The organism is Pseudomonas saponiphila (assembly GCF_900105185.1).
Taxonomy (GTDB): Bacteria; Pseudomonadota; Gammaproteobacteria; order Pseudomonadales; family Pseudomonadaceae; genus Aquipseudomonas; species Aquipseudomonas saponiphila.
This window is the reverse complement of sequence record NZ_FNTJ01000001.1, coordinates 984,940-1,098,156: the sequence shown is the minus strand read 5'-3', so window position 1 is coordinate 1,098,156 and position 113,217 is coordinate 984,940. Positions and strand designations below refer to the sequence as shown.

The window sequence follows — 113,217 nt, the reverse complement described above, 5'->3', positions numbered from 1 at the left end:
TTGGCGCCGGCGCGGAATCTTCGCTAAAAGGCCCGGCCTGGGTGGTGGAACCATTGACGCCGATGGAGCTGACAAAGACGAAACGCTTGACCCCACTTCGCATGGCCCACTTGGCCAGTTCCAGGGTCTTGTCGACGTTGTCGGCCCGATAGAGCTGCATCGGGTCGCTGGCCGTCTCCTTGAGGATATGCGCACGCCCCGCCAGATGAACGACCACATCGATATCATCGGCTAGATGACTAGCCGCAGGAGCCTGCCCGCTAGCGTCCGGCGCAGGGGCAAAGACAGCCTTGGAGGCATTCTTCAATGACAGCGAACGAACGTTGAAACCGCCTCTGGCACCCAGTTCCTTTACCAGGGCTTGCCCGATAAAACCCGTTGCGCCCGTGACCAATATATTAAAGCTGGATGTCATGTACCGTCTCTGCGAAGTGTTGGAACACCGGAAAACTGCTTGGCCGGATTGCCCGGTGGATTTGGCACAAGTGACAGACACCATGAGAAATTGCCAGCGTCGAAAGTATGAAGCACCCGCCAGAGGTTTATCAAACGCCCGTCCGCCAGGGTAGCGGGCCCGGCGCCTCCCCGCTATCGGCCTGGGTGTCGAAGCCAACCCGCGGCGGCAGGGCGAAGAACGCGATGCAGAACCAGGCCTCGATATCGCCCCGGGCATTGATATAGGCGGCAATATCGCCGCCACCATCACAGGGCGAGGCCGGGTTGGTGCAGTGCATCAGCAGGAACGGCTTCCGTAGCGCGCCTTGCGCTACAGGCTTGTGTCACGCACAACCTTGATGGAAATCAAAGAGCGTGGGGATGGCCTCCATACACTGACCAATGAACATTCGTACACGACCCAAGGCCCCCCCAATGAGTGAAGAATCCAGCGCCCTGCCCCTGCCAACACCCAAACCAATTGCCAAGGTCGCCAGCACTGCCCCGCGCAAAGCCGCAACACCACGCCCGCGGCGCCCGCGCGTTGCCAGCAAAAGCGTGGCAAGCCTGGCCTCTGAAGCCGAAATCGGCGCGATCAGCCAGAAGCCCATGGCCCTGCAAGTGGCCAGCGCGCCACGCGGCTCCAATGAAGACAGCGTGTCCGCCGCACTGCCGGGCAACTACCCCTATCGCAACCGCATGCGCCGCGCCGAGTACGAAAAGGCCAAGAGTGAGTTGCAGATCGAACTGCTCAAGGTGCAGAGCTGGGTCAAGGAAACCGGGCAGCGCATCGTCGTGCTGTTCGAAGGCCGCGACGCGGCGGGCAAGGGCGGCACCATCAAGCGCTTCATGGAACACCTCAACCCCCGTGGCGCGCGGATCGTCGCCCTGGAAAAGCCCTCGGAACAGGAAAAGGGCCAGTGGTACTTCCAGCGCTATATCCAGCATTTGCCCACCGCCGGGGAAATGGTCTTCTTCGACCGCTCCTGGTACAACCGCGCCGGCGTCGAACGGGTCATGGAATTCTGCTCGCCGCTGCAATACCTGGAGTTCATGCGCCAGACTCCAGAGCTGGAACGCATGCTGTGCAACAGCGGCATCCTGATGTTCAAGTTCTGGTTCTCGGTGAACCGCGAAGAACAACTGCGCCGCTTCATCTCGCGCCGGGATGACCCGCTCAAGCACTGGAAGCTCTCGCCCATCGACATCAAGTCCCTGGACAAGTGGGACGAATACACCGCCGCCAAGCAGGCGATGTTCTTCCACACCGACACCGCCGATGCCCCCTGGACGGTGATCAAGTCAGACGACAAGAAGCGCGCGCGGATCAACTGCATCCGCCATTTCCTGCATGAGCTGGACTACCCGGGCAAGAACCTGAAAGTCGCCCATGCCCCCGACCCGTTGCTGGTGGGTCGAGCCTCGCGGGTACTGGAAGAGGACGAACGCACCCAGGCCCAGGCCGCGGCGGATGCCGGTGCTACGCGCCAGGCCCTGTCGGCCTGAATGACCGGAAAAAAACTGCGCACAGACAGGCGGGTCTGGGCGCAGTAAAAATCCAGCACGACGCTGAATCACGACGCTGCATCCGATCGAGGCCTCAAGCGGCCTCGGTCCCCGGCGTCACCTTGACCGGCGGTTTGATCGAACCGATGTATACGGCAACGATCGTCAGCAATGCCCCGACGATCTGCAGCGCCGAGCTGGCCTTGCCGAGAAACGCCACGTCGACGAAGTAGGTAATCACCGGTTCCAGCAGCAGGATCAGCCCTGCCAACCCCAGGCTGATGGCGCCGATGGAGCGGTTGACCAATAGCCAGCCCACGAACTGCACCATCACCCCGTAGATGATCAGCATCACTAAAGTCAGCCCATCGACGATGGCCAGGCTTTCCCCCATGGCCAGGGCATACACCAGCAACACCAGCGCAGCCCACAGGCTCAGGTTGAGCATCTGCGCGATCTTGTCGCCACCGCCGTCAGGCAACTGGGTGTTGACCTTTAGGAAATACACACAGACGGCGTAAGCCAGGCCCGACAGCACGCCATACACCACGCCCTTGATGCCCAGGGCGCTGCTCATTTCCGGCAACAGCAACAGATACAGTCCGACAAACGCCAGGCTGATGGAGATCAGGAAGTAGAGCGAAGGCTTTTCCTTGAGCAGATAAAGGCCCAGCAGGGTCATGAAAAACACCTGGCAGTTGGTCAGAATCGATCCGATCCCCGGGCCGACGATGTAGATGCTCTGGTGCCAGAGCGCCAGGTCGATGGCCAGGAACACCCCGGCCAGGGCCGTGTACCGCCGGGCCTTGGCACTCTTGAGCAACACCGGAATGCGGCGCACCTTGAGTAGCAGCAAGAACAGGAGCGAGGCGAACAGCATGCGATAGAAGCCCGCTCCACCCGCGCCGATATGGGCAAAGGCCACTGCCAGGGCCGACAGGCTGAGCATCAGCCCTCCCAGGGTCAGCTCCACTAACGCTCTATTGCTCGACATGGATTCCCCCACTGCGATTGACCTTGTTGTTGCCTTGCGCGCCGGACATTCAAATTTCCTGCATCGCCAGTTTTAGCCACAGCAACACCGGAGGGTGCAGCAACACCGCATCGGCATAGGGTTTCAGATCCCCGGGAATGGCGATGCCATAGCGCATCAAGCGCAACAGCACCGGCGCGAACATGGCATCCACCACCCCAAAGGTTCCACACAGAAACGCCTCGGATTGGCTCCTGGCCAGCAACTGGCGCCAGATCGCAAACACCCGTTGGATCTCGGCCTCGGTCGCCGGGCTCAACACCTGGGCGGGCTCGCCACGGTCGACCCCGAACGGCAGTTGCGTGCGCAACTGAGTGAAACCGGCATGCATTTCGGCGCAGGCCGAGCGGGCCAGTGCCTTGAGCCCGGCATCCGCAGGCCAGAGTTGAGCCTGGGGCCAGTGTTCAGCAACGTATTCACAGATCGCCAGGCTGTCGTTGATCGACAGATCGTCCTGCAGCAGCACCGGCACCTTGCCCGACGCTGAATAGGCGAGGATTCGCTCGCCGGTCTGCGGCTCCCCCAACTTGATCTGGATGACCTCAAAAGGCACATCCGCAGTGACCAGGACCAACCAGGCCCGCAACGACCAGGAAGACTTCTTGTAGTCGCCGATCACCAGTTTCATCACACTCATCGCGTCTAGCTCGCAGGGTTCAAGGAGTGCTAAATTTATCGGCCGGCAATCTCTGCGTATTGCACAAAACTGGACATGGAATGGATGCCCACCAGAACCGCCCCCCAGCACCGCCAGGGGATTTCTCCCGCTTCTGGCGCATCCCGGAAGGCGACTGCGAGCTGCTGGCGGCCCGCTACAGAAAGCAGTCGTTTGGCCGCCACAGCCATGACCGCTATGCCGTCGGCGTCATCAGCGGCGGCGTGGAAAAACTCTTCTATCGCGGCGGCCACCACCTGGCGACCCAGGGCTGCGTGGTCACCATCAGCCCCGGCGAAATCCACGACGGCGTCCAGGCCTGCGACCAGGGCTGGGTCTATCGCATGCTGTACCTGGACCCGCAGTGGCTGAACCGGGCCATTCTCGGCCAGCGCTTCCCTGCGGATCACATCCACCTGTTTCGCGAAGTGCTGAGCGAAGATCCGACCTTCGCCCACTGGTTCCTGCAACAGCACCTACTGATCGAACACGCCGACTCAAGCCTTGAGCGCGAAAGCATTCTGCTGGAACTGCTGGCGCAGTTGTTCCAGAGAAACGGCGTGCACCAGCCAGCCACTGATCGCCAGGAGCGCGAGGCGGTGAAACGCATCAGACAGCGACTGGACGACGACTTCGAACAGAGTATCCGCCTGGAAGAACTGGCGGCCCAGGTGAACCTGGAGCCGCTGTACATGATCCGGGTGTTCAAGAACAGCCTGGGCATCTCGCCCCACAGCTACCAGATCCAACGCCGCATCGCCCGGGTCCAGCACCTGTTGCGCAGCGGCGCGAGTATCACCGAAGCCTCGTTTCACTGTGGATTCTTCGATCAAAGCCACATGACCCGCGCTTTCAAAAAAGTCGTCGGCATCACCCCCGGCAGCTTTCGCAATTGCCACGCCTGAACCGCGCCAACGCGCGCACCTGACCTGTGCCCCATCAAGGACCCGTTGCATGCCCACCATCCAGACCCCGGAACTCACTCAACTGCCTGCCGGCGCCGTCGCCTATCCGGACGCCAGCGAACTGTTCGTCGCCGACCAGCAGGAGCTGGCCGAACACCTGCTACCGCTGCTGTCCTTCGATGCCAGCCTGATCAATCCCCAGTGGTCTGGCCGCCTGCATCTGCTGAGCCCTATCGAGCCCGACGAGGGGCTGGTGGGCGAGTTGACCGACGATTACGAGTTCGGCAGCGAGCTGCTGAAAACCAACTGGATCGGCTTCAAGATCGAAAACGGCCGCTATCGCCTGTGTGGCAGCCCACGCTATTTCTTCCTCCACGGCGACAACGCCGAGTTGCCCGAATCACGACGCAACCAGCGCGCCAACCTGCAACACCACTATCGCAAGCAGCACGCCGCGTACCTCACCGCGCGCCAGCGCCATCAGGAACTGGGCTACCTGACCTGGCCCAAGGACGACAGGCAGCGCCTGACCTATATCGAGGAAATGGGCGGTGTAGCCGAGGGCTACGGCAACTGGGTGGAAACCGTGGAGTTCCCCATGGACGTCGAAGAGTCCGACGACAACTGCGATATCTGGCCTCTGAGCCCGGCGGGCCGGCGCTTTCAGCATGTGCTCAGCGTGCCCGCCTACCATTACGGCATCAGCGGCGCCGACCGGGTGGTGATGCTCTACGAACCGGTGGAAGGCCTGGTGCTGTTCAGCTTCGACTGGTCCTGATCGGCAACCGGCATTCACTCCAGGCCGGAATCAACCGGCCTGGACGAGGCCCGGCAGGCGCCTCGGGCCTTGTCGCAGGCAGCGGCTATAGCGGCAACTCCACCCGCGCCTCCAACCCAGCGCCCTCACGGTTGAACAGACGCAACTCGCCGCCATGCTCGCGAACGATGGCTCGCGCCGCCGACAGCCCAAGGCCCACGCCGCCGGTACTCTTGTTGCGCGAGCTCTCCAGCCGGTAGAACGGCGCAAATACCTGCTCCAGTGCCTCGGGCGGAATTCCCGGGCCGCGATCAAGCACCCGCACCCGCAAATGATCGGCGCCCTGCTCCAGCACAATGGCCGGCTCACCTGCGTACTTGATCGCGTTATCCAGCAGGTTGGTCATCACCCGCTTGAGCCCCAGGGGCCGGCCGCAATACACCAGGCGCGACGGCCCGCTGAAGGCGATTGGGATCGACTGGTCGCGATAGTCGTCCACCAGGGTCTGCAGCAACTCCGCCAGATCGAACTGGGTGGCCTGCTCCAGCCTGGCATCGTCGCGAAAGAACTCCAGGGCCGAGTTGATCATCGCCTGCATTTCGTCGACATCACGGAACAGCCGTTGCTGCTGATCCTCATCCTCGATGAACTCGCCACGCAGGCGCATGCGAGTCAGGGGCGTGCGCAGATCATGGGAGATGGCCGCGAGCATCTGCGTGCGGTCCTTGATGAAGTGCTGCAACTGCGCCTGCATGGCGTTGAAGGCGAGGATCGCCTGACGTATCTCGTGAGGCCCCACCGGATCGATGGGCGGCGCGCGAAAATCCACGGCAAAGCGCCGCGCGCCCTGAGCGAACTGCTGCAACGGCTTGGCCAGGCGGCGAGTGGCGATCAGCGCCACCAACCCCGTGGAGATCAGCACCAGAGCGATCACGATCAGGTTGCGGGTGCCCTCCTCCAGCCCCCAACTGCGCGACGCCGAGGAAAACATCAGCCAGCTTTGATCGGTCAACTGCACCAGCAGCGCATAACGCCCGTCCGGGCCCGGCCAGTCGCTGGGCTGGTAAGCCTCGATACGTCGCTGGGGCGGTTGCAGCATGGCGCGAATGCCTTCCGAGCCGACCCGATACTCCGGATCGTCTACCTCTGGCAGGGCAAATCCTTGACGCGTCGGCCGCCAGGCGATGCTCAGATGATCACTGCTGACCGCCTCCGCCAGTCGCGGGCGCTGACTGGGCTCCGAAGCTTCGATCATGCGCACGATGGCTGCGGACTTTTCCAGCAATCCGGTTTCCGCCAGCGGTGGATAGGCCCAGACCCCGGCCAGTTGCACGAACAGCGCATTGAAGGCCAGGGCGGTGAGCATGGCCATGATGATGGTCAAGGCGATCCAGCGCGCCACGGTATCGCGCAGGCGATAGCGCCACAGGGGCTTGATCAGCTTCACTGGCGGGTCACGCTGGGGGTGAACAGGTAACCGCCGTTGCGCACGGTACGAATCATCGCCGGGCGCTTGGTGTCGAACTCCAGCTTGCGCCGCAGACGGCTGACCTGGACGTCGATGCTACGATCGAAGGCGTCATGGGCCTGGCCTCGGGCCAGGTCCAGCAACTGCTCGCGAGTGAGGATGCGCTGCGGATGCTCGACAAACACCAGCAGCAGGTCGAACTCCCCCGCCGACAACGGAATCATCACCTGGTCCGGCGAGCGCAGTTCGCGGCGGGTCAGGTCCAACTGCCAGTCGGCGAACTTGATCAACGGCCGCGGCACCTCGCCACTCACCGGGCGGCTCTCCCCGGCCCGACGCAGCACCGCCCGCACCCGGGCCAGCAGCTCGCGGGCATCGAAGGGCTTGCTCAGGTAATCGTCGGCGCCCATCTCCAGCCCCACCACCCGATCGCTCAACTCGCCCATGGCGGTGAGCATGATCACTGGCGTGGCATGCAACTGGCGCAGGCGCTGGCACAGGGTCAGGCCGTTGTCGCCGGGGAGCATCAGGTCGAGGATGATCAGGTCCGGCACCTCCCGCTCCAGGGCCGCCCACAGCGATGCACCATCGGTGGCCACGGCCACCTGATAGCCCTGTTGGACAAAGAATTTCTTCAGCAGCGCGAGGACTTCAATGTCGTCGTCCACGATCAAGAGACGGCTCACCGGCGGACATCACTTCAAGTCGGAATGAGCCGTTATCTAAAACCATTCGCCGCCCGGCGTCATATATTTCAACGCAGTAACAAACCTTCACTCGCGCAATAAAGCAGACATCTTTGCGCAAGGTTTGCCTGCCAGCATCGGCTTCCCCTTGCTGGAGAACTACGACCATGCGCCTGATCAACCCCGCCCCGGCCCCAGCCCCTCTTGCCGCGAAGGAGCTGCCCATGTCCACCTGCGAACAACATGCCCTGATGCTGCTGCAACGGGTGACCAAGCTCGACAACGCCAGCCTGCATTGCCGCGAAGTCAGCCTGCGCCTGTCCGACGACCAGCACCATTTGATCCTGACCCGCTACAGCGAGCACTACAGCCCCGCAGGCATGGAATGGGTGGAGCGCAAGCATCGGGTATCTGTGACCGAACTATTGCGCTGGGTGATCGAGCAAGGCCAGCCGCAAAGCATTGAACGCGGCGAAGAACACAAAGCCTCGGCCTGACCTGTAGGAGCGAGCTTGCTCGCGATGGACGTCAACGATGACGCAGGTTCGCCGGGAAGAAGGCGGCGCTCTCAGCATCATCGCGAGCAAGCTCGCTCCTACAGAATCACAGGCGGGGAACGACTCACCTCCAGGCTCCCCTGCGCCTGCACAGACCTCTATAGCGTCACTTCAACCCGCGCGCTGCCCCTCCCCGGCAGCCGGCCAGCTCCCCAGGCACAAATCATCGACAATCGCCTTGCCCATCTCGCTGAAGTAATGAGCGGCCCAAGCATAGCGGTCATCCCGCTCCAACGCCGCGTCCCGAGCCAGATGCTTGGCGTGAAACAGCAATTGCGACACCTGCTCCAGGGCTTCGCGCAGCGGCACGTCCGGGTTGACCCGAAACAGCGGATGCTGGGCTTCACCACTGGCGGCGAAAGTGACATGGCCGAGGGTCTTGATGGTCATTGCGCACCTCCGGCGTGGGCCTCGGTGCAAGGGGTGGTAGAGGGAAGATACTGAGTCGCAACGTCCATGGAACTCACTCCTATTTGAAGTGCTGCCACGTTCGTTTCCAGGCGAAAGGGTGGCAGCTGTGCGCAGGCTGGAAACCGGGACAATAGGAAACCCGGCAGGCCCGAAGACCTCCCGCGCACAGCCGCCATGAAAAGAAATGCGTGTGCAAAAAAGCGCCAGCAGTCTAATCCATGGTGGCGTCTGTGCGCCTATTGTTTCCTCGGATTTCCAGGCCCGGTCGCTGAATTGGCAGCGACAGTCCAAGCCTAGCGAGATACCCGAAGTGTTCAACCAAGGCTTTGGCGCGAGATGTTTCGTGGATTCTATTGCGGAATTGCTTGGTGCCTTTGCCAAGGCTATGACCATCACTATCTCCAACCATGCTGGATGTCAGTGACTGCTGTAGGAGCGAGCTTGCTCGCGATGGACGTTAACGATGTGGCACTGACAAACGCTTTTATTGCGCCGCATAGGTGACTAAATTAGACGCATGATCACTGACCTGCCGCCCCTGAACGCCGTCCGCGCCTTTACTGCCGCCGCTCGCCACGAGAGTTTCAGCCGCGCCGCTGAAGAACTGCACGTGAGCCACAGCGCGGTGAGCCGCCATATCAAGTTGCTGGAAGAGCACCTAGGGGTGCTGCTGTTCGAGCGGCGCATCCGCCAGTCGGTGCTCACCCCTGCCGGGCAAGCCTTCTATGAACAGGTCAGCGTAGCCCTGACCCAGATCGCCACCGCTGCTGTCTCGCTGCGCCGTGGCGCGGCGCTGCGCAAGGTGATCATCAACGTGCGACCGTCCTTCGCGGTGCGCTGGCTGATTCCGCGCTTGCCACAGTTCATGGCGCTGTATCCAGAGATCCAGCCGGAGGTGGTGACCAGCACCCTGCTCCCCGATCCGGCCAGGGAAACCTTCGATCTGGTGATTCGCCGCGGGCGTTCGGGCTGGGCGCCAGCGCTGCAACCCCAATGCTTGCTGGAGGATGAAGTTGTGCTGGTGGCGGCGCCTTCACTGTTGCAGACCACGGCGCTCAACAGCCCCAAGGACCTGACGCGCCATACCCTGCTGGTCAGTCGTACCCGCGCCAACGACTGGCAAAAGTGGCTGGAGCATTGCGCCTTGAAGCCGCTGCGCCAGTCGCCGACCCTGCATTTCGACCATATGCACTTCGTGCTCCAGGCCTGTGTCGACGGTTTGGGGCTGGCGCTGTGTCCCGCGTCACTGCTGGCCAAGGACCTGACCAGCGGCCGGCTGGTCTGCCCCTTGCCGGCGTTGCGCCAGCCGCTGACCCGCTACTACTACGCGCTCGCCGCCGATGCCGCGCCCGAAGCCCAAGTGTTTATCGAGTGGATGCTGGCGCAGATTCGCCAGGACGCTGTGGATAACCTGGCGCCGTTGCCGGCCAGCGGCGCCTGACACCGCGCTTGGGCATGGGTCTGATTTAGGCACAGCCGCCGTGCAATTAAAGCGTTTGTCAGGTCGCCAACCGCAGCGCACGCTGCGCTCCTCGATGTCCAATTGCGGAGTGCCCCATGGCGAGTTACGGACTGTTTTTACTGCTGGCTACCCTGACCATCCTCAGCCCTGGCCCCGGGGTGGTACTGACCCTGTCCAACGCCCTGCGCCACGGTTGGGCCGGAGCGCTGCCGGGGATTTTCGGCATCGCTTTGGGTGCCTTGGTGGTAGCGGGCATCTCCGCCAGCAGCCTCGGTTTGCTGCTGGCGGCCTCGACCACCGCCTTTACCTTGCTCAAGTACATCGGAGCCCTGTACCTGCTGTATCTGGGGATAAAAATGTGGCGCACTCAAAGCTTTGTTCCAACCCTCAAAGACAGTGAGGCCAGGCCGGGACGGCGCTTTGTCGAAGCCCTGTCGATCCAGTTGCTCAACCCCAAGGCCGGATTCTTCTTTCTCGCTGTGTTTCCCCAATTCATCCAGCCGCACGGCAATTACTACAGCCAGTTCTTGCTGCTGGTGACCAGCTACAGCCTGTTGGTGATTGCGCTGCACAGCGGCTATGCGCTGATGGCCAACAGCGCCAGGGGCTGGCTGTCGAGCCGCCGGGGCGCGCGGATCGTCGGCAAGCTGTCGGGGATGACCTTTCTCGGATTCGGCGTGATGCTGGCCAGCGCCAGTAAATAATCGGATACAAAAGCCTGGCTCCTGCGCCCGCAGCCGACGTTTCTTCGACATCGGCTGCGCTAGTATTTCGCCCCCTTTGCAACCGCCAGAGCCCATGCTGCACATGTCCCCGTCCGCGCCCAATCCTGCCCTGCCCCCTGTTCTCGCTGGCCCGCTGCTGCGCCGCCTGGAGCCGACGCGGCTGCTGCTGTGGCTGGTGGGTTCAAGGGCATTGCCGCTGACCCTGCGCCTGCAGCCCACGGGCGGACCGGCCCTGGAGCTGGCCCTCGATCAGCAGCAATGCCAGGTCATCCCCGTCGGGCGCCAGGCCTTTATCCATCTGATCGATGTGCCCCTGGACAACGCCCTGCCCGAGGACGTGGCGATTGCCTATGACCTGTTGATCAACGACGCCGAGGACGGCGCCCGATCCATTGCCGACTGGGCACCGCACCTGCTGTATGGCGACGCCAGGACTGCGGAGTTCGTGCTCCACAGCCGCATCGACAACCTGCTGCACGGCTCCTGCCGCAAGCCCCATCACCCGTCCAGCGATGGTCTGCTGTGTGTCGATCGCCTGCTGGCGCAACGACCCGAGCCCGCGCAGCGCCCGGCCTTGCTGATGATGAGTGGCGACCAGATCTACGCCGACGATGTGGCCGGGCCCATGTTGCGGTCCATCCATGCGCTGATCGAGCGCCTCGGGCTGTTCGATGAACAACTGGACGGCGCCGTGGTGGCCGACAGTCAGGCGCTGTACCGCCATGGCGCCAGCTACTACCAGCGGGCCGAACTGCTCCCGGCGTTGAAGAGCAATGAAACCCTGCGCGAACGGTTTTTCGGCGGAGTGAAAAAACCGATCTTCACCAGCAGCAATGCCGACAACCACCTGGTGACCTTCGCCGAGGTGCTGGCCATGTACTTGCTGGTCTGGTCGCCGGTGCCCTGGACCCTGATCGCGCCCAAGCCGCCACGACTGCCGCCGGAGCAACAGCAGCGCTACAACCGGGAACAGCAGCGCATCGAGGATTTTGTCCTGGGCCTGAAGGGGGCCGCGCGGGTCTTCGCCCACCTGTCGTGCCTGATGATCTTCGACGACCACGACATCACCGATGACTGGAACCTCAGCGCCCAGTGGGAAGCAACCGCCTACGGCCATCCCTTCTCCAAGCGCATCATCGGCAACGCCCTGCTGGCATACATGCTGTGCCAGGGCTGGGGCAACAACCCGGATGCGTTCGCGCCACTGCTGGAACAGGTGCGCGCCTTGAGCGCCACGCCACAAGGCCCGGAGCAGCTGCTGGAACCTCGGGCCCAGGACGCTCTGATCGACCGGCTGCTGCGCTTTGAACAGTGGCAGTACGTCTTGCCCAGCACCCCGCCCCTGGTGGTGCTGGACACCCGCACCCGACGCTGGCGCAGCGAGTCCAACCTGGGCCAGCCTTCGGGCCTGCTGGACTGGGAGGCCCTGTGCGAACTGCAACAGGAACTGCTGGATCACCCCTCGGCGATCATCGTTTCACCGGCGCCGATCTTCGGCGTCAAGCTGATCGAGACGGTGCAGAAAGTCTTCAGCTGGTGCGGCTACCCGCTGCTGGTGGACGCGGAAAACTGGATGGCCCACCGCGGATCGGCCCAGGTGATCCTGAACATCTTCCGCCACTCGCGAACCCCGGGCAGCTACGTGATTCTCTCCGGCGATGTGCATTATTCCTTCGTCTACGAAGTGCTGATCCGCCATCGAAAAGGCGGCCCGCGGATCTGGCAGATCACCAGCAGCGGCATCAAGAACGAATTCCCCGCCGCCCTGCTGGAATGGTTCGACCGTCTCAACCGCTGGCTCTACTCGCCGCGCTCGCCGTTGAACTGGTTCACCAAGCGCCGACGGATGAAGGTCATGCCCCACGTGCCCGAGCATGCCGAAGCCGGCGAGCGGCTGTGGAATTCCTCAGGGATAGGTCAGGTGTTTTTCAATCCGCAGGGGCAGCCGGTGGCCATTCTCCAGCACAATGCCAATGGCACGGCGCCGACCCGGATGATCGCCCCAAGATAGAATTCGCCAGCGCGCCAGGCAGATCCCCGAAAGCCCAAGGAAGGAGCACCGCGTGGCATCAGACATCACCCCGAAGCAGCGGGACGATATTCGCTACGTGTTATCGGACGCCTTTGTGGACAACGAGGTGGACTACGCCTACATCGCCCGCGAAACCCAGAACTATGACCGAGCCGAGGTCGAGCGCATTCTCTACGAAGAGGTCGCGCCGGTGTGCTACGTCAACCTGATGGCGGTGATCCCGGAAATCTGGATGGGCTTCGCTCGCGAGCCCTTGCTGGAGGAGATCGAGGCAAGCCTTGCGCTACGGCGCAACAGCCGCTGGCAGGCGTTTCGCGGGCGCTTGTTCATCCGCTGGATCCGCTTTCGCGGCGCCTACATCTGGGAAGAAATCTGCAAGCACTACGACGCCCCCTAGGTTCACGCCCTATTGCGCGTCGGCCCGGCAAAAACCGGTGGGCCGCAGAACCACCAGGTCCGGCAGCGCCTCGCCACGCTCATCGATCTTGCGCAGCCGGGCGGTGCACATCTGGTCCTGGAGGAACTCCATCTGATAGGTCGCGCCGGCCTCGGGCACGAAGGTCACGCTCTGTTCGCAGACTGCGCGGTAGTCCCGACTCATCCCCGGTTCCGTGTTGTAGAACATGAAGGCGAACGGACGATTGGCCGGGATCTTCAGCTCGTTGGCGCCAAAGCCCTCCTGGCGCCGCATGCGATCGGTGGCAGCGGTCATCGGAATGTGCAGGTTGCGGAAGTTGGGATTGGCGATGCCGCGATGGGGGCGAACCATCAGCCCCGACGCCGGTTTGCTCCAGTCGATGCAATCGCTGTAGGGCACGCCACGGACCATCCCTTGGGCCACAATGCGGATCAATGCGGTTTCACCGGCATCGGCCGGTACCCGGTAGCTGACAGTGGTCGCTTTGAGCGCAGAAACAAAGGCACAACCGCCGAGCCCCAGGGACAGGGTCAGCAACAGGATCGAGCGAAGCCGCATGATTCATCCTTGAAGGACCGCCCGCTCGGACGGCGGGCAAAGGACGGCGATCTTACCGCGGCGCCACTGCGCCTCCACAGACTTTTCTGCACAATCCGCAGCGGCCACCAAAGACCGCGAAGCCCTCAAGAGCGCGCGCTCTTGAGGGCCTCGTTGCAGTCTGCGGCAGCGATCAGTAGCGGGCGTCCGCCGGACGGCCGCCATTGGGCCAGTCCTTGACCTTGTCCGGGAAGTCCGGACGCGGTTGGTGCGAGAAGTACTCGGCCACGTCCAGGGCTTCCTGGTCCGACAGGCCGCCCTGGCCCAGGGGGAATTTCTCGTGGAAGCCAATCGGCATGTTGCGTTTGACGAAGGCCGCGGCGGTGTAGGTACGGGCCATGCCGGCGCCGATGTTGAAGGATTGATCGCCCCACAACGGCGGGAAGATCAGGCTGCCGTCGGCACGTTTCAGGCCTTCGCCATCCGCGCCATGGCACACCGCGCATTGCTTGGCGTACACCCGCTTGCCGTTGTCGGCGTTGGGCTTGAGAGCCGGGTCGATCTTGCCCACGCCACGCCCGGCCACCTTGTCTTCGGGACGAGTGTTCATTTTCATCCACTCGAAATAGGCCACCATGGCTTGCATGTCGGCACCGTTCACCGGCAGCGGCTTGCCATGCATGGAACGCCGGAAGCAGCCGTTGATGCGCTCCTCCAGGGTGATGGTCTTGCCCGCCCGCGGCGCATAGCCGGGGAAGAACGCCGAGACACCGACAAAGGGTGAACCGTCGGCCACGGTGCCGGCGTTGAGGTGGCAGCTGGTGCAGTTCAGCGAGTTGCCGACGTTGTCCGGCAGCAGGGCCTTGGTTTCCAGGTGCAGGCGCATGCCGCGCACCACTTGCTCGGCATTCGGTGCCGCCAGCAGGTTGGCCAGGCGCGGGGTTTCGAACAGGGTGCTTTCCACTTGCGGGCTCAATTGCGCGCGCATCTTTTTCACTTGCTCGGCGCTGATGGCCGAGCCGTTGTTGCCCCAGCTGCTGCGGATGAAACTGAGGATTTCGGCGATCTCGCCATCCGCCAGCTGGGCGAAGCCAGGCATGGTGTAGACCCGCGGATGAGCCGCGGTCTGCGCGGTCTGCCAGCCGGTCAGGGTGATGTGCAGCAAGGAGGTCGGGTTGGCCGAGGCGACGCTGGGGTTGCCCGCCAGGGACGGGAACATCTGCGGCACGCCGGCGCCATCCTGACGGTGGCAGTCGGAGCAGAACTGCGCGTAGCCCAGGCCACCGCGGGAGGTGAACAGGTTGCTCGGCGGGGCCGCCGGAGTCAGGGCCACCGCAGGCATGGGCAGATCGTCCTTACCGGCCGGCAAGGACTTGAGGTAGGCGGCGATGGCGGTCAGGTCGGCGTCGGTGAAGTGCTGGGTGCTGTGGTGGATCACATCGGCCATGTTGCCGGACACCGTGGCGAAGCGGTTCTGCCCGGTCTTGAGCAATTGCACCGTGTCTTCCACGGTCCACAGGTTGCGCAGGCTCAGGGCCCGCCACTCTTCCACCGTCTCGCCGGCCAGGTAGTGCCGGCCGCCGGATTCGGTATCGCTCATGGCCTTCTCCTGGAAGGCAATGCCCCGTGGCGTGTGGCAGGAACCGCAATGGCCCAGGCCCTGGACCAGGTAGGCGCCGCGATTGAGTTGCTCGTCCCTGGCTGGATCGGGCTTGAACGGCTGTTTGTCGACGAAGGCCAGGTTCCAGAACCACAGGCCCCAGCGCTGGTTGAAGGGGAAGCCCATGTCGGCTTCCAGGTTGCCCTGGGCCACCGGCTCCACGCCGTGCATCAGGTAGGCGTAGAGGGCGTGCATGTCCTCTTCGGTCATCTTGGCGTAGGACGGATACGGCATGGCCGGGTACAGATGGCTGCCGTCAGGGGTGACGCCGTCGCGCATGGCGCGGTCGAATTCTTCGAAGCTGTAGCGGCCGATACCGGTGTCTTTATCCGGGGTGATGTTGCTGGAGTAGATGGTGCCCATGGGCGTCTTCAGCTCCAGGCCACCCGCCATGGTGGCCCCGCCCTTGGCGGTGTGGCAGGCAATGCAATCGCCCAGTTGAGCCACGTATTGGCCACGCTGGATCAACTCGGAGTCGGGGCTGGAAAGCGCCGCTGCCGGGGTCGGCTCGCTGGCATGCAAAAGAGGTACGCAGAGCAACGCGGCGCCCAGCAGGGACAGGCGCGACAGAGAGAAAGCCATCAGGTTATTCCTTTAAAATCCGCCTGGGGTGGTCCCCTCGGCCGATGTCCACAAAGGTTCTTATTGGTTATCCCGGCCCTCAGGGTGCGGGCCCGGAGCTCGATACCTTGTGGGTCCGAGCCTGTTGCCCTTGTAGCGGATTTTTCTGAAAACCCTGTTGATATGGATCATGACGCCCTAGGCAATGTCCTGTATGCCGGCCCAGGTGGCGCTTTTACTCGCTGGTTTCCACCCCCAATCCCGCCGCTTGCCAATCGGTGAACCCCTGCTCCAGGCGCCGCACCTTGAAGCCCTTGGCCCGCAACAGGGCAGCGGCATTGTGTGACAGCACACAGTACGGGCCACGGCAGTAGGCCACCAGATCCTGATCGGCAGGCAGTTCGGCCAGACGCTGTTCCAGATCATCCAGCGGAATGTTGACTGCCCCGGGTAAATGTCCTTGAGCGAACTCTTCCGCTGAGCGCACGTCCAGCAGGGTCATGCCGCCTTCCTGCAAGCGTTGGCGCAGTTCTTCACGGGAAATACCCTCCAGTCGCACCGGCTGCTGCTCACTATCGGTCAGCAGTTGGCGAATCAGCCCATGGTTGTAATCGACGTACTGACGCAAAGCGTCCAACAGCCCCGCCAGCGGCCCCGGGCTCCGGCTGTAGAGCACCCGTTTGCCATCGCGCCGGGTCTGTACGAAACCGCCACGCCGCAACTGCTGCAGATGCTGGGAGGTGTTGGCCACCGAAAGGCCCGAGGCTTCCACCAGACGCTCCACCGGCAGCTCGCCGCGAGCGATGTGCTGCAGCAGGATCAGCCGGTGATGGTGGCCGAGAATGCGCGCCAGCTCAGCCATGTCCGCCAGAGGCTGCTGGGGGGAAAACGAATCGGTCATTGACAGCTCCTGCTGACTTATCAATCATTCAATAAATTAATTGAATGAAACATTATCACACCCATACGCCAATCTGAATCGCTGCCCATCGCGCAGCAAGGAGTCGTTATGCATGAGTACCTGGCATTGATTTTACCGGCGTTGCTGATCGGTTTCGGCGCGACCTTGATCCTCGATCTGTGGACATTGTTTCTGGCCAAGGCACTGAACATTCCCGGGCCTAACTGGGCCATGGTCGGACGCTGGATCGGCCACTTTCCTCGTGGCCAGTTCTTGCACCAGAGCATTGCCCAGGCCAACGCGGTACCCGGGGAACATGCTCTTGGCTGGCTGGCTCACTACCTGATCGGCGTGGTCTTCGCCGCTTTGTTGCTGCTGGTCTGCGGCCTGGAGTGGGCGCGCCAACCGACCCTGGCACCGGCCCTGATCATCGGCGTATTGACGGTGGCGGCGCCGTTCCTGCTGATGCAACCGGGCATGGGCGCAGGTGTCGCGGCGAGCAAGATGCCCAAGCCGAATGTGGCCCGGCTGCGCAGCCTGATGGCGCATTCGGTGTTCGGGCTGGGCTTGTACATGGCGGGGATGTTCTGGGCGTGGGTGTTGGGGCAGACTGCGTGACCTCAGCCCAGAGGCCGAGCATGCCCAGAGTGATCGATCGATGAAGCCACCCGTATGCGACCTGTGCCACAACGATTTTTCCTCGGAGATGTGCCATGCCGGAACTGGCGGTGGCATGGTGCAGTTCGCCGATTATCGCCCGCTGGGCCAAGGGTGCGCGGGGCACCCTCATGGCTACGAGTGGTTCTGCGATGAACATCTGGCCAGTGCCCGGGCCCTGGCTTCGCTGAGCTATAGCGATGCCAGGGCAGCGCTCACCCGGCAGTATGCTCCGCTTGCGGACTACCCGCCCCTCGCCTCCAGTGATCCAGCACTCTGGATCACCGAGGTGGGCCCCAACCCCGCGAAGATCTTCGCGCTGATCAGGCAAGCCATGGGCCTCAGCCCCAACGTGGCCAGAAACTTGCTGACCGGCCTCCCCTTCAAGGTGATCCAGGCCTGGCCGCAACAGTTCAGGGTCTGGCAGGAGGCCCTGATTCAAGCCGGCGCCCAGGTTGAAGTACGCTATCCCTCGTCCAAGTCCGCCTGGGCCGAGCAAGCCGACGCAGATAACGACTGATCCTGCTCGCGCATCCAGTCTGCAATCAAAGGGGCTTTCACACACCCGCCGAACCCAGTTTGCTCCACGCAAGCAATGGCCCGTAGGCCCACCCTTGTCCGCCGCCGAAGCTGGCGTCTACGCTAGGTTCTGATGGACTGGCCGGCGCCCTGGCGGTACCTGCACTGGAAGATCCCGGGCACTTGTGCCGGTGAAGGGAATCAGAGCCATGTGTAACCTGATCACCGCCCGGCTTGTTTTCATGCCTCCTGCGGAAGCCCTTGCCCATGCTCGAACACCTCGACCTCAACGCCCTGATCGCCGCCTACGGCTACTGGGTGATCTTCATCGGCTGCCTGCTGGAGGGCGAAACCGTGTTGATCCTCGGCGGCATGGCGGCGCATCAGGGCAGCCTGCAGTGGCCGCAAGTGATCGGCTGGGCCACCCTGGGCGGCATCCTCGGCGATCAGTTGCTGTTCTGGACCGGCCGTTATTCCGGGGCGCGCCTGTTGCCCAGGCTCAAGCGCCATCAGGCGGCCATCGAACGGGTCCAGGGGCTGATCCAGCGCTACCCATCGACCTCGGTGTTCGCCGTGCGCTTTCTCTACGGCATGCGCCTGGTCGGCCCCATGGTGATCGGCGCCAGCGGCCTGGCGCCCTGGCGCTTCGCCCTGCTCAACGTACTGGGCGCGGCGGTCTGGGCCATCTTGTTCGTCAGCGGCGGCTACTGGGCTGGCGAAGCCCTGGAGCATTTCCTCGGTGACCTGAAGCCCTATCGCCTGCCGATCTTCCTCGGGGTAATAGCGCTGGTGGCCCTGATGGCGCTGGTACGGCATCTGCGCAACCGGCGCAGGGCGCAACAGGAGTGAAGTAGAGGCTGCGGCACATCGGGAATTTTCATACTGACCCGGCGACTTTATTTCGTTTGTCCCGGCCCCCCGGCCCCGGCTTAGATAACGGCTCGTTTCCGGCACCCAGAGCCCGCATCCATGAGCCACGAGAACATCAGCCGTTCAATTTCCACCGTTCACCCGATCCGCCTCAGCCACGGGCGCAACGCCGAGGTCTGGGACAGCGACGGCAAACGCTACATCGACTTCGTCGGCGGTATCGGCGTGCTCAACCTTGGGCATTGCCATCCACGTATCGTCGCGGCCATTCAGCAGCAGGCCACCCGGCTCACCCACTACGCCTTCAACGCCGCGCAGCACGAGCCCTACATCGAGTTCATGCAACGCCTGGCGGCCTTCATCCCGGTGCGTTACCCGGTCAGCGGCATGCTCACCAACAGCGGCGCCGAAGCCGCGGAAAATGCCCTGAAGATCGTCCGCGGGGCCACTGGGCGCAGCGCGGTCATCGCCTTCGACGGCGGCTTTCACGGGCGCACCCTGGCCACCCTCAACCTCAACGGCAAGGTGGCGCCCTATAAGCAGAAGGTCGGCGTGCTGCCTGGACCGGTGTATCACCTGCCCTACCCCAGCGCCGACAACGGCGTCAGCTGCGACGAAGCGCTGAAGGCCATGCAGCGCCTGTTCAGTGTGGAAATCGACATCGAGGAAGTGGCTTGCTTCATCCTCGAACCGGTGCAAGGCGAAGGCGGCTTCCTGGCCCTGGACGCGACCTTCGCCCGGGCTTTGCGCAACTTCTGTGACGAACATGGCATTTTGTTGATCGCCGATGAAATCCAGTCCGGCTTCGGCCGCACCGGACAGCGCTTTGCCTTCTCGCGCCTGGGCATCGAGCCGGACCTGATCCTGCTGGGCAAGAGCATTGGCGGCGGGTTGCCACTGGGGGCCGTGGTGGGGCGCAAGGAATTGCTCGACGTGCTGCCCAAGGGCGGCCTGGGCGGCACCTACTCGGGGAACCCGATTGCCTGCGCGGCAGCACTGGCGACCCTGGAGGAAATGACCGACGAGCACCTGCAAACCTGGGGCGAGCGCCAGGAACAGGCGATTGTGCAACGTTATGAGGCCTGGAAAACCGATCGGCTGAGCACCTTTCTGGGCCGCTTGACCGGGGTCGGCGCGATGCGCGGCATCGAGCTGGTCAACGCCCGCGGCGAACCGGCGCCGGAGCACCTGAGCACCCTGCTCGGCAGCGCCCGGGAAGCCGGGTTGCTGCTGATGCCCAGCGGCAAGTCGCGGCACATCATCCGCCTGCTGGCGCCGCTGACCACGGAACCGGAGGTGTTCGAGGAAGGCCTGGACATTCTTCAACACTGCCTGGCGCGCCTGTGAGTCCAGGCACGCCAGTGGGCCTTTCCTAGAACAGATAGCCCATGAACACCCCAACGCCACCACCGGCCTGCACGCCGGCATTCATGCCGGCCATGACCACCGCGCCCTTGGCGGACTGCACCAGTTTCTGATTGACCGTGGAGGAGGCAATCAGCGACGTCGCCGGGTTGGAATTCAAGGCTACCGCCAGCGCCAGCAGTTTCGGATCCAGGCCGAACAGCAGCGCCGTGGCCGAGCCGCCCACCACCAGACCGGCGGCGACTTCGGTGTACATGCAGGGGCCGGTGATGTCGTCGCTGGTCAGGTCACGGCTGACCAGGGCGTCGCTGACAAACACCTTGCCGGTGCTGGGGAAGGCTTCGGCGGCGCCGGCGCCGGCGACACTCTTGCCCTTGATCTGGAAATTGATCTTGCCGAAGCGCGGCAGACGCGCGCCGAAGCCCACGCCCACGCCCAGCCCGCCATAGCGATAGCTGACATCCTGGCCCTGAGGTGAGCGCAGGATGATCGAGCCGCCACTGCCCGCCACCAAGGCCACGGTCAAACCGCCGCCGCTGGCGGTCTGGTACTGCCAGCGGCTCTCATTGACCGGGATGGGGATGTTGTAGCTCATGAATTCAAAGTCCTTTTAATGGCTGGGGCGCGCGGCGACCGCGCTGGCTGACGACAGCGACAAGACCGGCAAGGGCGAATACCAGACCGATCAGGCCCAGCACGCCAGGAGTCGCCCAGAGCGCTGCGGGGTCATCGATGACCGCACTGTTGGCCGGTCGCTCGGGCTGGTAGTACACCCGCACCGGCTGATCTTTCTGGTAGCCGAAGATAAAGCCGCCCTGGGGGTAGGAAATTTTCTCACCGCTGCCGGTAGTAAAGGCAATTTCGGGGTGCGAGCCACCGGCGTTCAGATCACTGACGATACCGTCGGCGGTCTGGGCACTGGCGATAAATTCGCGACGGTCGAGGGTGAGGTTGACGGCGATGACCAACAGGCCGATGCCGATCAGAACAAACAGCAGACCCTGGAGGATCTTGCCGAGGCGTGACGGGGTGGAGTTAGCCATGGGCTGTCTCGATATTCGTCCGTGAAAGAGGGAGGCCACGATAACAAGAAACCTCCCACCAGAAAAACCGCTGCCGCACGCGGCAACGGCGTCCAGGCGCCCGGGGGGGTGGGCGCCTGATGCCGACGCTTACAAACCGAATACCCGACGGGCATTGCCCTGGAGAAATTTGTCCGCAATGGCCGGCGGAAGTTCCAGAGCTTGCACCTGTTCCAGGCATTTTTTCAGCGACAGCTGGGGGAAGTTGCTGCCGAACAGCACCTTGTCCTGACCATAAGTGCGCATGAAATGCAGCAACTGCGCAGGGTAGTAGGTGGGCAGATAAGCGGAGGTATCGATGTGGATGTTGTCGTGCTTCCAGGCCAGGCCGATCATCTCGTCGGTCCAGGGATGCCCGATATGCCCGCCAACGATCACCAGTTCGGGAAAGTCCAGGGCCACCTCATCCAGGTAAGGCACTGGCCGCCCGGTTTCCGAAGGCATCAGCGGCCCGGTATGACCAACCTGGGTACAAAAGGGAATACCCAACTCGATGCATTTCACATACAGCGGGTAATACAGGCGGTGATTGGGTGGCAGTTTCCACAACCAGGGCACGATGCGCAGGGCCTTGCAGCCCAGCTCCTTGACGGCCCGCTCCAGCTCGGCCACCGCCGCCATGGGCCGGCTCAGGTCCACCGTGGCCACGCCGACGAAACGTTCGGGAAAGGCCCGGGTATAAGCCGCAATCTCATCATTGCTGAACACCCAGCCCTCGGGCCGGCACCAGGCCGAGAGCATGAGTTTCTCCACACCTGCCTGGTCCATCAGTTCCACGGTGTGCTCAATGCTCAAGGCCTGGTCCAGCAAATGCGCGGCCCCGGACTTCTCGAACAACCGCGCCACTTCCGGCAACAGCGCCCGGGCACGGCCGTTGGCCGGCTGCGCCCAGGCATCGATGACTCCCGCTTGCAAGGTCATTGGGCGGTCCTCCCTTATGAATTCAAGATCGAAAGCACAGGCTAGGTCCGGACCTTACCGCCAACAATGTCCGCAGCGCTCATCAGGCTTGACCCATCTGTTCAAGCCATGGATAAAAGCTGCCCCTTCCCGCCCTTGCAAGGACGCTGCATGACCGATCAAACCATCCCCGAACAATGGCCTCCCGCCGGTTGCCCGCCCCTGGCCTGGCCCGAACTGCCTGATCAAGTCGCGCGGCTGAACTGGTACCTGGCGGTCATCGGCGCCTATGGCGCGCTATGGGAAGGCCACGTCAACGAGCCGCAACTGACGCCGGTTGGCGAGGACGCCCTGCAGGCCCTGGAGCAGCGCCTGGGCTGTCCGCTGCCTCCCTCGCTACGCGACTATCACCGGCAGCTGGGGGTGCTGTCCCTGGCGGAAACCCTCTGCAGCGTCGAGCCCGGCAACCTCTGCATCCAGCCACTGCTGGAAGCCTACCCCGGCATCGTCGATATCCCCGAGAGCGATCTGGACCTGGCGCTGGCGCACCAGTTGATCGCTTTCGGCGACTACCTGGGCAACGGCAACCTGTTCTGCTTCCACCGGGAAAGCGGCGCGGTCTACTACTTCGACCACGACACAGGCACAGCGCTGACGCGCTTCTTCGACTCGCCCGAGGAGTACCTGGATGCCCTGATGCTGCTGTGCCTGGCCGAGGTGCATGACGACGATGACGGCGCCGAAGCGCTGATCAGCCAGCGCTACGGCAAAGACCTGGTGCGTAAGTGGCGCTATTGAGCGGTCAGTCAGTGACGGCGCCTACTGCTGCGCCAACCAATACAAAAGGCAAGAGAACAATGGTGAAGATGCCCATCCACATACCCATGTAGGCGTTTTCAACCTTTTCCGACAGTCCGTGTTTTACCGGCGCGGTTTCGGTGCTCAGGCTGGCAGCGAGCCGATAACGGTAGCTCTGGGCATCCGTGTCTCTTCCGCCTTTACGCTCGCAAGGGGTCGTCGATTGGCTGGCGTAGATATCTCCAACCTGACGAGGCGCCCCGCCCGGGCGTGCCCGACGGGAGTTGAACTCGGCAATCGTCGCCTGCAACTGCGCAGACTCATCTTTGAAGGCATTTTCGCAATCACTTGCGACTTCGAATGGGCCGCTGAGTTTCTCAACTCTATCCACCCACAAGGTGCGCTCCAGATACAGACTTAGCTTGGCACCCGCAGGGGCTTTCAGCTCGTAGATCGAGAGCCCGCTCATCGTCTCCAGGCCCGTATCGGACAGCGCCTTGAACTCGTCAACGGAGAGCCGTTGATTGAGGGTGTAACCATAAACCTGAGGGCCCGCCACTCTGGGTTTGGCTTGCGAAGCGCATCCGCCCAAGGATGAAACGATGAGCGACAGGCTCACTACTGTGCACAGCCCCCTTTGCATAAAATCTCCCTGATTTCCATGAACGACTGAATAGCCTGGAGCGAGAGTACTCCAGCTCCGCCCCATCACCCAGCGAACAAGGACGCTCCATGTTGCAACCTGTGGCATCAACGACGAGGAAACCGGCTTACCCGCCGCTGGTGGCACCTGCCTGATGGCGTTGCTCGACAGCGGGCACATCAGGTGGTGGCTACCTGGGCAGATGCCTTGGTGCTGCTGTGCCTGGCCGAGGTGCATGCCGACGATGACGGCGCCGTAGCGCTGAGCGGCCAGCGCTACGGCGAAGACTTGGGCCGCAAGTGGCGCTATTGATCCTGGTGCTTCATTTACTTGCCCCTGCGCGCTGCCGGGCGCAGTAGCCGTCGCCATCATCCGGTTGCGACTGAAAATCGGTGCAGCCGCCCCCCATGAACGCGCCCAGCGCGACAAAGGGCAACAGGAGTATCGCCTGCGTGATGTCCCGGGCCTGGGCATGCGGGTCCTCGACCTTGCGCTGAAAGTCGTGCTCATGGGCTGCCGTTTCGGTTTGCAGGGTGGCCCAGAGGGTGTAGCGAAAGGCTTGTGCTCCGGGCCCCTGGCCAGCGACACGCTGACAGGCGTCCAGCGCCCGGACGGCATAGACCTCCCCCACCTGACGCGGCACTCCCGCCGGGCGGGCCTGACGGGCGTTGAAGTCATCGATCAGGGTGGTGAGCTGCATCTGGTCCGCCTGCTGGGCCGCCTGGCAATCGCTCTCGGCAGGGAACTCCCGGCTGGTACGGGCCAGCGTATCCAGCCACTTGCGGTAGTCGGTGTAGAAATCGAACTGACTGCCGTCCGGCAACACCTGCTGATACAGCTTGAGGGGCCCGATATAGTGCTTGCCGGTGTCAGTCAGCCGCTGCACCTGCTCACGGCTCAAGGGCTGATTAAGGGTGTAGCCATACACCTGCGGGCCCTCCACCGCTGGCCTGACCGGCGCCGTGGTACAGGCGCCCAGCGACGACAGGATGATCGCCAGGCTTAAAACACTGCACAGCATCCTTTGCATGACAGGCCTCAGGGCAGGTGGAGGGCTCGTTGGCCAGGCGCGAGATTACGCCATTTCCCAACCGCTGTTTCGGCCAGGCTTAGCGAAGCCTTAACTGCGCAGAACATCAGGCAGCTACAAGGGTCCAGGCCATCCTGGTCCTGAGGCGTAGCCATTCACGCCCCCTATCGGGTTGACGCGCCTCAAGCGGCGCCCCACTGTTCCCTCCCCGCCCCTCGAACAAGGATGCTCCATGCTTCAGCGCGTCATGCTTTGCACCCTTCTGAGCGTTTTCACCCTGCCCACGTTCGCGGCGCCGGCCAAGGTCGAACGCCGTTGCGGCTGGTTCGAGAACCCGACACCGGCCAACGCCACCCTGACCGACCGTGACGGCGTCTGGGAAATTGCCAGCCAGGGCGGCTATCAGGCCGAAGGCGACTGGCCCACCTTCAACGACCAGCAATGGGTGCGCACCAACAACCACTACGGCTACGGCTGTGCCTGCGTCAGCGCCAGTGCTGATCCCCGGACGCATCGCCTCGACCAATTGCACAAGGCCCAGGCCCGCCCGCTGTCCGTCTGTCGCAGCGATCCCAGGCTGTATGAACCCTTGCGGGAGGAGGACGGGATTCCGGTATTACCCAAGGATTCGCCACGCTTCAAGGGCCCGGGATTCAGCCTGCAGTACCCCAAAGGCTGGAAGCTCAGCCAGACGCAGAACTGCCTCACCCTGGACCACCCGAAAAAACGCCCCCAGGAGGAATACACCCTCCACCTGTGCCTGCGACAGGGCAGCCTGGAACAGGCCGCCGAAGAGCTGTTTTTCTATCAGGAGAACGGCGTCTGGATGCGCAGCGCCGGCAGGGATGCTCCCAGCCCGGTGCAAGACCTATCAGGCCCCGGCTGGAAAGGATTGCGGGCCTATCAGACCTGCGGCATCAGCGATGAGGAAACCGGCTTTCATGCCTATGGTGGCACCTGCCTGATGGCGTTGCTCGACAGCGGGCAGCGTCAAGTGGTGGCTGACAGCGTGGGGTTCTTCCAGGACTTCGCGACCCTGGACGCGATCCTGCACTCGATCCGCTTCGCCCCGGTGCCAGCCGCGCAATAGAACCCGTACTAAGGCACGGCCCGATACAGGGTTTGCAGGTGGGACAGGCGCAAGCCGCAGTGCTCCAGGTTGCGCCGGCTTTGCGAATTCACCAGGGCAGTGGCACCCACACTCTGGGCACCGAGGGCGGCGGCCTGCTGCAAGCGATGGACGATCAGGGCCCGGTGATAACCCTGGCCCCTGGCGGCCTTGGTGGTAAAGGCGGTGCCCAGGTAGGCCACGTCGTTGTCGGCGAGAAACAGCGCCGCCCCGGCCACCGCCATGCCCTGCTCGCGCACCAGGTACAAGTACCCACGCCCCTCATTGAGCAATCCGCCGAAAGCCGCCTGATTGATCGTTCGCGCCGCAGCAGGGGTGTTGAAACTTTCGCCATGCAGCGCGCAGAAGTCTTCCAAGGTCGAGTCACTCACCGGTTCGATATCCAGCAATGAAGGCGGCGCGACAATCTCCGCCAAGGGGGCGAACAACTGCCCGTGGGTCCAGCCCTTGAGGCGCTGCAACGGCTGCCCTTGCAGATCCAGGGCAGGCGCCACCTTGACCGACTCGGCGATCAAGGCGATCGCCGGGGCGTAGGCCGCGCAAGTCTGTATCAGATCGACAAGACTGCCGGCCTGTTGCCCGCAGTCGCCATGCACCCGGTTCATCATCGGACTGGGATTGCCAGCGACGACAAAGGCGCCACAGCCCGGTTCGCCATGCAAGCTGGCCCCATGGGGATTGCCCGGCAGGTTCGCCAGCCCCTGGACCCGGGTCCGCAGGTATTGGTGCTCCGCATACTCCAGCGCCAGCGCGCGACGGTGATCCATATCAGCGGCCACCTATCGGGGTTTCACTGACCCAGGGCACGCGCACCTGTTCGGCGATGCCGGCAGCCTGCTGCTGCAAGACTTCCAGTTTCGCGCGACGCCCGAACACGCCAGTGAAATGCAGCAGCAAGCGCCCGGCAAAGCCCAGGCCGTCGCCACGCTTGCGCGGGATCAGGTGCAGATGGGCATGGGGGATATGCTGGTTGGTGGCCCGGCCATCGTTGACCAGCAAGTGGGTGCCTTCGACGCCGTAGCCGGCGCGCCGTTGCGCGGCCAGCAGGCCGTCGAACACCTGATACAGGTGCTGGCGGACGAAGCCGGGCAATTGCTCGAGCTTTTCCACATGGGACTGGGGAATCAGCAGGACATGCCCCGCCCCCAGTGGATGCACGTCCATGAAGGCCATGCAGTGTTCATCACGGTAGACCACGGCCGCCGGCAGGGTGCCGGCGACGATTTGGCAGAAAATGCAGTTCATCCCTGAATCCTCAAGTGACAAGGTGCGTCCTGGCGAGCGAGGCCAATGTAACCCACCTTGTTCCTTGAACGCCCGCCTCTTCTTGGCAGGGGCGCCGAACCGGTCGGCGGATCAGTCCAGGGCCAGGTAGGCCCGGGCGTCGACCTCGATCATCACCGGCTGCCGGGTGTCCTTGAGGGTCTGCAGCAAGTCCTGCAGTTGCCCTGGGGTGTCGGCGCGATGGTGCGCTACGTGAAAGCTTCGGGCCATGGCCTGGAAATCCGGGGTGAGGATGTCCACCCCCAGCGGGGCGATGTCCCGGGCCTGCATGTAGTCGCGGATCTCGCCGTAGCACTGGTTGTTCCACACCAGCAGGATCACGCCGATCTGCGCTTCCTTGGCGGCGATCAACTCGCTGCTGGCGAACTGCAGGCCGCCATCCCCCACCAGCGCCACCACCGGGCGCTCCGGCCGTGCCAGCTTGGCCCCCATGGCCGCCGGCAAACCGTAGCCCAGGGTGCCGTAGCCACTGCCGGCATTGAACCAGCTGGCCGGTGCCGGGGCCTGATAGCCGCTGGCGCCCTGATACACCGGCTGGGTCGAGTCGCCCACCAGGATCGGGCTGCCCAGGGTGTCGCGCAGCAGGTCGAGCAAACCTTGCAGGCCTTGTTGCTTGGGCGTCCAGCCAGCACGTTCGGCCTGGTTGACCCGCTGCACGCTGTCCACGGCCCAACGACCGCGAGAGCTGGGCTGCAGCACTTTGCCCAGCAAGGCCTGCAAGCCCTCCAGGGCATCGCCCACCAGGCCGACATGGGCTCGTTGCACGCCCATGACCTGCATCGGGTCGATGTCCAGGCGGATCAGCGAGCCCTTGAAACGCAGCGGCCCCAGGCCGAAGAAGTCGTAGTCGGTTTCCCCTAGCTCAGTGCCCACCGCCAGCACCACATCCGCCTCATCGATCAGGGCCCGGCCGTGGGCCGACGACTGCACGCCGTCGAGCAGCAACGGGTGGGCGCAGGGCAGCAGGCCGCGGGCGTTGGTGGTCAGAGCCACCGGCGCTTGCAGGCGCTCGGCCAGTTGGCGCAGGACTTCGGCGCAACCCCGAGCGCCGCCACCGGCGAGGATCAGCGGGCGATGAGCGCTGTTGAGCAAGGCCACCGCCGCGTCGACCGAAGCTCCGGCAGGCGCCGGCGCACCGGGCAGGCTGCGGGGCATCAGGTTGAGGTCGGTGGCGGGCATGTCCAGCACATCCAGGGGAATCTCGATGTGCACCGGCCGTGGCCGAGCGCACTTGAACACGGCAAAGGCCCGGGCCAGCAGCTCGGGCAATTCCGCGGGGGCTTGCAGGGTGTGGCTGAAGGCACAGACCCCGGCCACCATCGCCCGCTGGTCCGGCAGTTCATGCAGATGGCCATGGCCCAGGCGCAGATGTTCGCGACGGTTGACCGTGGAAATCACCAGCATCGGTACCGAATCGGCGTAGGCCTGGCCCATGGCGGTAAGGATGTTGGTCATGCCGGGGCCAGTGATGATGAAGCACACACCCGGCTTGCCGCTGGCCCGGGCATAGCCGTCGGCCATGAAGCCGGCGCCCTGTTCGTGCCGCGGACTGACATGGCGCAGGCGACTGCCGTGCAGGCCGCGATACAGCTCGACGGTGTGCACGCCGGGAATCCCGAACACCGTGTCCACGCCATAACCTTCCAGCAAACGCACCAGGGACTGGGCACAGGTGGTCATCGACTACTTCCTCTTGTTCTTATGTGCGGGCGACACCCTGCGCCCTGCTGATGCCGAGGGACATTAGTCGCTGCACCCGCGGGGCAACAATCGAAAAAAATCGCCGCGATTGCTCAATAAAATTCACGCTTTGCCATTGCGCCGGGGCTCCGGGTGCAAGCGGGTGATGCCTTGCAACTGCGACTTGACCCACTCGCTGAAGGCCAGCACCACCGGACGCTCGGCCTTGAGCAGATCGGCCACCAGGTAGTAGCCGCGGTTGGATTCGATCTCGGTGCCGAAAGGCTGCACCAGTTGCCCCCTGGCCAGCGCCTCGCCGCTGATCAGATTGTCGCCCATGGCGATGCCCTGGCCGGCGATGCAGGCCGACTGCACGAAGTGCGCGTCGGCGAACACGATGCCCCGGCGCACATCGACATTCGGCGCCCCGGCCGCCGCCAGCCAGACCCGCCAGTCGGAGTAGTCGATCATGTGCAGGAGCAGGGCGTGGTCCAGGCTGTCGAGGGTTTTCAATCCGCCCATGGCATTCACCAGGCTCGGGCTGCACACCGGGAAATAGCGCAGGGAGACGATCTTCTGCACATGCTGGTTGGGCCAGTCGCCCATGCCGTAGGCGACGAACAGATCAACGCTGCTGTCGCTGGTGTCGCCTGGCGTGCGCGGTGACACCAGCTGCAATTCGACCTGGGGATACAGCGCCTGGAACTCGGCGATATGGGTGCACAGCCAATAGGTAGCGAACCCTGGCGGGCTGCTGATGCACAGCCGCCCGCTGACCTGCTGGCCGTCGGAGCGCTGCCCGGCCTCAAGGATATTGGCCAGCAGCAGGTGAATGTCCCGGGCATAGCGCTCGCCCTGGTAGGTGATGCGAATGCTGCGGCCCTGGCGCTCGGTCAGGGCGAACCCGAGGGTCTGCTCCAGGCTCTTGATCTGATGACTGATGGCGCTGGGGGTCAGGTTCAGCTCATTGGCGGCTTCGGCGACACTGCCCAGGCGGGCCACCGCGTCCAGGGCGCGCAGGGCGGTCATGGAGGGATAACGCATACCGATCAGGCCTCGACTGCAAGAAAACGAGTGTCCGCACCATAGCCGCAATCGTGCTCCGGCAATAGCCTTGCCCGTCGCTGAAAAAATCCCCGACTGCTGAAAAAAATTACCGGATAGGGCTAAAAATGCTCGATTGACCCCAGGCCATCGATAGCTAATTCTCCAGCCCTACCCTGTGCCGGGTGCTGCCCGGCCATCGCACAATAACAAGAGGGTCGACCCTTGCAATCGCAGCCCAACTCCGTCAATCCCGTGGTGGCGATCGATGATCTGCACAAGAGCTACGCCGATCACCACGTGCTCAAGGGCATAGCCCTGCGCGCCAATGAAGGCGAAGTGGTGTCGCTGATCGGTTCCAGCGGCTCGGGCAAAAGCACCCTGCTGCGCTGCATCAACCTGTTGGAAATCCCCTGCAGCGGCAGCCTGCGCATCAATGGTGAAGAGGTGCGTCTGAAGACCGATCGCGCTGGCAACCCGCAGGTTGCCGACCCGGCCCAGGTGGCGCGCTTGCGCACGCAATTGAGCATGGTGTTCCAGAGCTTCAACCTCTGGCCCCACCGCAGCGTGCTGGAAAACGTCATCGAGGCGCCGGTGTATGTCCTCGGTGAAGACCGCAAGGACGCCATCGCCCACGCCGAGCACCTGCTGGAAAAGGTCGGCCTGGCCAACAAGCGCGACGCCTTCCCGTCCTTTCTCTCCGGTGGCCAGCAACAACGGGTGGCCATCGCCCGGGCCCTGGCCATGCGCCCCCAGGTGCTGTTGATGGACGAACCGACCTCAGCCCTGGACCCGGAACTGGTGGGCGAGGTGCTCAAGGTCATCCAGGGCATCGCCGAGGAAGGCCGCACCATGATCCTGGTGACCCACGAAATGGCCTTCGCCCGGGATGTATCGAGCAAGGTGATGTTCCTCCACCAGGGGCTGGTGGAAGAAGAAGGCCCGCCGCAGCAAGTGTTCCTCAACCCGGTCAGCGAACGCTGCCGGCAATTCGTCATGGCCCAGGAAAACCGCGTCTGACGTCCCGCTTCAATCCTTGAAAACAACAACTTCGATAAAGGGTAAAGCCATGAAAAACCTGCTCAAGGTGCTCGCCACCGGTTGCCTGTTCAGCGCAATGGCCAGCCACGCGGTGGCCGCCGACAAGATCGTCTTCGGCATTGCTTTGGAACCCTACCCGCCGTTCTCGATGAAAAGCGGCAACGGCGACTGGAGCGGCTTCGAACCGGAGCTGATCAAGGCTCTGTGCGAACGCATGCAGGCCCAGTGCCCACTCAAGGAAGTGGCCTGGGACGGTTTGATTCCGGCCCTGCAATCGAGCCAGATCGATGCCATCCTCAACTCCCTGAGCATCACCGAGGAGCGCGAGAAGGTCATCGATTTCTCCGCGCCCTACTACCAGACCCCGGCCATGTGGGTCGCCGACCAGAGCCTGGACCTGGTCACCACCCCCGAGGGCCTCAAGGGCAAGCTGATCGGCGTGCAGGGCTCGACCTCCAACGCCACCTTCGCCAAGACCTACTACGGCAAGACCTCGACCCTGCGCTACTACACCACCCAGGACGACATGATCGCCGACCTGCAGAGCGGGCGCATCGACGTGATGCTGGCCGACGCGCTGACCATCGAGCCGATCCTCAAGACCACCGCCGGGGCCGGCCTGGCAGACAAGGGCCTGGCACCGAAAGACCCGCTGTTCGGTTCCGGCATCGGCGTCGGCCTGCGCAAAGGTGACAGCGCCCTGCAGCAACGGATCAACAGCGCCCTGGCCTCGCTCAAGGCCGACGGCACCTACGACAAGATCCGCAGCCGCTACTTCAGCGTCGACATCTCTGCCAACTAAGCCGTCCGGCGCGCCCGCTTGCGCGGGCCGCCGGCGTTGACTGGATACGTCATGATTTCTCTGTCCGACCTTTCCCAACTGTTCGTCGCCGACGGCTGGCTCGGCGCCCTGGCCCAGGGCGCGCTGGTGTCCTTGCAGATTTCCGCCGGAGCCTTCGTCCTCGGCCTGGGCATCGGCCTGCTGGTGGCGCTGATCAAGCTCAAGGGCCCGCGTTGGCTGGTACAGCTGGCCAACGTCTACACCACCCTGTACCGGGCCATGCCCGAGCTGCTGCTGATCCTGCTGCTGTACTACGCCGGCACAGACCTGTTGAACATGGCCATGGCCGCCATGGACCGGCCGAGCGTCACGGTCAACGGCTTCATCGCTGCGGTACTGGTGCTGGGGATTGTCCAGGGCGCCTATTCGGCGGAGATCATCCGCGGCGCGATCCAGGCCATTCCCCACGGCCAGATCGAAGCGGCGCGGGCCTACGGCATCGAGCGCTGGCTGCTGGTGCGGCGCATCCTGCTGCCGAGCATGCTGCCCTACGCCATGGCCGGGCTGTCGAACCTGTGGCTGGTGCTGGTCAAGGACAGCGCGCTGATCAGCATCGTCGGCTACAGCGAGCTGCTTTCGGTGGGCAAGCAGGCGGCCGGTTCCACCAAGCATTACCTGGTGTTCTACCTGGCGGTCGCGGCCTTCTATTTCGTCATCACCCTGGTGTCCGGCCGCCTGTTCCGTGTGCTCGAACGTCGCACCAACCGCTGGCTGCCCCAGCACTAGGAGACTCGGATGGACTTTTCCTGGATCAACGGTTTTTCCACAGAGCTGCTGCGCGGCCTGGGCATCACCCTCAAGCTCCTGCTGCTGAGCGGAATCTGCGGCTTCGCCCTGGCGGTGGTGGTGGGCCTGGGCCGGGTGTCGCGCAATCCGTTGCTGCGTGCGCCCATGCAGTTCTACATCAGCGTGTTCCGCGGTACGCCGCTGCTGGTACAGATCTACATCCTCTATTACGGGGTCGGCAGCCTGTTCGCCGCCTACCCGCCGATCCGCGGCAGCTTTCTCTGGCCCTACCTGCGTGAAGGCTTCTGGTACGTGGCCCTGGCCCTGACCCTGAGTGTCGGCGCCTATGTCGGCGAAGTGCTGCGCGGCGGCCTGCGGGCCGTGCCCCGGGGCGAACTGGAAGCCGCCCGCGCCTATGGCATGGGCTACTGGCTGACCTTGCGCCGGGTCTGGTTGCCCCGGGCCCTGGAGCTGGTACGCCCGACCCTGGTGGGCGAATGCGTGCTGCTGCTCAAGGCCACCGCATTGGCCTCCACCGTGGCGGTCACCGACCTGCTGGGCGCGGCCAATCTGGTGCGCGCCCAAACCCTGAAGGTCTACGAACCGCTGCTGGCGGTGGCGCTGATCTACATCGTCCTGGCCTTTGTCATCGAACACCTGTGCGCACGCCTGGGCAACGCTTCGCAGCATCAGCGGCCCCAGCGTCAGGCCTGAACCCATTTATTGCGCGGGCAATGAGGCCCGTGAGGAGAACAGCATGCGTTACTCACCTTTCGTTCAGCGCATCAGCGGCGAATCCGTCAGCGCCTGGGACATCCACTACGCAGCCATCGAGGCTCGGGGGCGCGGCGAGGACGTGATCGTCCTCAGCGTCGGTGATCCGGACTTCGCCACCGATGCACGCATCAGCGCCGCCGCCAGCGCCGCCCTGGAGCAAGGCGACACCCATTACACCCACGTCCTGGGTCGCCCGGCCCTGCGCGAGGCGATTGCCGCCAAGCAGCGGCGCCTGCTGGGGATCGAGGTCAGCGCCGACAACGTGGCCCTGGTGGCCGGGGCGCAGAACGGTCTGTTCGCCACCTGCCTGTGCCTGTTCGGCAGTGGCGACGAAGTGCTGGTGCCCGAGCCCATGTACCTGACCTACGAGGCCTGCGTGCATGCCTCCGGTGCGCAGATCGCCTGCGTCCAGCAGCCGGCGGCCAACGGCTTTCGCCTGACCGCCGCCGCCCTGGAAGCCGCGCTGACCGACAAGACCCGGGGCATCGCCCTGGCCACTCCGTGCAACCCCACCGGCAACATCTACAGCCGCGAAGAGCTGGAAGCCGTGGCCGAAGTGGCGCGCAAGCACGACCTGTGGGTGATCTCCGACGAGGTCTACGGGCAACTGACCTATGACCGCGAGCACCTGAGCATCGCTTCGATGCCGGGCATGGCCGAGCGCACGGTGATCCTCAACAGCCTGTCGAAGACCCACGCCATGACCGGCTGGCGCGTGGGCTGGGTGATCGCCCCGCCCGCCCTGGTCGGGCACCTGGACAACCTGCTGCTGTGCATGCTCTACGGCCTGCCTGGGTTTATCCAGGAAGCCGCGCTCAAGGCCCTGGAGCTGGATGAAGAAGTGATCGGCAGCGCCCGCGAGGTCTATCGCCGGCGCCGCGACCTGGTGGTGGCCGGACTCAAGTCGGTGCAACTGCTCGATTGCCGCGAGCCGGAAGCCGGGATGTTCATGCTGGTGGACGTGCGCCGCACCGGGCTGTCGAGCATGGATTTCGCCTGGCAGCTGTTCCGCGCCACCGGGGTTTCGGTGCTCGACGCCCAGGCCTTTGGGGCCAGCGCCGAGGGCTTCGTGCGGATCTCCTTCACCGTCGCCGACGAGGTGCTGAAGGACGCCTGCCAGCGCATCGCCGGCTTTGTCGAAACCCTGGGCGCACAACGCTGAACAACAGCCCGATTGTGGCGAGGGAGCTTGCTCCCGTTCGGCTGCAAAGCAGTCGTAAAGGCCTGGCCATCGCGGTCGCGGCCATTGGGGTGGCTACGCCACCCAGCGGGAGCAAGCTCCCTCGCCACAGTAGCCCGCACAACAAGAATGCAACTGAGCTTGTCGCCCACTTTTCTGCCCACCTTTGAAGGGCCCCCTGCTTGAGAGGTTGACCCCGTGACCGCTTCCGACCAATTCAACTCCACCCATAGCGCCGTCGATCAATACGCCGAACTGGTGCTGCACAACGGCCGGATGTACACCCTCGATCCGGCCCAGCCCTGGGCCGACGCCGTGGCCATCCGCCAGGGCAAGCTGATCGCGGTGGGCAGCCTCGCCTCCCTGGCGTCGCTGATCGGGCCCAACACCCGCCAGCACGACCTGGACGGGGCCTTCTGCATGCCCGGGCTGCACGACATGCACACCCACCCGGACCTGGCCCTGGCGCCGCGCTACGCCGACGACCTGGACGTGGGCATCGAAGACCCGACTCCCGAGCAACTGGCGGCGGCGATCCACGCCTATGCCGACAGCCACCCCGGCGGCGGCTGGATCTACGGCCAGTACTGGGTGCGCTACACCTTCCGCGAAGCCGGCCTGACACCGGGCCGCGAGTGGCTCGACAGCGTCATGCCCGACCGCCCGGTGGCCCTGCTGGACCGCATGTGGGGCACCATGATGGTCAACTCCAAGGCCCTGGAACTGGCCGGCATCGACCGCCACACCAGCGACCCGCGCAACGGTTACCTGGAGCGCGACGAGTTGACCGGCGAACCCAACGGCCTGTTGATCGACGGCGCCTACGCCCTGATTCACGCAGCCATGCCGCCGACGCCGGTCCCAGTACTGCGCCGCGCCTACCGTGACGGCGTGCACTTCCAGACCTCGCGCGGGGTCACCGCCACCAAGTACGTGCACGTCTGCGAGAACCGCCTGCAGGCCCTCAAGGAACTGGACGATGCCGGCGAGCTGACCCTGCGGGTGGAAGCCGCCATCAGTTGGCAGGACGACATCTTCCCGGTGCGTCGGCGCTGGGAGCTGCTCAGCGGCGAGCGGCATTTCTATCGCAGCGCGCGCCTGAGCGCCAACGCGGTGAAGTTCCACTTCGACGGCACCGTGGAGCCCAAGTCGTCCTACCTGCTGACCCCCTGGCCGGAAGAATCGAGCTGGCGCGGCAAGCTCAACCTGACCCCGGAACACATCACCGACATGGTGGTGGACATGGACAAGCGCGGCCTGCGGGTGATCGCCCACTGCACCGGCGACGGTGCTTCCGACGTGTTCCTCGACGCCGTGGCCGAAGCCCGGCGGCGCAATGGCAACAGCGGCATCCGTCACCAATGCGCCCACAGCACCCTGCTGCACCCGGGCAACCTCAAGCGCTTCCAGAGCCTGGACGTGATCGCCGAGTTCTCCCCGGCCGCCTGGTACCCGACCCCGTTCGCCAGCGGTGCCCGCTCCGGTTACGGCCAGGAGCGCCTCAAGCGCATCTATGACTTCAAGGGCGTGCTGGCGGCCGGTGGCATCGCGGTGTTCGGCACCGACTGGCCGGTGGCGTCCATCGACCCGTGGCTGGCCCTGGAAACCATGGTCACCCGGCAGAACCCGTGGAACCAGGAGCCCGACACCTTCGGCGACCCCATCAGCCTGGAACAGGCGCTGCAAGTGGCGACCCTCAACGGCGCCCACGCCATGGGCCTGGAACACCTGACCGGCAGCCTGCAAGCCGGCAAGTCGGCGGACCTGATCGTCCTCGACCGCAACCTGTTCGCCCAGGACCCGCGCAACTACATCCACCACACCCAGGTGCAACTGACCTTCGTCGAAGGGCAACTGGTCTACGACCGCCAGGGCATCTTCAGCGACACGCCGTTGCAGGCGGTGTGGGAAGGCCTGCCGCCGGAGATCGAGGGCAAGGAACAATGAACAGCACCCCGAGCATTCCGGTGACCGTGGTTGCAGGCTTTCTCGGCGCCGGCAAGACCACCCTGCTCAACCGCCTGGTGCAGCGCGCCGACAGCGGCCGACTGGCGGTGATCGTCAACGACTTCGGTGAACTGAACATCGATGCGGCGATCATTGCCGAGGTCACCGACGCGGTGTACAGCCTGCAGAACGGCTGCATCTGCTGCACCGTGCAGGAGGACCTGCTGGCGCAACTGCTGAGCCTGTCCAAGCTGCGCCCGGCCCTGGAACGGATCGTCATCGAGTGCAGCGGCGTCTCCGACCCGCAGCGCATCGTGCAGACCATCGGTTACCCGCAACTGCGCAACCGCCTGCACCTGGACGCGGTGATCACCCTGGTGGACGCCAGCGGCTACCAGGACCTGGAAGGGGAAATGGCCCGGCTGTCCCGGGCCCAGGTGGCCTGCGCCGACTGGGTGCTGCTGAACAAGGCCGACCTGGTGAGCCCCGAACAGCTGCAGAGCATCCGCGCCAGCCTCGGCGGCCGCGCTCCGGTGTTCGAAACGGTGCAGGCCGAACTGCCACCCGAGCTGCTGCTGACGCCGCCGGTGCGTTCCACCGAAGTGCTGTTCAAGGCCCTGCCCCAGGCCCACGACGAGCTGTTCGAAAGCTGGGTGTGGAAAAGCTCGCGACCGCTGCAGCCCAAGGCGCTGCGCGACTGGCTGGCGCACCTGCCTGCCGACCTGCTGCGCCTCAAGGGCCTGGTGCGCCTGGAAGGCAATGAACAACCCTATTGGTTGCAGCATGTGGGCAAGCGCAGCCAGTTCACCCTGGCCACCGGGCAACCCACCGAGCATGCCGCGCAACTGGTGTTCATCGCCCGCCGGGGCAGCGATCTGCGTCAGGCACTGGAGGCCGGGGTCAGCGATACGCAGGTGCGTTGAGCGTCAAGCGGCAAGTGTTTAGCCGCAAGCGGCAGCGGCAAGCCAGTAGAGGGGGAAAGCTTCACGTCGTCGGGTAGAAAGCGCACTATGAAACGCACTTTTTCTGACCGGCAAGGATGCTACCGATGCTAGATATTCTTCAAGGCACGCCGCTGTGGGTGTACGCCGTCTTCGCCCTGATCTGCTACTACGGCCTGCGCGCCCTCACCACGACGCGTGAGAGCCGTCGCTCGCTGCTGCTAACCCCGCTGATCCTGCTGGTCTGGTCGTTGTGGTCAGTGAACCTGGGCGAGCATGCCGTGCTGGCGCTGGGCGCCTGGGCGGGCGGCGCCGCACTGGGCAGCCTGCTGGCGCTGCTGCTGTTCTCCAGCGCCGGCGTGCTGCTGGAGTCCGACGGCGAGGCGATCCTGGTGCCCGGCACCTTGAAGATCCTCGGCATCTCGCTGCTGTTCTTCGCCGTGAAGTACTGGATCGGCTATCAAACCGCCGTGCACCCCGAACAGGCCACCAGCGTGCAGATGCTCGGTATCAGTGGCGCCGCCGCGGGCTTTACCGTTGGTCTGTTCTGCGGGCGGGCGTTCAAGCTGTACCGCAACTTCCTGCAGTTGCGGCTCAACGCCTGAAAGCCCCGCGGCCGTGCTCTTCGGGCACTGGGGAATCTTCGCTGTGCAAACCGGTCTGTAGGGACGATCCTGCCGGGCCGGTCGCTTGGTCCGTGACAATAGGGCCTCGGTCCAATAGATTAGGCGCCCCCGAAAATCCCCCCGGGCCTTTCGCGCCTCAAACCTGTTAAACCAAGTAGTGGATGTTCAATGCCTGATTCCAACACCGAAGAATCCGTAATCGCCCTGTCCAACAAGGCCGAGTACGAAAACGCCATTCATCTTTCGCAACACGTGTCCCAGGCCAAGACCATCAGCGAGATGGTGCTCGACGCCTTCCACACCTCGAAAGAAAGTGACCAGATTCGCGAACTGCGTGCTGCGATTCGCCAGGCCCACGACCGCTTTGACGACGACACCGCCTATGAACTCATGGGCCAGCTCAAGCAACTCAAAGACGCCGAGGCCGCCGACCTGGCCGCCCTGGAAGACTTGAGCAAGAAATTCCCCATCAGCCGGATTCTCTCCAGCTACAAGGACGACCCGGACTTCCAGGAGCTGGTCTACGGCCTGGCCCTGAAAGTGCTGAACCAGACACACCAGGCCATCAGCAACCCCAGCGGTGGCAAGAGCAAGGCGCGGCCGAAGAAGGAAATGGAAGTGTTCGCCATCAGCAAGGACGGCATCAGCGTCACCCTGCCAATGCGTCCTCGCTCCAAGGCCAACGTCGACCGTGAAGCCTTCGAGTTCCTCGGTTTCAGCTTTGTCGGCGAAGGCGATGAGGCGGAACTGGAAAGCGAGATGTTCCTCGACAAGAACGGCAACGAGCAGCCAGCGACCCGCAAGAACATCGTCACCGCGATCCAGCAACAGACCGCGTTCGAAGGCTACAGCGCGCAACAACAGCTGTAACCCGACACTGTAGGAGCGAGCTTGCTCGCGAAGGCGCCAGCCCAAGCTAAGCGCCGAAGAAAAAGCCCCGCACTTCGGCAGAAAGTCGGGGCTTTAACTTTTCAGCGATCCCCGTACTCGCGAATGGGATACATCGCGCAAAACGCTTCGGTTTCTCGCCGGAACTGCTCCTGCAATGCGGGCTCCAGGGTGTATTTCTGCTCGCCGTCAGGCGTTACCTGATCCAGCACCCGGCACACCAGATCGACGATCTGGCGACAGCCCTGGGGGTCCACATGGCGCTGGGCGATGGAGCCCGTGCCGATACACAAGCCATTGGCGGCAAATGACGACCGGGTTTGCCCCGGACCGGGCTTTTTGCTGACGATGATTCCACACTTCTCCAATGCCGATTCGGCGATGGTGCCGCTGATGCCGCCACGCAGGCGCAGCAGGATCGTGTGATTCTCCGTCCCTCCTCCGACCACCTCGTAGTCCCGCGCCATGAACGCATCGGCCAGTTCATCCGCCGTGGCGCGAATCCGCCCCATGTAAGCATCGAACTGCGGGGACATGGCATAACCCAGCGCGGCCGCCTTGGCGGCAATCATGTTGACTGCGGGCGCGCCTTGCATTCCAGGGAACACCGCTTGGTCGAGAGCCCGACGAAAGCTCCACCTCAGGCCGGGTACCTTGGTGTCTGCATCGCGCCCGCAAAGAATCAGGCCGCCCCGCGGCCCGGCGAGCTGCTTGTGGGTGCAGGTGGTCGTGACATGCGCCACGTCGATCGGGCTCGGATGGCGGCCCGTGGCTACCAGCCCGGCGATGTGTGAAATGTCGGCAAGCAGGAGGGCTCCGGCCTCATCGGCAATGTCGCGAAAGCGCTGGAAGTCCACGACCCGCGAATAAGCCGTCGCACCGCAAATGATGATGCGCGGGCGATGGGCCATCGCCAGTTGGCGGACTTCCTGGTAATCGATAACGCCCTGGGACGTGGTGCCATAGCGAACGGCCTTGTAGTTGGCCTCGATAAAGCTCAGTGCGCCGCCGTGAGCCAGGTGGCCGCCATGATCCAGGGCCATGCCCAGGATCGTATCCCCGGGTTCGGCCAGGGCTGCCAGTACCTGGTAATTGGCGTTCGAAGCCGAGTGCGATTGCACGCAAGCGTATTGCGCGGCGAACAGCTCCCGAGCCCGGCGGATGGTCAGGGACTCGACCCGTTCGACGTTTTCGAACCCGCTCTGATGACGTCGGCCAGGTGCCCCCTCGACGGTGACGTTGACCAGCGCCGAGGCTGATGCCGCCAAGCTTCTGGGGCCGGCCGCGCAGGACGATGCCACCAGGGACAATGTGCGGTGTTGACGCGCGACCTCCGCGTCCAGAATGCTTGCCAGCTCGGTGTCTTCGCATCGCAGGTCGGCCAGCCCACGTCGCAGCAGGTCGGCCTGGGTCCTGAGTGGTTCAGTGTCAGCTGCCATTCTGATGTGTCCCTTCCTTGAGTGTTGCGCGCCACGAACGAAAGCACGCTTCCTGAGTATCACGTTCGTTTGTCTGCATCGGGCTTATCCGAGCCTCGGCGTCAGACTCTATAAGGCGCAACAAAATTAATCAAAGAATTAAACATCGTTCAAATTAAATGATGCTTTTCTTATCGAAGAAGGGCAGCCTCAGCCTCGCGCTACTGAGAACCTTCACTATCGAGAACCATGACGCCGAGCCTGCAGGACTGTATTGTCATGCTCGGCGCATGGGACAATTCTTCCTCGGTGACGCTGATCCCCCCCTGCCGAAGGCTTGATCACTCAAGAAACCGACTGCAAAAGCCCCAGGATGGAGGCAGTCCGGCTAAAGGAGCATAGGTTGGTACAGGCAACGAAAAATCCGGCATGCATTGGCCGCATCGGTCTGACCGATCTCGTCTCGGCGTCGGGCAACTGCATGCCTGGCACAGCTCTATAAATTTAAAAGATTCAATGGGTTACGGCCAAAAGGAAGTGGTGAGTATCTGATGCACAAAAGAGAAAGAACCGAGCATTTAAAAAGCAACATCAAGTACCTGATAAAAAGCCGTGGTGAGACACAACTGTCTTTATGCAACGCCAGTGGCCTGACCAGAACGACCATTTACAACATTCTGGAGGGCAAGGTCACCAACGTACAGCAGTCCACCATTCGAAAAATCTCTGATTTTTTCGGCGTCTCCTACGAAGAAATAGAGACTGTCGACTTTGAAGAAAAGGAGATCATCGAGAGCAGTATTTCCCCTCAAGGAAACATGAACCCAGCGGCTGTTCCGATCATCAAGGAGAGCCTGCTGATAGCCAATATGAACAAACGAATTGGGGAGCTGGCGACGCTCTATCCATTGACTTACTACTTCGGCACTTCCTACAACCTGATAGCGGTACTGCTGGAGAACGAAATCAGTGGCATGAATGAACCCGGCGATCTGTTGATCGTACAAAAGGGCTCATCGACCGACGACACAGAAAAACTGATTTACGACAAACTGACAGGAAAGCTGCTTATCTTGAATGATGTTTGTTTCGATTCAGATCACGTGATTGTAGTGGGCGATATCATTGAGGAGCGGTTCAATGACGGCCCATGAAAGCGAAATAGAAAATAGCAAATACAAGCTTCTGGGTTTCGAGAACAATAAAAAACTTGCTGTAATCATGATCATCGCCACAGGCAAGGTCATCAGAATCAAGCTAAGAGAGGTACTGAACAGTGAAATAATGGATAACCTGAACAAAACGGAAATCAAGAATCTGTATCGCAAGCTCTATTCCCAGGGAGACACACTAACCGCATACGATCTGAATGATCGCCATGAAAACTCATGGATGATCTATATCATCCTAAACTTACTGCTCGTCACATTTTATATATTCACCAGCATTGCAGCGACAAAACCCATTTACCTGGAGTCGCTGGACATCATCATTACTCCTGGCACATTCCTTTACTCCATCACTTTTTTGATCGTCGACTTGTTAAATGAGAACTTTGGACTGCGGCTAGCCAGAAGAGCCATTTTCTTTGCATTTGCCAGTACATCCACGGTATTCATCCTGCTCTACGGTTCGACCTTCCTGCCAGGGATGCCCGGCTGGAAGCTGGAAACACCTTACAATGATGTGATCATTCAGGTGTCATCCGTACTGGTAGCGTCCTCTGTTTCGTTTCTTGTTTCTGAAAACATAAACTCATACTTGCTGTGCAAGATAAAAGAGCTGACAAACTCCAGATTTTTGTTCTTGCGAATATTCCTGAGCACCTTCTTCGCGGTCATTATCGACAGCTTTCTGTTTTGCTATATCGCCTTCTATGGATTGATGAAGAACAGCGACATCCTGAACATGATCCTCTTTCAGATTGCGATAAAAGTATTTTTTGCGCTCTTCAATATCTTGCCTGCTTATGGCGCAAGATCACTGTTCAAGAGATACATGAGCAGCAACCAGACAAAATGATCTGGCACTGAGTATCGTCCCGAATCCCGCCAATAGGTTCTAAATAAAAAACCCCGCCCTTCTCTCGAAGACGGGGTTTTCTCTGCTCGGACGATCAATCAGTCCGAGGTCATGCTACCGGCCATGCGCCGCAGGATATGCCCCTGGCCTTTGATGCAGTGCAGGATCACCGCCGCTACATGGCCCACGATCAGTACCAGCAAGGTCCAGCCCAGGAGGCCATGGAAGCTGTTGCCCAGGTCGGTCATCCACTGGATCTTCGGCCCCTCGAAACCGCTCATCACCGGCAGCCCGAAGGCGGAAAAGGCTCGCCCGGAACCGTACTGGCGCAGCAGCCCGAGAAACGGAATGGCGAACATCCCCGTATACAGCAACCCATGCCCCAGGCGCGCGGCCAGGTTCAGGCTCGGCGGTCGACGATGGCGGTTCAGCAGGCTCCAGAGCAGCCGCACCAGCAACAGCCCCATCAATAGCAGCCCGACTTGCTTGTGGGTCGGCCAGAGGAACTTGTCCAGTGCCGAATCCTCCAGCAGGTAATGGGCGGCGGTCGAGCAATAGATCCAGGCAAAGGCCAGCGCCATGGCCCAGTGCAACCCACGACTGACCGCACCGTAACGCGCCTTGGTGTCGTTCATTTCAATACGGCTTTGCATCACATCCACTCAGGTTCATCCACGAGCGGCGCATTTTACCCGGCCAGGTGGAGCCTTCGGCCCGAAAAGTGCGGATTTCGGTGAACGTGACCGAGCGTTTCGCTAATACGTGACCGGTGCTTCCACCCCGGTTGCGCGGGTTCTGGATTGTAATCGCATCGGTCACGATGCGGCTTGTTCCTCGGCTTTTTTTCGGCGCAGCGACTCGCCTTTCATCGTCAGTCGGTAGGCGTTGTGCACCAGGCGGTCGAGGATGGCATCGGCCAGGGTCGGGTCGTTGATCCAGCCGTGCCAGTGCTCGATGGGCAGTTGGCTCGTCAGGATGGTGGAGCGGCTGCCAGCGCGGTCGTCGATCACCTCCAGCAGGTCATGCCGGGCTCCTTCCTCCAGCGGGGCTAGCGCCCAGTCGTCCAGCACCAGGACGTCGACCTTTGCCAGCTGTTGCAGGGTACGGCCGAAGCTGCCGTCGCCATGAGCGATGCGCAGTTGTTCCAGCAGGCGCGGGGTGCGCAGGTACAGGGTGCTATAGCCCTGGCGGCAGGCCTGGTTGCCCAGGGCGCAGGCCAGCCAGGTTTTGCCGGCACCGGTCGGGCCGGTCAGCAGCAGGTTGTGCTGCTGGCGGATCCAGTCGCCACTGGCCAGGGTGGCGATCAGACGCTCGTCCAGGGCGCGTCCGGTGCGGCGGTCGAGATCTTCCAGGCAGGCGTTGGCGTACTTGAGCTTGGCCTTCTTGCGCAGCCGTACCAGGCGCTGGTTGTCACGCCAGGCCAGTTCGCGGTCGAGCAGTAGGCCGAGGCGTTCATCGAAGCTCAGGCTGTGGCTGGCCGGCAGCGTCCATTGCTCTTCCAGGGCGCGGGCCATGCCGTCCAGGCGTAGCTGGTGCAGTTGATTCAGGGTGTGTTGCGGCATCATCGAACAGCTCCTGTTGCGGGGGTTGGTAGTAGTCGGCGCCACGGACGTTCTCGTGGTCGCCGGGTAAGGTCGTTTCGGCGGCACGCTGGGGCAGCGGCTGTTGATCCAGGCCTTGCTGGAGCAGGTTGCGCACGCTGCGCCCGGTGAAGGCGCGCAGGTGTACGGCACGTTCGGCAGCGGCTTCCAGGCGTGCATTGCCATAGCGCCGGGCCAGCGAGAGCAGGCCGAGGCAGGCGCGGTAGCCCATCTCCGGGTGCGGCTTGTGGGTCAGTTGGTGATCGATCAGTTGGCGCGTGTAGGGGCCGATCCGCGCGCCCCAGTCGAGCAGGCGTTGTGGCGTCCATTCGCGATGCGCCTGGTGCGCCGCGGGCATGTGCTCGCGCTGGGTACTGTAAGCGCCGCGTCGCCCCAGCAGCAGGTGGCTGGCCACCCGCCGGTTGCCATGCAGCACTTCCAGGGTGTGTGCCGTCAGTCGCACGTCCACGTTCTGCCGGGCCAGGGCGGAGGGCACGCTGTAGAAGCTGCCATTGACCTCGATGTGGTAGTCGATGCTGACCTTGCAGCGCTTGAAGGTGGCGACCTCGTAGGGATGCACCGGCAGCGCTCGCAAGGCCGGGCGATCCAGGCGCTCGAACCAGTCGCGCCGGCAGCCATCGAGCCGCTTGAACGGGCGCCGATTCAGATCCTCCAGCAGCTCGGCGATGGCCTGGTTAAGCGCATGCAGGCTGAAGAACTGCCGATGGCGCAGCCGCGCCATGATCCAGCGCTCGACCACCTGCACCGCCACCTCGGCCTTGGCCTTGTCCTGAGGCTTGCGTGGCCGTGCCGGCAGGATCACCGTCTGGTAATGACGCGCGCACTCCAGCGTGGCCCGGTTCAGGCCCGGCTCGTAGCGATCCGGCTGGGCGACCAGGGCGCGCGGATTGTCCGGCACAACCATTTCCGGCACGCCGCCAAAGTAGGTCAGAGCCTGGCCCAGCGAGGTCAGCCAGTCCACCTGGGTTTCGCCTGGCGTCGCGCAGGCATAGGTGTAATTCGAGGCGCCCAGGGCGGCGACGAAGATGTGCGCCCGGCGCACTTCGCCGGTGGCCGGGTCGACCACCGGCAGCGTCGGCCCGGCATAGTCGATGAATAGCTTCTCGCCCGCACGGTGCAGCTGACGCATCGAACGTTTGAGCGTCTGGGCGTAGCGCCGGTAGTGCTCGACGAACTGGGTGTAGCGGTAGGTCGGCTGGCCCGCATGCGCGGCGAGATATTCCTCCCACAGCAGCTGCAAGGTCACGCCCTTGCGTCGCAACTCGCGGTGGATGCTCAGCACATCGGGCAGCACTCGCTCACCGCGCGGCTTGTTCGTCGACGTCGGTGCAAACAAGGCGGCCGCCAGCGCGGCCTCGTCCATGGCCACCAGCGCCGGCCAGTCCAGCCCGGCCACCCGCGCCGCCGCGATGTACTTGCTAACCACGCCCTTGGACAGCTGCAAGGCACGGGCAATCTTCTCGTGGGACAAGCCGGCCTCAAACTTGAGGCGCAGACATTCTTTGATGTTTCGCATGGCTACTCGCGGCGCCGCCATCTTCCTCTCCCGAAATCGGTCGAGGATGGCGGCGCATCAGGTCATGCGCAACGAAGGGGAAGGCTTTCGCTAAGTCGTGACCGGCGATTTCGGTAAGCCGTGACCACCTGTTTCGGAACAGGCGGAAAATCGGTCACGTTGCTACCGAAATGAGCGGTCACGCGTTAGCGAAATGACCGGTCACGATCAACCGAAACGGCCGGTCACGGTGCTCCGAAATCCGCACGAAAAGCTTTAAATGATGTGACCGTCGCCCACGCCGCATGAAAAAAGCCCCGCGCTTCTCTCGAAGGCGGGGCTTTTCTGTAGCCTGGTCAGCTTAGTGCGCGTAGGTCAGCAACAGCTCGGTCGGGGCCTTGAAATCCACCGACATCATCACGCTCAGCGCGGTGATGGTGAAGATCGAGAACACGAAGAGCTTGCGCGCCCACACGGTGTCATCCACGGCCTTGTAGCCGGTCCAGGCCATGTACAACCAGTACATGCCCATCGCCGCCGCTACCGCCAGGTAGCTCATGCCGGCGTAACCGCTGAAGGTCAGCATCAGGGTCGCCACCAGGAACGCCAGGATGTAGAGCAGGATGTGCTTCTTGGCCACGCGAATACCACGTTTTACCGGCAGCACCGGAATCGATGCGGCCAGGTAATCGTTGAAGCGGAAGATCGCGATGGCGTAGGAATGCGGCATCTGCCACAGGCTGAACATCACCAGCAGGGTCAGCGCAGCCATGTCGAAGCTGTTGCTCACAGCCACATAACCGATCACTGGCGGCATGGCCCCGGACAGACTGCCCACCAGCGTGCCGTGAACCGACTTGCGCTTGAGGTACAGGCTGTAGAGGCCGACGTAGATGACAAAGCCGATGACCGCGAACAACGCGGCCAACGGGTTGGCCACGTAGTACAGCAGGGCCACGCCGGCGATCCCGAGGAGGGAGGCATAGACCAGGGCCACTTCCAGGGAGATCAGGCCCTGGACCAGCACGCGGTTCTTGGTGCGCTCCATCTTCAGGTCGATGTCACGGTCGATGCAGTTGTTGAACACGCAACCGGACGCTACCACCAGCGAGGTGCCGATCATCGCGGCCAGGAAGATGGCCAGATCGACATGCCCTTTCGAGGCCAGGAAAAACCCGCCTGCCACAGAAAGCACGTTACCGAAAATGATCCCCGGTTTGGTGATTTGGATAAAGTGCTTGAGCGACATCGGGTCTACCTCACTTGGCCATCATGACGGTGTGGATGCTGAACATGATCCACAACGACAGACCAACCAGCAGAACAATGACCAACGCGGCGAAGATGAACGCCACCACGTTGTTGCGCTGTGCCGCGGAACGGTCCAGGTGCAGGAAGTACACCAGGTGCACCAGCACCTGGATCACTGCGAACGCCAGGACGATCCACAGGGTCACGTCTTTAGGCAGCGACGGGTACATCACCAGACCAAACGGGATCAGCGTCAGGATGACCGACAGGATGAAACCGATGGCGTAGGACTTGACGCTGCCGTGGCCGGCTTCGTCGTGGGAGTGTGTGTTGGCCATTTACATAGTCCCCATCAGGTAAACAACGGTGAATACGCAGATCCACACCACGTCCAGGAAGTGCCAGAACAGGCTCAGGCAGCTCAGACGGGTCTTGTTGGTCGCCGTCAGGCCGTTTTTCTGCACCTGGTACATCATGATCGCCATCCAGATCAGACCGCTGGTCACGTGCAGACCGTGGGTACCGACCAGGGTGAAGAACCCGGACAGGAAGCCGGAACGGCTAGGGCCGTAGCCTTCGGAGATCAGCAGGTGGAACTCGTTGATCTCCATGCCGATGAAGCCCAGGCCGAACAGGAAGGTCATGGCCAGCCAGCCCAGTACCTGCTTCTTGTTGCCCCGGAAGAACGCCAGCATGGCGAAGCCGTAGGTGATCGAACTGAACAGCAGCAGAGCGGTTTCGCCCAGTACGTAAGGCAGTTCGAAGATGTCGTGGCCCGACGGGCCACCCGCAACGTTGTTCACCAGTACCGCGTATACCGCGAAGATCGACGCAAACAGAATGCAGTCGGTCATCAGGTAGAGCCAGAAACCGAATACGGTCATCTCGCCCGAGTCGTGGTGATGGTCATCGTGCCCATGGTCATCGACATGGGCGTGTCCAGCATTGGTCACTAAGTTCGACATGGATTAAGCCTGTTCCAACGAGGTTTCAACACGGGTAGCCGGGATCTTGTTCTCCGATACCAGACGCTTGTGCTGTTCGGCTTCGATGCGCTCGATCGTCTCGACCGGCACCATGTAGCCTTGATCATCACGGGCAGCGTGGATCGCGAAATAGATCACGGTGCCGGCCAGGCTTGCGATGGCCATCCACCAGATGTGCCAGATCATGGCGAAACCGAACACGGTCAGCAGAGCACCCATGACCAGACCGGTAGCGGTGTTGTTGGGCATGTGGATCGGCTGGTAGCGGCCTGGCTGCGCGTAGGCAGTGCCGTCTTCCTTGGCTTCGGTGAACGGGTCGATGCCTTCGGCTTTCGGCAGTACCGCGAAGTTGTAGAACGGTGGTGGCGACGAGGTCGACCATTCCAGGGTGTGGGCGTTCCATGGGTCGCCGGACACACACATGTTCTGCTTGCGGTCACGCACGCTGACGTACAGCTGGATCAGCTGGCAGGCGATGCCCACGGCGATCATCAGTGCACCCACCATGGCCACGTACAGGTATGGCACCCACTCAGGGTTGGTGGTGGCGTTCAGACGACGGGTCATGCCCATGAAGCCCAGTGCATAGAGCGGCATGAACGCGACGAAGAAGCCGGAGATCCAGAACCAGAACGCCGCCTTGCCCCAACCTTCGTGCAGCTTGAAGCCGAAGGCTTTCGGGAAGTAGAAGCTGAAGCCGGCGATGTAGCCGAATACCGCGCCGCCGATGATCACGTTATGGAAGTGCGCGATCACGAACAGGCTGTTGTGCAGAACGAAGTCGGCACCCGGGATGGCCAGCAGTACGCCGGTCATGCCGCCGATGGCGAAGGTCACCATGAAGCCCAGGGTCCACAGAACCTGGCTGGTGATGCGCAGACGGCCGTGGTAGATGGTGAACAGCCAGTTGAACAGCTTCACCCCGGTCGGGATCGAGATCAGCATGGTCGCCAGGCCGAAGAAGGCGTTGACGCTGGCACCCGAACCCATGGTGAAGAAGTGGTGCAGCCAGACCATGAAGCCCAGGATCGAGATCGCGCCGGACGCGTAGATCATCGAGTGGTGGCCGAACAGGCGCTTGCCCGAGAAGGTCGAGATCACTTCGGAGAAGATACCGAACGCCGGCAGGATCAGGATGTACACCTCGGGGTGACCCCAGGCCCAGAACAGGTTCACGTACATCATTGGATTGCCACCAAGTTCATTGGTGAAAATGTGGAAATCCATGTAACGGTCAAGCGTCAGCAGTGCCAGGGTGGCGGTGAGGATCGGGAACGAAGCCACGATCAGCACGTTGGCCCAGGTGCAGGTCCAGGTGAAGATCGGCATGTCCATCATCTTCATGCCAGGGGTACGCATTTTCAGCACGGTGGCCAGGAAGTTGACCCCCGTCAGCGTTGTCCCCAGACCCGATAGCTGTAGCGCCCAGATGTAGTAGTCCACACCCACGCCCGGGCTGTATTGCAGGCCCGACAGCGGCGGATAGGCAACCCAGCCGGTCTTGGCGAATTCGCCGACACCCAGGGACAGGTTGATCAGCACCACGCCCGATACCAGCAGCCAGAAGCTCAGGGAGTTGAGGAACGGATAGGCCACGTCACGCGCGCCGATCTGCAGCGGCACGACAAGGTTCATCAGGCCGGTGAAGAATGGCATCGCCATGAAGATGATCATGATCACACCGTGGGCGGTGAAGATCTGGTCATAGTGTTCAGGTGGCAGGTAGCCAGGCGAACCCTCAGTGGCCATGGCCAGCTGGGTACGCATCATGATGGCGTCGGCGAAGCCACGCAGCAGCATGACCATGGCGACGATGATGTACATCACACCGATTTTCTTGTGGTCGACGGACGTCAGCCACTCGGTCCACAGGTAGGTCCACTTCTTGAAGTAGGTGATTGCCGCGAACAGCGCCACACCACCGAGCAGAATCATGGCAACGGTCACCATGACGATCGGCTCGTGGAACGGTATCGCTTCCAGACTTAATTTACCAAACATCGTTTACTCCTCTGCCCCGGCAGCTGAATGCGAACTCACGTCCATCCCTTCGGTTGCGGCCACTTCCTTTTCTTTCTTCTCGTGCTTGAGCGGCTTGCCCGGTTTCATGCCTTCATACTTGTCGATGACGGTCTGGAACAGGTTCGGCGCGTAGGCGGAGTAGAGCTCGACAGGATTGTTCTGGCTCGGCTTGGAAAGGGCTTCGTATTCAGCGGTGTCCAGCTGTTTAGGTGCCTTTTTGACTTCGTTTACCCAGGCGTCGAAATCTTCCTGACTGGTAGCGATCGCTTTGAACTTCATGCCGGTGAAACCCGCGCCGCTGTAGTTGGCGGAGATCCCTTCAAGTTCGGTGTTCTGGTTGGCAATCAGGTGCAGCTTGGTGGTCATGCCCGCCATTGCGTAGATCTGGCCACCCAGGCCCGGGATGAAGAACGAGTTCATCACGGTGTCGGAGGTGACACGGAAGTTCACCGGGGTATGGGCCGGGAACACGATCTTGTTGACGGTGGCGATGCCCTGATCGGGGTAGATGAACAGCCACTTCCAGTCCATGGCGACCACTTCGATGGTCACCGGCTTGGCGTCGGACTCCAGCGGACGGTACGGGTCCAGGGCGTGGGTCGACTTGTAGGTGACATAACCCAGGGCAATGATGATCAGCACCGGAACCAGCCACACCGCGATCTCGATCTTGGTGGAGTGGGACCACTTGGGCGCGTAGGTCGCGTCCTTGTTCGAGGCGCGGTATTTCCAGGCGAAGGCGAAGGTCATGATGATGACCGGCACAACCACCAGCAGCATCAGGATGGTGGCGGTGATGATCAGGTTTCGTTCATCCAGACCAACCTGACCTTTGGGATCAAGCAGGGTCCATTTGCAGCCTCCCAGCATTAACATGCCGAGCAGCGGCAATAAGCCTAGTAATCTGGGGTACCTGTTTTTACTCATCTCACGACCTCTAAAGCAGCTTGCGCAATGCAGTTGGGTTTTGATCGCCAACACTTCACCCTGCCAAGGGTTGGCATTTTTCTTCAATTGAATAAGGGCCTGCCCGTTGCGTTAAACGCTCGACGACACATCCCGGGCTAGCAGTGGTTCTTATTCGATCTCGTGGTCAAAGGCCTTGTTACAGACCAATTCCATTTGGTGCGGAAGTTTGGAAGGCGCCGACACCCGCAGTCGCACGGAGCGCTCAATCCGCCCCTCGACCGTCCTCGTGTGCTCAGGGATGAGCAGCGTCGGAAATTCAGTGCGGGCGATTGTAGATATGTCGCGTTTTATAAACCATGTCTTATCCCGAAATAATTTTTATCCCCCGGCGCAACAATCCCTCATGATTATTGCGAAGGATCAGAATCATATCGATTTTCATTCTCAATAAAAAGCCGCAAAAGGGACTTCCTACCCCCCCTTTGAACAGGCTGTACGAGCGACTGAAAGCCGCCTTGGATAGGGCTTCAACCCTTGTAATACGGGCTTTGTAAAGAGATGTATAGATAGCAGGCTATGGATTTGACCCAGCCTGGCGATTTACACAAAGTGACAGACTTCAGGGGAACCGATGGCCCGATATGCAGTCTGTAGCCAGCCTCTCTCCGCCCCTGTGCGACCGCGACAGTGTGACAACATGTCGCACTTTTGCCGCCCCTTCACTTGCTGCAAATCACGGACTTTTCAACAGCCGGATAATCGACATGAAAAAGCCCCGGCCCCTGTTGAGGGACCGGGGCTTTTCCGGGTGAATCAGTAGGTTTTCTTGCGATTGCGCACGACGCCCAGGGGCACCAGGATCACCGTCAGCACGAACGCCAGCAGCGCCCATTGCGCCAGGGACAGGCCGAGGATCGGCGGGTACGGCGTGGAGCAGAAACCGTCCACCTGGAAGACCAGGGGAAAGATGCTCGCCAGCGGCAGGCCGTCGACGAAGGGCTGCAGCACATCGATGCCGCAGCTCACCGCCGGGTAGAACTGGGTGTACACATGGTGCCCGGCCACCCCGGCCCCCGCGATGGCACTGATAACCACCAGGGTTTCCATCACGGTGACCCCACGTCGCGAACTCAGGGCCGCCCCGATGAAGGCGAACAGAGCGATCAGCAGCAGGGCATAGCGCTGCAGGATACACAGCGGGCAAGGCGCCTCGCCCAGCACCACCTGCATGTACAGGGCCCCGCCGATCAGCGCCAGGCAGATAATCCCCAGCAGCACCAGGAAGCGCCGTTCACGCCCTAAACGCAGTCTGTCGTCACTCATCCCTATTCCTTTTTCTGTTGTCTGCTCAACCGCCGTAGCCGTGCTTGCCGCGCCAGCCCGCCGATTGAATTGCGAAGTTGATCTGATTGCCATCGGGTGCCCGGAAGTCTACACGCTGATCATGACCTTTGAATGCACTGCTTCGAAGGCAATACCCAAGGTTTACGGGCCTGGGGGGCACACCATGAAAGGACGGTGATGGCAGCGCCATCCCGGCATCGGGGGGAATTAACGCCAGGCAGGTTAAGCAGGGATTAACAACCCAGCCCCGTTGCGGGGCCAGGTTGTGCAGGAGCCGGCCGGGTTATTCCAGGGCCGCCGCCGGGCCGAAGAACTCATAGCGGCTCTGTTGCTCGGGAATGCCCAGGGCCTTGAGGTGGCGCTTGATGGCCGCCATGAACCCTTTGGGGCCGAGGAAGTAGGCGTCCAGATCGCGCTGCTGCGGCAACCAGTCGGCCAACTGCTCCCGGGTCAGCAGCCCCAGCTTGTCCGCCGCCGGGCTGACACCGTCGTCCTCGGCGTAGCAGTAGAAGCGCTTGAGCTGTGGATAACGCTGGGCCAGTTCGTCGACCCAGTGACGGAACGCATGCACCTGGCCATTGCGCGCGCAGTGGATGAAATGCACCGGGCGCTCCGTGGCCAGGGCCGCCTCCAGCATCGGCAGGGTCGGCGTGATGCCCACGCCGCCACTGATCAGCACCAGTGGCTTGTCGCTTGGCTTCAAGGTGAACTCGCCGGCAGGCGGAAACAGCATGATGCTCGTGCCTACCACGCATTGGTCATGCAGGTAGTTGGAAACCACGCCCCCGGGTTCGCGCTTGACGCTGATGCGGTACTGCCCCTGGTTGCAAAGTGCCGACAACGAATAGTTGCGCCGTACTTCCTGACCGTCGATGAACAGCTGCAAGCCGATGTACTGGCCCGGCTCGGCGGCGAGGATCGGCCCCTGATCCTGCGGCGCGAAATACAAGGAAGTGATTTCCGCGCTCTCCTGCACCTTCTGCACCAGCTTGAATGCCCGCGCGCCACGCCAGCCGCCCGGAGCCTGGGCCTTCTGTTCGTAGATCGCGGCCTCGGCGCCGATCAGGATATCCGCCAACTGGTTGTAGGCCGCGCCCCAGGCATTGATCACCTCAGGAGTGGCAATCTCGCTGCCCAGCACCTCGGAAATGGCCCGCAGCAGGCAGCCCCCGACAATGGGGTAATGCTCCGGCAGGATCTGCAGGGCCACATGCTTGTTGATGATCTTGGCCACCAGATCACCCAGTTGATCCAACTGGTCGATATGCCGGGCATACATCAGTACCCCGTTGGCCAGGGCGCGGGGCTGATCGCCACTGGCCTGGTGCGCCTGGTTGAACAGTGGACGCACCTGGGGGTACTCGGAAAGCATCATCCGGTAGAAGTGGGTGATCAGCGCTTCACCACCGCTCTCCAGCAGGGGCACGGTGGCTTTGATGAGGGTGCGATCTTGAACGCTTAGCATAGGGACAACTCCTGGACTTTATGACTGCTTGCAGGTTTCTCTTACCCAGTCAGTTTTCATGCCAAGATTAAAATCGTTATATATCAACAACTTAAAATTAAGTTAGTCATAAAGACACCCATGCATTTATAGTCATTAAGACTAGACGGAGTCATTATGACCGCAAAATCCCTACTCACGACCCTGCTCCCCCTGGTCACCGACCTGTCCCGGGAACTGCCTGAGGGCGAACGCTACCGCCGCCTGCTGGAAGCCTTGCGCGCCTTGCTGCCCTGCGATGCCGCCGCGCTGCTGCGCCTGGATGGCCAATGGCTGGTGCCACTGGCCGTGGACGGCTTGAGCACCGATACCCTGGGCCGCCGCTTCAAGGTCAGCGAGCACCCGCGCTTTGCCGCCCTGCTCGCCAGCCCCGGCCCGACCCGTTTTGCCAGCGACAGTGAGCTGCCCGATCCCTATGACGGCCTGGTGGAAGGTCTTGACGAGCACCTGGAAGTCCATGACTGCATGGGCTGCCCGCTGTTCGTCGATGAGCGGCCCTGGGGCCTGCTGACCCTCGACGCCCTGGATCCGCAGCGTTTCGAGCCCATCGAGCTGGACGCCCTGCAGGCCTTCGCCAGCCTCGCCGCGGCCACGGTCAGTGCCGCCGAGCGCATCGAACGCCTGGCTCTGCGGGCCGAAAACGAACATCAACGGGCCGAGGTCTATCGCCAGGCCAGCGGACAGCAGCGCGAGATGATCGGCCAGAGCAAGGCCCACAAGCGCCTGCTGGAAGAAATCAGCCTGGTGGGCGGCAGCGACCTGACGGTACTGATCACCGGTGAAACCGGCGTCGGCAAGGAGTTGGTGGCCCAGGCCATTCACGCTGCCTCGCCCCGGGCCGAACAGCCGCTCATCAGCCTCAACTGCGCGGCCCTGCCCGACACCCTGGTGGAAAGCGAACTGTTCGGCCATGTGCGCGGCGCCTTCACCGGCGCCACCCAGGATCGCCGGGGCAAATTCGAGCTGGCCAATGGCGGCACGCTGTTTCTCGATGAGGTGGGCGAGTTGTCGCTCACGGTCCAGGCCAAACTTCTGCGGGTCTTGCAGAGCGGACAGTTGCAGCGGTTGGGTTCGGACAAGGAGCATCAGGTGGACGTGCGCCTGATCGCCGCCACCAACCGCGACCTGGCCGAGGAGGTGCGCAGCGGACGCTACCGTGCCGACTTCTACCACCGCCTCAGCGTCTACCCGCTGCGCGTGCCGGCCCTGCGCGACCGGGGTCGCGATGTACTGCTGCTCAGCGGCTACTTCCTGGAACAGAACCGTTCGCGCATGGGCCTGGGCAGCCTGCGACTCAGTGCCGACGCGCAGCAGGCGCTGCTGGGCTACAACTGGCCGGGCAACGTTCGCGAGCTGGAACACCTGATCGGTCGCAGCGCCCTCAAGGCCCTGGGCAACTGCCGCGAACGACCGAAGATTCTCAGCCTGGATGCAGCCGACCTCGACCTGCCCGGGCTCAGCGAAAAAGCCCCGAACGCCCTCGCCCCAGCCCTGGAAAGCCTGACGCCGGCGCCCCTGGACGGCGACCTGCGCCAGGCCACCGAACGCTATCAACGCCAACTGATCAACGCCTGCCTGGAACGGCATCAGCACAACTGGGCCGGTGCCGCCCGTGAGCTAGGCTTGGACAGAGCCAACCTCAGCCGCCTGGCCAAGCGCCTGGGCCTGCGCTAGACACCAGGGTTGGGTGGTGGGAGCTGGCTTGCCAGCGCAGGGCACAGAACAGATCCCGTGCCCCGCCCTGCGCCAACGGAAAGCAGGAACACCGCTAAAGCCTGCCTTGAATACGTCGATAACCCGTTATCAATGGTGCTGCGTGGGTCGAGCCACACGCCAACTTTTCAGAGAAGGTTTTTATGTCCTCCAACAAAGCCCGCGCAGATTCGCTTTCGCTTCTGCTGTTTACCTTGCGCAGCGGCAAGCTGATGGCGATCAACCTGCTTAAAGTCAGTGAAATCATTCCCTGCCCGCCGCTGACCAAGCTGCCGGAATCCCACCCCCATGTGAAAGGCATCGCCACCCTGCGCGGCAACTCGCTGTCGGTGATCGACCTCAGCCGGGCCATTGGCGAGCGCCCTCTGGCCGACCCGGACAGCGGCTGCCTGATCGTCACCGACGTCAGCCGCTCCAAGCAGGGCCTGCACGTGCAGGCGGTGAGCAAGATCGTGCATTGCCTGACCACCGATATCCGCCCGCCGCCCTTTGGTTCCGGCGGTATCAAGTCCTACATCACCGGCGTGACCCAGGTAGACGGCACCCTGGTGCAGGTGCTGGACATCGAGAAGGTGATCCACGGCATTGCCCCGGCCCAGATCGAGATGGCGCCCACCGAACTGAGCATGGAAGACGCCGAAGCCCTGGGCAACGCGCGGATCCTGGTGGTGGACGACAGTCAGGTGGCGCTGCAGCAATCGGTGCACACCCTGCGCAACCTCGGCCTGCAATGCCACACCGCCCGCAGTGCTAAGGAGGCCATCGACTGCCTGCTGGAACTGCAGGGCACGGCCAACGAAATCAACCTGATCGTCTCGGACATCGAGATGTCGGAAATGGACGGCTACGCCCTGACCCGGACGCTGCGGGAAACCCCGGACTTCGCTCACCTCTACGTGTTGCTGCACACCTCCCTGGACAGCGCCATGAACAGTGAAAAAGCGCGTCAGGCCGGGGCCAATGCGGTACTCACCAAGTTCTCTTCGCCGGAACTGACCCGCTGCCTGATCGACGCCGCCAAAACCATCGCCAGCCAGGCGGCCTGAACCATGAGCGAAATCCACTGCCTGCTGCTGCGCCGCGATCTCACCCGCACGCTGGCCGTTGCGCAGTGGCCACCCGGTGTCACCCTGCTGCACTACCAGCCCGAGCTGGCTGCCCAGGTGCATCAGCTGATGCACCTGGGCTACCAGGATGGCGGCGGCAGCGTGCCGCCCCTGGAGCGCTGGCGCCAGTCCTTCGAAAGCGATGCCGAATACGATCCGCAACTCTGTCTGCTGGCCCGGGATGCCAGCGGGCTGATCGGCGTCGCCCAATGCTGGACCAGCGCCTACATCAAGGACCTGGTGGTGCATCCCCGCGCCCGTGGCCAGGGTGTGGGGCGGGCCCTCCTTGAGCAGGCCTTCGTGATGTTCGCCGAACGCCGGGAAGGCTTTGTCGATCTGCGGGTTCTGGAAGACAACCAGCGAGCCCGCCGCCTGTATGAAAACGCCGGCATGCAGATCCTGCGTCGCGAGCGGGTGCCCCAGGGCTCCTGAGCACCTGAGCACCTAAGCACCGACCTGACCCGATACCCCCCGCCAGCCGCGGTGAGTGGCGTGCAACTTGCTTGGCTCCCTGCTCCAGCCGCGTCGACCTGGTTTTTTCGACGCGATCCCCATCGCCCCAGAAGGGTTCCACGATCCATGAACACCCAGTTTTCCTGCGTTGGTTGCGGCAAGTGCTGCAGCGATCACCACGTGCCCCTGACCCTCACGGAAGCCCGGGCCTGGGCGGCTGACGGCGGTCAGGTGATCGTTCTGGTGGAAGCCTTCCTCGGCAATGGCCTGGGCTTGCCAGTGGCGCAGCGCGACCATGCACAACGCCGCTCCTGCCGGGTGTTCAGTGGCAGCGCCGAGGCCTATGTGGCGATCACTTTCGCCGCCTACAACGTCGGCCCCTGCCGGAATCTTGACGAAGAGTCGCGCTGTCGCATCTATGAACGGCGACCGCTGGTGTGTCGCATCTATCCGATGGAAATCAATCCGCACATTCCGCTCAATCCATTGGCCAAGGACTGCCCGCCGCATTCGTGGGAACAGGGTCCGCAACTGATCCTCGGCGGTGAACTGGTGGACCCGGAACTGGCGGAGCTGATCGCGCGCTCGCGCCAGGCCGACCGTGACGACATCCAAGCCAAGGAAGCCATCTGCGCCTTGCTGGGGATCCGCACCACGGCCCTCAAGGGCGACGGTTTCACCGCCTATCTGCCCGACATCAATGCCCTGGCTACGGCCATCGACCAGGTCTGCGCCGCCGCCCCGCAGACCGCGAGCCAGCCTTGGCGCTTTCACCTGTCCGGCGACGACATCGCCAGCCAGGTCCTGGCCGCCGGAGCCCAGGTGGTCAGCACCGCCGGCCTGGACTACGCCTTCATCTCCCTGCGCGCCGCCTGAGCCAATCGCAGCGGCTGGCCGGCGCCCCGCGCGGCGGCCTAGCCACGCTTGTGCCAGAACTCATGGGCCAGCTGGCGCAGGTCCCCCGCCAGCCCGGCCACATCGCCTGAGTTGACGTGGCTGAGCTGGCCGGCACTGACCGTCACTTCGCAGGCATTGCGAATACCGATGATGTTGCGGTTGATGTCCTCGCTGACCGCGCTCTGCTCTTCCACTGCCGCAGCAATCTGCAGGCTCATCTCGGTGATCTGGTTGACCCGCTGGCTGATGCCGTCCAGGGCCACCGCTGCGCGCTGGGCCTGGTCGACGCTGCTTTCCACGTGCGCACTGCTGTGCTGCATGGCCTCCACCGCATGGCGTGCCGCATTTTGCAGGGTGCTGATCATGCGCTGGATCTCGTTGGTGGAATCCTGGGTCCGCTGGGCCAGGCCACGCACCTCATCGGCCACCACGGCAAAGCCACGTCCCTGCTCGCCGGCCCGCGCCGCCTCGATGGCCGCATTCAGGGCCAGCAGGTTGGTCTGTTCGGCAATGCTGCGGATCACCTCCAGCACCCCGGAAATGTCCGAGCTGTGGCCTTCCAGTTGATGGATGACCTCGGTGGCCCGCTCCAGCTCGCTGGCCAGGCGCAACACCGCGCTGCGGCTTTCACCCACCAGCTGATGTCCTTCGCGGGTTTCGCTCTCCGCCTGATCGGCGGCCTCAGACGCCTGCTGTGCATGGGTGGCGACCTCGGCCACGCTGGCGGCCATCTGATGAATGGCCGCGGCCACCTGATCGGTTTCCGCCTGCTGCTCCAGGGTGCTGTTATGGCTGCTGTGCAGATGCTCCACCAGCTCCGCGGCATGCCCGGCCAGGCGCTGGGAAGCATCGCCAATCCGCCCCACCACGGCTCCTACCTGGGCTTCGAGCATCTGCAGGGCGAACTCGATACGTCCGAACTCGTCCGCACGACCGGTGTAGATGCCCTGGCTCAGGGGGTTGTCGCCGATCTGCCGGGCGCGCTCGGCCAGGCGATCCAGCGGGCGCATTTGTACACCGACCGCCACCAGGCTCAGGCACCAGCCCATAGCCATCACCGTGCCCTGGAGCATCCAGGACTCGGGCAGCAGCCATGCTGAAACTCCGAAACTGCCGATAAAACCGGCGCTGATGGCGGCCCACAGGCGCAAGCGCAAGCTCATGACCGGCAGCAGGCTCCACCATGAAGGCCCGCCCTCCCTGAGCCGGGCATAAGCCTGCTCGGCGGCGGCGATCTGTTGCGGGCTGGGCTTGGTGCGCACCGATTGGTACTCCACCGCCTGACCGTCCCGCGTCACCGGGGTGACGTAGGCGCTGACCCAGTAGTGGTCACCGTTCTTGCAACGGTTCTTGACCATGCCCATCCACGAGCGGCCGCGCTTGAGCGTGCGCCACATATGGCCGAAGGCCGCCGCGGGCATGTCCGGGTGACGCAGCAGGTTATGCGGCGAGCCCAGCAGTTCTTCGCGGGTGTAGCCGCTGATCTTGATGAAATCAGGATTGGCGTAGGTGATCGCGCTGGTCAGATCGGTGGTCGAAAGGATGTTCGCATCAGGGGCAAAGTCCACGTTTCGCCCAGTAACCGGCAGGTTGATCTTCATGGCAAGCGCGCTCGTAATTGTTAGGAGGAGTCGGCAGGGCTGCTGACTCTAAGCGCACTGATGCCACGAATACTGATCCAGCTCAGGTTTAAAGCAATTAGCCATCACTGCGATTAAAAAGCGCAAATCAGGGCAATGTCTGCGATTGTCGGCGATATCAGCGTTTGCCCATGGAGCGACGGGTGCCGGGCGGCGCAGCGCCGGGGGTCTTGGTGTGGCCGTTGCTGACGCCGTTCTTGTACCAGGGCTGCTGGGCATTCTTGGCCGGCGCGAACTCGGACGGCTTGAAAGGAAACTTGAACGCCGGAATCGCCGCTTTGGCCTCGGTTTCAGGAGTGGCCGGGGCGGCCGCGGGATCGACGCTCAGGCCGTCATCCGCAGCAGGTTGTGCAGGGGAAGTCATGGAAGCTCCAGGGGAGAAGGATAATCCGCGCCAGGGAACGGGCCGCAGTGGCCGGCAGTATACCTGTGCACCCGCGATCTTTGACCTGGGGCGCGGCGGCCGGACGGTACTTTTCTGACAGCGCTGACAGCTGGCGGTCACGCTGTTGACCGGGTTGCCGGACTATAACTGTCAACAGATCATGGCCAACCTCTGACACCCTTGCCCCCGGCGTTCTACCTCTATGCCCATTGCCAAGAAAACCGTCGTGACCGCAGCGCTGCTGGTGGGCCTCACCGCTGGCGCGGCCTGGTTTCTCAACAAGCCGGTGACCGCCAGGCTGGCCGCGCCCACGGCAATCCCGGTGCGAGTGGTGCAGGTGGTCCAGCAGGATGTGCCGCGCTACGTCAGCGGCATCGGTACGGTGCTTTCGCTGCACAGCGTGATCATCCGTCCCCAGGTGGATGGCATCCTCACCCGCTTGCTGGTCAAGGAAGGCCAACTGGTCAAGGCCGGGGACCTGCTGGCCACCCTCGATGACCGCTCGATCCGCGCCAACCTGGATCAGGCCAAGGCCCAGCTGGCACAGAACCAGGCCCAGTTGCAAGTGGCGCAGGTCAACCTCAAGCGCTACAAGCTGCTGTCGGTGGATGACGGCGTCTCGAAACAGACCTACGACCAGCAAGCGGCCCTGGTCAATCAGCTCAACGCCACGGCCCAGGGCAACCAGGCCGCTATCGATGCCGCGCAGGTCCAACTGTCCTACACCCAGATCCGCTCGCCCGTCACTGGCCGGGTGGGCATTCGCAGCGTGGACGAAGGCAACTTCCTGCGCATGAGCGACGCGCAAGGCCTGTTCTCGGTGACCCAGATCGACCCCATCGCCGTCGAGTTCTCCCTGCCCCAGCAGATGCTGCCCACCCTGCAGCAACTGGTCCGCGCCCAGGACCCGGCGGCGGTCCAGGCTTACCTGGGCACCGACAGCAACAAGACCGGCACCCTGCTGGGTAATGGCCATCTGAGTCTGATCGACAACCAGATCAACACCAGCACCGGGACCCTGCGCGCCAAGGCGGAGTTCGACAATCCCCAGCAAAAGCTCTGGCCCGGGCAACTGGTGACCGTGAAGATCCAGACCGCGCTTGACCAGGGTGCGCTGACCGTACCGCCCACGGTGGTCCAGCGTGGCCTGGATCAGCACTTCGTGTTCCGGATCAAGGGCCAGCAGGTGGAAAGCGTACCGGTACAGGTGCTGTACCAGGACAGCGAGCTGAACATCATTACCGGGGTCCAGGCCGGGGATGTGCTGGTCAGTGACGGCCAGTCGCGGCTCAAGCCCGGCTCCCGGGTCCAGGTGCTGGATGCCCCGCCGCAGGCGCCGGCAAGGGAGCCCAAGCCATGAAGGGGCACGGCTCCCTATCCGCCTGGTGCGTCGACCATCCAGTCGCCACCGTGCTGCTGACCTTTGCCCTGGTGTTGCTGGGAGCGGTTGCCTTTCCGCGCCTGCCCGTGGCGCCGCTGCCGGAGGCCGAGTTCCCCACCATCCAGGTCTCCGCTTCCCTGCCCGGGGCCAGCCCGGACACCATGGCATCCTCGGTGGCCACGCCCCTTGAAGTGCAGTTCAGTGCCATCCCCGGCATGACCCAGATGACCTCCAGCAGCGCCCTGGGCTCGACCCTGCTGACCCTGCAGTTCACCCTGAACAAGAGCATCGATACAGCGGCCCAGGAAGTGCAGGCGGCGATCAACACCGCCGCCGGCAAACTGCCCAAGGACATGCCCACCCTGCCCACCTGGAGGAAGGTCAACCCGGCCGACAGCCCGGTGCTGATCCTCAGCATCAGTTCGACGCAGATGCCCGGCACCGAGCTCAGCGACTACGCGGAAACCCTGCTGGCCCGGCAGATCAGCCAGATCGACGGCGTCGGCCAGATCAACATCACCGGCCAGCAACGTCCGGCGATCCGGATCCAGGCCGCGGCGGACAAGCTGGCGGCCATCGGCCTGACCCTGGCCGACATCCGCCTGGCGATCCAGCAGACCAGCCTCAACCTGGCCAAGGGCGCGTTGTACGGTGAGTCGAGCATCTCCACCCTGTCCACCAACGATCAGCTGTTCGATCCCGAGGAGTACGCTCAACTGATCGTTTCCTACAAGGACGGCGCAGCGGTGCACCTGCAGGACGTGGCCCGGGTGGTCAGCGGCCCGGAAGACGCCTACGTCCAGGCCTGGTCCGGCGATCAGCCGGGAGTCAACCTGGTGATCTCGCGCCAGCCGGGGGCCAATATCGTCGATACCGTGGATCGCATCCAGGCCGCCCTGCCGGGCCTTGAGGCGATGCTGCCGGCCTCGGTGCAGGTCAAGGTGCTGGTGGACCGCACCCAGACCATCCGCGCCTCGCTGCATGAGGTGGAGATCACCCTGCTGATCGCGGTGCTGCTGGTGGTGGCGGTGATGGCACTGTTCCTGCGCCAGTGGTCGGCGACCCTGATCGTTTCCGCGGTGCTGGGGGTATCGCTGACCGCGAGCTTCGCCCTGATGTACCTGATGGGCTTCAGCCTGAACAACCTGACCCTGGTGGCCATCGTCATCGCCGTGGGCTTCGTGGTCGACGACGCCATCGTGGTGGTGGAGAACATCCACCGCCATCTGGAAGCCGGCGACGGCATGCGCGAGGCGGCGATCAAGGGGGCTGGTGAAATCGGCTTCACCGTGGTGTCCATCAGTTTCTCCCTGGTGGCGGCGTTCATTCCCCTGCTGTTCATGGGCGGCGTGGTCGGTCGGCTGTTCAAGGAGTTCGCCCTGACCGCCACCTCCACCATCATGATTTCGGTGCTGGTCTCGCTGACCCTGGCGCCGACCCTGGCCGCCCTGTTCATGCGCGCCCCGGTGCACCCGGCCCACGCCAAGCCGGGCTTCGGCGAGCGCCTGCTGGCCCTCTACGAGCGTGTCCTGCGCCGGGCCCTGGCCCGGCAGAAACTGATGCTGGGGATTTTCGGCCTGACCCTGAGCATGGCCATTGCCGGCTACATCCTGATTCCCAAGGGCTTCTTCCCGGTGCAGGACACCGGCTTCGTGCTCGGCACCACCGAAGCCGCCGCGGACATCTCCTACCCGGACATGGTGAAGAAACACCAGGCGCTGGCCGAGATCGTCGCCGCCGACCCGGCGGTGCAGGCCTTCTCCCATTCGGTGGGCGTCTCTGGCAGCAACCAGACCATCGCCAACGGCCGCTTCTGGATCTCGCTGAAAAAACGCAGCGAGCGGGATGTCTCGGCCAGCGCCTTTATCGACCGCATCCGCCCGCAACTGATGCGGGTGCCCGGTATCGTCCTCTACCTGCGAGCCGGGCAGGACATCAACCTCAGTTCAGGCCCCAGTCGCGCCCAGTACCAGTACGTGCTGAAAAGCAACGACGGTCCGACCCTGACCACCTGGACCCAGCGCCTGACCGAGAAACTGCGCGGCAACCCGGCGTTTCGCGACGTCTCCAACGATCTGCAACTGGGCGGCAGCATCACCCACATCAACATCGACAGGACCGCCGCCGCGCGCTTCGGCCTCACCGCCAGCGATGTCGACCAAGCGCTGTACGACGCCTTCGGCCAACGTCAGATCAACGAGTTCCAGACCCAGATCAACCAGTACAACGTGATCCTCGAACTCGACACCCAGCAACGGGGCAAGGCCGAGAGCCTCAACTACTTCTACCTGCGCTCGCCGTTGACCGGGGACATGGTCCCGTTGTCGGCCCTGGCGCGTTTCGATGCGCCCAGCATCGGCCCGCTGTCGATCGCTCACGACGGCATGTTCCCGGCCGCCAACCTGTCATTCAACCTGGCCCCCGGCGTGGCCCTGGGGGACGCGGTGATCCTGCTGCAACAGACCAAGAACGAGATCGGCATGCCGGCGGCCATCAGCGGCAACTTCCAGGGCGCGGCCCAGGCCTTCCAGAGCTCCCTGGCCAGCCAGCCGTACCTGATCCTCGCCGCGCTGGTGGCCGTGTACATCATTCTCGGGGTGCTGTACGAAAGCTTCGTGCATCCGCTGACGATCATTTCCACCCTGCCCTCGGCGGGGCTCGGCGCCTTGCTGATGCTCTGGCTCTGTGGCCAGGACTTTTCCATCATGGCGCTGATCGGCCTGGTACTGCTGATCGGCATCGTCAAGAAGAACGGCATCCTGATGATCGACTTCGCCCTGGAAGCCCAGCGTAACGGCGGCCTGCCTCCCGAAGAAGCGATCTACCAGGCCTGCATCACCCGGTTCCGGCCGATCATCATGACCACACTGGCCGCCTTGCTCGGCGCCCTGCCTCTGATGCTCGGCTACGGCACCGGCGCCGAACTGCGCCAGCCCCTGGGTATCGCCGTGGTCGGCGGCCTGCTGGTGAGCCAGGCGCTGACGCTGTTCACCACGCCAGTCATATACTTGTGGCTCGAGCGGCTGTTCCACCGGCCCCGGCCAGCCCTTTTGCCGGACACCCACACCTGAGGCGGGTCATGCGCGTTCTGATTATCGAAGACGAAGAAAAAACCGCGGACTATCTGCACCGCGGGCTGACCGAGCAGGGTTACACCGTCGACCTGGCCCGGGATGGCATCGAGGGGCTGCACCTGGCGCTGGAAAGCGACTACGCGGTGATCGTGCTGGATGTCATGCTCCCCGGGCTGGACGGTTTTGGCGTGCTGCGGGCATTGCGCGCGCGCAAGCAGACTCCGGTGATCATGCTCACCGCCCGCGAGCGCGTCGAGGACCGGATTCGCGGCCTGCGCGAGGGTGCCGACGATTACCTGGGCAAGCCCTTTTCCTTCCTTGAACTGGTGGCGCGCCTGCAGGCCCTGACCCGCCGCAGTGGCGGGCACGAGCCGGTACAGATCAGCATCGCCGACCTGTGGATCGACCTCATCAGCCGCAAGGCCAGTCGCGCCGGCACCCGCCTGGACCTCACCGCCAAGGAGTTCTCGCTGCTCAGCGTGCTGGCCCGGCGCCAGGGCGAGATCCTGTCCAAGACCTCGATTGCCGAGATGGTCTGGGACATCAATTTCGACAGCGACGCGAATGTCGTCGAAGTGGCGATCAAGCGCCTGCGGGCCAAGCTCGACGGACCTTTCGAGCACAAGCTGCTGCACACCATCCGCGGCATGGGGTATGTGCTGGAGAACCGCAGTGGCGAGTAACTCCATCGCCCTGCGCCTGAGCGGGCTGTTCACCCTGGTGGCCCTGCTGATCTTCCTGCTGATTGGCGGTGCCCTTTATCAACAGGTGGACAAGGGCCTGGGGCTGCTGCCAGAAGCCGAGCTGGACGCGCGCTACAGCGTGCTGGAGTCGGCCCTGAACCGCTACGGCAATCCGGAACACTGGGCCAAGATCAACGCCAAGCTCAAGCTGCTCAGCGAGGAAGACAGGCGCATCCGTTTCTGGGCGGTGAGCGACGACGCCGGTTATGAATACGGCAACCCGGACCCGCAGATCCGTGCATTCGCCGAAGGGCCGTTAGGCATGCGCGACCTGAACCTGAGCGACCATCCCTATCCGTTGAAGGTGCTGGTCAGCCAGTTGCCGGCCAAGGAACAACGCCCGCCCCTGCGCTTTTTGATCGCCATCGAGACCGACACCTTTCACCAGACCCAGCACCACTTGCTGATGGCGCTGATCGGCCTGGCCATCGTCGGCGTCGTGCTGGCCTCGGCCCTGGGTTACTGGGTAGCGCGGATCGGCCTCAAGCCGCTGATCAAGCTGTCCCAGGAGGCCCAGCGCCTGGCACCGCCACGGCTGTCCGGGCGCCTGCAACTCTCGCCCCTGCCCCCGGAGCTGAGCCAGTTCGTCAACTCCTTCAACTCCACCCTGGAACGGGTCGAGCAGGCCTACTCACGCCTGGAATCGTTCAACGCCGACGTCGCCCACGAACTGCGCTCGCCGCTGACCAACCTGATCGGCCAGACCCAGGTGGCCCTGACCCGTGGCCGCTCGGCGGAGCATTACTTCGAAGTGCTGCAATCCAACCTTGAAGAACTGGAACGGCTGCGCTCCATCGTCAACGACATGCTGTTCCTGGCCAGCGCCGACCAGGGCAGCAAGGCCACCAAGCTCACCAGCACCTCCCTGGCGGCGGAAGTGGCCACCACCCTGGACTACCTGGATTTCATCCTCGAAGACGCCCAGGTACGGGTCGAGGTCCAGGGCGATGCCCAGGTGCGGATCGAGATTGCCCACCTGCGCCGGGCCCTGATCAACCTGCTGAGCAATGCCGTGCAGCACACGGCGGCGGGCGAAGTGATCCGAGTACGGATCGAGGTGCAGGAACATCAGGTGACGATCGCCGTGAGCAATCCGGGCCAGAGCATTGCCAGTGAACACCTGCCCAGGTTGTTCGAGCGCTTCTACCGGGTCGACGCCTCGCGCAGCAACAGCGGCGCCAACCATGGCCTGGGGCTGGCCATCGTCAAGGCCATCGCCCTGATGCACGGTGGCGACGTTTTCGTGCGCAGCGACCGGGGCGTCAATACCTTTGGGCTCTATCTGCCTCTCTGAGTGGCGGATTCTGTAGGCGCCGGCTGGCCGCCCAGCGAAGACGTCAACACATCCGCTGCAAGACGATATGACGCTTGCGCTGGCAAGCCAGCAGCAACTGTTGTTTTTTTGGTAACAGTCCTTATCCTGTTCGACTCTTTTTCCTGCAGCCCACTGGTTATATTTTTGTCGCACCGAATTGAACTTGCTCCGCAAGAAGGTCTTCAGAAATGTCCAACAGTATGGGTATCGCCAGCGCCTTTGTTTTGTCTTCCCTGTTCGTGGTGCCAATGGCCATGGCCGAGGAATCCCAGGGATTCGTGGCCAGAAATGCCGCACGCGCCGCCGCCTTCGAACAAGCCCAGATCGCCCAGGCCGCCCAGCAGCAAAACAGTCAGCAAGCCCAGAAAGTCACGGCCGAGCAAAGCCAGAGCGACGCTCGAAAAGACAGCTGATCCGCGCTACCGACTCGTTTCCCTCGACAACTTCTCTGCTTTCAACCCCGGAGCAAGTTGTCTTAAAGCCGCTGACTTCAGCGGCTTTTTTTTGCCATGCAAGAACCCGCGCCCGAGGCGTCGGGCCCAGAGCAAGCAACTCGCGAATTCACAATAAAAATCCAAGTTCATTCACCAAAGGAGCTACACGTTGTTCAGGACCACGCTGAGAATCAGCCCACTATTCATTGCAATCGCTGCAACGATCCCCGCCTCGGCCCAGGCCGGCGAAGAGAGCAAGAACGAAGGCTTCATCGCCGGTTCGAGCCTCAAGCTCAATGCGCGCAACTACTACATGAACCGCAACCGCCAGCAGCAGGCGGATGACAACATCGAGTGGGGCCAGGGTTTGCTCGGTGTCTTCGAGTCCGGCTACACCCAGGGCACCGTGGGTTTCGGCCTGGATGCCAATGCCATGCTCGGCCTCAAGCTCGATGGCGGTGGCGGCACCGACAGTTCGAGCATCCTGCCCATCAGCGATGGCAACGGAAAAGCGCCCGGAGCGTTCTCCACCGCCGGCGCCACCTTGAAGATGCGAGCCTTCGACACCGAGCTCAAGGCCGGCGACCTGTTCCTCAACAACCCGGTGATTGCCGGCGGCATGAGCCGCATGCTGCCGCAGACGTTCCGCGGCGTCAGCCTGACCAACCGCAGCTTCGACGGCTGGATGCTCGAGGGCGGCCAGGCCAGCTTCACCAAACCCTACAACCAGAGCGGACACAAACGCATCGGCAGCTCCTACGGCAGCCTGCGCGATGGCGACGAGAGCCGGCACCTGAACTGGGCCGGGGTGGCCTGGAGCGGCGTTCCGGGGCTGACCAGCAATCTCTACGCCGCCGAACTCAAGGACATCTGGAACCAGTACTACTACGACCTGGACTACACCTACGCGGTCAACGACCTGGTCAGCCTCAACCCTGGCTTGCACTTCTATCACACCCAGGACACCGGCCAGGCCCTGCTGGGCAACATCGACAACAACACCTACAGCCTGCACTTCACCGTCGGCGTGGGCAGTCACAGCGTCACTGCCGCCTACCAGCGGGTCAACGGCAACACGCCATTCGACTACATCGCTCAAGGCGACAGCATCTACCTGGACAACTCCCAGCAATACTCGGATTTCAACGGCCCCAACGAGCGCTCGTGGAAGCTCAAGTACGCCTACGATTTCGCCGGCCTCGGCCTGCCGGGCCTGACTTCGTCGCTGTCCTACTCCCGCGGTGAACTGGACCTGACCAAGGTCGATCCGCAAAGCCGTGGCTACGCCTCCTGGTACAGTGCCGACGGCAAGAACGCCAAGCACTGGGAACGCGATCTGGATCTGAAGTACGTGGTCCAGGGCGGCAGCGCCAAGGACCTCGCCGTACGCCTGCAATGGGCGACCAACCGTGGCGGCAACGGTTACGGCGCGCTGGATAACGACACCGATGAATACCGAGTGATCATCGACTACCCGATCAACGTCTTCTAAGGCGCGTCAGGCAAAAAAGGCCAGCATGTTTTGCTGGCCTTTTTTGTTTCCGGGATTTATACAAGCGCGACGGCGTGACCGATTTCTGTAGCCCACGTCCACACTAGACTGACACCTGTCGACGTAGCAGAAATCAAAATCATGAACGTGAGCAGTGCGCCCCCTCGCACAGGGAAAATCGCGTCAAAGACGGAACGCCTGGTGGTCCTGGCCAGCTCGCTGATCGTCGTGGCCATTCTCAGCATCGTCACCTACCTGTTGATCCGCGAACACGCGGCTGCCAAGCAGGCGGCGACCCGTGCCGCGAACAACATCGTGCAGCTGATCGATGCCGATGTGTTGCGCAACGTCGAGCTCTACGACCTGTCAGTCAAGGGCCTGATCGACGCCACGCAACGCGACGACCTCAAGAATGTTTCGGCTTCCATCCGTCATCTGGCACTGTTCGATCGGGCCACGGCAGCGCCCTACAAGGGCGATATCCTGCTGCTGGACAAGCATGGCGACGTGCTGGCCGACTCGGCCTCGGTCGTGCCACGCACAGGCAACTACGCCGATCGCGAGTACTTTCGATCGCACATCGACAATCCGGACCCGGGCATGATGATCAGTCCGCCATTCCGTGCCCGCGGCGCCGATCACGATTGGCGGATCAGCTTCAGCCGGCGGCTCAGCGATGAGCATGGCCAGTTCATCGGAGTGGCCGAAGCGGCCATGCGCCTGAGCTACTTCAACGAGCTGTTCAAGAATCTGGATATCGGGCGCAACGGCTCGATCAATCTGATCAGCCGCGATGGAGTACTGCTGGCCCAACAGCCGCCCCTGGCGGACGACCTGATTGGCAAGAGCTTCAGCAATCGTCCCAACTTCGTGCGCATCCTGCGCGAAGGCAATGGCAGCTTCATAAGCGTTTCCAGTGTTGATCAGATGCAACGCCTGTACACCTTTTCCCAGGTCGGCGATCTGCCGCTGATCGTGATTGTCGCGCTGTCCATAGACGAGGTCTTCGCTGCCTGGCAACGCACCGCGCTGCTGATCAGCGGCGCCACTGGGGGGCTGTGCATCGCTCTGTTCTGGCTGACCTGGCAACTGTGTCGCGAACTGCGGCGCCGACAGAACGCCGAGCAGGCGCTGGCGCGCCTGGCGGCCGTCGACGCCCTCACCGGCGTGGCCAATCGTCGTACCCTGGATCAGGTGCTGAGCAATGAATGGGCGCGGGCCCGACGCACCCATCTGCCGTTGTCGCTATTGATGATCGACGTCGATCACTTCAAATCCTTCAACGACCGCTTCGGCCATCCGCTGGGAGACCAGGCCCTGCGTGCGGTGGCGCAATGCATGGATGCGTGCGTCGGGCGGCCGTCGGACCTGGCGGCACGCTTTGGCGGCGAGGAGTTTGCGGTCGTCCTGCCGGGGACCGACAGTGCCGGCGCCGCAGTCCTGGCGGAGAAGATCCGCGCCAGCATCGCCGCCTTGCCGGCCGTCAGCGAGCAGGCCACGCCCCTGACCGTGAGCATTGGCATCAACACCTGGTCAGGCCATCCCGATATCGCTCTGGAACAATGGGTGAGCGACGCCGACAAGGCGCTGTATCAGGCCAAGCACAGCGGTCGCAATCGGGTGGTTTCCAACATGTCCTACAGCGGCTACCCGCGCAGCGCCTGAAACCTCAGGCATAAAAAAAGGCCATCCGGGGGGATGGCCTTCAAAAACAAAAGGAAAGAGAGAGTACTTACACGGCCGCGACCGGACGCATGTAAGAGATCGGTGCAGTACTGGCGTCTTCGAAGGTCACGACTTCCCAGGCATCTTTCTGCTCAATCAACTTGCGCAGTAGCTGGTTGTTCAGTGCGTGGCCCGACTTGAAGCCTTTGAACTCGCCTATCAGGCTATTGCCCAGCAGGTAGAGGTCACCAATTGCATCCAGGATCTTGTGCTTGACGAATTCGTCTTCGTAACGAAGGCCGTCTTCATTCAGTACGCCATCCGAATCGACCACAATGGCGTTTTCCACGCTGCCGCCGAGTGCGAGGTTGTGCTTGCGCAGGTACTCGATGTCACTCATGAAACCAAAGGTACGGGCGCGGCTGACTTCTTTTACAAACGAAGTGCTGGAGAAGTCCACGCTTGCACTCTGGGTGCGGTCACGGAAAACCGGGTGATCGAAATCGATCTCGAAGCTCACTTTAAAACCATCGAAAGGCACGAAAGTGGCGCGCTTGTCGCCGTCTTCCACGGTCACTTCACGAAGGATGCGGATGAACTTTTTAGCTGCGTCCTGTTCTTCGAGGCCAGCAGATTGAATCAGGAATACGAAGGGTCCGGCACTACCATCCATGATCGGGACTTCGGACGCGGAGAGCTCGACGTAGGCGTTATCGATGCCCAGGCCAGCCATGGCCGAGAGCAAGTGCTCCACCGTGTCCACTTTGACGTCACCGTTGACCAGAGTGGTCGACATCGTGGTTTCGCCAACATTTTCCGCGCGAGCAGGAATCTGCACCACAGGGTCCAGGTCGGCACGACAAAACACAATGCCGGTGTCGACAGGCGCAGGCTTGAGGGTCAGGTATACCTTCTCCCCGGAATGCAGGCCTACACCTGTGGCACGGATAATATTCTTCAGGGTGCGTTGTTTAATCATGGCTTGGGCCGCTTCAGCGCAAATTGCGAACTGGTATCAACAAAGGCTGGCGATAATAGCAGACCATGCCTTTGCTGAACACCAATCACCCTAATACCCCTGATACATTCCATCAATCGGCCTGACGACGCAGGAATGCCGGGATGTCCAGGTAATCCAGATCATCTTGCGGATTCAGCTTCGCCGCGGTCGCCGCGTTCGACTGCGCCTGATTGCGCATGACAGTCGGACGATCCAGGTCACGGTAGTTCACCGACGGCAGTTCCTGACGAGCAGGGGCTGGCGCTTGCGACTGTGCGGACATGGAAGTCTGAACGGTGTTGTCGATGACCTTCACAGGCTTCTCGATTTTCGCGCCCAGGCCGGTGGCCACTACGGTTACATGCAGCTCGTCACGCATGTCCGGATCGATAACGGTACCGACCTTGACCATGGCGTGTTCGGAAGCGAAGGCTTCGATGATGCTACCCACGTCGGAGTACTCACCCAGGGACAGGTCAGGACCGGCGGTGATGTTCACCAGGATGCCGCGCGCACCTTCCAGGTTCACGTCTTCCAGCAGCGGGTTGCGGATCGCCGCTTCAGTGGCTTCACGCGCACGGTTAGGACCGCTAGCGCAGCCAGTGCCCATCATCGCCATGCCCATTTCGCTCATCACGGTACGTACGTCGGCGAAGTCGACGTTGATCATGCCCGGACGCTTGATGATGTCGGAGATACCGCGAACGGCACCGGCCAACACGTCGTCAGCCTTGGCGAAAGCCGACAGCAGGCTGGCGTCCTTACCGAGGATGGTCAGCAGCTTCTCGTTGGGGATGGTGATCAACGAGTCGACGCTTTCGCTCAGCGCGCGGATGCCCTCATCGGCGATCTGCATGCGCTTGCGGCCTTCGAACGGGAACGGACGGGTCACCACCGCGACGGTGAGGATGCCCATTTCCTTGGCCACTTCAGCAATGATTGGCGCCGCACCGGTACCGGTACCGCCGCCCATGCCAGTGGTGATGAACACCATGTTGGTGCCCGCCAATACTTCGGCGATACGCTCGCGGTCTTCCAGAGCGGCTTGACGGCCGACTTCCGGATTGGCACCCGCACCCAGGCCCTTGGTCACACCGGTACCCAGTTGCAGGATGGTCCGCGCGCCGATGTTTTTCAGCGCTTGAGCGTCAGTGTTGGCGCAAATGAACTCGACGCCTTCAATGTTGCTCTTGACCATGTGATTGACCGCGTTGCCGCCGCCACCGCCAACACCGATAACCTTGATTACCGGACTCTGCGGGATGTTGTCTACGAGTTCGAACATTTTCCCTCTCCTTTCATTTCTCTAGTTTTTCGCCTACTGCCTACTGCTCTGAAACGGTGTTGCGGTAAATCTTTAGAAGTTGCCCTGCACCCAGCTCTTGATGCGATCGAGCAAGGCGGCCTTGGGTTCGTCGCTGCTGTAGCTGTCGCGGCTGCCGATGCCGGAGAACGAGATGCCGTCGGACTGTTTCTGCAGTCCGTACAGCAGCAGGCCGACGCCGGTGGAATAGATCGGGTTGCGCACCACGTCGGACAGGCCCTTGACACTGTGGGGCACGCCCAGGCGAACCGGCATGTGGAAAATTTCCTCGGCCAATTCAACAGCGCCCTCCATCTTCGAGGTGCCACCGGTGAGCACGATGCCCGCCGGGATCAGGTCTTCGTAGCCGCTGCGACGCAGCTCGGCCTGGATCAGGGTGAAGAGTTCGTCGTAACGCGGCTCGACCACTTCGGCCAGGGCCTGGCGCGACAGCTCGCGCGGCGGACGGTCGCCAACGCTCGGCACCTTGATGGTCTCGCCGGCACCGGCCAGCTTGGCCAGGGCGCAGGCGTAACGGATCTTGATCTCTTCGGCGTACTGGGTCGGCGTGCGCAGGGCCATGGCGATGTCGTTGGTCACTTGGTCGCCGGCAATCGGGATCACCGCGGTGTGACGGATCGCGCCTTCGGTGAAGATCGCCATGTCGGTGGTGCCGCCGCCGATGTCCACCAGGCACACGCCCAGCTCTTTCTCGTCGTCGGTGAGTACCGAATAGGCCGAAGCCAGTTGTTCGAGGATGATGTCGTCGATTTCCAGGCCGCAGCGGCGTACGCACTTCTCGATGTTCTGCGCGGCATTCACCGCGCAGGTGACCACGTGCACCTTGGCTTCCAGGCGCACGCCGGACATGCCCAAAGGCTCACGCACGCCTTCCTGGTTATCGATCACGTAATCCTGCGGCAGGGTGTGCAGGACCCGCTGGTCAGCCGGGATCGCCACGGCCTGTGCCGCATCCAGTACCCGCTCCAGGTCCGCCGAACTGACTTCACGGTCGCGGATCGCCACGATGCCGTGGGAGTTCAGGCTGCGGATGTGATTGCCCGCCACACCGACGAACGCCGAGTGGATGCGGCAGCCCGCCATCAGTTGCGCTTCTTCAACCGCGCGCTGGATCGACTGCACGGTGGACTCGATGTTCACCACCACGCCCTTCTTCAGGCCGCGGGAAGGATGAGTGCCGATGCCAACGATTTCCAGCGAGCCATCGGCCGCGACTTCGCCCACCAGCGCCACCACCTTGGAGGTGCCGATATCCAGGCCGACGATCATTTTGCCGCTTTGCACATTTGCCATGGTCCTGCCTCTTCTTAATTCTTCGCGACGGCGGGTTGCGCCGTCGTGGGTGCCGCTGGATCGCGCCAGCCGACGGCGAGGCCGTTGGCATAGCGCAGATCGATGCGCGCGATGTTCGTGATCTGTTCTTTCAGCGTTTTTTCATAAATGGCAATGAAGCGGCGCATCTTCTCCACCAGATGATCGCGACCCAGGAGCAACTCGATGCCGGGACCGGCACTGCCGGCACCGGTGGTCAGGAACCAACTGCCGCGCTCGCGCAGCTCCAGACGGGCGATCGAAAAGCCCAGCGGCCGCAGCATCTGGCTCAACACCTGATACTGCTGCATCACTTGCTGCTGGGCCCGCTGCGGCCCGAACAACTGCGGCAAGTGTTCGTAGTTCGCCAGTTCACGCGGGGTGAAGGCCTGGCCCTGGTTGTTCAACAGCGCCTCGTCGCCCCAGCGGGCCACCGGCAGTTGTTCTTCCAGGCGAATCACAACCTGGTCCGGCCACACCCGACGTACTTCGGCGTGAGCGATCCAGGGCATCTGTTCCAGCTCGGTGCGCATGCTCGCCAGGTCGATGGTGAAGAAGCTCGCCGCGACATAGGGCGCGATCCGCTGCTGCACCGCCTGCTGGCTGATGTAGCTCAAGTCCCCCTGCACCGCGATCTTGGTGATCGGCCGGTCGGCATATGGCAGCAAGCGCTGGGCACCTTCATAGGTGCCAAACCCCAGCGCCACCAGCAGTACCGGCCAGAACAGGCTTTTCAGAAAGCCGAAGTTGGCTTTCGGCAGGCGCACCGACATCGGCTCTTTGGCCACCATCCGGCTGGCACCCCGCGGCACCGGCTTGCGGCCGGGTGCGGGTTGCTGATGACGAAGCGACGCGCCTTGCATGGACTTAACCTCTCGCCTCAAGACTGGCTGCCAGGATGGCCAATACCAGCTGCTGGAAATCTAGACCGGCCGCACGAGCGGCCATCGGCACCAGACTGTGATCGGTCATTCCGGGAGCGGTGTTCACTTCCAGGAACCAGAACTGCCCCTGGGCATCCTGCATCACATCGGCACGTGCCCAACCGGCAATACCGAGCGCCTCACAGGCTTTCGCCGTGAGGTCCATCAGTTCCTGTTCCTTGGTGCTATCGAGGCCGCATGGAATCCGGTACTGGGTATCGGAAGCCAGGTACTTGGCGTCGTAGTCGTAAAACGTATGAGGAGTGCCCAGGGCGATCGGTGGCAGCACCTGACCACGCAGGGTCGCGATGGTGAACTCCGGACCCTGGATCCATTGTTCGACCAACACTTGCGAATCGTAGGTACTGGCCGCCTTCCATGCGTCGATCAACTCAGACGCGGACGTCACCTTGGCCATACCGATACTGGAGCCTTCATGAGCCGGTTTGACGATCAAAGGCAGGCCCAGTTCCGCCACCGCGGAAATACAGTCGGCCTCGGAGCCAAGTACCGCGTGGCGCGGCGTCGGAATACCCAGGCTGTGCCACACCTGCTTGGTGCGCAGCTTGTCCATGGCCAGGGCCGAAGCGAGGATGCCGCTGCCGGTATAAGGAATGCCCAGGCACTCCAGCAGGCCCTGCATGCTGCCGTCTTCACCGCCGCGACCATGAAGAATGATGAAGGCGCGATCGATCTTCTCGCTCAAGAGGCGCTGCAGCAGATCGTCGCCAACGTCGATACCGAATGCATCGACGCCCCCACTCTGCAGGGCTTCGAGCACGGCCTTGCCGGACTTCAGCGATACTTCGCGCTCGGCGCTCTTGCCGCCATACAGCACCGCAACGCGACCGAAATCGCTCGGCGCCACGGTGGAAAACAGCTTGGCGTAGGCAGCGGTCATTTCAGCACTCCCTTGCCAGCAGGCACAGCACCAGCGAACAGCGGGCTGTTGAGCAGTTTTGGCGCCAGGCCACCGATATCGCCGGCACCCTGACACAGCAGGATGTCACCAGCGCGCAGCAACGGCTTGACCAGCGGCGCCAGGTCGACGCCACGTTCGATGTAGATCGGGTCCAGCTGGCCACGCTGGCGAATGCTATGGCACAGCTGACGACTGTCCGCTCCCGGGATCGGCTCTTCACCAGCCGGGTAGACCTCCATCAACAGCAGGACGTTGGCATCGGCCAGCACTTGCACGAAGTCGTCATACAGATCGCGGGTACGGCTGAAGCGGTGTGGCTGGTAGACCATCACCAGACGGCGTTCCGGCCAGCCGCCACGCACGGCCTTGATTACCGCGGCGACTTCGGTCGGGTGGTGGCCATAGTCGTCCACCAACATCACGTTGCCGCCTTCCACCGGCAGTTCGCCGTAGACCTGGAAACGCCGGCCCACGCCCTGGAAGCCCGACAGGCCCTGGACAATGGCTTCGTCGCTGATGCCTTCGTCAGTGGCGATGCAGATGGTCGCCAGGGAGTTGAGCACGTTGTGGTTGCCCGGCATGTTCACCGAGACATCCAGCGGTTCGCGGTCGCGACGCAGCACGGTGAAGAAAGTCTGCATGCCCTGCTGACGTACATTGATCGCGCGCACGTCCGCTTCTTCGCTGAAGCCATAGGTCACGGTAGGACGCTTGACCAGCGGCAGGATATCGCGCACCACCGGATCGTCCAGGCACATCACCGCCAGCCCGTAGAACGGCAGGTTGTGCAGGAAATCGACGAAGGTTTTCTTCAGTTTGTTGAAGTCACCGTCGTAGGTCGCCATATGATCGGCGTCGATATTGGTGACCACCGCCACCAGCGGCTGCAGGTGCAGGAAGCTGGCATCGCTTTCGTCGGCTTCGGCAATCAGGTAACGGCTGGTGCCCAGTTGGGCATTGGTGCCCGCGGCATTCAACCGGCCACCAATGACGAAAGTCGGGTCCAGGCCGCCGGCGGCGAACACCGAGGCCAGCAGGCTGGTGGTGGTGGTCTTGCCGTGGGTGCCGGCCACAGCAACGCCGTGACGGTAGCGCATCAGCTCGGCGAGCATTTCCGCCCGCGGCACCACCGGAATGCGTCGTTCCAGCGCAGTGGCGACTTCCGGGTTGGAGGTGTTCACGGCGCTGGAAACCACCAGCACATCGGCGTTCGCGGCGTTCTCGGCACGGTGGCCAATGAAGATCTGTGCACCAAAGGATTCCAGGCGCTCGGTGACCGGCGACGCCTTGAGATCGGAGCCCGAGACTTGGTAACCCAGGTTGAGCAGCACTTCAGCGATCCCGCACATGCCCACGCCACCGATACCGACGAAGTGGATACGGCGGATACGGCGCATTTCCGGCTGCGGCATGGCTTTCTGATTCTCAACCATGGGCCACCTCCAGGCAGATGTTCACTACATCGTGGGTGGCGCCGGGCTTGGCCAGGCGGCGGGCGGCCTGAGCCATGTTGTCGAGTCGTTCTGGTTGCATCAAAACCTCTGTCAGGCGAGCGGCAAGGTCCGCTGCACCAGTCGTTCTTTGCGGCATCAGGAAAGCGGCGCCTTCACGAGCCAAATATTCGGCGTTGCGGGTCTGGTGATCGTCGATCGCATGGGGCAGCGGCACCAGCATCGAGGGCAGACCGGCGGCGGCCAGTTCGCTGACAGTCAGCGCACCTGCGCGACAGACCACCAGGTCGGCCCAGCCATAGGCTTGGGCCATGTCTTTGATAAAGGGCTGCACCTGCGCGTCGACGCCGGCGGCGCGATAGCGCTCTGCAGTGACTTCATCGTGGTTTTTACCGGCCTGGTGGAACACCTCCGGGCGCAGCTCGGGGGCGACCTGTGCCAGGGCTTCCGGCAGTAATTTGTTCAACGGCTCTGCCCCCAGGCTTCCGCCCAGGATCAGTAAACGCGCCTTGCGTCCGGCCAGGGCCTCGCGCGGTGTTTCGAGGAACAGTTCGGTGCGTACCGGATTGCCCGTGGTGCGGCGGCTGCCGGAGGCCCCGAAGGTGTCCGGGAAAGCTTCGCAGACTCGCGCAGCCAAAGGCACCAGCAGCCGATTGGCGGTACCGGCAACCGCGTTCTGTTCGTGAACGATGACCGGCACTCCGGACAACTTGGCGGCAACACCGCCAGGGCCGGTCACATAACCGCCAAAACCCAGCACGCAGACCGGCTTGAGCTGGCGAATGATCCTTCGGGCCTGAAGCACCGCCTTGATCAGGACGAACGGCGCCTTGAGCAGGGACAGCTTGCCCTTGCCACGCAAACCGCTGACGTTGATCAGGTGCAGCGGCAAGCCCGCAGCCGGAACCAGTTCGTTCTCGATTCCCCGCGGGGTGCCCAGCCAGTGCACGCTGTAGCCACGGGCCTGGAACTCGCGGGCACAGGCCAGCGCCGGGAACACGTGGCCACCGGTGCCGCCGGCCATGATCAGCACGTTAGCGCCCATGGAGCGGCTCCTCGGCAAAGTCACTTTCACTGAACTCCATCTCTTCGCTGCCCAAGTGAGTCCTGCTCTCCCACTCGATGCGCAACAGCAGGCCGAGACAGGCGCAGCAGATCACCAACGAGCTACCGCCATAACTGAGAAACGGCAGGGTCAGGCCCTTGGTCGGCAACAGGCCGACGTTCACGCCGATATTGATCAGGAACTGGCCGATCCACAGGAACGACAGGCCATAAGCCACATAGGCGGCAAAAAACTGCTTGGCTTTCTCGGCCCACAGGCCGATGTACATGCCACGAATACAGACGAATACGAACAGCGCCACGGTGCACAGGGAACCCACGGCACCCAGTTCTTCGGCCAGGACCGAGAACACGAAGTCGGTGTGGGCTTCCGGCAGGTAGAACTGCTTCTGCACACTGTTGCCCAGGCCGACGCCCAGCCACTCACCGCGACCAAAGGCGATCAGCGCCTGGGACAATTGATAACCGGCACCGAACTGGTCGGCCCAGGGGTCGGCAAAGTTGGTCAGACGCGCCATTCGATAAGGCTGCATCTGAATCAGCAGGACCACCGCCGCCACCGCCAGGACCACCATCAGGGAAAAGCGGAACAGTCCGACACCGCCCAGGAACAGCATGGCCGCAGCGGCGCCCATCATGACCACGGTGGCGCCGAAGTCCGGCTCCATCAGCAACAGTCCGGCCATCGGCAGCAGCACGATGAACGGCTTGAAGAAGCCCATCCAGCTCTCACGCACTTCCTTCTGCCGTCGCACCAGGTAGCCGGCGAGGTAGATCACCACAAATACCTTGGCGATCTCCGAAGGCTGGACGTTGAAGAAGCTGAAGCCGATCCAGCGCATCGAACCGTTCACTTCGCGGCCGATCCCCGGAACGATCACCATCACCAGCAGACCGAAGGCCCCGATCAGCATCATCCAGCCCAGACGCTGCCAGGTGGCAATCGGAATCATCATGGTGACGATGCACGCACCCAGCCCCAGCACGATGTAGATCAGGTGGCGAATCATGTAGTACAGGGCACTGCCCGACTGCGCCGCCGCCACTTCGGTGGAGGCCGAGGCAATCATCACCAGCCCCAGGCCCAGCAGGGTCAGACAGCCGGCGAGCATCGGGAAATCAAGGTCGATACCGCGCCCGGTGATCAGCGGAGACGGATAAGGCTTGATGATGTTTCTCAGATTCATGCCAGCTCCTCCACGACACGGACGAACTGGTGACCACGGTCTTCGTAATTCTTGAACATGTCGAAACTGGCGCAGGCGGGCGACAACAGCACCACGTCGCCTGGCTGTGCGACAGCGCGGCATTGCGTTACCGCCTCCACCAGCGAGCTGGCACGAATCAGCGGCACGGCATCCCCGATGGCAGCGCCGATCTTGTCGGAGTCGCGGCCCATCAGGATCACCGCGCGGCAGTTGGCCGCAACCGGATCACGCAGGTCCTTGAATTCAGCACCCTTGCCATCACCACCAGCGATCAGCACGATCTTGCCGTCGATGTCGGCCCCCAGGCCTTCGATGGCAGCCAATGCGGCGCCGACGTTGGTGGCCTTGGAGTCGTTGTAATACCCCACGCCATCCACATCCCGCACCCACTGGCAACGGTGCTCAAGGCCGGCGAATGCGCGCAGGGCCGACAGCATGGCGTCGAACGGCAAGCCCACGGCATGACCCAGGGCCAGGGCCGCAAGAGCGTTGGACTGGTTGTGGGCGCCGCGGATCTTCAGTTCGCGCACCGGCAGCAGATTCTGGAATTCAAAGGCCAGGTACTTCTCGCCGTTCTCTTCCCGCAGGCCGAAGCCCTTGAAGTCCGGCTTGCCCAGGCCGAAGCTCCAGCACGGCAGATTCTCGCTGAGCAGCGGCCGGGTCAGGGCGTCCTGACGATTGACCACCACTTGCCGCGCGCCACGGAAGATCCGGTGCTTGGCCAGGTGGTAGGCCGGCAGGCCGCTGTAGCGGTCCATATGGTCTTCGCTGATGTTCAGCACAGTGGCCACTTCGGCGCCCAACTGATCGGTGGTTTCCAACTGGAAGCTGGACAGTTCCATCACGTACAGCTCGACGTCGTCGCTGAGCAGGTCCAGGGCCGGGGTGCCCAGGTTGCCGCCCACAGCGACGCGTTTGCCCGCCGCGGCGGCCATCTCGCCCACCAGAGTGGTCACGGTGCTTTTCGCGTTGGAACCGCTGATGGCAACGATCGGCGCCTTCGCGTTACGCGCGAACAGCTCGATGTCGCCGGACAATTTCACGCCACGGGCAGCAGCGGCCTGCAGGGCCGGAGTCGCCAGGGCCAGGCCGGGGCTCACGTAGAGCTCGTCGGCGCGGCACAGGAAATCGACATCCAGCTCGCCACAACGCACTTCCACCTGGGGATAGTCACGACGCAACGTGGCCAGCTCAGGTGGATTTTCCCGCGTATCGGCCACCGCAAAAGCAACGCCCCGGTTCGCCAGGAAGCGAACCAGGGACATGCCGCTCTTGCCGAGGCCGACAATGATGCGGAAGTGGTCAGAAGCGATCAGAGACACTCGTTCTACCTCAGCTTCAGGGTGGCAAGGCCGATCAACACGAGAATCACGGTGATGATCCAGAAACGGACGATCACCCGTGGCTCGGGCCAGCCCTTGAGTTCAAAGTGGTGATGGATCGGCGCCATGCGAAATACCCGGCGACCGGTCAATTTGAAAGAGGCCACCTGGATTACCACCGACAGGGTCTCCATCACGAACACACCGCCCATGATGAACAGGACGATTTCCTGACGGACGATCACTGCAATGGTGCCCAGGGCCGCGCCCAGCGCCAGTGCGCCGACATCGCCCATGAAGACTTGTGCCGGATAGGTGTTGAACCAGAGGAAGCCCAGACCGGCACCAATCAACGCGCCGCAGAAGACAATCAGCTCGCCCGCCCCTGGTACATAAGGAATCAGCAGGTACTCGGCGAACTTCACGTTACCCGAGAGGTAGCAGAAGATCCCCAGCGCGCCACCGACCATCACGGTCGGCATGATCGCCAGGCCATCAAGGCCGTCGGTCAGGTTGACCGCGTTACTCGAACCGACGATGACGAAGTAGGTCAGGACCACGAAACCGGCACCCAAAGGAATGCTCACATCCTTGAGCATCGGGATCAGCAGGGTGGTTTCCACCGGGCTCTGGGCAGTCATATAAAGGAAGACCGCAGCACCAAGGCCGAACACCGATTGCCAGAAATACTTCCAGCGACTAGGCAGACCACGGGAATTCTTCTCGATCACCTTGCGGTAGTCGTCCACCCAGCCGATGGCCCCAAAGGCCAGGGTCACCACCAGCACCACCCACACATAGTGGTTGCGAAGGTCGGCCCAGAGCAGGGTGCTGATACCGATCGCGGAAAGGATCAGCGCGCCACCCATGGTCGGCGTACCCGACTTGGACAGGTGGGACTGCGGGCCGTCGTTACGCACGGCCTGGCCGATCTGCCGGTTCTGCAGCGTACGGATCATCCACGGACCCAGGCACAGCGCCAAAGACAGCGCAGTCAGTACCCCGAGAATCCCGCGCAGGGTCAGGTACTGAAAGACCGCGAAGCCTTTGTAGAACTGTTGCAGGTACTCCGCTAGCAGCAGCAGCATTAATGTTTCACTCCGTCTTTTTCTTGAAGATGGGAGCCGCACAAAGCCGCGACGATGTTCTCCATCACCGCGCTGCGCGATCCCTTGATCAAAATGGTGGTATTGGGGTCTTGCTCGACGTTCAGGGCGGCAATCAGATCAGCCTGGCTGGCGAAGTGACGTGCATGCTCGCCAAACGCGGCGACGGCATGCGCCATCATCGGGCCCACGGCGTAGAGGGCCGAAACCTTGCCAGCGGCATACGCACCTACCTCGCGGTGCCCCTGCTCCGCCCACTCGCCCAACTCGCCGATGTCTCCGAGCACCAGGACGGTGCGGCCGGAAAAGCCGGCGAGTATATCAACGGCGGCACACATTGAGGTGGGGTTTGCGTTGTAAGTGTCATCGATCACCAGCATGCCATTCTTGGCCAACTGGGCGACGGTACGGCCCTTGACCGGTTGCACGGCATTCAAGCCGGTGGCGATTCCGAACAGCGACACACCCATGGCATGGGCGGCCGCAGCGGCGGCCAGGGCGTTGGCCACGTTATGGATGCCCAACAGGTTCAATTGCACCGTCTCCACACCCTTGGGGCTGTGCAACTTGAAGGACGGGCAGCCTCGGGCATCGCGGCCTATATCGGAGGCATGGAAATCCGCAGCGCTATCGTTCAGGGCAAAACTCAGAACTTGTCGCCCGGCAGCGCGAGCCTTCCAGATCGGGAATGCCTTGTCATCCAGATTGAGGACAGCAATCCCGGCGCTATCAAGCCCCTCGAGAATCTCGCCCTTGGCCTCAACAATCTTTTCCGGTCCACCGAACTCGCCAACGTGTGCAGTGCCGGCATTGCTGATAATCGCCACATGGGGACGGGTCATGGCCACGGTGTAGGCGATCTCGCCAATACGCGATGCGCCAAGCTCGATCACCGCAGCGCTGTGCTCAGGCGCCAGTTCCAGCAGGGTCAACGGGGCGCCCAGGTCATTATTGAGATTGCCTCGGGTAGCCAACACCGGACCGCGGGTGCGCAGGATGCTGGCGAGCATTTCCTTGACCGTCGTCTTGCCGCTGGAACCGGTCACCGCTGCCACCGGCCGGGTGAAGGCACCGCGATTAAGAGCACCCAGTTGTCCCAGGGCCAGGCGTGTGTCCTTGACCAGCAACTGCGGCAGGGTGCTGTCGGGAACTTCACGCTCAACCAACGCAGCTACCGCGCCCTTGGCCGCCACTTCATTCAAGTAATCGTGGCCGTCGAAACGCGGACCGGTCAGGGCCACGAACAACTGTCCAGCCTGAATGGCCCGACTATCAATGCTAACGCCATTAAAACGCGCATCGCCCGCGATCAGGCGGGCGTCCAGCGGAGCCAAGACTTCACTGAGCAGCAGGGCTTTAAACATGTGCCACCTCCCATGCGGTCAGAGCCTTGTCGGCTTCGGCAAGATCGGAGAAATCATGGCGCTGGCCATTGATCTCCTGATAATCCTCATGCCCCTTGCCCGCCAGCACCACCACATCGTCCGCTGCGGCGGCAGCGATCAGACGGGCGATGGCCAGGCCGCGACCGGGGACAAAGTCGACCTTGTCCGCCGCGCTGAAGCCGGCGCGGATGTCATCGAAGATCTGCGCCGGGTCTTCGCTGCGCGGATTGTCATCGGTCACCAGCACGCCGTCGGCCAAGCGCTCGACTACTTCGGCCATCAACGGACGTTTGCCGCGATCGCGGTCACCCCCACAGCCGAACAGGCACAGCAGGCGCCCCTTGGCGTGAGGACGCAGGGCCAGGAGTACTTTTTCCAGGGCATCCGGGGTATGGGCGTAATCCACCACCACCAGCGGCTGGTTGCCTCCTCCCAGGCGTTGCATGCGTCCGGCGGGACCTTCCAGCTTGGGCAAGACGGCAAGGATTTCGTCCAGGGCATACTCCAGGCCCAGCAAGGCGCCCACTGCTGCCAGCACATTGCTCAGGTTGAAGCGCCCCAGCAGCGCGCTGCGCAGATGGTGTTCACCCTGTGGAGTCACCAGTGTTGCGCGCACGCCGTCATCGTCAAAGTTCGCTTCACGGCAGTACAGATAAGCAGAGGAATCTTCCAGGCTGTAGGTAATCAACCGCGATTCGTGCTTGTCGGCAGCCAGTTGCCGGCCGAACTCGTCGTCGAGATTGATCACCCGGCAACGCAGGTCGGTCCAATTGAACAGCTTGGCCTTGGCTGCGCCATAGACCTGCATGGTTCCGTGATAGTCCAGATGATCTCGGGACAGGTTGGTCAGCACCGCCACGTCGAATGCCAGGGCCGCCACGCGCCCCTGATCCAGGCCATGGGACGAGACTTCCATCGCCACGGCCTTGGCACCGGCGTTCTTCAGATCAGCCAGAGTTGCCTGCACAGCGATAGGGTTCGGCGTGGTGTGCAAACCGCTTTCCAGCGCACCGTAGAATCCTGTGCCCAAGGTGCCCACCAGGCCGCAACGCTGCCCCAGCAGGTCCAGCGCCTGAGCCACCAACTGGGTGACACTGGTCTTGCCGTTGGTACCGGTCACGCCCACCAGATTCAACTGGCGGCTTGGATCACCGTAGAAACGTCCGGCAATGTCCGACAGCTGGGCTGCCAGGCCTTTGACCGGAATCAGCGGTACATCGGTCAGCGGCAAAACGGTAGCCCCTTCCACCTCGTAGGCCACAGCGGCAGCACCGCGCTGCAATGCATCGGCAATGTGCGCTCGGCCATCGAACTTGGCGCCAGGTACGGCCAGGAACAGATCACCAGCGCGCACGCTGCGGCTGTCCAGGGTCAGCTCACGGATCAGCAGATCGCGACCGGCGTGGGCAAAAATCTTGTTCAGGCTAAGAGACATCAGCCGCGCCCTCCATTGGCTCGTACTGGGGTGGCAGGAGCCGCGTTGGCCTGTTGCGTGGTCGGCAGGTTATCCGGAGTGATGTTCATCAAGCGCAGGGTGCCGGACATCACTTTGCTGAACACCGGTGCCGATACCAGGCCACCGAAATAGCCGGCCTTGCTCGGCTCATCGATCACCACCACGATGGCGTAGCGCGGATCACTCATCGGGCCAAAGCCGGCGAACAACGAACGATAGGAGTTCTCGGCGTAGCCCTTGGTGCCCACCGAAGTCTTGCGCGCAGTACCACTCTTGCCAGCCACGTGGTAAGCCGGGACCTGGGCACGGAACACCCCGCGCGGCGCCTCGATCACCTGCTGCAGCATGCCCTGCATGGTTTTGGCGACGTTTTCCGGGATCACCTGGGTGGTTTGCGGTGCCTTGTCGGATTTGATCAGGGTCAGGGGAGCAATACGCCCATTGTTGGCCAATGCGGAGAACGCATGGACCAACTGGATCGCAGTCACGGAAATACCGTAGCCATAGGACAGAGTCGCAGTCTCGGCCTTGCGCCATTCCCGGTAGTTGGGCAGGTTGCCGACACGCTCACCAGGGAAACCGAGTCCGGTGTCCTGGCCCAGACCGATTTTCTGCGCCAGGCGGAAAATAGTCTCGCCGCCAATGTCGAAGGCGATCTTGCTCATGCCCACGTTACTGGAATTGATCAGAATCCCGGTCAGATCGAGTACCGGCCCTTCGGTCTTGGATACGTCACGAATGGTGTACTTGCCCAACTGCAGGGTGCCCGGATAAACCTCGACGGTATCGCTGGGCTTCCAGCGCCCGGTTTCCAGAGCCGCGCTCATGGAGATCGCCTTCATGGTCGAGCCGGGCTCGAACACGTCGATCATCGCGCGATTGCGCATCATTGCCGGCTGCAGGTTGCGACGGTTGTTCGGGTTATAGGTCGGCTGGTTGACCATGGCGAGGATCTCGCCCGACTTCACGTCCATGATCACCAGGCTACCGGCCTTGGCACCGTTCTCGACGATGGCATTGCGCAACTCACGGTTGGCCAGATACTGCAGGCGCAGGTCAATCGACAACGCCAAGGGCTTGCCGGCCTTGGCGTTCTTGGTGACCTGGACATCCTTGATTAATCTGCCGCGCCGGTCCTTGATCACCTGACGCTTGCCGGGAACACCGGCGAGCCATTCGTCATAGGCCAGTTCGACGCCCTCGCGCCCACGATCGTCAATGTCGGTAAAGCCCACCATGTGCGCAGTGACTTCGCCGGCGGGATAGAAGCGACGGAATTCCTCGATGCCATAGACACCCGGCACCTTGAGGTCGAGCACAGCCTGCCCCTGCTCCGGAGTGAGCCCCCGAACCAGGTAGATGAATTCTTTGTTGGCCTGGGCTTCGAGACGCTCGGTCAGCGCCTTGGGGTCCTGGCCGAGAGCCATGGCCAGTGCTGGCCAACGATCCTTGGCCACCTGCATTTCCTTGGCGTTGGCCCATAGGGTAGTCACTGGCGTACTCACCGCCAGAGGCTCGCCATTGCGATCGGTAATCAAGCCACGGTGCGCGGGAATAGGGATATGTCGAACACTGCGGGCATCGCCCTGCCCTTTGAGGAAGTCACGATCGACCACCTGCAGATCGATGATGCGCCAGCCAATCGCCGACACCATGACCGCCAGCAAACCCAGCACCACGCGAAAACGCCAGGGATAGAGCGCGCCTTCAAGCTTCATGGCGCCACCATTCGAACTTCGGCCGCACCTGGGATGTGCATTTTCAACTGCTCGGTGGCCAGTACTTCAATCCGGCTATGAGCGGTCCAGGTGCTTTGCTCAAGGATCAACCGACCCCATTCAGCCTGAGCCTTGTCGCGCACACTCAATTCGCCGTACAGCGTGTTGAGCAGCAAACGGTTCCAGTGGGCGCTGTAGGAAACCGCAATCGCGGACACCAGCACCCCAACGAATAGCAGCAGCATGAAAAAGCTTCCGCCAGGAAGCGGCTTGGCGAAGAGCTTGCTCACCGAAGCTTCTCCGCCACACGCATGACGGCACTACGTGCACGCGGGTTGGCCTTGAGTTCGGCTTCGGAGGCGAACTGCGCTTTGCCATGGATCTTGATTTTCGGCACGAAGGCTTCGAAACGCACCGGCAGGTTACGCGGCAGATTGTCAGACTCGCCTTTCACCAGGCGTCGCATGAACAATTTGACGATGCGATCTTCCAGGGAATGGAAACTGATGACCACCAGACGGCCACCCACTTCCAGGGCGTCCAGCGCGGCTTCCAGGCCCGCCTCCAGATCGCCCAGTTCGTTGTTCACATGAATGCGCAAGCCCTGGAAAGCCCGGGTCGCCGGGTTCTTGCCCTTTTCCCAGGCCGGGTTGGCCACCTTGAGCACTTCAGCCAGATCGGCAGTGCGTTCGAAAGGCTGGATCTCACGACGCTCGACCACTGCCCGCGCCATACGACCGGAAAAGCGCTCTTCGCCGTATTCCTTGAACACGCGGGCAATTTCTTCCACTGGAGCGGTGGCGATGAACTCAGCGGCGCTGATGCCACGAGTCGGATCCATACGCATGTCCAGGGGGCCGTCATTGAGAAAACTGAAGCCGCGCTCTGGATCATCCAACTGAGGTGACGACACGCCCAGGTCGAGCAGCACGCCACTGACCTTGCCGGCCAGTCCGCGCTCGGCGACTTCCGAACCCAGCTCGGCAAAACTGCGCTGCACAACGACAAAGCGGCCGTCTTCGGCCGCTAGCGCTTGCCCGGTGGCAATCGCTTGGGGGTCTTTGTCGAATCCGAGGAGCCGCCCCTGCGCCCCGAGCTTGCTGAGAATCAGCCGGCTATGCCCACCACGGCCGAAGGTGCCATCCAGATAGCAGCCATCAGGCCGCACGGCGAGAGCCTCGACGGCTTCGTCAAGCAGCACGGTGATGTGGTTAAAGCCGCTATCAATAGTCACAGGATCAAATCACGCAGTTCATCAGGCATGGCGCCCGGTTGTTGAATAGCCGCCAGGTCCGCTGCGGAAACAGCATTCCAGGCATCCTCGTCCCACAGTTGGAACTTGTTCAGCTGGCCCACCAACATTGCGCGTTTATCCAACTTGGCATACTCACGCAGGCGCGGCGGCACCAGAAAACGACCACTGCCATCGAGTTCAAGGTCGACGGCATTACCAATCAGCAAACGCTGCAAACGACGGTTCTCTTCGCGCAGCGAAGGCAGCGCGCGCAGTTTGGTTTCTATCAGATCCCACTCGTCGAGAGGGTAAACACACAAACAAGGATCAACAGCATCAATCGTGACGATTAACTGCCCCGAACTTCGCGAAACGAGCTCGTCACGATACCGGCTCGGCATGGCGAGACGGCCTTTTGCATCGAGACTGATAGCGTTGGCTCCGCGAAACACGTCAGCGTTTCTCCAAATTTTAGCGTTTTGCGCTCATAAAACCCACTTCATGCCACTTTCCGCCACTTGCGCACACTATAGGAATGCGCCCACACCACCGTCAAGGCGCGCAGCGACGGAAAAGCCTTATAGAACGGAGATTTAGGACACTAAGAGGAGAGGTAACGAGAATTCGAGGGGCATTCCAGAGCATCAACTTCAGACAGCTCAATAAGCTGCACTGCGAAGTTAAAGTGATTTATTAAGAGTAAGATTTTTTCGGTATTACAAAAACGCTTCTGCTATTGATTCAAGCAGGGAGGGAAAAGGTGGAGAGTCGATCTGTAAGCCGGGTTCTGTCGAGGACAGTCATTCCTCTACGATGGCCATCACTGGACATCTTTAGCAACCTACCCGGTTCCAGCGCGGGCCACGCCTTGGAACCCTATTTGGTCTTGCTCCGAGTGGGGTTTACCTAGCCACGAACTGTTACCAGACGTGCGGTGCGCTCTTACCGCACCTTTTCACCCTTACCGGCACCGAAGTGCTTAGGCGGTTATTTTCTGTGGCACTTTCCGTAGGCTCACGCCCCCCAGGCATTACCTGGCACTCCGCCCTATGGAGCCCGGACTTTCCTCCCCCCTCTAATTTTCATAGAGGGCAGCGACTGTCCAATCGACTCTCCGCCGCGCAGGTTAACGGCAGAGCGGCCCGAGAACAAGCGCTAAAAGCCATTGGCCACCCTGGCATGCCATTTATTGTTCTTTTTGCTTACTCAAGGCGACCTGATACAGCACGTTCTTGCGCTCACCAGTAATCTCGGCCGCCAGCGCCGCTGCCCTCTTGAGAGGCATTTCCTTGAGCAGCAGGTCAAGCACGCGCATCGACTCAGCACTGATCGCCTCATCACCTTGCGGCGCAGTCCATCCTGCGACCAGCACCACGCACTCGCCGCGCTGCTGATTGCTGTCGGACTCAACGAACTGACGCAACTCAGAAAGCGGTAAGCCCTTGAGAGTCTCGAAAGTCTTGGTCAACTCCCGAGCCAACAACGCAGGCCGATCGCCGCCGAATACCGCCTCCATATCCTGCAGACACTCAAGAATCCGATGCGGAGCCTCATAGAAAATCAACGTCCGCGGCTCTTCCTTGACCGACTCCAGACGCCCACGCCGACCAACCGCCTTGGCCGGTAGAAAACCTTCGAAGATAAACCGGTCAGATGGCAGACCTGCAGCCGACAAGGCCGCGATCAAAGCACAGGCCCCGGGCACCGGAACCACATTGATACCTGCCGCCCGTGCCTGACGCACCAAGTGATAACCCGGATCGGAAATCAACGGCGTGCCCGCATCGGAGATCAGCGCAACATCGTCCCCGGCAAGTAGACGGGTGATGAAACGACTGCCCTCGTCACGCTCATTATGCTCATGACAAGCCGCCAGAGGCGTGGCAATACCGAAGTGCTGCATCAGGCGCTGAGAGTGCCGAGTATCCTCGGCAGCAATGAGCGACACCTCGCGCAACAACTTCAGAGCCCTGGCGCTGATGTCATCCAGGTTACCGATGGGCGTCGCCACCACATAAAGCGAGCCAGCAGCGGAATTCAAAGGACCCGGAACAGTCAAAGCGCACACCTCTTGATCGGCAAAAGCGCCATTGTAGCGCGTTGAAGCCCTCTCAATAGGCCTGACAATCGCTCAACACTCTGATCCTTTGCTGGCTTTTGTGCCTCCCCGCAACATTTGCACCAGCTAAATGGACGGTTTATCACCAGTAACATCGCGCCCCGGCCAGCGCTTGGGTACAATTCCACGCTCATTTGATCGAGTATCAGGAACACTTACATGATCGCTTGCCTGCGGCTGTTTCTCGCCCTCTGCCTGGCTACCCTTTTGGTGGCTTGCGCCAGCTCGCCCTCCTCCAGCCTTGGCGAACTTCCACGGACACCGGATGCCAGCATCGAGCAATTGCTCGAACAGGCCGCCACCAGCAAAAGCCCGGACAAAGCCGCCCTGCTGCGCCTGAGCGCAGCAGACATGGCGTATCGCCAAGGCAACGCCGGACGCGCCGGTCAGATTCTGCAGCAAGTGCCGCTGGATCAGCTCAAACCTGCCCAGCAAATTTTCGCCAGCACACTGTCCGCAGAGCTGGCCATGGTACGCAATCAGCCAAAAGCGGCGTTAACCGCCTTGAGCCATCCAAGCCTGCAGCACCTGAGCGAGCTGCCAGCACCACAGCAGATTCGTACCGGAACCGTTCATGCTCGCGCCCTTGAGGCCGACGGCCAGACTTTGGCCGCAGCCAAGGAACGGATCTTTATTGCCCCCTTGCTCAAAGACGATGCTGCAGCAAAGAACCACGAAGCCATTTGGGCACTGATTGCCGCCTTGCCGACCGACCAACTGCAGCCAGCGGGCAATGACGATCTGGCCGGCTGGATGAGCCTGGCCCTGGCAGTCAAGAGTGCCGGCACCCTGGAACAACAGCAGGCCGCCATTGATCAGTGGCGCGCACAGAATCCAAAACACCCTGCCGCCCTGCAATTGCCGCAACCACTGATCAAGCTCAAAGAGCTGGCCAGCCAACCCGTGTCGAAGATCGCCCTGCTGCTGCCACAGGACGGCCCGCTGGCCTCTGTAGCCAAGGCACTACGCGAAGGCTTCATGGCGGCTCACTATCAAGCACAGCAAGCCGGACAGAAACCACCCAGCATCGAGTTCTACGACAGCTCGCGCCTGAGCTCCCTGGATGACTTCTATCGCAAGGCCCAAGCCGCCGGCGTGCAACTGGTCGTCGGCCCGCTGGAAAAACCTCTGGTCAAACAGCTGGCTGCGCGCCCGCAACTGCCCATTACTACTCTGGCACTGAATTACAGCGAGGGTGGCGAACAGGGCCCCGCGCAACTGTTCCAGTTTGGCCTGGCAGCCGAAGACGAAGCCCGTGAAGTTTCTCGTCGCGCTCGCGCCGATGGCCTGCACCGCGCCGCCGCGCTGATCCCCAAGGGCGAATGGGGCGATCGCGTACTCAAAGCCTTCCGCCAGGATTGGGAAGCCAACGGCGGCAGCATGATCGGCATCGAACGCATCGATCAGCCAGTCGCCCTGGCCCAGCAGATTGCCGACCTGTTCCAACTGCGCCAAAGCGAAGGTCGCGCCAAGAGCCTGCAAAGCACCGTAGGCACTCAAGTCGCCGCGCAACCGGCACGCCGCCAGGACATCGAGTTCATTTTCCTTGCGGCAACGCCTCAGCAGGCACAACAGATCAAGCCGACCCTGAACTTCCAATACGCCGGCGATGTTCCGGTGTACGCCACCTCCAACGTATTCAGCGCCAGTGGTGATCAGAACCAATACAACGACATGAACGGAGTCATGTTCTGTGAAACGCCCTGGCTGCTGGACGCCAACGGCCTTCTGCGGCGCCAGGTCACTGCACAATGGCCACAAGCCGGAGGCAGCCTAGGTCGCCTATACGCAATGGGCGTCGATGCCTACCGTCTTGCACCACGCCTGGGCCAGCTCAAGGCCCTGCCTGACAGCCGGATCGATGGAGAGTCCGGCAGCCTGGGCATGGCCGCAGGTCAGCGTATCGAGCGCCAACTGCCATGGGCCAAGTTCGTCAACGGCCAGGTCACCCGCCTGCCCGATACGCCGCGCTAATGATCCAAGGATCACGCCAGCAGAGTGGAAGAGATGCCGAAAGCCACGCGCTCAGGCATCTCCAACAGCAAGGGCTGCGTCTGCTGGCGCAGAACTGGCTGTGCAAACGCGGCGAGCTTGATCTGGTCATGCTTGACGGCGATACAGTAGTATTCGTCGAAGTCCGCTACAGACAACACACGCAATGGGGTGGCGCCCTGGGCAGTATCGATGGGCGCAAGCGTCAGAAACTCATTCTTGCCGCGCAGATTTTTCTGCAAAAAGAATCACGCTGGTCCAACCATCCCTGCCGTTTCGATGTGGTCGCCATTGACGGCGCCCCAGGTGCAGAAGCCCGCCTGAACTGGCTGCGCAATGCCTTTGACAGCTGAAAGAAGCCATCAGGCAGCACCCATTTTCACCCAACTTTTTTGCTCTTTGCTTTGCGGGCTGCACATTCACGTGCCACCAAGCCGCGCTACTTAAGGTCACACAGATGGACATGCAATCCCGAATTCGCCAGCTTTTTCAGGCCAGTATCGACACCAAGCAACAGGCGATGGACGTACTTGCACCGCACATCGAGCAAGCCAGCCAAGTCATGGTCAACGCCCTGCTCAATGAGGGCAAAATGCTCTCCTGTGGCAACGGCGGTTCTGCGGGCGACGCCCAGCACTTTTCCTCCGAACTACTCAACCGCTTCGAACGTGAACGGCCCAGCCTGCCAGCCATCGCCCTGACCACCGATAGCTCGACCATCACTTCGATCGCCAACGACTACAGCTATAACGAAGTCTTTTCCAAGCAAATCCGTGCCCTGGGACAACCTGGTGACGTATTGCTGGCGATTTCCACCAGCGGCAACTCGGCCAATATCATTCAAGCCATCCAGGCCGCACATGATCGAGAAATGATTGTCGTAGCATTGACCGGTCGCGATGGTGGAGGCATGGCTTCCCTGCTGCTGCCTGAAGATGTTGAAATTCGCGTACCAGCCAACGTCACCGCACGCATTCAAGAAGTCCACCTGCTGGCGATCCACTGCCTATGCGACTTGATCGACAGCCAACTGTTCGGGAGTGAAGAATGACCCCTAACCGCCTTGGCCTCCTGGCCTTGACCTTGTGCCTCGGCATCACTGGTTGCAGCTCGGTGATTACCGCCACCCGCGACAAACCCATTGATGACGATCGCGGCACTCGCACCTTCGGCAGCAAGATCGACGACTCACTGATCGAAACCAAAGTCGCCGTCAACGTTGCCAAGGCCAACCCGGACCTGGAAAACAACTCGCACATCGTCGTCACCAGCTTCAACGGTATTGTCCTGCTGGCAGGCCAGACTCCACGCCCTGACCTCAAGGCAACAGCCGAACAGGCCGCCAGCGAAGTGCAGCGAGTCAAGAAGGTCCATAACGAACTGCAGGTTCTGCCACCCTCCGGCTTTCTGGCACGACAGAACGATGGCTGGCTGACCACCAAGATCAAGACTCAGATGCTCACCGACGCTAGCATTCCCGGATCGCGGATCAAGGTTGTCACCGAAAATGGCATCGTTTACCTGCTAGGCCTGCTGACCCAACAGGAAGCCGCACAAGCCACCAATCTGGTCCAGGGCGTCTCCGGTGTGCAAAAAATCGTCAAACTGTTCGAATACATCGACTGACACAGCACGGCGTCAGGCATAAAAAAGGCGATCCATCTGGATCGCCTTTTTTATTACTTGACCACTTTCAAGCTGGGCCGACCGCTGGGGCGCGGCGGCTCACTGTCCGGTGGTGGCAAATCGTCATCCGGCTCAATGTCATCCTCCTCATCCAGAGGCGACTCCAGATCAAAGACCATGCCCTGACTGCGGATTTCGGAGCACCGTGACCGGCCGTTTCGGTTGATCGTGACCGGTCATTTCGCTAACGCGTGACCGCTCATTTCGGTAGCAACGTGACCGATTTTCCGCCTGTTCCGAAACAGGTGGTCACGGCTTACCGAAATCGCCGGTCACGACTTAGCGAAAGCCTTCCCCTTCGTTGCGCATGACCTGATGCGCCGCCATCCTCGACCGATTTCGGGAGAGGAAGATGGCGGCGCCGCGAGTAGCCATGCGAAACATCAAAGAATGTCTGCGCCTCAAGTTTGAGGCCGGCTTGTCCCACGAGAAGATTGCCCGTGCCTTGCAGCTGTCCAAGGGCGTGGTTAGCAAGTACATCGCGGCGGCGCGGGTGGCCGGGCTGGACTGGCCGGCGCTGGTGGCCATGGACGAGGCCGCGCTGGCGGCCGCCTTGTTTGCACCGACGTCGACGAACAAGCCGCGCGGTGAGCGAGTGCTGCCCGATGTGCTGAGCATCCACCGCGAGTTGCGACGCAAGGGCGTGACCTTGCAGCTGCTGTGGGAGGAATATCTCGCCGCGCATGCGGGCCAGCCGACCTACCGCTACACCCAGTTCGTCGAGCACTACCGGCGCTACGCCCAGACGCTCAAACGTTCGATGCGTCAGCTGCACCGTGCGGGCGAGAAGCTATTCATCGACTATGCCGGGCCGACGCTGCCGGTGGTCGACCCGGCCACCGGCGAAGTGCGCCGGGCGCACATCTTCGTCGCCGCCCTGGGCGCCTCGAATTACACCTATGCCTGCGCGACGCCAGGCGAAACCCAGGTGGACTGGCTGACCTCGCTGGGCCAGGCTCTGACCTACTTTGGCGGCGTGCCGGAAATGGTTGTGCCGGACAATCCGCGCGCCCTGGTCGCCCAGCCGGATCGCTACGAGCCGGGCCTGAACCGGGCCACGCTGGAGTGCGCGCGTCATTACCAGACGGTGATCCTGCCGGCACGGCCACGCAAGCCTCAGGACAAGGCCAAGGCCGAGGTGGCGGTGCAGGTGGTCGAGCGCTGGATCATGGCGCGGCTGCGCCATCGGCAGTTCTTCAGCCTGCATGCGCTTAACCAGGCCATCGCCGAGCTGCTGGAGGATCTGAATCGGCGCCCGTTCAAGCGGCTCGATGGCTGCCGGCGCGACTGGTTCGAGCGCCTGGATCGCCCGGCCTTGCGAGCGCTGCCGGTGCATCCCTACGAGGTCGCCACCTTCAAGCGCTGCAAGGTCAGCATCGACTACCACATCGAGGTCAATGGCAGCTTCTACAGCGTGCCCTCCGCCCTGGCCCGGCAGAACGTGGACGTGCGACTGACGGCACACACCCTGGAAGTGCTGCATGGCAACCGGCGGGTGGCCAGCCACCTGCTGCTGGGGCGACGCGGCGCTTACAGTACCCAGCGCGAGCACATGCCCGCGGCGCACCAGGCGCATCGCGAATGGACGCCACAACGCCTGCTCGACTGGGGCGCGCGGATCGGCCCCTACACGCGCCAACTGATCGATCACCAACTGACCCACAAGCCGCACCCGGAGATGGGCTACCGCGCCTGCCTCGGCCTGCTCTCGCTGGCCCGGCGCTATGGCAATGCACGCCTGGAAGCCGCTGCCGAACGTGCCGTACACCTGCGCGCCTTCACCGGGCGCAGCGTGCGCAACCTGCTCCAGCAAGGCCTGGATCAACAGCCGCTGCCCCAGCGTGCCGCCGAAACGACCTTACCCGGCGACCACGAGAACGTCCGTGGCGCCGACTACTACCAACCCCCGCAACAGGAGCTGTTCGATGATGCCGCAACACACCCTGAATCAACTGCACCAGCTACGCCTGGACGGCATGGCCCGCGCCCTGGAAGAGCAATGGACGCTGCCGGCCAGCCACAGCCTGAGCTTCGATGAACGCCTCGGCCTACTGCTCGACCGCGAACTGGCCTGGCGTGACAACCAGCGCCTGGTACGGCTGCGCAAGAAGGCCAAGCTCAAGTACGCCAACGCCTGCCTGGAAGATCTCGACCGCCGCACCGGACGCGCCCTGGACGAGCGTCTGATCGCCACCCTGGCCAGTGGCGACTGGATCCGCCAGCAGCACAACCTGCTGCTGACCGGCCCGACCGGTGCCGGCAAAACCTGGCTGGCCTGCGCCCTGGGCAACCAGGCCTGCCGCCAGGGCTATAGCACCCTGTACCTGCGCACCCCGCGCCTGCTGGAACAACTGCGCATCGCTCATGGCGACGGCAGCTTCGGCCGTACCCTGCAACAGCTGGCAAAGGTCGACGTCCTGGTGCTGGACGACTGGGCGCTAGCCCCGCTGGAGGAAGGAGCCCGGCATGACCTGCTGGAGGTGATCGACGACCGCGCTGGCAGCCGCTCCACCATCCTGACGAGCCAACTGCCCATCGAGCACTGGCACGGCTGGATCAACGACCCGACCCTGGCCGATGCCATCCTCGACCGCCTGGTGCACAACGCCTACCGACTGACGATGAAAGGCGAGTCGCTGCGCCGAAAAAAAGCCGAGGAACAAGCCGCATCGTGACCGATGCGATTACAATCCAGAACCCGCGCAACCGGGGTGGAAGCACCGGTCACGTATTAGCGAAACGCTCGGTCACGTTCACCGAAATCCGCACCCTGACCATTCTCACGCGCATAGATGCCGAGGATCGCCGCTACCGGTACGTGCAAGCTATGGGGCACACCGCCGAAGCGCCCTTCAAAGGTCACGGCGTCGTTATCCATGTGCAAATGACGTACGGCACTGGGAGAAATATTCAGGACAATTTGCCCATCACTGGCAAAGCCCTGAGGCACCTGCACGGCTGGATAGTCGGAATTGACCAGCAGGTGCGGGGTGCAATCGTTGTCCACAATCCACTCATAGAGCGCGCGGACCAGATAAGGTCGACTGGAGTTCATAGCGGCTCCTTAAGCCTCAGCGCATATCACGTTCGACGCCAGACAGACTTGCCTGGAAAGCCTCACGTGCAAATTGGCGGTCCATATAATCAAGCAGCGGCTTGGCCTGCCGCGGCAATTCGATACCCAGGATTGGCAACCTCCAGAGTATGGGCAGTAGGCAGCAGTCCACCAGGCTTTGTTCCTCACTGAGGAAAAATGGCTTGTCAGCGAACAACGGAGACACTCCGGTCAGGCTTTCACGCAACTCCTTACGCGCCTGCACCCGCGCCGCCTCCTTGGTCCGCGGATCCAGGATCAGATCCACCTGCCCACACCAATCACGCTGGATTCGGTGCATCAGCAAACGACTGTTGGCACGCGCAACAGGGTAAACCGGCAACAACGGCGGATGAGGGTAACGCTCATCCAGGTACTCCATCACCACTGTCGATTCCCACAACGCCAGGTCTCGATCAACCAGCGTTGGCAAGCTCCCGTAAGGATTCACTTCGATCAGCTTCGGCGGCTGACGCCCCGCCTCCACACTGATGATCTCGGCGCTGACACCCTTCTCCGCCAGCACAATGCGCACCCGGTGGGAATAGTGGTCGGCGGGGTCGGAGTAACAGGCCAACCGATTGGTCACGCCCATGGCGATCCTCCTCGCTTGTTGAAATTATCGGAAGCAGAAAAAACGAGCGCGCCCTCAGGGCGCCTCTGGTAACCCCCGAATGATACAGGGTTGTTACTGTTCAGAGACGCCCTTGGGCGCGCACGCTCAACAACTGACGCTTAAAACGTATTAATGCACATCCTTCCAGTATTCGCGCTTGAGCAGATAGGCGAACACGAAGAAGAAGGCCAGGTACAGCAGTACGTAAGTACCGATGCGCTGGTGCTGCAGCTTGACCGGGTTAGCCGAGTAAGCCAGGAAGGTCACCAGATTTTTGACCCTCTCGTCGAACTGCGCCTCATTGAGAGCACCGGTACCCTCTTTGACTGTCAGTTGGTCGCACGCCTCGTGAGTCAGAGGAGTACCAGTCAATGGATCGTATTGTTTCTTTCCGTCTTCAACGATCTGCACCTGCTTGCAACCGACCACCTGACGCCCTTGCAGACCGACCAGAACGTTAGGCATACCAACGTTCGGGAAGACCTTGTTGTTCACACCCCAAGGGCGCGCAGGGTCTTCATAGAAGGACTTGAGGTAGCCATAGAGCCAGTCAGTGCCGCGAACACGAGCTACCAGAGTCAGGTCAGGTGGCGCTGCACCGAACCAGGTCTTGGCATCAGCCGGCTGCATGCCGATGTTCATGTGGTCGCCAATCTTGGCACCGGTAAAAACCAGCTTGCTCAACATCAGGTCGTGAGGAATGCCCAAGTCATCGGCAACCCGCTCATAACGCTGGAACTTGGCGCTGTGGCAGCCCATGCAGTAGTTGGCGAAAGTGCGCGCGCCGTCTTGCAGGGCGGCCTTGTCGGACAGGTCGATATCAACCTTCTCCAACTCAGGACCAGCGGTATTCGCGAAAGACAACACAGGCATAGCAGCAAGAATCAGTACAGCAAATAGCTTTTTCATCAGCCAGTCACCCTTTCCGGAACCGGTTTGGTCTTCTCGAGCCTGGTGTAGAACGGCATCAGAATGAAGTAGGCGAAGTACAGGAAGGTACATACCTGCGACAGCAGCGTACGGCCCGGAGTCGGTGCCAAGACACCCAGCACACCCAGGATCACGAACGAGATGCAGAACACCAGCAGCCAGATCTTGCTCAGCCAGCCTTTGTAGCGCATGGACTTGACCGGACTACGGTCAAGCCAAGGCAGTACGAACAGGACCGCGATTGCAGCGCCCATGGCGATAACACCCAAGAGCTTGTCCGGCACCGCACGCAGGATCGCGTAGAAGGGCGTGAAGTACCAAACCGGAGCAATGTGCTCAGGGGTCTTGAACGGGTTGGCTTGCTCGAAGTTCGGCTTCTCAAGGAAGTAACCGCCCATTTCAGGGAAGAAGAACACGATCGAGCAAAAGATGAACAGGAACACCACTACGCCGACGATATCCTTCACGGTGTAGTAAGGGTGGAAAGGGATGCCATCCAGAGGGACGCCGTTCTCATCCTTGTTCTTCTTGATATCTACGCCATCCGGGTTGTTCGAACCCACTTCGTGCAACGCCAGGATGTGCAGCACCACCAGACCGAGAATCACGATCGGCAGGGCTACTACGTGCAGGGCGAAGAAGCGGTTCAGAGTAATCCCGGAAATCAGGTAGTCACCACGAATCCACTGGGTCAGGTCGTCACCAATCACGGGGATCGCACCGAACAGCGAGATGATCACCTGGGCACCCCAGTAGGACATCTGCCCCCAAGGCAGCAGGTAGCCCATGAAGGCCTCAGCCATCAGCGCCAGGTAGATCAGCATGCCGAACAGCCACACCAGCTCACGAGGTTTCTGGTAGGAACCGTAGAGCAAGCCACGGAACATATGCAGATAGACCACGATGAAGAACGCCGAAGCACCAGTGGAGTGAAGCAAACGCAGGATCGCGCCGTACTCGACGTCGCGCATGATGTATTCAACGGAGGCAAAGGCCTCTTCCGCCGAAGGGGTGTAGCTCATGGTCAGCCAGACACCGGTAACGATCTGATTGACCAGAACCAGCAGCGCCAAGGAGCCAAAGAAATAGAAGAAGTTGAAGTTCTTCGGAGCGTAATACTTGCTGAGATGGTCTTCCCACATCTTGGTCGCGGGGAAACGCGCATCAACCCAATCCATGAACTTGCTCATCACGCTTTCTCCGTGTCGACGCCAATGACGATGATGTCATCCGACTCATAGGAATGCGGGGGTACTGGCAGGTTCAGGGGCGCAGGCTGCGCCTTGTAGACGCGACCAGCCAGATCGTAGTGGGAGCCGTGGCAAGGGCAGAAATAGCCACCTACCCAGTCCTTGCCCAGATCGGCGGGCGCCACTTCAGGACGGAAGGTCGGAGAACAACCCAGGTGAGTACAGATCCCGATCAGCAGCAGAATCTCTGGCTTGATCGAACGCACTTCCGGATCGACGTAGGTTGGTTGTACCGAGTTCTTGGAGTCAGGGTCAGACAGCTGGCCCTCGATCTTTTTAAGATTCCCAAGGATTTCCTCTGTACGGCGGACGATGAACACCGGCTGACCACGCCATTCAGCAATCATCTGCTGACCTGGGTCGATCTTGCTGATATTCACTTTCACCGGTGCACCTGCGGCTTTCGCCTTGGCACTGGGAAACCATGACCCCACGAACGGGACCGCAGCCCCCACCGCTCCTGCAGCACCCACCACGGATGTGGCTGCTACTAAGAAGCGACGCCGGCCTGCATTCACGCCGTCATTGCTCATTCAGTCCTCTCCCATCAGCTTTGTGGCCTGTTAAATCAGGCATCTACTAAGTAAAAATCTGAACTTATAAAAATTTTGCCGAATGGTAATGAAAAGCCCCTATTCTGACAAGGTAATTACCAAGCCAAGCCAGCCCGAAGCCTCGTAGTATAGGGCCTCCGCGGATGTGGCAAGTTGTCACAGAGCAAATTTCAGACAATAAAAAACGCCCAGCTCCGCAAGGAAACTGGGCGTTTTTGAACGCAGTAGCGAATTAACGCTTGGAGTATTGCGGACGCTTACGCGCTTTACGCAGACCCACTTTCTTACGCTCAACTTCACGCGCGTCACGGGTTACGAAACCGGCTTTACGCAGAGCGCTGCGCAGAGTCTCGTCGTAATCCATCAGAGCGCGAGTGATACCGTGGCGGATTGCGCCAGCTTGACCACTTACACCGCCGCCGATAACGGTAACGTAGATATCGAACTTCTCGACAGTCTCGGTCAGCTCCAGCGGTTGACGAACTACCATGCGGGCAGTTTCGCGACCGAAGAAGTTATCCAGGGAACGGTTGTTGATCGAGATGTTGCCAGTGCCCGGACGCAGGAAAACGCGTGCGGTTGCAGTCTTGCGACGGCCAGTGCCGTAATTTTGAGTCGCCGACATAATGAACTATTCCGTTAAATCTTCAGTTCTTGGGGCTGCTGAGCAGTATGAGGGTGAGCAGCGCCCGCATAGACTTTCAGCTTACGGTACATGTCGCGACCCAGCGGGTTCTTAGGCAGCATGCCTTTTACCGCGGTCTCGATCACGCGCTCAGGGGCTTTGGCGATCAGCTTTTCGAAGTTGATCGACTTGATGCCGCCCGGGAAACCGGAGTGGGAGTAGTACATTTTGTCAGTGGTTTTAGCGCCAGTAACACGTACCTGCTCGGCATTGATAACGACGATGTAGTCGCCGGTGTCAACGTGAGGAGTGTACTCAGGCTTGTGCTTGCCACGCAGACGGCTCGCGATTTCGGTGGCCAGACGACCCAGGGTCTGACCAGCAGCGTCGACGACGAACCAGTCGCGCTTTACTGTTTCCGGTTTAGCAGTAAAAGTTTTCATTCTTTATAGCCTCAGGGGCCGCCCAGCAAAATAGACGGCGGATCTTACTGAATAGTGCGTACTTTGACAAGGTCAAAGGCAGCCGGACACAGACGCTATCGGGGGCTCGGGTCAGCGCGTCTGGGATACGGCAAGATTCTTCGGCAGGCGGCGCATCACTTCCACTGCAGAAAGAGCTGCCGAATTATGCAGATTGCGAAAAAAATTTCAACCTGCTTTTATGATTGTTTTGCCAAGGGAGTACCCGATGGACTACCGCCAGCTGGGCCGAACCGACCTCAACGTGAGCGCAATTTGCCTGGGCACCATGACCTGGGGCGAGCAGAATACCGAGGCTGAAGCCTTCGCTCAGATCGAGCGAGCCAAACACGCCGGAATCAACTTCATCGACACCGCCGAGATGTACCCGGTGCCACCCAAGGCCGACACCTACGCCACCACCGAGCGCTACATAGGCAACTGGTTCAAACAGCGCGGCGACCGTGCCGACTGGATCCTGGCCAGCAAGATCGCCGGCCCCGGCAACACCATTGACTACATCCGCGACAAACAGCTCAAGCACAACCGTAAACACATAATCGAAGCCGTGGATGCCAGCCTCAAGCGCTTGCAGACCGACTGGATCGACCTTTATCAGTTGCACTGGCCCGAGCGCAGCACCAACTTCTTCGGTCAACTGGGCTACAAGCACCAGGCCGACGAAGACTTCACCCCGCTGGAAGAAACCCTCGAAGCCCTGGACGAACAGGTCAAGGCCGGCAAAATTCGCCATATCGGCCTGTCCAATGAAACGCCCTGGGGCACCATGAAGTTCCTCGCCCTGGCCGAAAGCCGTGGCTGGCCTCGCGCGGTTTCGATCCAGAACCCCTACAACCTGCTCAACCGCAGCTTTGAAGTGGGCCTGGCGGAAATCGCCATTCGCGAACAATGCGGCCTGCTGGCCTACTCGCCCCTAGCGTTTGGCTACCTGTCCGGCAAATACCAAGACGGCGCGCGGCCAGCCAAGGCTCGACTGAGCCTCTACAGCCGCTTCAGCCGCTACTTCAATCCGCAGTCGGAAGCGGCCTGCGACCGTTACGTCGCCCTGGCCCGCGAACACGGGCTGGACCCAGCGCAAATGGCCCTGGCCTTCATCAACCTGCAGCCGTTCGTGACCAGCAACATCATCGGCGCCACGACCCTGGAACAGTTGGACAGCAACATCGCCAGTGCCGAACTGAAATTGTCACAGGAAGTCCTGGCCGGGATCGAGGCGATTCACAAGGACCACCCCAACCCCGCCCCTTAAAAACTTCAGGACCTGGCTTGCCGGCGAATAGGCGTCGCCCATTCGCCGGCAAGCCCGCTACTGGAGTGAGCGGGCGATGATTTCCTTCATGATCTCGTTGGTCCCGGCATAAATGCGCTGTACCCGGGCGTCGGCCCAGGCCCGGGCTACCGGGTACTCCCACATGAAGCCGTAACCGCCGTGCAACTGCACGCACTCGTCGAGCACCTCGCACTGCAGATCGGTGCCCCAGTACTTGGCCATCGCAGCCGTCGGCACATCGAGTTTGCCTTGCAGATGCAGCTCCAGGCAGCGGTCGACAAACACCCGGCCAATCTGGATTTGCGTGGCCATTTCCGCCAGTTTGAAGCGGGTGTTCTGGAAATCGGCAATTGCCTTGCCGAAAGCCTTGCGTTCACGGGTGTATTCCAAGGTCCATTGCAGCGCCGCCTCCGCGCTGGCCAAACCGCCAATGGCTACGGTCAGGCGCTCCTGAGGCAACTCCTGCATCAGGTAGGCGAATCCCATTCCAGCCTGTCCCAGCAGATTTTCCCTGGGCACGCGCACATCCTGGAAAAACAACTCCGAAGTGTCCTGAGCCTTCATCCCGACCTTTTCCAGACGCTTGCCCTTGGAGAACCCCAGCGTATCGGCCTCCACCAGAAACAGGCTGGTGCCCTTGGCCCCGGCCTTGGGATCGGTCTTGGCCACCACAATCACCAGATCCGCCAGATAGCCGTTGGTGATAAAGGTCTTGGAGCCATTGATCACATACTCGTCGCCATCGAGCACCGCCGTGGTCTTCACCCCTTGCAGGTCGGAGCCGGCGCCCGGCTCGGTCATGGCGATGGCCGTCACCATTTCACCCGACACCAGACGGGGCAGGTATTTGTGTTTCAACGCCTCACTGCCGTAATGCAGGATGTAGGGCGCAACAATGTCCGAATGCAGAGAAAAACCAATGCCCGTCAGCCCCAGCCGACCGATCTCCTCGATCACCACCGCACTGTAGAGAAAATCCGCACCCAGGCCGCCGTACTCCTCGGGAATGTGTGAGCACAGCATCCCCGCCTCCCCGGCCTTGTTCCACAACTGGCGGTCGATATGGCCCTGTTTTTCCCACTCTCCATGGAAAGGCACAGCCTCTTTTTCAAGGAACGTCCGCACGCTGTCACGGAAGAGTTCGTGCTCGGAACTGAACAAGGTTCTAGGGATCATGCAGGCACCTGTGATGTTTATTGATCATGGGTTAGCTGCCAGAGCCTAAGGCCAGCCACTTGCACGGGACACTGGACACATCCGACAAAAAATAAGACGATCCAGCCGTCTGGTGACCACTTTCCCCTATAAGAATAATTGAATTATGTCTAACCAAACCTCCACGCCCTTGCGGCGCGTCAGCATCCTGGCCATCGACCGGGTATTCGCCTCCACCCTCATGCAAGCCAAGGATTTCTTCCATCTGGCCAGCCTGCGATACGGCAAACAATTGGGCCAAGGCCTGACCCCGGCCTTCGAAACCCGCCTGGTCAGTCCCGATGGCCAGCCGGTTTGCAGCTTCAGCAACGTGATCATGCCGGTGGACGGCCCGCTGGAAGACACAGACGTGATCATCCTCCCGGCGTTCTGGGACGACTTCGACACCCTGTGCCAGCGTTATCCACAGATACTGCCCTGGCTGCGTGCCCAGCACGCCCGCGGTGCCGTGCTCTGCGGCGAGGCCACCGGCGTGTTCTGGCTGGCCGAAACCGGGCTGCTCAACGGCAAGGAAGCCACCACCTACTGGCGCTTCTTCAGCGCCTTCAGCGAGCGCTTCCCCCAGGTCCAGCTCAATCAGGACAAGCACCTGACCGACGCCGACAACCTCTATTGCGCCGGCGGCACCACTTCAGCCTGCGACTTGTACATCTACCTGATCGAACGCTTCTGCGGCGCCAACGTAGCCCAGGCCGTGGCTCGGGACATCCTTTACGAAGTGCAACGCAACTACGCCCCCGGACGCATCGGCTTTGGCGGCCAGAAGCTGCATCAGGACGTGATCATCCTGCAGATCCAGCACTGGCTCGAAGAGCACTTCGCCGACAAGTTCCGCTTCGAGGACGTAGCCCGCGAGCATGGCATGAGCATTCGCAACTTCATGCGCCGCTTCCAGACCGCCACCGGCGACAAGCCTCTGCATTACCTGCAGCGGCTGCGGATTGAAACCGCCAAGGGCCTGCTCTCGGGAACGCGCAAGAGCATCAAGACCATCAGCTACGAAGTCGGCTACGACGACGCCAGCTTCTTTGCCCGCCTGTTCCGCCAGCACACCGAACTCTCACCCAACCAGTACCGCCAGCAGTTCCAGCAACAGGCGGCATAAAAAAAGGGCCTGCAATGCAGGCCCTTGTTCATTTGGCGACTCTTACGGCTTGTGTGCCCGCGACAGGAACTCGTGGGACTGCATCTCCAGCAACCGGCTGAGGGTTCGCTGGAACTCGAACGTCAGGCGTCCACCGGTGTACAGATCCTTGAGCTCGACCTCGGCGGAGATGATCAGCTTGACGTTACGGTCGTAGAACTCGTCGACCATGTTGATGAAGCGCCGGGCAATGTCGTCGGTGGTCACGCTCATCTGCTCCACGCCGCTGAGCAACACCGCGTGGAAGATCTTGCCCAGTTCGATGTAATCGTTCTGGCTGCGGGGACCGTCGCACAGCTCGCGGAAATCGAACCAGGCCACATCATCACAGGTACGCAGGGCACGAATTTCGCGGTTCTCGATGATCAACACATCGTTTTCCACCGCCTGAGTGCATTCAGGCGTCAGCGCCCGGAAGCTCTTGCGCAGGCTTTCATGAGCCGCTTCATCCAAGGGGTAATGAAACAGCTCGGCCTGCTCAAGATGCCGCAGACGGTAGTCGACACCGCTGTCGACGTTGACGATCTCGGTGTTCTGCTTGATCAGGGCAATCGCCGGTAGGAAGCGCGCGCGCTGCAAGCCATCCTTGTACAGACCGTCCGGAACGATGTTCGAAGTGGCGACCAGGGTCACGCCGTTCTTGAACAGTTCTTCCATCAGGGTGCCAAGAATCATCGCATCGGTGATGTCGGAGACGAAGAACTCGTCGAAGCAGATCACCCGCGCCTCTTGCGAAAAGCGTTTGGCGATGATGGTCAGCGGATTCTTCTCGCCCCCCAGCGTCTTCATCTCTTCGTGGACGCGCTTCATAAAGCGGTGAAAGTGCGTACGAACCTTTTCCTTGAACGGCAGGGCTTCGAAGAAGGTATCCACCAGATAGGTCTTGCCGCGCCCTACCCCCCCCCAGAAATACAGACCCTTGACCGGCGCCTGATCCTTCTTGCCGAACAGCTTGCCGAGCAGCCCCGGCTTGTTTTGCTCGGCTGCAATCAGATCGTCGTACAGACGCTGCAGATGACGCACAGCGGTTTCCTGTGCCGCGTCATGAAAGAAGTCCGGGCGTTTCAGATCTGCTTGGTATCGTTCTAGGGGCGTCATAATTCGTTAGCAAGGCAACAAAAACGGGCCGTCACTTTAGCGACGGCCCTGGGGAATGGCAATCAGCCCTTGGTCGGGAAGATTCCGATTAGTCCTGCACTGGGGTCAGCGCAATCCGCAGCGCCTCTATGGCCGCATCACGCGCGGCAGCGTCGGCGAACTCAGGGCTGTCAGCCACACAGGCACCTTCGAGCCAGACGCTGAAACTGCTGGCTTCGCTGCGCAGATCCAGCGCCTGCCCGGACTGCAGCTGTTTGCTCACCGCACCGGCCGTCTTGCCATCGGCGAAGTGGCGCGACAGCAGCAACTGCTCGCCATCGGCAGACAGCAGGCGGAAACGGAAACGGCCATCGTCTTCACGGAAGCTGATGAAGCGCGCAGCCTTGGCGGCCTTTTTCTTGGTCGTGGCAGCAACCTGCACCTGGCTGGCAAAGGAGCGCAGGCCCACGGCTTCGCGCAACTCGGCGAGGAACGGCGTGGCTACGGCACGGGCCTTGACGGCGCCGGCACGCAGGATGTCTTCCAGGTCCGCCGGGCGTGCAATCAACTGGTGATAGCGCTCGCGGGCTTCGCCCAGCTCGGCGTCCAGCAATTGGAACAGGCGGTTCTTGGCTTCTCCCCAACCCAGGCCCTGAAGCAATTGCGCGCGGAACTCGGCAGCCTGCGCCGGGGTGGAGAAGGCCTGGAACAAGGTAAACAGGTGAGAGTTGTCCGGGTCCTTGGCTTCGCCCGGCGCCTTGGAGTCGGTGACGATCCGCGAGATCGCGTCCTTCATGTCCTTGGCGCTGGTGAACAGCGGGATGGTGTTGTCGTAACTCTTGGACATCTTGCGCCCGTCCAGCCCCGGCAGGGTGGCGACGCTTTCCTCGATCAGCGCCTCGGGCATGGCGAAGAATTCCTTGCCCTGGCCGAACAGGTGATTGAAGCGCTGGCCGATATCACGGGCCATCTCCACGTGCTGGATCTGATCCCGGCCGACCGGCACCTTGTGGGCGTTGAACATCAGGATGTCCGCGGCCATCAGTACCGGGTAGCTGTACAGCCCCATGGTGATGCCGGCATCCGGGTCTTCACCGGCTTCCAGGTTCTTGTCCACCGAAGCCTTGTAGGCATGGGCGCGATTGAGCAGCCCCTTGGCCGCGACGCAGGTCAGCAACCAGGTCAGTTCCGGGATTTCCGGAATGTCCGACTGGCGATAGAAAGTCACGCGCTCCACATCCAGGCCACCGGCCAACCAGGTGGCCGCGATCTCCTGACGCGAGCGCTGGATGCGCAACGGATCGTCGCACTTGATCAGCGCATGGTAGTCGGCCAGGAAGTAGAAGGAGTCGGCATTGCTATCGCGACTGGCAAGGATCGCCGGGCGAATCGCACCGGCATAGTTGCCCAGGTGCGGGGTGCCGGTGGTGGTGATGCCGGTGAGGATACGCGTACGAGTAGTCATGGGTAATCGCTTATCAGACTGCTATCAATTCGAAAGTCGCGGCAGCACCAGATCTTTCAGATCGGTGAGCTTGCCATGAAAAAAGTGTCCGCATTCTGCCACTTTCAGCAGCTCATGGGGGCGAACAAGCGCGTCGGACCAGTCGTAGACTGCCTGTGGGTCGATGACTTCATCGGTTTCCGGCTGGATCAGGGTCAGTGGGCAGCTCTGCGGCAGCAGGTCACTTTCACGCAGGCGGGTCACCGCCGCCGCGACCATGAACAGGTGCTTGAGCTGCACGCCCTGGGCTTCCAGGCGCCCGCCAAGGCTGGCGGCGACAAAGCCGCCGAAGGAGAACCCCAGCAGGGTCAAAGGCAGCCCCGGATGCTGGGCCAGCAGCCACTGCGCGGCCGCCTGGGCATCATCGACTTCGCCACTGCCCATGTCGTGACTGCCCTCACTGGCGCCCACGCCGCGATAGTTGAAACGCAAGGTGATCAACCCGGCATCCCGCGCAGTACGTTGCAAGGTGGACACCACCTTGTTGAGCATGGTGCCGCCCTGCACCGGATTGGGGTGACAGATCAGCGCCACGCCACGAGCATCGGGCACCTGCAGATACAGGGCTTCCAGTTGGCCCACAGGGCCGGCAATCACTACAGGGGTTTCACGCATTAGCAAGGAAGGAACTCCGTGACCTCGAAGGGGGTCGACTCGTCTAGCAAATGGTCTGTGCCAATCTATTGCGAGTGAATCGCGGTATACAGCGCAGGTTCGAGCCGTTAACGTAAAGCAAAGCCGTTTATAGAGGAAGGACTCGTGGAACACTCGCTCTTAGTTTGGTTGTTGCCGACTCTTGCCCTGGTCGCGGGTGTCGCCATTGGATTCCTGGTTGCTCGCCTGCTGCCCAATGCCGCGCCTAACCGCACGCAGCGTCAGTTAGACGATATTCAGGAACGTTTCGACAATTATCAGAACGAAGTGGTCACCCACTTCAACAGCACTGCCACCCTGGTGAAAAAACTCACCCAGAGCTATCAGGAAGTGCAGGACCATCTCGCCGAGGGCGCCAACCGCCTGGCCCTGGACGAACTGACCCGCCAGCGCCTGCTGGCCGCCCTGCACTCGGAGTCGGTGCAGGCTCCTCGTGAACGCCTGACACCACCGCGGGACCAGGAGCCGCCACGGGACTACGCGCCAAAGGCGCCGAATGCCCCCGGCATGCTCGACGAGCAATACGGCCTGAAGAAGTAATACGCCTCAGCCATTAAAAAGCCCGCCCGATCTGCATCGGGCGGGCTTTTTTGTGCCTGGGTTTCGCCAGGGACGCTTTTAGTACTGCTGACCTTGCTGCTGGTAAGGCTGCTGATACTGCTGGTTGGGCTGTTGATATTGCTGACCCGGAATGGCCTTGAGGTTGACCTCCACCCGACGGTTCTGCGCACGACCATTGACGTCGGCGTTGCTGGCGATCGGGTTGTCCGGGCCGGCGCCGCGAGCGGACAGGTTGGCACTGCTCACGCCCTGAGACGTCAGGTAGGTAGCCACGCTCTGGGCACGACGCTGGGACAGGTCCATGTTGTGCTGGCGGCTGCCGGTGCTGTCGGTGTAGCCGACGATCTCGATCTGGTTCTGGTTGAACTCGCGAAGGGAGTTGGCCAGGTTGTTCAGCGGCTGATAGAAGCTGGGAGCGATGTTCGCCGAGTCGGTGGCGAAGGTGATGTTACCCGGCATGATCAGCTTGATCTGATCACCCTGGCGCTGCACTTCAACCCCGGTATTGGCCATGCTGGCGCGCAGTTTCTTTTCCTGCTGGTCGGCGTAGTAACCGTAACCGGCGGCGGATGCACCCACCACGGCGGCACCGATCAGCGCCCCCTTGCCACGGTTGTTGTGGTCGATGGCGGCACCGGCCAAGGCACCGGCCAGGGCACCCAGGCCACCGTATTTTGCAGTTTTGCTCATGCCCGACGAGCCGCCGTCGGCCTGCCCCTGATTGTCATAGGGGTTAGGCGAAGCGCAGCCGGACAACAAGGCCACAGCAGTAGCGACAACAATCAAACGACGCGAGGTGAACATGGAAAGCTCCTACTTTTTGCATTCTGTGGTGCAGCGGACGTTGGCAACAGACCTTTGCTGGCGTTGGAACACGCGAAACGGCAAAAATTCCGTGAGCAGCAGAGTAAATCCTCAGGCTCTCACAAACGGATTCTGACGCATTTCATCCCCCAGCCGAGTGTCTGGACCGTGCCCGGCCACCACTGTGGCGTCTTCGTCGAGGGTGTACAAACGCTGCTTGATCGAACGCACCAGGGTGGCCTGATCTCCGCCCCACAAATCCGTGCGTCCGACCCCACGCTTGAACAGTGTGTCGCCAGCAATCAGAAGCTTAGCTTCAGAAAACCAAAAACTCATGGAACCCGGGGTATGCCCGGGGGTATGCAAGGCCACGCCGCATCCACAGGCCAACTCTTCCTCGTGATCCAGCCAGCGGTCCGGCGACGGCACCGGGGTAAAGGGCACGCCGAACATGCTGCATTGCATCTCCAGGTTGTCCCAGAGGAACTGGTCGTCCTTGTGCAGGTGCAAGGTGGCGCCGGTCTTTTCCTTCATCTGCCCCGAGGCCAGGAAATGGTCCAGATGAGCGTGGGTGTGAATGATGCTCACCACCTTCAGCCCCAGGGCATCGAGGCGGGCCATGATCAAGTCCGGATTGCCGCCCGGATCGACCACTATGGCTTTCTTGGTCAGCGGGTCACCGATGATGGTGCAGTTGCACTGCAACGGACCAACGGGAAAAGTCTCGCGAATCAGGCTGGGGGTAACGGCGCTCATGACAAGGCTCCAGAAAAAACGATCGGCCATTCTGGCACAGCTCGCCGCCACCGCTGACTCAGAACCTCAGTTGCAGCGTCTCTTCGCCTTCCAGCGCCAGCAGATACTGCTTGGCCTGCAGCCCACCGGCAAAGCCGGTCAGGCTTCCCGAAGCGCCGATCACGCGATGACAGGGAGCAACAATCGAAATCGGGTTCCGGCCATTGGCCGCCCCGACTGCCCGCACCGCCTTGGGGTGGCCGATCTGCCGGGCAATCTGGCCGTAGCTGCGGGTTTCACCGAATGGAATGGTCAACAGCGCCTGCCAGACCAGGCACTGGAACTCGGTGCCAGCAAAATCCAGCTCCAGCTCGAAACGCTCGCGGCTGCCGGCAAAGTACTCTTGCAACTGACGCTCGGTTTCCCGCAACAGCGGATGATCGGCCGCTTCCTGCAACGGCCCGAGACGAACCCGATTCTGCCGTTCATGCTCCCAGAGAATCGCCGCCAACTTGCTTCCCCTGGCGACCAGGGTCAGTTGGCCAACCGGGGACGCCATCAATTTGAATACGCAGGACATCTCAGCTCTCCTTCAGTCCGCCAGTGGAGTCGGGCGGGCATCTTGCGCATGCCGCACCGTCCTCTCGAGAGCCTGCACTGTAAAGGGAGATTCAAGCGCAAGAACCACGTTTCTTGCGTTTGAATCCCATGGAGCAGATTCCGCGCATCGAGCGTGCCTGAGGCTAGTCGTCCTCATCCACCAGGTAACAATTGTCACTGCTGCTGCGATGCCCACGGGGATCGACGATAAAGGCTCCGCGGCCCTGGCCGCATTCGAGCAAACGCACCGGCGCCAGCTCGCGCTGACTGTCGATCTGCGCATTCAGACGCACGATATACACCCCAAGGGAAATCGATACACAAAGAATCAACACCAGACACCCCACCAACTGATCGGTGTAACGGGCGCCGGAGTCATCAGAAAGTACTGGCGACATAATCCGACCCTACTGGCTCCTTGCCCTGCCCCATCGCCAACCAATTCAATGGGCCTCCCTGCCCCAGGCGCACCAGAGGCCCCCAGGAGGGTAGTACACAGGCCATCAGGAGCAAGACAATCATAAGCAGCAAGACACCTTTGACCACTGAAAACAGGTTCACGGCAGACGGCACTCCGGACGAGTTGATCCCCAGCTTAGGCCGCGCCGGGTTAACACTGGGTAAACATAGGTAGAACCCTATCCGACTCCGCTATCCTTCCTTCCCTGAGCGCCAAGGGTCCAGGGGGACATACCCGTGCATATCAACCTGCTGCTGGTCGAGGACAACCTCGATCTGGCCAATACCGTCATCGAATACCTGGAAATCAGCGGCATCGTCTGCGACCACGCCAGCAACGGCCAGACCGGCCTTAACCTGGCTCTGAGCCAGCACTACGACGTGATCCTCCTCGACATCATGCTGCCGCGACTGGACGGCCAGCAGCTGTGCCAACAGTTGCGCCAGCAAGGCAGCCAGACGCCAATCCTGATGCTCACTTCACTGGACTCCCTTTCCGACAAGCTCGCCAGCTTTGCCGCCGGGGCCGATGACTACCTGGTCAAACCCTTCGAGCTGGCGGAACTGGTAGCCCGCATTCGCGCCCTGAGCATGCGCCGCAGTGGCCAGGCCAGCCGCCTGCAAGTGGCCGACCTGGTCATGGAACTGTCCACCCGCAAGGTCAGCCGCGCAGGCCAGGAACTGCACTTGTCGCCCATTTGCTGGACCTTGCTGGAATGCCTGATGCGCGCCAGCCCGGAACCCGTGACCCGCGAGCGCCTGGAGGCGACCGTCTGGGGCGATGAACCGCCGGACAGCAATACCCTCAAGGTGCACATGCACCGGCTGCGCAAGACCGTGGACAAATCCTTCAGCCAGCCGCTGATCCACACCATTCCCGGTATTGGCATACAGATGAGGTCACATGCGTAACGGTCTGGGTTTGAAATGGGTGATCAGCGGCAGTTTCCTGCTGCTGATCGCCGTCGTCTTGCTGATCTACAGCCTGCTCCTGCCCGAATACAGCGTGCGCGGCCTGCTCTACACCGCCAGCGCCATGATGGAAGAAGAAGCCCAGTACTTCGCCAGGCACTACAAGAAGGACCCGAACACCCCGCCGCCGCACAATTACTTCTATACCAGCGTCATCGGCAAAGAAGCCCTGCCGGAGAAAATCCGCCACTTGCTGGACACCCCGCCCAGCCTGTCCTTCGGCGCGCTGCAGGCCTTCGGCGACCTGGACTCCGATGACGAGAATGAAGGACGGGCGGTCCTGGCCCAGCCGCTGAGCGACGGCAAGACCCTGTACATGTACGACGTCGACCACGACATGGAAGAAGGCGGCGAAGTGGAGACGCCACTGTCCGACGCCTACATCGAGCGCCAGTTGCGCGGCGTCAACCTCATCAGCCTGGCGGTGTTCGTCCCGGCGCTGATCATCATCGCCCTGCTGGTCTGGTGGCTGGTAAGGCCCCTGGAGCGCATGGCCCAGTGGTCCTCGACCCTCAAGGATGCGGACGCGGTGTCCAGCCAGCGGCCGAGTTTCGGTTTCAAGGAGTTCAACATGCTCGCCGATACCCTGGCCCAAAGCGTGCAGCAGGTGCAGGCCGCCAGCCTGCGCGAAGGCCGCCTGCTGCGCTACACCAGCCATGAACTGCGCACCCCGCTGGCGGTGCTCAAGGCCAATATCGAACTGCTGACCCTGCAATCCGGCGGTGTCCTGCCGCCGCCCCTGCAACGTATCGAGCGCTCGGTACTGAACATGCAGCGCATTGCCGAAACCTTGCTATGGATGAGCCGGGAACTGCCCGAACCCTTGCCCGAGGAGCCCATCGACATGAGCGGCCTGGTCACCGAACTGATCGAGGAGCACCGCTACCTGATCGGCACACGGGATATCGAACTGCTGCTGGACATCAGCAGTACGCCCTGCCGCTTGCCCCTGACCGCCTGCCGCATCGTGGTGGGCAACTTCCTGCGCAATGCCTTGCAGTACGCCGATGAAGGCAGCGTCGAGATCAGTTTCGACTATCCACAGCTGCGCATCGTCAACCGCATCCGGGAAGCCAAGCAGTTGGAGCCGTCCAACGACTTTGGCTATGGCCTGGGCCTGGAATTGATGCGGCAACTCAGTGCCCGGCTCGGCTGGCGCATTGAAGTCCTGATGGAGCAGCAACTCTTCACGGTCACCCTGGACTTCAATGCCGCCCCGCCCGCCGAAGAACTGCCTGCACTGCAGAGCGCTCCAGAGCCTCAGAGTTGACTGCCAGGGTTCTGCTCAAGAGCGCTGAAGGCCAGGAAATACCTGTTCACAAGCGATGAAAAAACTGCCTAGACCAGGCCCTCTCCGACAGCGCTTGTGAGTATCGTTGACGGACAAAAAACCACGCCCGGGGGCCTGTCGGTGCATAACTTGCTTGCAGGAAGCGGACTGCACTTTTCGCACTGCACTCAAGAACCGGGTCATACCGCCCCCGCGCCAAGGCAAAGAACGAGGTTCGCTGTGGCCACCTACAATCTGCGTCAACTCAAGTACTTCATCACCACCGTCGAATGCGGCAGCGTTGCCGAGGCGTCGCGCAAGCTGTATATCGCGCAGCCGTCGATCTCCACTGCCATCAAGGGCCTGGAGGACAGCTTCGGTGTCCAGTTGCTGATTCGCCATCACGCCCTGGGCGTGTCCCTGACCCCAAGCGGTGCACGCTTCTATCGCAAGGCCCAGGAACTGCTGCGCATGGCCAAGGAGTTCGAACAGAACGCCCTGGCCGACAATGATGTGGTGTCCGGGCAGATCGACATCGGCTGCTTTGAAACCGTGGCTCCGCTGTACCTGCCGCAACTGATCGCCGGTTTCAGCGCGCTCTATCCCGGCGTGGAGATACGCATCCGCGACGGCGAGCAACAGGAACTGGTGC

113 protein-coding genes, 1 other RNA gene and 3 pseudogenes (2 of these 117 cut by a window edge) are annotated in these 113,217 nt (G+C 62.0%); 49 read left to right on the top strand and 68 right to left on the bottom strand.

What is annotated here, in order from left to right; translation table 11 throughout:
* Together BLV47_RS05270 and BLV47_RS05265 are read right to left on the bottom strand one after the other, a co-directional pair.
* On the bottom strand, positions 1-499 hold the beginning of the coding sequence (locus BLV47_RS05270; RefSeq protein ID WP_244168842.1) for an NAD-dependent epimerase/dehydratase family protein. It extends 554 nt beyond the left edge of the window; the window shows 499 of its 1,053 coding nt (coding positions 1-499); its start codon is at positions 497-499; its stop codon lies off the left edge, out of view.
* 46 nt (positions 500-545) lie between these two features.
* The gene (locus BLV47_RS05265) at positions 546-734 is read right to left on the bottom strand and encodes a M35 family metalloendopeptidase (RefSeq protein ID WP_092310710.1); all 189 of its coding nucleotides are present in this window, start codon (positions 732-734) and stop codon (positions 546-548) included.
* Positions 735-1,044: 310 nt separating this feature from the next.
* Here BLV47_RS05265 and ppk2 point away from each other — a divergent pair, with 310 nt between their 5' ends.
* Positions 1,045-1,941, top strand: coding sequence for a polyphosphate kinase 2 (ppk2, locus tag BLV47_RS05260; RefSeq protein WP_167365684.1), 897 nt, complete (start codon positions 1,045-1,047; stop codon positions 1,939-1,941).
* Between the two features lie 94 nt (positions 1,942-2,035).
* Here ppk2 and BLV47_RS05255 read toward each other — a convergent pair whose 3' ends face one another.
* Both BLV47_RS05255 and BLV47_RS05250 read right to left on the bottom strand, forming a co-directional pair.
* A complete protein-coding gene (locus BLV47_RS05255) occupies positions 2,036-2,935 on the bottom strand; it encodes a DMT family transporter (protein WP_092310704.1) in 900 nt (299 codons plus the stop codon).
* 49 nt (positions 2,936-2,984) lie between these two features.
* Entirely contained in the window at positions 2,985-3,611 is a 627-nt protein-coding gene (locus BLV47_RS05250; RefSeq protein ID WP_092310700.1) for a glutathione S-transferase family protein, read from the bottom strand.
* An 80-nt stretch (positions 3,612-3,691) separates the two neighbouring features.
* Between BLV47_RS05250 and BLV47_RS05245 the strand changes: the two genes are divergently transcribed.
* Positions 3,692-4,534 (top strand): AraC family transcriptional regulator, encoded by an 843-nt coding sequence (locus BLV47_RS05245; RefSeq protein ID WP_092310697.1) that lies wholly within the window; start codon positions 3,692-3,694, stop codon positions 4,532-4,534.
* A 49-nt stretch (positions 4,535-4,583) separates the two neighbouring features.
* Complete coding sequence (locus BLV47_RS05240) at positions 4,584-5,312, top strand: hypothetical protein (RefSeq protein ID WP_092310694.1); 729 nt, start codon at positions 4,584-4,586, stop codon at positions 5,310-5,312.
* Positions 5,313-5,397: 85 nt separating this feature from the next.
* Here the strand turns inward: BLV47_RS05240 and BLV47_RS05235 are convergent, their stop codons facing one another.
* Both BLV47_RS05235 and BLV47_RS05230 read right to left on the bottom strand, forming a co-directional pair.
* Positions 5,398-6,738, bottom strand: coding sequence for a sensor histidine kinase (locus BLV47_RS05235; protein WP_092310691.1), 1,341 nt, complete (start codon positions 6,736-6,738; stop codon positions 5,398-5,400).
* On the bottom strand, positions 6,735-7,445 hold the full coding sequence (locus tag BLV47_RS05230) for a response regulator (protein ID WP_060840896.1): 711 nt from the start codon (positions 7,443-7,445) through the stop codon (positions 6,735-6,737). The genes BLV47_RS05235 and BLV47_RS05230 overlap by 4 nt, the downstream gene beginning before the upstream one ends.
* A 224-nt stretch (positions 7,446-7,669) precedes the next feature.
* Here BLV47_RS05230 and BLV47_RS05225 point away from each other — a divergent pair, with 224 nt between their 5' ends.
* A complete protein-coding gene (locus BLV47_RS05225; protein WP_177431191.1) occupies positions 7,670-7,942 on the top strand; it encodes a hypothetical protein in 273 nt (90 codons plus the stop codon).
* A gap of 171 nt (positions 7,943-8,113) precedes the next feature.
* On the opposite strand, the gene BLV47_RS05220 is transcribed toward BLV47_RS05225, so the two are convergent.
* Positions 8,114-8,392 carry a DUF3077 domain-containing protein gene (locus BLV47_RS05220; RefSeq protein ID WP_092310684.1) on the bottom strand — a complete coding sequence of 93 codons (279 nt, stop codon included), beginning with the start codon at positions 8,390-8,392 and terminating at the stop codon, positions 8,114-8,116.
* 538 nt (positions 8,393-8,930) lie between these two features.
* Between BLV47_RS05220 and gcvA the strand changes: the two genes are divergently transcribed.
* The 4 genes from gcvA (at position 8,931) to BLV47_RS05200 (ending at position 13,029) form a co-directional block, all read left to right on the top strand.
* On the top strand, positions 8,931-9,854 hold the full coding sequence (gene gcvA, locus BLV47_RS05215; protein ID WP_092310681.1) for a transcriptional regulator GcvA: 924 nt from the start codon (positions 8,931-8,933) through the stop codon (positions 9,852-9,854).
* Positions 9,855-9,970: 116 nt separating this feature from the next.
* Complete coding sequence (locus BLV47_RS05210) at positions 9,971-10,579, top strand: LysE family translocator (protein WP_092310677.1); 609 nt, start codon at positions 9,971-9,973, stop codon at positions 10,577-10,579.
* Between the two features lie 103 nt (positions 10,580-10,682).
* Positions 10,683-12,611, top strand: a complete 1,929-nt coding sequence (locus BLV47_RS05205) for an alkaline phosphatase D family protein (RefSeq protein WP_092317046.1) — start codon at positions 10,683-10,685, stop codon at positions 12,609-12,611.
* Between the two features lie 52 nt (positions 12,612-12,663).
* Positions 12,664-13,029: a DUF7079 family protein gene (locus tag BLV47_RS05200; RefSeq protein WP_208605247.1), complete on the top strand. Its 366-nt coding sequence runs from the start codon at positions 12,664-12,666 to the stop codon at positions 13,027-13,029.
* A 9-nt stretch (positions 13,030-13,038) separates the two neighbouring features.
* Here the strand turns inward: BLV47_RS05200 and BLV47_RS05195 are convergent, their stop codons facing one another.
* The 3 genes from BLV47_RS05195 to BLV47_RS05185 form a co-directional block, all read right to left on the bottom strand.
* Positions 13,039-13,608, bottom strand: a complete 570-nt coding sequence (locus tag BLV47_RS05195) for a hypothetical protein (protein WP_092310670.1) — start codon at positions 13,606-13,608, stop codon at positions 13,039-13,041.
* 172 nt (positions 13,609-13,780) lie between these two features.
* Positions 13,781-15,829: a c-type cytochrome gene (locus BLV47_RS05190; protein ID WP_092310667.1), complete on the bottom strand. Its 2,049-nt coding sequence runs from the start codon at positions 15,827-15,829 to the stop codon at positions 13,781-13,783.
* 214 nt (positions 15,830-16,043) lie between these two features.
* The gene (locus BLV47_RS05185; protein WP_092310664.1) at positions 16,044-16,709 is read right to left on the bottom strand and encodes an ArsR/SmtB family transcription factor; all 666 of its coding nucleotides are present in this window, start codon (positions 16,707-16,709) and stop codon (positions 16,044-16,046) included.
* Positions 16,710-16,817: 108 nt separating this feature from the next.
* On the opposite strand from BLV47_RS05185, the gene BLV47_RS05180 reads away from it, so the two are divergent.
* The 4 genes from BLV47_RS05180 (at position 16,818) to BLV47_RS05165 (ending at position 20,102) form a co-directional block, all read left to right on the top strand.
* Positions 16,818-17,327 carry a DUF2938 domain-containing protein gene (locus BLV47_RS05180; RefSeq protein ID WP_092310661.1) on the top strand — a complete coding sequence of 170 codons (510 nt, stop codon included), beginning with the start codon at positions 16,818-16,820 and terminating at the stop codon, positions 17,325-17,327.
* A 40-nt stretch (positions 17,328-17,367) separates the two neighbouring features.
* A complete protein-coding gene (locus tag BLV47_RS05175; RefSeq protein ID WP_092310658.1) occupies positions 17,368-17,886 on the top strand; it encodes a hypothetical protein in 519 nt (172 codons plus the stop codon).
* 266 nt (positions 17,887-18,152) lie between these two features.
* Positions 18,153-18,734 (top strand): DedA family protein, encoded by a 582-nt coding sequence (locus tag BLV47_RS05170; RefSeq protein WP_092310655.1) that lies wholly within the window; start codon positions 18,153-18,155, stop codon positions 18,732-18,734.
* A gap of 120 nt (positions 18,735-18,854) precedes the next feature.
* Entirely contained in the window at positions 18,855-20,102 is a 1,248-nt protein-coding gene (locus BLV47_RS05165; protein ID WP_092310650.1) for a 2-aminoadipate transaminase, read from the top strand.
* A gap of 25 nt (positions 20,103-20,127) precedes the next feature.
* Here BLV47_RS05165 and BLV47_RS05160 read toward each other — a convergent pair whose 3' ends face one another.
* The 3 genes from BLV47_RS05160 to BLV47_RS05150 form a co-directional block, all read right to left on the bottom strand.
* A complete protein-coding gene (locus BLV47_RS05160) occupies positions 20,128-20,715 on the bottom strand; it encodes a hypothetical protein (protein WP_092310647.1) in 588 nt (195 codons plus the stop codon).
* A gap of 4 nt (positions 20,716-20,719) precedes the next feature.
* On the bottom strand, positions 20,720-21,163 hold the full coding sequence (locus BLV47_RS05155; RefSeq protein WP_208605246.1) for a DUF3592 domain-containing protein: 444 nt from the start codon (positions 21,161-21,163) through the stop codon (positions 20,720-20,722).
* Positions 21,164-21,292: 129 nt separating this feature from the next.
* Complete coding sequence (locus tag BLV47_RS05150; RefSeq protein ID WP_092310641.1) at positions 21,293-22,123, bottom strand: amidohydrolase family protein; 831 nt, start codon at positions 22,121-22,123, stop codon at positions 21,293-21,295.
* Between the two features lie 150 nt (positions 22,124-22,273).
* On the opposite strand from BLV47_RS05150, the gene BLV47_RS05145 reads away from it, so the two are divergent.
* On the top strand, positions 22,274-22,900 hold the full coding sequence (locus tag BLV47_RS05145) for an SMI1/KNR4 family protein (protein ID WP_092310638.1): 627 nt from the start codon (positions 22,274-22,276) through the stop codon (positions 22,898-22,900).
* A gap of 4 nt (positions 22,901-22,904) precedes the next feature.
* Here the strand turns inward: BLV47_RS05145 and BLV47_RS05140 are convergent, their stop codons facing one another.
* On the bottom strand, positions 22,905-23,519 hold the full coding sequence (locus BLV47_RS05140; protein WP_143038239.1) for a hypothetical protein: 615 nt from the start codon (positions 23,517-23,519) through the stop codon (positions 22,905-22,907).
* A gap of 210 nt (positions 23,520-23,729) precedes the next feature.
* Here BLV47_RS05140 and BLV47_RS36695 point away from each other — a divergent pair, with 210 nt between their 5' ends.
* Positions 23,730-23,855 carry a hypothetical protein gene (locus tag BLV47_RS36695; protein WP_279626567.1) on the top strand — a complete coding sequence of 42 codons (126 nt, stop codon included), beginning with the start codon at positions 23,730-23,732 and terminating at the stop codon, positions 23,853-23,855.
* 10 nt (positions 23,856-23,865) lie between these two features.
* Here BLV47_RS36695 and BLV47_RS05130 read toward each other — a convergent pair whose 3' ends face one another.
* A complete protein-coding gene (locus tag BLV47_RS05130; RefSeq protein WP_143038238.1) occupies positions 23,866-24,573 on the bottom strand; it encodes a hypothetical protein in 708 nt (235 codons plus the stop codon).
* Positions 24,574-24,805: 232 nt separating this feature from the next.
* Between BLV47_RS05130 and BLV47_RS05125 the strand changes: the two genes are divergently transcribed.
* A complete protein-coding gene (locus tag BLV47_RS05125; RefSeq protein ID WP_092310629.1) occupies positions 24,806-25,663 on the top strand; it encodes a DUF4087 domain-containing protein in 858 nt (285 codons plus the stop codon).
* 8 nt (positions 25,664-25,671) lie between these two features.
* On the opposite strand, the gene BLV47_RS05120 is transcribed toward BLV47_RS05125, so the two are convergent.
* The 4 genes from BLV47_RS05120 to BLV47_RS05105 form a co-directional block, all read right to left on the bottom strand.
* Positions 25,672-26,469 (bottom strand): GNAT family N-acetyltransferase, encoded by a 798-nt coding sequence (locus tag BLV47_RS05120; protein WP_092310626.1) that lies wholly within the window; start codon positions 26,467-26,469, stop codon positions 25,672-25,674.
* Between the two features lies 1 nt (position 26,470).
* Positions 26,471-26,947, bottom strand: coding sequence for an HIT family protein (locus BLV47_RS05115; RefSeq protein WP_092310623.1), 477 nt, complete (start codon positions 26,945-26,947; stop codon positions 26,471-26,473).
* A gap of 111 nt (positions 26,948-27,058) precedes the next feature.
* Positions 27,059-28,666 carry a 5-guanidino-2-oxopentanoate decarboxylase gene (locus BLV47_RS05110; protein ID WP_092310620.1) on the bottom strand — a complete coding sequence of 536 codons (1,608 nt, stop codon included), beginning with the start codon at positions 28,664-28,666 and terminating at the stop codon, positions 27,059-27,061.
* Between the two features lie 123 nt (positions 28,667-28,789).
* Complete coding sequence (locus BLV47_RS05105) at positions 28,790-29,710, bottom strand: LysR substrate-binding domain-containing protein (RefSeq protein WP_060842013.1); 921 nt, start codon at positions 29,708-29,710, stop codon at positions 28,790-28,792.
* A 225-nt stretch (positions 29,711-29,935) separates the two neighbouring features.
* Here BLV47_RS05105 and BLV47_RS05100 point away from each other — a divergent pair, with 225 nt between their 5' ends.
* The 9 genes from BLV47_RS05100 (at position 29,936) to BLV47_RS05060 (ending at position 38,659) form a co-directional block, all read left to right on the top strand.
* A complete protein-coding gene (locus tag BLV47_RS05100; protein ID WP_016966681.1) occupies positions 29,936-30,730 on the top strand; it encodes an ABC transporter ATP-binding protein in 795 nt (264 codons plus the stop codon).
* A gap of 49 nt (positions 30,731-30,779) precedes the next feature.
* The gene (locus tag BLV47_RS05095; protein WP_092310618.1) at positions 30,780-31,553 is read left to right on the top strand and encodes a transporter substrate-binding domain-containing protein; all 774 of its coding nucleotides are present in this window, start codon (positions 30,780-30,782) and stop codon (positions 31,551-31,553) included.
* A gap of 51 nt (positions 31,554-31,604) precedes the next feature.
* Entirely contained in the window at positions 31,605-32,318 is a 714-nt protein-coding gene (locus tag BLV47_RS05090) for an ABC transporter permease (RefSeq protein ID WP_092310615.1), read from the top strand.
* 9 nt (positions 32,319-32,327) lie between these two features.
* Complete coding sequence (locus tag BLV47_RS05085; RefSeq protein WP_092310612.1) at positions 32,328-33,032, top strand: ABC transporter permease; 705 nt, start codon at positions 32,328-32,330, stop codon at positions 33,030-33,032.
* Positions 33,033-33,075: 43 nt separating this feature from the next.
* Positions 33,076-34,257 carry a pyridoxal phosphate-dependent aminotransferase gene (locus BLV47_RS05080; protein ID WP_092310609.1) on the top strand — a complete coding sequence of 394 codons (1,182 nt, stop codon included), beginning with the start codon at positions 33,076-33,078 and terminating at the stop codon, positions 34,255-34,257.
* Between the two features lie 216 nt (positions 34,258-34,473).
* Positions 34,474-36,222 (top strand): amidohydrolase, encoded by a 1,749-nt coding sequence (locus BLV47_RS05075; RefSeq protein WP_092310606.1) that lies wholly within the window; start codon positions 34,474-34,476, stop codon positions 36,220-36,222.
* A complete protein-coding gene (locus tag BLV47_RS05070; protein WP_092310603.1) occupies positions 36,219-37,145 on the top strand; it encodes a CobW family GTP-binding protein in 927 nt (308 codons plus the stop codon). The genes BLV47_RS05075 and BLV47_RS05070 overlap by 4 nt, the downstream gene beginning before the upstream one ends.
* A gap of 125 nt (positions 37,146-37,270) precedes the next feature.
* A complete protein-coding gene (locus tag BLV47_RS05065; protein ID WP_092310600.1) occupies positions 37,271-37,768 on the top strand; it encodes a DUF6622 family protein in 498 nt (165 codons plus the stop codon).
* A 189-nt stretch (positions 37,769-37,957) separates the two neighbouring features.
* Positions 37,958-38,659 carry a hypothetical protein gene (locus BLV47_RS05060; RefSeq protein WP_092310597.1) on the top strand — a complete coding sequence of 234 codons (702 nt, stop codon included), beginning with the start codon at positions 37,958-37,960 and terminating at the stop codon, positions 38,657-38,659.
* A gap of 101 nt (positions 38,660-38,760) precedes the next feature.
* Here BLV47_RS05060 and BLV47_RS05055 read toward each other — a convergent pair whose 3' ends face one another.
* Positions 38,761-40,116 (bottom strand): serine hydroxymethyltransferase, encoded by a 1,356-nt coding sequence (locus BLV47_RS05055; protein ID WP_092310594.1) that lies wholly within the window; start codon positions 40,114-40,116, stop codon positions 38,761-38,763.
* A 530-nt stretch (positions 40,117-40,646) separates the two neighbouring features.
* On the opposite strand from BLV47_RS05055, the gene BLV47_RS05050 reads away from it, so the two are divergent.
* Together BLV47_RS05050 and BLV47_RS05045 are read left to right on the top strand one after the other, a co-directional pair.
* Positions 40,647-41,249: a helix-turn-helix transcriptional regulator gene (locus tag BLV47_RS05050; RefSeq protein ID WP_092310591.1), complete on the top strand. Its 603-nt coding sequence runs from the start codon at positions 40,647-40,649 to the stop codon at positions 41,247-41,249.
* Positions 41,236-42,117, top strand: coding sequence for a queuosine precursor transporter (locus BLV47_RS05045; RefSeq protein WP_092310588.1), 882 nt, complete (start codon positions 41,236-41,238; stop codon positions 42,115-42,117). The genes BLV47_RS05050 and BLV47_RS05045 overlap by 14 nt, the downstream gene beginning before the upstream one ends.
* 98 nt (positions 42,118-42,215) lie before the next feature.
* Here BLV47_RS05045 and BLV47_RS05040 read toward each other — a convergent pair whose 3' ends face one another.
* The 11 genes from BLV47_RS05040 to hmpA form a co-directional block, all read right to left on the bottom strand.
* Complete coding sequence (locus BLV47_RS05040) at positions 42,216-42,770, bottom strand: cytochrome b (protein ID WP_092310585.1); 555 nt, start codon at positions 42,768-42,770, stop codon at positions 42,216-42,218.
* A complete protein-coding gene (locus BLV47_RS35260) occupies positions 42,754-42,936 on the bottom strand; it encodes a hypothetical protein (protein WP_143038237.1) in 183 nt (60 codons plus the stop codon). The genes BLV47_RS05040 and BLV47_RS35260 overlap by 17 nt, the downstream gene beginning before the upstream one ends.
* Entirely contained in the window at positions 42,933-43,682 is a 750-nt protein-coding gene (gene istB, locus BLV47_RS05035; RefSeq protein ID WP_062838242.1) for an IS21-like element IS1474 family helper ATPase IstB, read from the bottom strand. Before istB (BLV47_RS05035) ends, BLV47_RS35260 begins: the two co-directional genes overlap by 4 nt.
* Entirely contained in the window at positions 43,570-45,255 is a 1,686-nt protein-coding gene (istA, locus tag BLV47_RS05030; protein ID WP_062838241.1) for an IS21 family transposase, read from the bottom strand. The genes istB (BLV47_RS05035) and istA (BLV47_RS05030) overlap by 113 nt, the downstream gene beginning before the upstream one ends.
* Positions 45,256-45,574: 319 nt before the next feature.
* Positions 45,575-46,462 carry a heme o synthase gene (cyoE, locus tag BLV47_RS05025; RefSeq protein ID WP_060840941.1) on the bottom strand — a complete coding sequence of 296 codons (888 nt, stop codon included), beginning with the start codon at positions 46,460-46,462 and terminating at the stop codon, positions 45,575-45,577.
* Positions 46,463-46,472: 10 nt separating this feature from the next.
* Positions 46,473-46,802, bottom strand: coding sequence for a cytochrome o ubiquinol oxidase subunit IV (cyoD, locus tag BLV47_RS05020; protein WP_092310581.1), 330 nt, complete (start codon positions 46,800-46,802; stop codon positions 46,473-46,475).
* Complete coding sequence (locus tag BLV47_RS05015; RefSeq protein WP_011063285.1) at positions 46,803-47,429, bottom strand: cytochrome o ubiquinol oxidase subunit III; 627 nt, start codon at positions 47,427-47,429, stop codon at positions 46,803-46,805.
* Between the two features lie 3 nt (positions 47,430-47,432).
* Entirely contained in the window at positions 47,433-49,451 is a 2,019-nt protein-coding gene (gene cyoB / locus BLV47_RS05010) for a cytochrome o ubiquinol oxidase subunit I (RefSeq protein WP_092310578.1), read from the bottom strand.
* A gap of 3 nt (positions 49,452-49,454) precedes the next feature.
* Positions 49,455-50,399, bottom strand: coding sequence for a ubiquinol oxidase subunit II (gene cyoA, locus BLV47_RS05005; RefSeq protein ID WP_060840944.1), 945 nt, complete (start codon positions 50,397-50,399; stop codon positions 49,455-49,457).
* A 795-nt stretch (positions 50,400-51,194) separates the two neighbouring features.
* On the bottom strand, positions 51,195-51,704 hold the full coding sequence (locus BLV47_RS04995) for a disulfide bond formation protein B (protein ID WP_092310575.1): 510 nt from the start codon (positions 51,702-51,704) through the stop codon (positions 51,195-51,197).
* Between the two features lie 304 nt (positions 51,705-52,008).
* Positions 52,009-53,190, bottom strand: coding sequence for an NO-inducible flavohemoprotein (hmpA, locus tag BLV47_RS04990; RefSeq protein WP_092310572.1), 1,182 nt, complete (start codon positions 53,188-53,190; stop codon positions 52,009-52,011).
* A 156-nt stretch (positions 53,191-53,346) separates the two neighbouring features.
* Here hmpA and norR point away from each other — a divergent pair, with 156 nt between their 5' ends.
* The 4 genes from norR to BLV47_RS04970 all read left to right on the top strand — a co-directional run bounded on the left by norR (position 53,347) and on the right by BLV47_RS04970 (position 57,377).
* Positions 53,347-54,903, top strand: a complete 1,557-nt coding sequence (gene norR, locus BLV47_RS04985; protein ID WP_092310569.1) for a nitric oxide reductase transcriptional regulator NorR — start codon at positions 53,347-53,349, stop codon at positions 54,901-54,903.
* A gap of 182 nt (positions 54,904-55,085) precedes the next feature.
* Entirely contained in the window at positions 55,086-55,988 is a 903-nt protein-coding gene (locus tag BLV47_RS04980) for a chemotaxis protein CheV (protein WP_060840948.1), read from the top strand.
* Between the two features lie 3 nt (positions 55,989-55,991).
* Positions 55,992-56,480, top strand: a complete 489-nt coding sequence (locus BLV47_RS04975; protein ID WP_092310566.1) for a GNAT family N-acetyltransferase — start codon at positions 55,992-55,994, stop codon at positions 56,478-56,480.
* Positions 56,481-56,627: 147 nt separating this feature from the next.
* Entirely contained in the window at positions 56,628-57,377 is a 750-nt protein-coding gene (locus BLV47_RS04970) for a YkgJ family cysteine cluster protein (RefSeq protein WP_092310563.1), read from the top strand.
* A gap of 38 nt (positions 57,378-57,415) precedes the next feature.
* On the opposite strand, the gene BLV47_RS04965 is transcribed toward BLV47_RS04970, so the two are convergent.
* From BLV47_RS04965 to BLV47_RS04960, 3 genes and pseudogenes are all read right to left on the bottom strand, one after another.
* On the bottom strand, positions 57,416-58,471 hold the full coding sequence (locus tag BLV47_RS04965) for a methyl-accepting chemotaxis protein (RefSeq protein ID WP_409258983.1): 1,056 nt from the start codon (positions 58,469-58,471) through the stop codon (positions 57,416-57,418).
* Positions 58,472-58,717: 246 nt separating this feature from the next.
* Positions 58,718-58,999: pseudogene (locus BLV47_RS36900) on the bottom strand (PAS domain-containing protein); the annotation flags it as partial.
* 157 nt (positions 59,000-59,156) lie between these two features.
* A complete protein-coding gene (locus tag BLV47_RS04960) occupies positions 59,157-59,402 on the bottom strand; it encodes a hypothetical protein (protein WP_092310557.1) in 246 nt (81 codons plus the stop codon).
* Positions 59,403-59,625: 223 nt separating this feature from the next.
* Here BLV47_RS04960 and BLV47_RS04955 point away from each other — a divergent pair, with 223 nt between their 5' ends.
* The 7 genes from BLV47_RS04955 to BLV47_RS04925 all read left to right on the top strand — a co-directional run bounded on the left by BLV47_RS04955 (position 59,626) and on the right by BLV47_RS04925 (position 69,527).
* Positions 59,626-60,783 carry an efflux RND transporter periplasmic adaptor subunit gene (locus BLV47_RS04955; RefSeq protein ID WP_092310554.1) on the top strand — a complete coding sequence of 386 codons (1,158 nt, stop codon included), beginning with the start codon at positions 59,626-59,628 and terminating at the stop codon, positions 60,781-60,783.
* Positions 60,780-63,875, top strand: coding sequence for a multidrug efflux RND transporter permease subunit (locus BLV47_RS04950; RefSeq protein ID WP_092310551.1), 3,096 nt, complete (start codon positions 60,780-60,782; stop codon positions 63,873-63,875). The genes BLV47_RS04955 and BLV47_RS04950 overlap by 4 nt, the downstream gene beginning before the upstream one ends.
* Before the next feature lie 8 nt (positions 63,876-63,883).
* Complete coding sequence (locus BLV47_RS04945) at positions 63,884-64,561, top strand: heavy metal response regulator transcription factor (protein WP_092310548.1); 678 nt, start codon at positions 63,884-63,886, stop codon at positions 64,559-64,561.
* Complete coding sequence (locus BLV47_RS04940) at positions 64,551-65,915, top strand: heavy metal sensor histidine kinase (RefSeq protein WP_092310545.1); 1,365 nt, start codon at positions 64,551-64,553, stop codon at positions 65,913-65,915. The genes BLV47_RS04945 and BLV47_RS04940 overlap by 11 nt, the downstream gene beginning before the upstream one ends.
* Positions 65,916-66,124: 209 nt before the next feature.
* A complete protein-coding gene (locus BLV47_RS04935; protein ID WP_092310542.1) occupies positions 66,125-66,349 on the top strand; it encodes a hypothetical protein in 225 nt (74 codons plus the stop codon).
* 190 nt (positions 66,350-66,539) lie between these two features.
* Positions 66,540-67,862: an OprD family porin gene (locus BLV47_RS04930; RefSeq protein WP_092310539.1), complete on the top strand. Its 1,323-nt coding sequence runs from the start codon at positions 66,540-66,542 to the stop codon at positions 67,860-67,862.
* 141 nt (positions 67,863-68,003) lie between these two features.
* On the top strand, positions 68,004-69,527 hold the full coding sequence (locus BLV47_RS04925) for a sensor domain-containing diguanylate cyclase (protein WP_092310536.1): 1,524 nt from the start codon (positions 68,004-68,006) through the stop codon (positions 69,525-69,527).
* A gap of 67 nt (positions 69,528-69,594) precedes the next feature.
* On the opposite strand, the gene lpxC is transcribed toward BLV47_RS04925, so the two are convergent.
* The 18 genes from lpxC to rsmI form a co-directional block, all read right to left on the bottom strand.
* The gene (gene lpxC, locus BLV47_RS04920) at positions 69,595-70,506 is read right to left on the bottom strand and encodes a UDP-3-O-acyl-N-acetylglucosamine deacetylase (RefSeq protein WP_011063304.1); all 912 of its coding nucleotides are present in this window, start codon (positions 70,504-70,506) and stop codon (positions 69,595-69,597) included.
* A 112-nt stretch (positions 70,507-70,618) separates the two neighbouring features.
* Positions 70,619-71,812 (bottom strand): cell division protein FtsZ, encoded by a 1,194-nt coding sequence (gene ftsZ / locus BLV47_RS04915; RefSeq protein ID WP_011063305.1) that lies wholly within the window; start codon positions 71,810-71,812, stop codon positions 70,619-70,621.
* 72 nt (positions 71,813-71,884) lie between these two features.
* Positions 71,885-73,144: a cell division protein FtsA gene (gene ftsA, locus BLV47_RS04910; RefSeq protein WP_011063306.1), complete on the bottom strand. Its 1,260-nt coding sequence runs from the start codon at positions 73,142-73,144 to the stop codon at positions 71,885-71,887.
* 14 nt (positions 73,145-73,158) lie between these two features.
* Positions 73,159-74,025 carry a cell division protein FtsQ/DivIB gene (locus BLV47_RS04905; RefSeq protein WP_016966667.1) on the bottom strand — a complete coding sequence of 289 codons (867 nt, stop codon included), beginning with the start codon at positions 74,023-74,025 and terminating at the stop codon, positions 73,159-73,161.
* Between the two features lie 4 nt (positions 74,026-74,029).
* Positions 74,030-74,986, bottom strand: coding sequence for a D-alanine--D-alanine ligase (locus tag BLV47_RS04900; protein WP_092310533.1), 957 nt, complete (start codon positions 74,984-74,986; stop codon positions 74,030-74,032).
* Entirely contained in the window at positions 74,983-76,440 is a 1,458-nt protein-coding gene (gene murC, locus BLV47_RS04895; protein ID WP_092310530.1) for a UDP-N-acetylmuramate--L-alanine ligase, read from the bottom strand. The genes BLV47_RS04900 and murC overlap by 4 nt, the downstream gene beginning before the upstream one ends.
* The gene (gene murG, locus BLV47_RS04890; protein WP_092310527.1) at positions 76,433-77,503 is read right to left on the bottom strand and encodes an undecaprenyldiphospho-muramoylpentapeptide beta-N-acetylglucosaminyltransferase; all 1,071 of its coding nucleotides are present in this window, start codon (positions 77,501-77,503) and stop codon (positions 76,433-76,435) included. Before murG ends, murC begins: the two co-directional genes overlap by 8 nt.
* Complete coding sequence (gene ftsW, locus BLV47_RS04885; RefSeq protein WP_092310524.1) at positions 77,493-78,710, bottom strand: putative lipid II flippase FtsW; 1,218 nt, start codon at positions 78,708-78,710, stop codon at positions 77,493-77,495. The genes murG and ftsW overlap by 11 nt, the downstream gene beginning before the upstream one ends.
* Positions 78,707-80,053, bottom strand: a complete 1,347-nt coding sequence (murD, locus tag BLV47_RS04880; RefSeq protein WP_092310521.1) for a UDP-N-acetylmuramoyl-L-alanine--D-glutamate ligase — start codon at positions 80,051-80,053, stop codon at positions 78,707-78,709. The genes ftsW and murD overlap by 4 nt, the downstream gene beginning before the upstream one ends.
* A gap of 5 nt (positions 80,054-80,058) precedes the next feature.
* Positions 80,059-81,141, bottom strand: coding sequence for a phospho-N-acetylmuramoyl-pentapeptide-transferase (gene mraY / locus BLV47_RS04875; protein ID WP_092310518.1), 1,083 nt, complete (start codon positions 81,139-81,141; stop codon positions 80,059-80,061).
* Positions 81,141-82,523, bottom strand: a complete 1,383-nt coding sequence (locus BLV47_RS04870; RefSeq protein WP_092310515.1) for a UDP-N-acetylmuramoyl-tripeptide--D-alanyl-D-alanine ligase — start codon at positions 82,521-82,523, stop codon at positions 81,141-81,143. Before BLV47_RS04870 ends, mraY begins: the two co-directional genes overlap by 1 nt.
* Complete coding sequence (locus tag BLV47_RS04865) at positions 82,516-83,979, bottom strand: UDP-N-acetylmuramoyl-L-alanyl-D-glutamate--2,6-diaminopimelate ligase (RefSeq protein ID WP_092310512.1); 1,464 nt, start codon at positions 83,977-83,979, stop codon at positions 82,516-82,518. The genes BLV47_RS04870 and BLV47_RS04865 overlap by 8 nt, the downstream gene beginning before the upstream one ends.
* A complete protein-coding gene (locus BLV47_RS04860) occupies positions 83,979-85,718 on the bottom strand; it encodes a peptidoglycan D,D-transpeptidase FtsI family protein (RefSeq protein ID WP_092310509.1) in 1,740 nt (579 codons plus the stop codon). The genes BLV47_RS04865 and BLV47_RS04860 overlap by 1 nt, the downstream gene beginning before the upstream one ends.
* Positions 85,715-86,008 carry a cell division protein FtsL gene (gene ftsL, locus BLV47_RS04855; RefSeq protein ID WP_016966657.1) on the bottom strand — a complete coding sequence of 98 codons (294 nt, stop codon included), beginning with the start codon at positions 86,006-86,008 and terminating at the stop codon, positions 85,715-85,717. Before ftsL ends, BLV47_RS04860 begins: the two co-directional genes overlap by 4 nt.
* Positions 86,005-86,952 (bottom strand): 16S rRNA (cytosine(1402)-N(4))-methyltransferase RsmH, encoded by a 948-nt coding sequence (gene rsmH, locus BLV47_RS04850; RefSeq protein WP_047306014.1) that lies wholly within the window; start codon positions 86,950-86,952, stop codon positions 86,005-86,007. Before rsmH ends, ftsL begins: the two co-directional genes overlap by 4 nt.
* Positions 86,949-87,404 (bottom strand): division/cell wall cluster transcriptional repressor MraZ, encoded by a 456-nt coding sequence (gene mraZ, locus BLV47_RS04845; protein WP_092310506.1) that lies wholly within the window; start codon positions 87,402-87,404, stop codon positions 86,949-86,951. The genes rsmH and mraZ overlap by 4 nt, the downstream gene beginning before the upstream one ends.
* Positions 87,405-87,712: 308 nt before the next feature.
* Positions 87,713-88,066, bottom strand: an RNA gene (gene rnpB / locus BLV47_RS04840) — RNase P RNA component class A.
* A 72-nt stretch (positions 88,067-88,138) separates the two neighbouring features.
* Positions 88,139-88,993, bottom strand: a complete 855-nt coding sequence (gene rsmI / locus BLV47_RS04835) for a 16S rRNA (cytidine(1402)-2'-O)-methyltransferase (protein ID WP_177431195.1) — start codon at positions 88,991-88,993, stop codon at positions 88,139-88,141.
* A gap of 237 nt (positions 88,994-89,230) precedes the next feature.
* Here rsmI and BLV47_RS04830 point away from each other — a divergent pair, with 237 nt between their 5' ends.
* From BLV47_RS04830 to BLV47_RS04815, 4 genes are all read left to right on the top strand, one after another.
* Positions 89,231-91,045 carry a penicillin-binding protein activator gene (locus tag BLV47_RS04830; protein WP_092310500.1) on the top strand — a complete coding sequence of 605 codons (1,815 nt, stop codon included), beginning with the start codon at positions 89,231-89,233 and terminating at the stop codon, positions 91,043-91,045.
* Positions 91,045-91,416 (top strand): YraN family protein, encoded by a 372-nt coding sequence (locus BLV47_RS04825; RefSeq protein WP_092310497.1) that lies wholly within the window; start codon positions 91,045-91,047, stop codon positions 91,414-91,416. Before BLV47_RS04830 ends, BLV47_RS04825 begins: the two co-directional genes overlap by 1 nt.
* A 104-nt stretch (positions 91,417-91,520) precedes the next feature.
* Complete coding sequence (locus tag BLV47_RS04820; protein WP_007928463.1) at positions 91,521-92,114, top strand: phosphoheptose isomerase; 594 nt, start codon at positions 91,521-91,523, stop codon at positions 92,112-92,114.
* Positions 92,111-92,689 (top strand): BON domain-containing protein, encoded by a 579-nt coding sequence (locus BLV47_RS04815; protein ID WP_060840972.1) that lies wholly within the window; start codon positions 92,111-92,113, stop codon positions 92,687-92,689. Before BLV47_RS04820 ends, BLV47_RS04815 begins: the two co-directional genes overlap by 4 nt.
* A gap of 53 nt (positions 92,690-92,742) precedes the next feature.
* On the opposite strand, the pseudogene BLV47_RS04810 reads toward BLV47_RS04815, so the two are convergent.
* Positions 92,743-92,874, bottom strand: a pseudogene (locus BLV47_RS04810) (ClpXP protease specificity-enhancing factor); the annotation flags it as partial.
* Between the two features lie 227 nt (positions 92,875-93,101).
* On the opposite strand from BLV47_RS04810, the gene istA (BLV47_RS04805) reads away from it, so the two are divergent.
* Positions 93,102-94,787, top strand: coding sequence for an IS21 family transposase (istA, locus tag BLV47_RS04805; protein ID WP_062838241.1), 1,686 nt, complete (start codon positions 93,102-93,104; stop codon positions 94,785-94,787).
* Positions 94,675-95,424, top strand: a complete 750-nt coding sequence (gene istB, locus BLV47_RS04800; RefSeq protein WP_062838242.1) for an IS21-like element IS1474 family helper ATPase IstB — start codon at positions 94,675-94,677, stop codon at positions 95,422-95,424. Before istA (BLV47_RS04805) ends, istB (BLV47_RS04800) begins: the two co-directional genes overlap by 113 nt.
* Before the next feature lie 83 nt (positions 95,425-95,507).
* Here the strand turns inward: istB (BLV47_RS04800) and BLV47_RS04795 are convergent.
* From BLV47_RS04795 to rplM, 7 genes and pseudogenes are all read right to left on the bottom strand, one after another.
* Positions 95,508-95,804: pseudogene (locus tag BLV47_RS04795) on the bottom strand (ClpXP protease specificity-enhancing factor); the annotation flags it as partial.
* A gap of 16 nt (positions 95,805-95,820) precedes the next feature.
* Positions 95,821-96,438, bottom strand: coding sequence for a glutathione S-transferase N-terminal domain-containing protein (locus BLV47_RS04790; protein ID WP_016966671.1), 618 nt, complete (start codon positions 96,436-96,438; stop codon positions 95,821-95,823).
* Positions 96,439-96,588: 150 nt separating this feature from the next.
* Complete coding sequence (locus tag BLV47_RS04785) at positions 96,589-97,368, bottom strand: cytochrome c1 (protein ID WP_092310494.1); 780 nt, start codon at positions 97,366-97,368, stop codon at positions 96,589-96,591.
* Positions 97,368-98,579: a cytochrome b gene (locus BLV47_RS04780; protein ID WP_092310491.1), complete on the bottom strand. Its 1,212-nt coding sequence runs from the start codon at positions 98,577-98,579 to the stop codon at positions 97,368-97,370. The genes BLV47_RS04785 and BLV47_RS04780 overlap by 1 nt, the downstream gene beginning before the upstream one ends.
* On the bottom strand, positions 98,579-99,172 hold the full coding sequence (gene petA, locus BLV47_RS04775) for a ubiquinol-cytochrome c reductase iron-sulfur subunit (protein ID WP_047306018.1): 594 nt from the start codon (positions 99,170-99,172) through the stop codon (positions 98,579-98,581). Before petA ends, BLV47_RS04780 begins: the two co-directional genes overlap by 1 nt.
* Positions 99,173-99,425: 253 nt before the next feature.
* Positions 99,426-99,818 (bottom strand): 30S ribosomal protein S9, encoded by a 393-nt coding sequence (gene rpsI, locus BLV47_RS04770; protein ID WP_003228056.1) that lies wholly within the window; start codon positions 99,816-99,818, stop codon positions 99,426-99,428.
* A 14-nt stretch (positions 99,819-99,832) separates the two neighbouring features.
* On the bottom strand, positions 99,833-100,261 hold the full coding sequence (rplM, locus tag BLV47_RS04765; protein WP_007928449.1) for a 50S ribosomal protein L13: 429 nt from the start codon (positions 100,259-100,261) through the stop codon (positions 99,833-99,835).
* Between the two features lie 247 nt (positions 100,262-100,508).
* On the opposite strand from rplM, the gene BLV47_RS04760 reads away from it, so the two are divergent.
* Entirely contained in the window at positions 100,509-101,549 is a 1,041-nt protein-coding gene (locus BLV47_RS04760) for an NADP(H)-dependent aldo-keto reductase (RefSeq protein WP_092310489.1), read from the top strand.
* Positions 101,550-101,606: 57 nt separating this feature from the next.
* On the opposite strand, the gene BLV47_RS04755 is transcribed toward BLV47_RS04760, so the two are convergent.
* Positions 101,607-102,746 carry an acyl-CoA dehydrogenase family protein gene (locus BLV47_RS04755; RefSeq protein WP_092310486.1) on the bottom strand — a complete coding sequence of 380 codons (1,140 nt, stop codon included), beginning with the start codon at positions 102,744-102,746 and terminating at the stop codon, positions 101,607-101,609.
* Between the two features lie 244 nt (positions 102,747-102,990).
* Between BLV47_RS04755 and BLV47_RS04750 the strand changes: the two genes are divergently transcribed.
* Entirely contained in the window at positions 102,991-103,890 is a 900-nt protein-coding gene (locus tag BLV47_RS04750) for a GlxA family transcriptional regulator (RefSeq protein WP_177431194.1), read from the top strand.
* 42 nt (positions 103,891-103,932) lie between these two features.
* Here BLV47_RS04750 and zapE read toward each other — a convergent pair whose 3' ends face one another.
* The 3 genes from zapE to BLV47_RS04735 all read right to left on the bottom strand — a co-directional run bounded on the left by zapE (position 103,933) and on the right by BLV47_RS04735 (position 107,125).
* Positions 103,933-105,027: a cell division protein ZapE gene (zapE, locus tag BLV47_RS04745; RefSeq protein ID WP_092310480.1), complete on the bottom strand. Its 1,095-nt coding sequence runs from the start codon at positions 105,025-105,027 to the stop codon at positions 103,933-103,935.
* Between the two features lie 88 nt (positions 105,028-105,115).
* The gene (locus tag BLV47_RS04740; protein ID WP_092310477.1) at positions 105,116-106,471 is read right to left on the bottom strand and encodes a tryptophan--tRNA ligase; all 1,356 of its coding nucleotides are present in this window, start codon (positions 106,469-106,471) and stop codon (positions 105,116-105,118) included.
* A 24-nt stretch (positions 106,472-106,495) separates the two neighbouring features.
* Entirely contained in the window at positions 106,496-107,125 is a 630-nt protein-coding gene (locus BLV47_RS04735) for an alpha/beta hydrolase (protein ID WP_092310474.1), read from the bottom strand.
* 144 nt (positions 107,126-107,269) lie between these two features.
* Between BLV47_RS04735 and BLV47_RS04730 the strand changes: the two genes are divergently transcribed.
* Positions 107,270-107,704 (top strand): Z-ring associated ZapG family protein, encoded by a 435-nt coding sequence (locus BLV47_RS04730; RefSeq protein ID WP_092310471.1) that lies wholly within the window; start codon positions 107,270-107,272, stop codon positions 107,702-107,704.
* Between the two features lie 78 nt (positions 107,705-107,782).
* On the opposite strand, the gene BLV47_RS04725 is transcribed toward BLV47_RS04730, so the two are convergent.
* The 4 genes from BLV47_RS04725 to BLV47_RS04710 form a co-directional block, all read right to left on the bottom strand.
* Positions 107,783-108,529 carry a YiaD family glycine zipper/OmpA-like lipoprotein gene (locus BLV47_RS04725; protein ID WP_047306025.1) on the bottom strand — a complete coding sequence of 249 codons (747 nt, stop codon included), beginning with the start codon at positions 108,527-108,529 and terminating at the stop codon, positions 107,783-107,785.
* A 111-nt stretch (positions 108,530-108,640) separates the two neighbouring features.
* Complete coding sequence (locus BLV47_RS04720) at positions 108,641-109,285, bottom strand: MBL fold metallo-hydrolase (protein WP_092310468.1); 645 nt, start codon at positions 109,283-109,285, stop codon at positions 108,641-108,643.
* Between the two features lie 58 nt (positions 109,286-109,343).
* Positions 109,344-109,844: a methylated-DNA--[protein]-cysteine S-methyltransferase gene (locus BLV47_RS04715; protein WP_092310465.1), complete on the bottom strand. Its 501-nt coding sequence runs from the start codon at positions 109,842-109,844 to the stop codon at positions 109,344-109,346.
* Positions 109,845-110,007: 163 nt separating this feature from the next.
* Positions 110,008-110,262: a hypothetical protein gene (locus tag BLV47_RS04710; RefSeq protein ID WP_092310462.1), complete on the bottom strand. Its 255-nt coding sequence runs from the start codon at positions 110,260-110,262 to the stop codon at positions 110,008-110,010.
* Between the two features lie 298 nt (positions 110,263-110,560).
* Here BLV47_RS04710 and BLV47_RS04700 point away from each other — a divergent pair, with 298 nt between their 5' ends.
* From BLV47_RS04700 to BLV47_RS04690, 3 genes are all read left to right on the top strand, one after another.
* Positions 110,561-111,235: a response regulator transcription factor gene (locus tag BLV47_RS04700; protein WP_092310456.1), complete on the top strand. Its 675-nt coding sequence runs from the start codon at positions 110,561-110,563 to the stop codon at positions 111,233-111,235.
* Positions 111,228-112,565 (top strand): sensor histidine kinase, encoded by a 1,338-nt coding sequence (locus BLV47_RS04695; RefSeq protein WP_092310453.1) that lies wholly within the window; start codon positions 111,228-111,230, stop codon positions 112,563-112,565. The genes BLV47_RS04700 and BLV47_RS04695 overlap by 8 nt, the downstream gene beginning before the upstream one ends.
* Before the next feature lie 240 nt (positions 112,566-112,805).
* Positions 112,806-113,217: the 5' end (the start) of a LysR family transcriptional regulator gene (locus BLV47_RS04690; RefSeq protein ID WP_092310450.1), read on the top strand. It continues 491 nt past the right edge of the window; 412 of the gene's 903 nt are visible here — the first part of the coding sequence; its start codon is at positions 112,806-112,808; its stop codon lies beyond the right edge, outside the window.

Coding starts and splice junctions, on each gene's coding strand:
- BLV47_RS05265 (WP_092310710.1), bottom strand. CDS start 734: ATGCACTGCACCAACCCGGCCTCGCCCTGTGATGGTGGCGGCGATATT.
- ppk2 (WP_167365684.1), top strand. CDS start 1,045: ATGGCCCTGCAAGTGGCCAGCGCGCCACGCGGCTCCAATGAAGACAGC.
- BLV47_RS05255 (WP_092310704.1), bottom strand. CDS start 2,935: ATGTCGAGCAATAGAGCGTTAGTGGAGCTGACCCTGGGAGGGCTGATG.
- BLV47_RS05250 (WP_092310700.1), bottom strand. CDS start 3,611: ATGAGTGTGATGAAACTGGTGATCGGCGACTACAAGAAGTCTTCCTGG.
- BLV47_RS05245 (WP_092310697.1), top strand. CDS start 3,692: ATGGATGCCCACCAGAACCGCCCCCCAGCACCGCCAGGGGATTTCTCC.
- BLV47_RS05240 (WP_092310694.1), top strand. CDS start 4,584: ATGCCCACCATCCAGACCCCGGAACTCACTCAACTGCCTGCCGGCGCC.
- BLV47_RS05225 (WP_177431191.1), top strand. CDS start 7,670: ATGTCCACCTGCGAACAACATGCCCTGATGCTGCTGCAACGGGTGACC.
- BLV47_RS05220 (WP_092310684.1), bottom strand. CDS start 8,392: ATGACCATCAAGACCCTCGGCCATGTCACTTTCGCCGCCAGTGGTGAA.
- gcvA (WP_092310681.1), top strand. CDS start 8,931: ATGATCACTGACCTGCCGCCCCTGAACGCCGTCCGCGCCTTTACTGCC.
- BLV47_RS05210 (WP_092310677.1), top strand. CDS start 9,971: ATGGCGAGTTACGGACTGTTTTTACTGCTGGCTACCCTGACCATCCTC.
- BLV47_RS05205 (WP_092317046.1), top strand. CDS start 10,683: ATGTCCCCGTCCGCGCCCAATCCTGCCCTGCCCCCTGTTCTCGCTGGC.
- BLV47_RS05195 (WP_092310670.1), bottom strand. CDS start 13,608: ATGCGGCTTCGCTCGATCCTGTTGCTGACCCTGTCCCTGGGGCTCGGC.
- BLV47_RS05190 (WP_092310667.1), bottom strand. CDS start 15,829: ATGGCTTTCTCTCTGTCGCGCCTGTCCCTGCTGGGCGCCGCGTTGCTC.
- BLV47_RS05185 (WP_092310664.1), bottom strand. CDS start 16,709: ATGACCGATTCGTTTTCCCCCCAGCAGCCTCTGGCGGACATGGCTGAG.
- BLV47_RS05180 (WP_092310661.1), top strand. CDS start 16,818: ATGCATGAGTACCTGGCATTGATTTTACCGGCGTTGCTGATCGGTTTC.
- BLV47_RS05175 (WP_092310658.1), top strand. CDS start 17,368: ATGAAGCCACCCGTATGCGACCTGTGCCACAACGATTTTTCCTCGGAG.
- BLV47_RS05170 (WP_092310655.1), top strand. CDS start 18,153: ATGCTCGAACACCTCGACCTCAACGCCCTGATCGCCGCCTACGGCTAC.
- BLV47_RS05165 (WP_092310650.1), top strand. CDS start 18,855: ATGAGCCACGAGAACATCAGCCGTTCAATTTCCACCGTTCACCCGATC.
- BLV47_RS05160 (WP_092310647.1), bottom strand. CDS start 20,715: ATGAGCTACAACATCCCCATCCCGGTCAATGAGAGCCGCTGGCAGTAC.
- BLV47_RS05155 (WP_208605246.1), bottom strand. CDS start 21,163: ATGGCTAACTCCACCCCGTCACGCCTCGGCAAGATCCTCCAGGGTCTG.
- BLV47_RS05150 (WP_092310641.1), bottom strand. CDS start 22,123: ATGACCTTGCAAGCGGGAGTCATCGATGCCTGGGCGCAGCCGGCCAAC.
- BLV47_RS05145 (WP_092310638.1), top strand. CDS start 22,274: ATGACCGATCAAACCATCCCCGAACAATGGCCTCCCGCCGGTTGCCCG.
- BLV47_RS05130 (WP_143038238.1), bottom strand. CDS start 24,573: ATGCAAAGGATGCTGTGCAGTGTTTTAAGCCTGGCGATCATCCTGTCG.
- BLV47_RS05125 (WP_092310629.1), top strand. CDS start 24,806: ATGCTTCAGCGCGTCATGCTTTGCACCCTTCTGAGCGTTTTCACCCTG.
- BLV47_RS05120 (WP_092310626.1), bottom strand. CDS start 26,469: ATGGATCACCGTCGCGCGCTGGCGCTGGAGTATGCGGAGCACCAATAC.
- BLV47_RS05115 (WP_092310623.1), bottom strand. CDS start 26,947: ATGAACTGCATTTTCTGCCAAATCGTCGCCGGCACCCTGCCGGCGGCC.
- BLV47_RS05110 (WP_092310620.1), bottom strand. CDS start 28,666: ATGACCACCTGTGCCCAGTCCCTGGTGCGTTTGCTGGAAGGTTATGGC.
- BLV47_RS05105 (WP_060842013.1), bottom strand. CDS start 29,710: ATGCGTTATCCCTCCATGACCGCCCTGCGCGCCCTGGACGCGGTGGCC.
- BLV47_RS05095 (WP_092310618.1), top strand. CDS start 30,780: ATGAAAAACCTGCTCAAGGTGCTCGCCACCGGTTGCCTGTTCAGCGCA.
- BLV47_RS05090 (WP_092310615.1), top strand. CDS start 31,605: ATGATTTCTCTGTCCGACCTTTCCCAACTGTTCGTCGCCGACGGCTGG.
- BLV47_RS05085 (WP_092310612.1), top strand. CDS start 32,328: ATGGACTTTTCCTGGATCAACGGTTTTTCCACAGAGCTGCTGCGCGGC.
- BLV47_RS05080 (WP_092310609.1), top strand. CDS start 33,076: ATGCGTTACTCACCTTTCGTTCAGCGCATCAGCGGCGAATCCGTCAGC.
- BLV47_RS05070 (WP_092310603.1), top strand. CDS start 36,219: ATGAACAGCACCCCGAGCATTCCGGTGACCGTGGTTGCAGGCTTTCTC.
- BLV47_RS05065 (WP_092310600.1), top strand. CDS start 37,271: ATGCTAGATATTCTTCAAGGCACGCCGCTGTGGGTGTACGCCGTCTTC.
- BLV47_RS05060 (WP_092310597.1), top strand. CDS start 37,958: ATGCCTGATTCCAACACCGAAGAATCCGTAATCGCCCTGTCCAACAAG.
- BLV47_RS05055 (WP_092310594.1), bottom strand. CDS start 40,116: ATGGCAGCTGACACTGAACCACTCAGGACCCAGGCCGACCTGCTGCGA.
- BLV47_RS05050 (WP_092310591.1), top strand. CDS start 40,647: ATGCACAAAAGAGAAAGAACCGAGCATTTAAAAAGCAACATCAAGTAC.
- BLV47_RS05045 (WP_092310588.1), top strand. CDS start 41,236: ATGACGGCCCATGAAAGCGAAATAGAAAATAGCAAATACAAGCTTCTG.
- BLV47_RS05040 (WP_092310585.1), bottom strand. CDS start 42,770: ATGCAAAGCCGTATTGAAATGAACGACACCAAGGCGCGTTACGGTGCG.
- istB (WP_062838242.1), bottom strand. CDS start 43,682: ATGATGCCGCAACACACCCTGAATCAACTGCACCAGCTACGCCTGGAC.
- istA (WP_062838241.1), bottom strand. CDS start 45,255: ATGGCGGCGCCGCGAGTAGCCATGCGAAACATCAAAGAATGTCTGCGC.
- cyoE (WP_060840941.1), bottom strand. CDS start 46,462: ATGTCGCTCAAGCACTTTATCCAAATCACCAAACCGGGGATCATTTTC.
- cyoD (WP_092310581.1), bottom strand. CDS start 46,802: ATGGCCAACACACACTCCCACGACGAAGCCGGCCACGGCAGCGTCAAG.
- BLV47_RS05015 (WP_011063285.1), bottom strand. CDS start 47,429: ATGTCGAACTTAGTGACCAATGCTGGACACGCCCATGTCGATGACCAT.
- cyoB (WP_092310578.1), bottom strand. CDS start 49,451: ATGTTTGGTAAATTAAGTCTGGAAGCGATACCGTTCCACGAGCCGATC.
- cyoA (WP_060840944.1), bottom strand. CDS start 50,399: ATGAGTAAAAACAGGTACCCCAGATTACTAGGCTTATTGCCGCTGCTC.
- BLV47_RS04995 (WP_092310575.1), bottom strand. CDS start 51,704: ATGAGTGACGACAGACTGCGTTTAGGGCGTGAACGGCGCTTCCTGGTG.
- hmpA (WP_092310572.1), bottom strand. CDS start 53,190: ATGCTAAGCGTTCAAGATCGCACCCTCATCAAAGCCACCGTGCCCCTG.
- norR (WP_092310569.1), top strand. CDS start 53,347: ATGACCGCAAAATCCCTACTCACGACCCTGCTCCCCCTGGTCACCGAC.
- BLV47_RS04980 (WP_060840948.1), top strand. CDS start 55,086: ATGTCCTCCAACAAAGCCCGCGCAGATTCGCTTTCGCTTCTGCTGTTT.
- BLV47_RS04975 (WP_092310566.1), top strand. CDS start 55,992: ATGAGCGAAATCCACTGCCTGCTGCTGCGCCGCGATCTCACCCGCACG.
- BLV47_RS04970 (WP_092310563.1), top strand. CDS start 56,628: ATGAACACCCAGTTTTCCTGCGTTGGTTGCGGCAAGTGCTGCAGCGAT.
- BLV47_RS04965 (WP_409258983.1), bottom strand. CDS start 58,471: ATGCTCCAGGGCACGGTGATGGCTATGGGCTGGTGCCTGAGCCTGGTG.
- BLV47_RS04960 (WP_092310557.1), bottom strand. CDS start 59,402: ATGACTTCCCCTGCACAACCTGCTGCGGATGACGGCCTGAGCGTCGAT.
- BLV47_RS04955 (WP_092310554.1), top strand. CDS start 59,626: ATGCCCATTGCCAAGAAAACCGTCGTGACCGCAGCGCTGCTGGTGGGC.
- BLV47_RS04950 (WP_092310551.1), top strand. CDS start 60,780: ATGAAGGGGCACGGCTCCCTATCCGCCTGGTGCGTCGACCATCCAGTC.
- BLV47_RS04945 (WP_092310548.1), top strand. CDS start 63,884: ATGCGCGTTCTGATTATCGAAGACGAAGAAAAAACCGCGGACTATCTG.
- BLV47_RS04935 (WP_092310542.1), top strand. CDS start 66,125: ATGTCCAACAGTATGGGTATCGCCAGCGCCTTTGTTTTGTCTTCCCTG.
- BLV47_RS04925 (WP_092310536.1), top strand. CDS start 68,004: ATGAACGTGAGCAGTGCGCCCCCTCGCACAGGGAAAATCGCGTCAAAG.
- lpxC (WP_011063304.1), bottom strand. CDS start 70,506: ATGATTAAACAACGCACCCTGAAGAATATTATCCGTGCCACAGGTGTA.
- ftsZ (WP_011063305.1), bottom strand. CDS start 71,812: ATGTTCGAACTCGTAGACAACATCCCGCAGAGTCCGGTAATCAAGGTT.
- ftsA (WP_011063306.1), bottom strand. CDS start 73,144: ATGGCAAATGTGCAAAGCGGCAAAATGATCGTCGGCCTGGATATCGGC.
- BLV47_RS04905 (WP_016966667.1), bottom strand. CDS start 74,025: ATGCAAGGCGCGTCGCTTCGTCATCAGCAACCCGCACCCGGCCGCAAG.
- BLV47_RS04900 (WP_092310533.1), bottom strand. CDS start 74,986: ATGACCGCTGCCTACGCCAAGCTGTTTTCCACCGTGGCGCCGAGCGAT.
- murC (WP_092310530.1), bottom strand. CDS start 76,440: ATGGTTGAGAATCAGAAAGCCATGCCGCAGCCGGAAATGCGCCGTATC.
- murG (WP_092310527.1), bottom strand. CDS start 77,503: ATGGGCGCTAACGTGCTGATCATGGCCGGCGGCACCGGTGGCCACGTG.
- ftsW (WP_092310524.1), bottom strand. CDS start 78,710: ATGAATCTGAGAAACATCATCAAGCCTTATCCGTCTCCGCTGATCACC.
- mraY (WP_092310518.1), bottom strand. CDS start 81,141: ATGCTGCTGCTGCTAGCGGAGTACCTGCAACAGTTCTACAAAGGCTTC.
- BLV47_RS04870 (WP_092310515.1), bottom strand. CDS start 82,523: ATGTTTAAAGCCCTGCTGCTCAGTGAAGTCTTGGCTCCGCTGGACGCC.
- BLV47_RS04865 (WP_092310512.1), bottom strand. CDS start 83,979: ATGTCTCTTAGCCTGAACAAGATTTTTGCCCACGCCGGTCGCGATCTG.
- BLV47_RS04860 (WP_092310509.1), bottom strand. CDS start 85,718: ATGAAGCTTGAAGGCGCGCTCTATCCCTGGCGTTTTCGCGTGGTGCTG.
- BLV47_RS04830 (WP_092310500.1), top strand. CDS start 89,231: ATGATCGCTTGCCTGCGGCTGTTTCTCGCCCTCTGCCTGGCTACCCTT.
- BLV47_RS04825 (WP_092310497.1), top strand. CDS start 91,045: ATGATCCAAGGATCACGCCAGCAGAGTGGAAGAGATGCCGAAAGCCAC.
- BLV47_RS04820 (WP_007928463.1), top strand. CDS start 91,521: ATGGACATGCAATCCCGAATTCGCCAGCTTTTTCAGGCCAGTATCGAC.
- BLV47_RS04815 (WP_060840972.1), top strand. CDS start 92,111: ATGACCCCTAACCGCCTTGGCCTCCTGGCCTTGACCTTGTGCCTCGGC.
- istA (WP_062838241.1), top strand. CDS start 93,102: ATGGCGGCGCCGCGAGTAGCCATGCGAAACATCAAAGAATGTCTGCGC.
- istB (WP_062838242.1), top strand. CDS start 94,675: ATGATGCCGCAACACACCCTGAATCAACTGCACCAGCTACGCCTGGAC.
- BLV47_RS04790 (WP_016966671.1), bottom strand. CDS start 96,438: ATGGGCGTGACCAATCGGTTGGCCTGTTACTCCGACCCCGCCGACCAC.
- BLV47_RS04785 (WP_092310494.1), bottom strand. CDS start 97,368: ATGAAAAAGCTATTTGCTGTACTGATTCTTGCTGCTATGCCTGTGTTG.
- BLV47_RS04780 (WP_092310491.1), bottom strand. CDS start 98,579: ATGAGCAAGTTCATGGATTGGGTTGATGCGCGTTTCCCCGCGACCAAG.
- petA (WP_047306018.1), bottom strand. CDS start 99,172: ATGAGCAATGACGGCGTGAATGCAGGCCGGCGTCGCTTCTTAGTAGCA.
- rpsI (WP_003228056.1), bottom strand. CDS start 99,818: ATGTCGGCGACTCAAAATTACGGCACTGGCCGTCGCAAGACTGCAACC.
- rplM (WP_007928449.1), bottom strand. CDS start 100,261: ATGAAAACTTTTACTGCTAAACCGGAAACAGTAAAGCGCGACTGGTTC.
- BLV47_RS04760 (WP_092310489.1), top strand. CDS start 100,509: ATGGACTACCGCCAGCTGGGCCGAACCGACCTCAACGTGAGCGCAATT.
- BLV47_RS04755 (WP_092310486.1), bottom strand. CDS start 102,746: ATGATCCCTAGAACCTTGTTCAGTTCCGAGCACGAACTCTTCCGTGAC.
- zapE (WP_092310480.1), bottom strand. CDS start 105,027: ATGACGCCCCTAGAACGATACCAAGCAGATCTGAAACGCCCGGACTTC.
- BLV47_RS04740 (WP_092310477.1), bottom strand. CDS start 106,471: ATGACTACTCGTACGCGTATCCTCACCGGCATCACCACCACCGGCACC.
- BLV47_RS04735 (WP_092310474.1), bottom strand. CDS start 107,125: ATGCGTGAAACCCCTGTAGTGATTGCCGGCCCTGTGGGCCAACTGGAA.
- BLV47_RS04725 (WP_047306025.1), bottom strand. CDS start 108,529: ATGTTCACCTCGCGTCGTTTGATTGTTGTCGCTACTGCTGTGGCCTTG.
- BLV47_RS04720 (WP_092310468.1), bottom strand. CDS start 109,285: ATGAGCGCCGTTACCCCCAGCCTGATTCGCGAGACTTTTCCCGTTGGT.
- BLV47_RS04715 (WP_092310465.1), bottom strand. CDS start 109,844: ATGTCCTGCGTATTCAAATTGATGGCGTCCCCGGTTGGCCAACTGACC.
- BLV47_RS04710 (WP_092310462.1), bottom strand. CDS start 110,262: ATGTCGCCAGTACTTTCTGATGACTCCGGCGCCCGTTACACCGATCAG.
- BLV47_RS04695 (WP_092310453.1), top strand. CDS start 111,228: ATGCGTAACGGTCTGGGTTTGAAATGGGTGATCAGCGGCAGTTTCCTG.